The sequence below is a fragment of the Arsukibacterium tuosuense genome, assembly GCF_900215315.1.
GTDB classification, from domain to species: Bacteria; Pseudomonadota; Gammaproteobacteria; order Enterobacterales; family Alteromonadaceae; genus Alishewanella; species Alishewanella tuosuense.
Genome location: NZ_OBEB01000001.1, coordinates 402,978 through 518,320, shown reverse-complemented (window position 1 = coordinate 518,320; position 115,343 = coordinate 402,978). Strand labels below are relative to the sequence as shown.

103 protein-coding genes, 3 tRNA genes and 1 pseudogene (2 of these 107 cut by a window edge) are annotated in these 115,343 nt (G+C 49.4%); 57 read left to right on the top strand and 50 right to left on the bottom strand.

Annotation, left to right across the window (positions count from 1 at the left end; all coding sequences use genetic code 11):
- On the bottom strand, window positions 1–194 hold the start of the coding sequence (locus CRO03_RS02405; protein ID WP_097109962.1) for an EAL domain-containing protein. Its footprint begins 3,958 nt before the window's first position; the window shows 194 of its 4,152 coding nt (coding positions 1–194); its start codon is at window positions 192–194; its stop codon lies off the left edge, out of view.
- A gap of 92 nt (window positions 195–286) precedes the next feature.
- The gene (locus tag CRO03_RS02400) at window positions 287–1,510 is read right to left on the bottom strand and encodes an MFS transporter (protein ID WP_097109961.1); all 1,224 of its coding nucleotides are present in this window, start codon (window positions 1,508–1,510) and stop codon (window positions 287–289) included.
- Window positions 1,511–1,642: 132 nt separating this feature from the next.
- Here CRO03_RS02400 and CRO03_RS02395 point away from each other — a divergent pair, with 132 nt between their 5' ends.
- Together CRO03_RS02395 and CRO03_RS02390 are read left to right on the top strand one after the other, a co-directional pair.
- Window positions 1,643–2,635 carry an amidoligase family protein gene (locus tag CRO03_RS02395; RefSeq protein ID WP_170948915.1) on the top strand — a complete coding sequence of 331 codons (993 nt, stop codon included), beginning with the start codon at window positions 1,643–1,645 and terminating at the stop codon, window positions 2,633–2,635.
- A complete protein-coding gene (locus CRO03_RS02390; protein WP_097109959.1) occupies window positions 2,620–3,303 on the top strand; it encodes a gamma-glutamyl-gamma-aminobutyrate hydrolase family protein in 684 nt (227 codons plus the stop codon). The genes CRO03_RS02395 and CRO03_RS02390 overlap by 16 nt, the downstream gene beginning before the upstream one ends.
- 18 nt (window positions 3,304–3,321) lie before the next feature.
- Here CRO03_RS02390 and rrtA read toward each other — a convergent pair whose 3' ends face one another.
- Window positions 3,322–3,921, bottom strand: a complete 600-nt coding sequence (gene rrtA / locus CRO03_RS02385) for a rhombosortase (RefSeq protein WP_097109958.1) — start codon at window positions 3,919–3,921, stop codon at window positions 3,322–3,324.
- 183 nt (window positions 3,922–4,104) lie between these two features.
- Between rrtA and ggt the strand changes: the two genes are divergently transcribed.
- Window positions 4,105–5,871, top strand: a complete 1,767-nt coding sequence (gene ggt, locus CRO03_RS02380) for a gamma-glutamyltransferase (RefSeq protein WP_097109957.1) — start codon at window positions 4,105–4,107, stop codon at window positions 5,869–5,871.
- 67 nt (window positions 5,872–5,938) lie between these two features.
- Window positions 5,939–6,685 carry an enoyl-CoA hydratase-related protein gene (locus CRO03_RS02375; protein ID WP_097109956.1) on the top strand — a complete coding sequence of 249 codons (747 nt, stop codon included), beginning with the start codon at window positions 5,939–5,941 and terminating at the stop codon, window positions 6,683–6,685.
- 52 nt (window positions 6,686–6,737) lie between these two features.
- Here CRO03_RS02375 and CRO03_RS02370 read toward each other — a convergent pair whose 3' ends face one another.
- Entirely contained in the window at window positions 6,738–7,184 is a 447-nt protein-coding gene (locus CRO03_RS02370) for a hypothetical protein (RefSeq protein ID WP_097109955.1), read from the bottom strand.
- A 107-nt stretch (window positions 7,185–7,291) separates the two neighbouring features.
- On the bottom strand, window positions 7,292–8,266 hold the full coding sequence (gene cysK, locus CRO03_RS02365; RefSeq protein WP_097109954.1) for a cysteine synthase A: 975 nt from the start codon (window positions 8,264–8,266) through the stop codon (window positions 7,292–7,294).
- 137 nt (window positions 8,267–8,403) lie between these two features.
- Here cysK and CRO03_RS02360 point away from each other — a divergent pair, with 137 nt between their 5' ends.
- The 5 genes from CRO03_RS02360 (at window position 8,404) to CRO03_RS02340 (ending at window position 14,629) form a co-directional block, all read left to right on the top strand.
- The gene (locus tag CRO03_RS02360) at window positions 8,404–9,249 is read left to right on the top strand and encodes an AAA family ATPase (RefSeq protein ID WP_097109953.1); all 846 of its coding nucleotides are present in this window, start codon (window positions 8,404–8,406) and stop codon (window positions 9,247–9,249) included.
- 186 nt (window positions 9,250–9,435) lie between these two features.
- Complete coding sequence (locus CRO03_RS02355; RefSeq protein ID WP_097109952.1) at window positions 9,436–10,605, top strand: vWA domain-containing protein; 1,170 nt, start codon at window positions 9,436–9,438, stop codon at window positions 10,603–10,605.
- Between the two features lie 59 nt (window positions 10,606–10,664).
- A complete protein-coding gene (locus CRO03_RS02350) occupies window positions 10,665–11,729 on the top strand; it encodes a sulfite exporter TauE/SafE family protein (protein WP_097109951.1) in 1,065 nt (354 codons plus the stop codon).
- An 85-nt stretch (window positions 11,730–11,814) separates the two neighbouring features.
- On the top strand, window positions 11,815–12,675 hold the full coding sequence (locus tag CRO03_RS02345) for a bile acid:sodium symporter family protein (protein WP_097109950.1): 861 nt from the start codon (window positions 11,815–11,817) through the stop codon (window positions 12,673–12,675).
- 49 nt (window positions 12,676–12,724) lie between these two features.
- Window positions 12,725–14,629: an acetyl-CoA hydrolase/transferase C-terminal domain-containing protein gene (locus CRO03_RS02340; protein WP_097109949.1), complete on the top strand. Its 1,905-nt coding sequence runs from the start codon at window positions 12,725–12,727 to the stop codon at window positions 14,627–14,629.
- A gap of 79 nt (window positions 14,630–14,708) precedes the next feature.
- On the opposite strand, the gene atcC is transcribed toward CRO03_RS02340, so the two are convergent.
- The 6 genes from atcC to asnB all read right to left on the bottom strand — a co-directional run bounded on the left by atcC (window position 14,709) and on the right by asnB (window position 20,462).
- On the bottom strand, window positions 14,709–15,602 hold the full coding sequence (atcC, locus tag CRO03_RS02335) for a cold adaptation protein AtcC (RefSeq protein WP_097109948.1): 894 nt from the start codon (window positions 15,600–15,602) through the stop codon (window positions 14,709–14,711).
- Window positions 15,603–15,626: 24 nt separating this feature from the next.
- Window positions 15,627–16,388, bottom strand: coding sequence for a cold adaptation protein AtcB (gene atcB / locus CRO03_RS02330; RefSeq protein WP_097109947.1), 762 nt, complete (start codon window positions 16,386–16,388; stop codon window positions 15,627–15,629).
- Complete coding sequence (gene atcA, locus CRO03_RS02325; protein WP_097109946.1) at window positions 16,385–16,981, bottom strand: cold adaptation protein AtcA; 597 nt, start codon at window positions 16,979–16,981, stop codon at window positions 16,385–16,387. The genes atcB and atcA overlap by 4 nt, the downstream gene beginning before the upstream one ends.
- 78 nt (window positions 16,982–17,059) lie before the next feature.
- Window positions 17,060–17,341: a cold adaptation protein ActJcold adaptation protein ActJ gene (atcJ, locus tag CRO03_RS02320; RefSeq protein ID WP_097109945.1), complete on the bottom strand. Its 282-nt coding sequence runs from the start codon at window positions 17,339–17,341 to the stop codon at window positions 17,060–17,062.
- Between the two features lie 105 nt (window positions 17,342–17,446).
- Entirely contained in the window at window positions 17,447–18,628 is a 1,182-nt protein-coding gene (locus CRO03_RS02315) for a hypothetical protein (protein WP_097109944.1), read from the bottom strand.
- A gap of 169 nt (window positions 18,629–18,797) precedes the next feature.
- On the bottom strand, window positions 18,798–20,462 hold the full coding sequence (asnB, locus tag CRO03_RS02310; RefSeq protein ID WP_097109943.1) for an asparagine synthase B: 1,665 nt from the start codon (window positions 20,460–20,462) through the stop codon (window positions 18,798–18,800).
- Window positions 20,463–20,758: 296 nt separating this feature from the next.
- Here asnB and CRO03_RS02305 point away from each other — a divergent pair, with 296 nt between their 5' ends.
- The 6 genes from CRO03_RS02305 (at window position 20,759) to CRO03_RS02280 (ending at window position 25,953) form a co-directional block, all read left to right on the top strand.
- A complete protein-coding gene (locus tag CRO03_RS02305) occupies window positions 20,759–21,595 on the top strand; it encodes a DUF3025 domain-containing protein (protein ID WP_097109942.1) in 837 nt (278 codons plus the stop codon).
- A 65-nt stretch (window positions 21,596–21,660) separates the two neighbouring features.
- Window positions 21,661–22,458 carry an ABC transporter ATP-binding protein gene (locus CRO03_RS02300; protein WP_097109941.1) on the top strand — a complete coding sequence of 266 codons (798 nt, stop codon included), beginning with the start codon at window positions 21,661–21,663 and terminating at the stop codon, window positions 22,456–22,458.
- Window position 22,459: 1 nt separating this feature from the next.
- Complete coding sequence (locus CRO03_RS02295) at window positions 22,460–23,662, top strand: ABC transporter permease (protein ID WP_097109940.1); 1,203 nt, start codon at window positions 22,460–22,462, stop codon at window positions 23,660–23,662.
- Between the two features lie 67 nt (window positions 23,663–23,729).
- On the top strand, window positions 23,730–23,936 hold the full coding sequence (locus CRO03_RS02290; RefSeq protein WP_097110369.1) for a bacterioferritin-associated ferredoxin: 207 nt from the start codon (window positions 23,730–23,732) through the stop codon (window positions 23,934–23,936).
- 213 nt (window positions 23,937–24,149) lie between these two features.
- Window positions 24,150–25,040 (top strand): aspartoacylase, encoded by an 891-nt coding sequence (locus CRO03_RS02285; RefSeq protein WP_097109939.1) that lies wholly within the window; start codon window positions 24,150–24,152, stop codon window positions 25,038–25,040.
- 85 nt (window positions 25,041–25,125) lie between these two features.
- The gene (locus tag CRO03_RS02280) at window positions 25,126–25,953 is read left to right on the top strand and encodes a substrate-binding periplasmic protein (RefSeq protein WP_170948914.1); all 828 of its coding nucleotides are present in this window, start codon (window positions 25,126–25,128) and stop codon (window positions 25,951–25,953) included.
- 23 nt (window positions 25,954–25,976) lie between these two features.
- Here CRO03_RS02280 and CRO03_RS02275 read toward each other — a convergent pair whose 3' ends face one another.
- The 4 genes from CRO03_RS02275 to CRO03_RS02260 all read right to left on the bottom strand — a co-directional run bounded on the left by CRO03_RS02275 (window position 25,977) and on the right by CRO03_RS02260 (window position 29,255).
- Window positions 25,977–26,465 (bottom strand): GNAT family N-acetyltransferase, encoded by a 489-nt coding sequence (locus tag CRO03_RS02275; protein ID WP_097109937.1) that lies wholly within the window; start codon window positions 26,463–26,465, stop codon window positions 25,977–25,979.
- Window positions 26,466–26,480: 15 nt separating this feature from the next.
- A complete protein-coding gene (gene gloA, locus CRO03_RS02270; protein WP_097109936.1) occupies window positions 26,481–26,882 on the bottom strand; it encodes a lactoylglutathione lyase in 402 nt (133 codons plus the stop codon).
- 403 nt (window positions 26,883–27,285) lie between these two features.
- The gene (locus tag CRO03_RS02265; protein WP_097109935.1) at window positions 27,286–28,569 is read right to left on the bottom strand and encodes an ATP-binding protein; all 1,284 of its coding nucleotides are present in this window, start codon (window positions 28,567–28,569) and stop codon (window positions 27,286–27,288) included.
- Window positions 28,566–29,255, bottom strand: a complete 690-nt coding sequence (locus CRO03_RS02260; protein ID WP_097109934.1) for a response regulator transcription factor — start codon at window positions 29,253–29,255, stop codon at window positions 28,566–28,568. The genes CRO03_RS02265 and CRO03_RS02260 overlap by 4 nt, the downstream gene beginning before the upstream one ends.
- A gap of 316 nt (window positions 29,256–29,571) precedes the next feature.
- Here CRO03_RS02260 and CRO03_RS02255 point away from each other — a divergent pair, with 316 nt between their 5' ends.
- Window positions 29,572–30,957 (top strand): alpha/beta hydrolase family protein, encoded by a 1,386-nt coding sequence (locus CRO03_RS02255; RefSeq protein WP_097109933.1) that lies wholly within the window; start codon window positions 29,572–29,574, stop codon window positions 30,955–30,957.
- Complete coding sequence (locus CRO03_RS02250; protein WP_097109932.1) at window positions 30,954–31,451, top strand: GNAT family N-acetyltransferase; 498 nt, start codon at window positions 30,954–30,956, stop codon at window positions 31,449–31,451. Before CRO03_RS02255 ends, CRO03_RS02250 begins: the two co-directional genes overlap by 4 nt.
- An 83-nt stretch (window positions 31,452–31,534) precedes the next feature.
- Here CRO03_RS02250 and CRO03_RS02245 read toward each other — a convergent pair whose 3' ends face one another.
- Window positions 31,535–32,740 carry an acyltransferase family protein gene (locus CRO03_RS02245; RefSeq protein WP_097109931.1) on the bottom strand — a complete coding sequence of 402 codons (1,206 nt, stop codon included), beginning with the start codon at window positions 32,738–32,740 and terminating at the stop codon, window positions 31,535–31,537.
- A gap of 206 nt (window positions 32,741–32,946) precedes the next feature.
- On the opposite strand from CRO03_RS02245, the gene CRO03_RS02240 reads away from it, so the two are divergent.
- Entirely contained in the window at window positions 32,947–33,768 is an 822-nt protein-coding gene (locus CRO03_RS02240; RefSeq protein ID WP_170948913.1) for a LytTR family DNA-binding domain-containing protein, read from the top strand.
- 134 nt (window positions 33,769–33,902) lie between these two features.
- On the opposite strand, the pseudogene CRO03_RS02235 reads toward CRO03_RS02240, so the two are convergent.
- Window positions 33,903–34,148 (bottom strand): annotated as a pseudogene (locus tag CRO03_RS02235) (endonuclease III); the annotation flags it as partial.
- A gap of 206 nt (window positions 34,149–34,354) precedes the next feature.
- Between CRO03_RS02235 and CRO03_RS02230 the strand changes: the two are divergent.
- Genes CRO03_RS02230 through CRO03_RS02220 form a run of 3 tightly spaced genes read left to right on the top strand, consistent with a single transcriptional unit; the run spans window position 34,355 to window position 38,132 of the window.
- Window positions 34,355–34,771, top strand: coding sequence for a hypothetical protein (locus CRO03_RS02230; RefSeq protein WP_097109929.1), 417 nt, complete (start codon window positions 34,355–34,357; stop codon window positions 34,769–34,771).
- The gene (locus tag CRO03_RS02225; RefSeq protein WP_097109928.1) at window positions 34,768–36,258 is read left to right on the top strand and encodes an ATPase domain-containing protein; all 1,491 of its coding nucleotides are present in this window, start codon (window positions 34,768–34,770) and stop codon (window positions 36,256–36,258) included. The genes CRO03_RS02230 and CRO03_RS02225 overlap by 4 nt, the downstream gene beginning before the upstream one ends.
- 26 nt (window positions 36,259–36,284) lie before the next feature.
- Entirely contained in the window at window positions 36,285–38,132 is a 1,848-nt protein-coding gene (locus tag CRO03_RS02220) for a putative bifunctional diguanylate cyclase/phosphodiesterase (protein WP_212682313.1), read from the top strand.
- Between the two features lie 52 nt (window positions 38,133–38,184).
- Here CRO03_RS02220 and nth read toward each other — a convergent pair whose 3' ends face one another.
- The 11 genes from nth to CRO03_RS02165 all read right to left on the bottom strand — a co-directional run bounded on the left by nth (window position 38,185) and on the right by CRO03_RS02165 (window position 46,851).
- Complete coding sequence (gene nth, locus CRO03_RS02215; RefSeq protein ID WP_097109926.1) at window positions 38,185–38,817, bottom strand: endonuclease III; 633 nt, start codon at window positions 38,815–38,817, stop codon at window positions 38,185–38,187.
- Window positions 38,818–38,832: 15 nt separating this feature from the next.
- Window positions 38,833–39,537, bottom strand: coding sequence for an electron transport complex subunit E (locus CRO03_RS02210; protein ID WP_097109925.1), 705 nt, complete (start codon window positions 39,535–39,537; stop codon window positions 38,833–38,835).
- Window positions 39,534–40,166: an electron transport complex subunit RsxG gene (gene rsxG / locus CRO03_RS02205; protein WP_097109924.1), complete on the bottom strand. Its 633-nt coding sequence runs from the start codon at window positions 40,164–40,166 to the stop codon at window positions 39,534–39,536. The genes CRO03_RS02210 and rsxG overlap by 4 nt, the downstream gene beginning before the upstream one ends.
- Window positions 40,163–41,230, bottom strand: a complete 1,068-nt coding sequence (rsxD, locus tag CRO03_RS02200) for an electron transport complex subunit RsxD (protein ID WP_097109923.1) — start codon at window positions 41,228–41,230, stop codon at window positions 40,163–40,165. The genes rsxG and rsxD overlap by 4 nt, the downstream gene beginning before the upstream one ends.
- Window positions 41,227–43,182 (bottom strand): electron transport complex subunit RsxC, encoded by a 1,956-nt coding sequence (rsxC, locus tag CRO03_RS02195; protein WP_097109922.1) that lies wholly within the window; start codon window positions 43,180–43,182, stop codon window positions 41,227–41,229. Before rsxC ends, rsxD begins: the two co-directional genes overlap by 4 nt.
- 3 nt (window positions 43,183–43,185) lie before the next feature.
- Window positions 43,186–43,737, bottom strand: coding sequence for an electron transport complex subunit RsxB (gene rsxB / locus CRO03_RS02190; protein ID WP_097109921.1), 552 nt, complete (start codon window positions 43,735–43,737; stop codon window positions 43,186–43,188).
- Complete coding sequence (gene rsxA, locus CRO03_RS02185) at window positions 43,737–44,318, bottom strand: electron transport complex subunit RsxA (protein ID WP_097109920.1); 582 nt, start codon at window positions 44,316–44,318, stop codon at window positions 43,737–43,739. Before rsxA ends, rsxB begins: the two co-directional genes overlap by 1 nt.
- A gap of 177 nt (window positions 44,319–44,495) precedes the next feature.
- The gene (locus CRO03_RS02180) at window positions 44,496–46,421 is read right to left on the bottom strand and encodes an EAL domain-containing protein (protein WP_097109919.1); all 1,926 of its coding nucleotides are present in this window, start codon (window positions 46,419–46,421) and stop codon (window positions 44,496–44,498) included.
- Between the two features lie 149 nt (window positions 46,422–46,570).
- Window positions 46,571–46,647, bottom strand: a tRNA-Asn gene (locus CRO03_RS02175).
- A gap of 25 nt (window positions 46,648–46,672) precedes the next feature.
- A tRNA-Asn gene (locus tag CRO03_RS02170) sits at window positions 46,673–46,749 on the bottom strand.
- Window positions 46,750–46,774: 25 nt separating this feature from the next.
- A tRNA-Asn gene (locus CRO03_RS02165) sits at window positions 46,775–46,851 on the bottom strand.
- Between the two features lie 566 nt (window positions 46,852–47,417).
- Here CRO03_RS02165 and CRO03_RS02160 point away from each other — a divergent pair.
- The 5 genes from CRO03_RS02160 (at window position 47,418) to CRO03_RS02140 (ending at window position 55,686) form a co-directional block, all read left to right on the top strand.
- Window positions 47,418–48,776, top strand: coding sequence for an MATE family efflux transporter (locus tag CRO03_RS02160; RefSeq protein ID WP_097109918.1), 1,359 nt, complete (start codon window positions 47,418–47,420; stop codon window positions 48,774–48,776).
- Window positions 48,773–50,776, top strand: coding sequence for an excinuclease ABC subunit UvrB (uvrB, locus tag CRO03_RS02155; protein ID WP_097109917.1), 2,004 nt, complete (start codon window positions 48,773–48,775; stop codon window positions 50,774–50,776). Before CRO03_RS02160 ends, uvrB begins: the two co-directional genes overlap by 4 nt.
- 136 nt (window positions 50,777–50,912) lie before the next feature.
- Complete coding sequence (locus tag CRO03_RS02150; RefSeq protein ID WP_097109916.1) at window positions 50,913–52,001, top strand: efflux RND transporter periplasmic adaptor subunit; 1,089 nt, start codon at window positions 50,913–50,915, stop codon at window positions 51,999–52,001.
- A gap of 2 nt (window positions 52,002–52,003) precedes the next feature.
- Complete coding sequence (locus tag CRO03_RS02145) at window positions 52,004–55,057, top strand: efflux RND transporter permease subunit (RefSeq protein WP_097109915.1); 3,054 nt, start codon at window positions 52,004–52,006, stop codon at window positions 55,055–55,057.
- Between the two features lie 194 nt (window positions 55,058–55,251).
- A complete protein-coding gene (locus CRO03_RS02140) occupies window positions 55,252–55,686 on the top strand; it encodes a CopD family protein (protein ID WP_097109914.1) in 435 nt (144 codons plus the stop codon).
- Window positions 55,687–55,712: 26 nt separating this feature from the next.
- Here CRO03_RS02140 and CRO03_RS02135 read toward each other — a convergent pair whose 3' ends face one another.
- Window positions 55,713–56,192 carry a DUF2231 domain-containing protein gene (locus CRO03_RS02135; RefSeq protein WP_097109913.1) on the bottom strand — a complete coding sequence of 160 codons (480 nt, stop codon included), beginning with the start codon at window positions 56,190–56,192 and terminating at the stop codon, window positions 55,713–55,715.
- Between the two features lie 18 nt (window positions 56,193–56,210).
- Here CRO03_RS02135 and coxB point away from each other — a divergent pair, with 18 nt between their 5' ends.
- The 5 genes from coxB to CRO03_RS02110 all read left to right on the top strand — a co-directional run bounded on the left by coxB (window position 56,211) and on the right by CRO03_RS02110 (window position 61,033).
- Complete coding sequence (gene coxB / locus CRO03_RS02130) at window positions 56,211–56,951, top strand: cytochrome c oxidase subunit II (RefSeq protein ID WP_245861392.1); 741 nt, start codon at window positions 56,211–56,213, stop codon at window positions 56,949–56,951.
- Window positions 56,944–59,475, top strand: a complete 2,532-nt coding sequence (ctaD, locus tag CRO03_RS02125) for a cytochrome c oxidase subunit I (RefSeq protein WP_097110368.1) — start codon at window positions 56,944–56,946, stop codon at window positions 59,473–59,475. The genes coxB and ctaD overlap by 8 nt, the downstream gene beginning before the upstream one ends.
- 11 nt (window positions 59,476–59,486) lie before the next feature.
- Window positions 59,487–59,876: a hypothetical protein gene (locus CRO03_RS02120; protein ID WP_097109911.1), complete on the top strand. Its 390-nt coding sequence runs from the start codon at window positions 59,487–59,489 to the stop codon at window positions 59,874–59,876.
- Window positions 59,867–60,694, top strand: a complete 828-nt coding sequence (locus CRO03_RS02115) for a cytochrome c oxidase assembly protein (RefSeq protein WP_097109910.1) — start codon at window positions 59,867–59,869, stop codon at window positions 60,692–60,694. Before CRO03_RS02120 ends, CRO03_RS02115 begins: the two co-directional genes overlap by 10 nt.
- A 165-nt stretch (window positions 60,695–60,859) precedes the next feature.
- Window positions 60,860–61,033, top strand: a complete 174-nt coding sequence (locus CRO03_RS02110; protein ID WP_097109909.1) for a YqaE/Pmp3 family membrane protein — start codon at window positions 60,860–60,862, stop codon at window positions 61,031–61,033.
- Window positions 61,034–61,048: 15 nt separating this feature from the next.
- On the opposite strand, the gene CRO03_RS02105 is transcribed toward CRO03_RS02110, so the two are convergent.
- From CRO03_RS02105 to fusA, 5 genes are all read right to left on the bottom strand, one after another.
- Window positions 61,049–61,930, bottom strand: coding sequence for a transglutaminase family protein (locus CRO03_RS02105; protein WP_097109908.1), 882 nt, complete (start codon window positions 61,928–61,930; stop codon window positions 61,049–61,051).
- 1 nt (window position 61,931) lies between these two features.
- Entirely contained in the window at window positions 61,932–64,397 is a 2,466-nt protein-coding gene (locus CRO03_RS02100; protein WP_097109907.1) for a circularly permuted type 2 ATP-grasp protein, read from the bottom strand.
- A 22-nt stretch (window positions 64,398–64,419) separates the two neighbouring features.
- On the bottom strand, window positions 64,420–65,388 hold the full coding sequence (locus tag CRO03_RS02095) for an alpha-E domain-containing protein (protein ID WP_097109906.1): 969 nt from the start codon (window positions 65,386–65,388) through the stop codon (window positions 64,420–64,422).
- A gap of 3 nt (window positions 65,389–65,391) precedes the next feature.
- On the bottom strand, window positions 65,392–66,849 hold the full coding sequence (locus CRO03_RS02090; protein WP_097109905.1) for a circularly permuted type 2 ATP-grasp protein: 1,458 nt from the start codon (window positions 66,847–66,849) through the stop codon (window positions 65,392–65,394).
- A 192-nt stretch (window positions 66,850–67,041) separates the two neighbouring features.
- Complete coding sequence (gene fusA / locus CRO03_RS02085; protein WP_425426973.1) at window positions 67,042–69,147, bottom strand: elongation factor G; 2,106 nt, start codon at window positions 69,145–69,147, stop codon at window positions 67,042–67,044.
- Between the two features lie 185 nt (window positions 69,148–69,332).
- Between fusA and CRO03_RS02080 the strand changes: the two genes are divergently transcribed.
- Entirely contained in the window at window positions 69,333–70,043 is a 711-nt protein-coding gene (locus tag CRO03_RS02080) for an SIMPL domain-containing protein (protein ID WP_097109903.1), read from the top strand.
- 3 nt (window positions 70,044–70,046) lie between these two features.
- The gene (locus CRO03_RS02075; RefSeq protein WP_097109902.1) at window positions 70,047–70,505 is read left to right on the top strand and encodes a GNAT family N-acetyltransferase; all 459 of its coding nucleotides are present in this window, start codon (window positions 70,047–70,049) and stop codon (window positions 70,503–70,505) included.
- 81 nt (window positions 70,506–70,586) lie between these two features.
- Here CRO03_RS02075 and CRO03_RS02070 read toward each other — a convergent pair whose 3' ends face one another.
- Window positions 70,587–72,863: a CHRD domain-containing protein gene (locus tag CRO03_RS02070; protein ID WP_097109901.1), complete on the bottom strand. Its 2,277-nt coding sequence runs from the start codon at window positions 72,861–72,863 to the stop codon at window positions 70,587–70,589.
- 202 nt (window positions 72,864–73,065) lie between these two features.
- Here CRO03_RS02070 and CRO03_RS02065 point away from each other — a divergent pair, with 202 nt between their 5' ends.
- From CRO03_RS02065 to CRO03_RS02000, 13 genes are all read left to right on the top strand, one after another.
- Window positions 73,066–73,413, top strand: a complete 348-nt coding sequence (locus CRO03_RS02065) for a nuclear transport factor 2 family protein (RefSeq protein WP_097109900.1) — start codon at window positions 73,066–73,068, stop codon at window positions 73,411–73,413.
- A gap of 80 nt (window positions 73,414–73,493) precedes the next feature.
- Window positions 73,494–74,057: a flavodoxin family protein gene (locus CRO03_RS02060; RefSeq protein WP_097109899.1), complete on the top strand. Its 564-nt coding sequence runs from the start codon at window positions 73,494–73,496 to the stop codon at window positions 74,055–74,057.
- Window positions 74,058–74,209: 152 nt separating this feature from the next.
- A complete protein-coding gene (locus tag CRO03_RS02055) occupies window positions 74,210–74,443 on the top strand; it encodes a ribbon-helix-helix domain-containing protein (RefSeq protein WP_097109898.1) in 234 nt (77 codons plus the stop codon).
- Window positions 74,430–74,693, top strand: coding sequence for a type II toxin-antitoxin system RelE family toxin (locus CRO03_RS02050; protein ID WP_097109897.1), 264 nt, complete (start codon window positions 74,430–74,432; stop codon window positions 74,691–74,693). Before CRO03_RS02055 ends, CRO03_RS02050 begins: the two co-directional genes overlap by 14 nt.
- Window positions 74,694–74,825: 132 nt before the next feature.
- Window positions 74,826–76,016, top strand: a complete 1,191-nt coding sequence (locus CRO03_RS02045) for an alpha/beta hydrolase-fold protein (protein ID WP_097109896.1) — start codon at window positions 74,826–74,828, stop codon at window positions 76,014–76,016.
- 554 nt (window positions 76,017–76,570) lie between these two features.
- A complete protein-coding gene (locus CRO03_RS02035) occupies window positions 76,571–77,035 on the top strand; it encodes a hypothetical protein (protein ID WP_097109894.1) in 465 nt (154 codons plus the stop codon).
- Window positions 77,036–77,076: 41 nt separating this feature from the next.
- Window positions 77,077–77,304, top strand: a complete 228-nt coding sequence (locus tag CRO03_RS02030; protein WP_097109893.1) for a hypothetical protein — start codon at window positions 77,077–77,079, stop codon at window positions 77,302–77,304.
- 109 nt (window positions 77,305–77,413) lie between these two features.
- The gene (locus CRO03_RS02025; RefSeq protein ID WP_097109892.1) at window positions 77,414–78,292 is read left to right on the top strand and encodes an alpha/beta hydrolase; all 879 of its coding nucleotides are present in this window, start codon (window positions 77,414–77,416) and stop codon (window positions 78,290–78,292) included.
- Window positions 78,293–78,406: 114 nt separating this feature from the next.
- Window positions 78,407–78,871: a hypothetical protein gene (locus CRO03_RS02020; RefSeq protein WP_097109891.1), complete on the top strand. Its 465-nt coding sequence runs from the start codon at window positions 78,407–78,409 to the stop codon at window positions 78,869–78,871.
- A gap of 112 nt (window positions 78,872–78,983) precedes the next feature.
- Entirely contained in the window at window positions 78,984–79,682 is a 699-nt protein-coding gene (locus CRO03_RS02015) for a hypothetical protein (RefSeq protein ID WP_097109890.1), read from the top strand.
- A gap of 143 nt (window positions 79,683–79,825) precedes the next feature.
- Window positions 79,826–82,225 carry a TonB-dependent receptor gene (locus CRO03_RS02010; protein ID WP_097109889.1) on the top strand — a complete coding sequence of 800 codons (2,400 nt, stop codon included), beginning with the start codon at window positions 79,826–79,828 and terminating at the stop codon, window positions 82,223–82,225.
- Window positions 82,226–82,330: 105 nt separating this feature from the next.
- Window positions 82,331–83,032, top strand: coding sequence for a response regulator transcription factor (locus CRO03_RS02005; protein ID WP_097109888.1), 702 nt, complete (start codon window positions 82,331–82,333; stop codon window positions 83,030–83,032).
- Window positions 83,032–84,318 (top strand): sensor histidine kinase, encoded by a 1,287-nt coding sequence (locus tag CRO03_RS02000; protein WP_097109887.1) that lies wholly within the window; start codon window positions 83,032–83,034, stop codon window positions 84,316–84,318. Before CRO03_RS02005 ends, CRO03_RS02000 begins: the two co-directional genes overlap by 1 nt.
- Window positions 84,319–84,327: 9 nt before the next feature.
- On the opposite strand, the gene CRO03_RS01995 is transcribed toward CRO03_RS02000, so the two are convergent.
- The gene (locus tag CRO03_RS01995) at window positions 84,328–85,320 is read right to left on the bottom strand and encodes a GlxA family transcriptional regulator (protein ID WP_097109886.1); all 993 of its coding nucleotides are present in this window, start codon (window positions 85,318–85,320) and stop codon (window positions 84,328–84,330) included.
- Window positions 85,321–85,355: 35 nt separating this feature from the next.
- Complete coding sequence (locus CRO03_RS01990; RefSeq protein ID WP_212682312.1) at window positions 85,356–86,384, bottom strand: DJ-1/PfpI family protein; 1,029 nt, start codon at window positions 86,382–86,384, stop codon at window positions 85,356–85,358.
- 256 nt (window positions 86,385–86,640) lie between these two features.
- Between CRO03_RS01990 and CRO03_RS01985 the strand changes: the two genes are divergently transcribed.
- Window positions 86,641–87,630, top strand: a complete 990-nt coding sequence (locus CRO03_RS01985; protein ID WP_097110364.1) for a chemotaxis protein CheB — start codon at window positions 86,641–86,643, stop codon at window positions 87,628–87,630.
- Window positions 87,631–87,635: 5 nt separating this feature from the next.
- Here CRO03_RS01985 and CRO03_RS01980 read toward each other — a convergent pair whose 3' ends face one another.
- The gene (locus CRO03_RS01980) at window positions 87,636–88,097 is read right to left on the bottom strand and encodes an MgtC/SapB family protein (RefSeq protein ID WP_097109885.1); all 462 of its coding nucleotides are present in this window, start codon (window positions 88,095–88,097) and stop codon (window positions 87,636–87,638) included.
- 322 nt (window positions 88,098–88,419) lie between these two features.
- On the opposite strand from CRO03_RS01980, the gene CRO03_RS01975 reads away from it, so the two are divergent.
- Both CRO03_RS01975 and CRO03_RS01970 read left to right on the top strand, forming a co-directional pair.
- The gene (locus tag CRO03_RS01975) at window positions 88,420–89,115 is read left to right on the top strand and encodes a PEP-CTERM sorting domain-containing protein (protein WP_097109884.1); all 696 of its coding nucleotides are present in this window, start codon (window positions 88,420–88,422) and stop codon (window positions 89,113–89,115) included.
- 293 nt (window positions 89,116–89,408) lie between these two features.
- On the top strand, window positions 89,409–89,810 hold the full coding sequence (locus tag CRO03_RS01970) for a hypothetical protein (RefSeq protein WP_097109883.1): 402 nt from the start codon (window positions 89,409–89,411) through the stop codon (window positions 89,808–89,810).
- Between the two features lie 79 nt (window positions 89,811–89,889).
- On the opposite strand, the gene rimO is transcribed toward CRO03_RS01970, so the two are convergent.
- On the bottom strand, window positions 89,890–91,293 hold the full coding sequence (gene rimO, locus CRO03_RS01965) for a 30S ribosomal protein S12 methylthiotransferase RimO (RefSeq protein ID WP_097109882.1): 1,404 nt from the start codon (window positions 91,291–91,293) through the stop codon (window positions 89,890–89,892).
- A 206-nt stretch (window positions 91,294–91,499) separates the two neighbouring features.
- Here rimO and ahr point away from each other — a divergent pair, with 206 nt between their 5' ends.
- Window positions 91,500–92,516: an NADPH-dependent aldehyde reductase Ahr gene (gene ahr / locus CRO03_RS01955; protein ID WP_212682311.1), complete on the top strand. Its 1,017-nt coding sequence runs from the start codon at window positions 91,500–91,502 to the stop codon at window positions 92,514–92,516.
- 71 nt (window positions 92,517–92,587) lie between these two features.
- On the opposite strand, the gene CRO03_RS01950 is transcribed toward ahr, so the two are convergent.
- The gene (locus tag CRO03_RS01950; protein WP_097109879.1) at window positions 92,588–93,100 is read right to left on the bottom strand and encodes a DUF1993 domain-containing protein; all 513 of its coding nucleotides are present in this window, start codon (window positions 93,098–93,100) and stop codon (window positions 92,588–92,590) included.
- A 248-nt stretch (window positions 93,101–93,348) separates the two neighbouring features.
- Between CRO03_RS01950 and CRO03_RS01945 the strand changes: the two genes are divergently transcribed.
- Window positions 93,349–94,983, top strand: coding sequence for a response regulator (locus tag CRO03_RS01945; RefSeq protein WP_097109878.1), 1,635 nt, complete (start codon window positions 93,349–93,351; stop codon window positions 94,981–94,983).
- Between the two features lie 38 nt (window positions 94,984–95,021).
- On the opposite strand, the gene CRO03_RS01940 is transcribed toward CRO03_RS01945, so the two are convergent.
- The 4 genes from CRO03_RS01940 to CRO03_RS01925 are packed head-to-tail and all read right to left on the bottom strand — an operon-like array spanning window position 95,022 to window position 101,114.
- Window positions 95,022–98,150 (bottom strand): efflux RND transporter permease subunit, encoded by a 3,129-nt coding sequence (locus CRO03_RS01940; protein ID WP_097109877.1) that lies wholly within the window; start codon window positions 98,148–98,150, stop codon window positions 95,022–95,024.
- Window positions 98,151–98,159: 9 nt separating this feature from the next.
- On the bottom strand, window positions 98,160–99,401 hold the full coding sequence (locus CRO03_RS01935) for an efflux RND transporter periplasmic adaptor subunit (protein ID WP_097109876.1): 1,242 nt from the start codon (window positions 99,399–99,401) through the stop codon (window positions 98,160–98,162).
- Entirely contained in the window at window positions 99,394–100,680 is a 1,287-nt protein-coding gene (locus CRO03_RS01930) for a TolC family protein (protein WP_097109875.1), read from the bottom strand. The genes CRO03_RS01935 and CRO03_RS01930 overlap by 8 nt, the downstream gene beginning before the upstream one ends.
- Window positions 100,681–100,730: 50 nt before the next feature.
- Window positions 100,731–101,114, bottom strand: coding sequence for a cobalt transporter (locus tag CRO03_RS01925; protein ID WP_097109874.1), 384 nt, complete (start codon window positions 101,112–101,114; stop codon window positions 100,731–100,733).
- Between the two features lie 102 nt (window positions 101,115–101,216).
- Here CRO03_RS01925 and CRO03_RS01920 point away from each other — a divergent pair, with 102 nt between their 5' ends.
- Entirely contained in the window at window positions 101,217–102,116 is a 900-nt protein-coding gene (locus CRO03_RS01920; protein WP_097109873.1) for a cation diffusion facilitator family transporter, read from the top strand.
- A 21-nt stretch (window positions 102,117–102,137) separates the two neighbouring features.
- Here CRO03_RS01920 and ylqF read toward each other — a convergent pair whose 3' ends face one another.
- The 5 genes from ylqF to CRO03_RS01895 all read right to left on the bottom strand — a co-directional run bounded on the left by ylqF (window position 102,138) and on the right by CRO03_RS01895 (window position 108,892).
- Window positions 102,138–103,073, bottom strand: coding sequence for a ribosome biogenesis GTPase YlqF (gene ylqF, locus CRO03_RS01915; protein ID WP_097109872.1), 936 nt, complete (start codon window positions 103,071–103,073; stop codon window positions 102,138–102,140).
- Between the two features lie 53 nt (window positions 103,074–103,126).
- Window positions 103,127–103,405: a hypothetical protein gene (locus CRO03_RS01910; protein WP_097109871.1), complete on the bottom strand. Its 279-nt coding sequence runs from the start codon at window positions 103,403–103,405 to the stop codon at window positions 103,127–103,129.
- 129 nt (window positions 103,406–103,534) lie between these two features.
- Complete coding sequence (locus tag CRO03_RS01905; RefSeq protein ID WP_097109870.1) at window positions 103,535–104,743, bottom strand: CsiV family protein; 1,209 nt, start codon at window positions 104,741–104,743, stop codon at window positions 103,535–103,537.
- The gene (mfd, locus tag CRO03_RS01900) at window positions 104,740–108,219 is read right to left on the bottom strand and encodes a transcription-repair coupling factor (RefSeq protein ID WP_097109869.1); all 3,480 of its coding nucleotides are present in this window, start codon (window positions 108,217–108,219) and stop codon (window positions 104,740–104,742) included. The genes CRO03_RS01905 and mfd overlap by 4 nt, the downstream gene beginning before the upstream one ends.
- Before the next feature lie 82 nt (window positions 108,220–108,301).
- The gene (locus CRO03_RS01895) at window positions 108,302–108,892 is read right to left on the bottom strand and encodes a PilZ domain-containing protein (protein WP_097109868.1); all 591 of its coding nucleotides are present in this window, start codon (window positions 108,890–108,892) and stop codon (window positions 108,302–108,304) included.
- Between the two features lie 110 nt (window positions 108,893–109,002).
- Here CRO03_RS01895 and CRO03_RS01890 point away from each other — a divergent pair, with 110 nt between their 5' ends.
- From CRO03_RS01890 to CRO03_RS01880, 3 genes are read left to right on the top strand one after another with little or no spacing between them, the layout of a single operon-like run.
- Complete coding sequence (locus CRO03_RS01890) at window positions 109,003–110,202, top strand: lipoprotein-releasing ABC transporter permease subunit (RefSeq protein ID WP_097109867.1); 1,200 nt, start codon at window positions 109,003–109,005, stop codon at window positions 110,200–110,202.
- Window positions 110,195–110,878: a lipoprotein-releasing ABC transporter ATP-binding protein LolD gene (gene lolD, locus CRO03_RS01885; protein ID WP_097109866.1), complete on the top strand. Its 684-nt coding sequence runs from the start codon at window positions 110,195–110,197 to the stop codon at window positions 110,876–110,878. The genes CRO03_RS01890 and lolD overlap by 8 nt, the downstream gene beginning before the upstream one ends.
- Window positions 110,871–112,109, top strand: coding sequence for a lipoprotein-releasing ABC transporter permease subunit (locus CRO03_RS01880; RefSeq protein ID WP_097109865.1), 1,239 nt, complete (start codon window positions 110,871–110,873; stop codon window positions 112,107–112,109). The genes lolD and CRO03_RS01880 overlap by 8 nt, the downstream gene beginning before the upstream one ends.
- Here the strand turns inward: CRO03_RS01880 and CRO03_RS01875 are convergent.
- Window positions 112,090–112,635 (bottom strand): DUF2062 domain-containing protein, encoded by a 546-nt coding sequence (locus CRO03_RS01875; protein ID WP_097109864.1) that lies wholly within the window; start codon window positions 112,633–112,635, stop codon window positions 112,090–112,092. The genes CRO03_RS01880 and CRO03_RS01875 overlap by 20 nt on opposite strands.
- A gap of 62 nt (window positions 112,636–112,697) precedes the next feature.
- Between CRO03_RS01875 and CRO03_RS01870 the strand changes: the two genes are divergently transcribed.
- Together CRO03_RS01870 and msbA are read left to right on the top strand one after the other, a co-directional pair.
- The gene (locus CRO03_RS01870) at window positions 112,698–114,887 is read left to right on the top strand and encodes a DNA internalization-related competence protein ComEC/Rec2 (protein ID WP_170948912.1); all 2,190 of its coding nucleotides are present in this window, start codon (window positions 112,698–112,700) and stop codon (window positions 114,885–114,887) included.
- 39 nt (window positions 114,888–114,926) lie between these two features.
- Window positions 114,927–115,343, top strand: partial view of a lipid A export permease/ATP-binding protein MsbA gene (msbA, locus tag CRO03_RS01865; protein ID WP_097110363.1) — the start only. Its footprint extends 1,329 nt past the window's final position; 417 of the gene's 1,746 nt are visible here — the first part of the coding sequence; its start codon is at window positions 114,927–114,929; its stop codon lies beyond the right edge, outside the window.

Sequence of the window (115,343 nt, the reverse complement as noted above, 5' to 3'; positions counted from 1 at the left end):
GCCAGCCAGAGTTTGTTATGCTGATCTAGTGCCAGTTTAAATACATTGCCCTGACTTAAATCATTATCTGGTGAGAGACGAAAAATGTGTTGAACAGGTGCAGGCGACACGGATTTTGGGATGGCCTCAGCAAATGCCAGGCCGCTGAGGCTTAACAGCAATACTACAACTAAACAAAAAATCCTTTTGAACATTTTTTCTCTTTTTAACAAGACAATTACTGCTAGCTACTGCCCGAATAACATCACGCTAACGGGGTTGACGCTAAATTGCAATAAGCAAGGTGCTAATCATCATTCAGTGCGTTATTAATCATGGTTTGGGTTACCTGGGTGGGTGAGACAGCATTGGAGTGTGGCCGCTGGCTGGTGTGGCGCTGAAAGCAATAATGATAAAACGCCATTAACGCAACAATTGCCGGTAGCAGGCCTATAAAGTAAAAAAATACCGTACTGCCAAACTTATCCAGTAATAAGCCGGACAGTATCAAGCCACCGATAGCGCCTAAACCGTTGGCTCGGATTAACACGCTGCTGGCGGCTACCATTTGTCGTTTTGCCAGATGGTCGTTGGTATGGGCAATAGCCATTGAGTACAGTGGCAGGAACAGCGCGCCAAACAGATAACAGGCCAGATAAAGCTGCCAGCCACTGGCGGCGGTCAGCTGAGCCAGCCATATCGCCAGGATACTGGCGCCAAAACCACACACCGTCATAATCAGTTTGCGATCGAAGCGATCGGACAACTTACCCAACTGAAACTGCATACAAAGGCAGCCGAAAATAAATATCGCCATCAGGCTGGCGATATGCAGCAAGGACAAGCCTAACCGGGAGAAATAAACCGGGCCGAAACCAAACATCGACGCATAGCCAAACTGCAGAATAAAACAGCCGAGTACGCCTAATGGCACCATTTTCAGCAATTGGCGCACCGGCATTTTCTCAGCTTGCTGAAATGTCGGCGCCGGTGTTTTGGTAATAAGCAGTGGAATAACTGCAGCACTGATTAGCACCGATACCAGGGTGAACTGAATGAAATCCCGCGGATCGCCCACCGTAATCAGAAACTGGCCCAGACCAATGCCGCCGAACAACATCGAGACATAAAGTGACAGCAGGGTAGCGCGGTTCTGATTATCAGCCTTGTCGTTGACCCAGCTCTCGGCAATGACAAAAATGGCTGAAAAGCAAAAGCCTGATAATAGCCTTAAGAAAAACCAGGCATAAGTATTAACCCAGATAGCATGCAGCAGGATACTGATAGAGGCCATTGCTGCCAGTGCGGCGAAGGCGCGGATATGGCCCACCCGCATAATCATTTTCGGGGCCCGGATAGAGCCGAGTAAAAAACCAATAAAATAACCTGCCAGCATCAGGCCGATACTGACACTGGCAAAGCCTTCCAGTTCAGCCCGTAATGACAACAGGGTATTTTGCAGCCCGGTTGTCATGCCAACCATAGCAACCCCAAGGAATAGCGGCCAGCTTGAATGAAAAATGGTTTTCAAAACAATCCCTTTCTGACTAAGTACGCCGCAAGTTTAACCTAAACTGGCGATTATTGCTGCATCAAGTCGGTTAATTGACAAGCCCTGGCCGCTACCTTAGGCTGAGTTTAAAAAGTCGAGCCTGAGGTGTATTTGTCCAGTCAGTTACAGTTACAAGCGTTACCCTGGCAAAGCAGTTATGCCAATAAACCACGACGTTTTGGTATTGAAATAGAATTCAGTGGTCTGGAGCTCGCTGATGTCCAGCAATTGGTAGCGAGGCATTTAGCACTGACAACGAAGGCCAGCAGCCGTTATCGCTACAACCTGACGGGTGATCCGGCCGGAGACTGGCTGATTGAGTTGGATTTTCAGCTGTTGACTAAGATGGGTGAACAGAAAATTGACACCGATTCAGTTAAAGATAACCTGCAGGCGTCACTGGAAACGCTGCTGGCAGCGGTAGCCAAACCTTTAGTGCCGCTGGAGCTGGTGAGTCCACCACTGCCTTTTTCCCGCTTAAATGACGTGACTGAACTGATAACGTTGCTGCATAAAGCCGGGGCCAAAGGCTCATCTGAGTCGCTACGTTATGCGTTTGGATTACAGCTTAATCCGGAAATCCCGTCTGCTGAAGTAACAATTTTGTTGAGGATCATTCAGGCATTTGTTTGTCTGCAGGACTGGTTACGCCAGCGCGAGCATATTGATGTCGTCCGCAGCCTGACGTCCTATATCGAGCCCTATGCAAAGGCTTATCAGCAAAAAATTACTGAAGATAATTATCAGCCGGCATTGAGCGAGCTGATAGATGATTACCTTGAATTTAACCCCAGCCGCAACCGGGCCCTGGATTGTTTACCGTTGTTTCTGCATTTAGATGAGCAAAGAGTCAGAGCGGTAACGGATGATAAGTTAATTAAAGCGCGGCCGACATTTCATTACCGTCTGCCCAGTTGCGAGATCCATCGCAAAGACTGGAGTCTGCAACATGCCTGGGATGGCTGGGCTGAAGTTGAATTACTTGCAGCTGATCCTGCACGCCTGGCGCGCTGTATGGCAGCATACCAGCGCCATCTTACAAACCTCAGCAGTACTACTGCCTCCTGGATAACAAAGGTGGAACAGCAGTGGCTAAACCGGTAATAGCGATAACCGGGCCTGAGCGGGGCGCGTTCGGGCCCCGGCTGCTGGTGGCTGTTGCCGTACGCTGGTACGGTGCTAAGCCACTACAAATAAGACCTTCAGATAAGATTGATACCAAAATATTTGATGGGGTAGTCATAACCGGCGGCCATGATGTTGATCCCGTGCTGTATGCTGCCAAATCAGAAGTGCACCCTAAATATGACCCGGCGCGTGATGAACTGGAAATGACAGTGATTAACAAGGCGGAGGCAGAGGCGTTGCCGCTATTGGGCATTTGTCGTGGTGCGCAACTACTAAACGTCAGCCGCGGTGGCAGCTTATTTCAGCAATTAACAGAGCAGCGGCAACTTACATCAAAACGCTGGACTGTGCTGCCATTAAAAACTTTATGTCTTACTGAACCAGATTCCAGATTACAGACCATTTTGCAGACCCCGAAAGCCCGGATAAACAGCTTACATAATCAGGCAATAGACAGATTAGGTAAAGGACTGCGGGTGGTTGGTCGTGATCTGGACAATATTGTCCAGGCAGTGGAAGACCCGGATCGGGATTTTGTGCTTGGGGTGCAATGGCATCCGGAGTTTTTAATTTTCATCCGGCGCCAACGTCATTTATTTAAAGCGCTGGTTGAGAGGGCTCGGCAGCGACAGGCCCGGGATTAGCGGGCGCCTGGTATCCGATCATGCCAGAGGATGTTTCTGCAACCTGGCTTTAGCCGTTACTATTGCAAATAACAATGCGCCACTTATTACGCCATAAAGATGGGCGTCAATCGCCACTGTGGCACTGATTAACTGGCCCAGCTCGGCGTCGGGCCCCTGGTATTGCTCGTAGCCAATTTTGGCCAGAATGCCCAGCGTAAGCAAAACACCCCCGGTTTTACCGGTTTGTATATCCAGCAGCGCCCCGAAAAAGAGTAAAGCATGCAACACCCCGGATAACCCGACATAGCGCTGAATATCAGGCTGCAACCAGTACATCAGGCTGCTGATGAATACCGCGCTGAACAGCAACTGCCATATCAGCGCCATCTTGCGCTGATAGCTGGCGTGCAGCAACATAATTACCAGCAAACCTCCGCCATTTAACAGCAGATGGTAAAAGTTTGAGTGCAGTAAATGACCGCTGATCAAACGCCAGAGCTCGCCGTTTGCCAGCTCAGACCTTTGAAAGGCCAAAAGTTGTTGCACTGCTGCTGGCAACATAAATATCAGTACTGCCAGCAGCAGTAAGATGGCAAAAGGTATGTAACTGCGTATAGAACTATATAAAGTCTGCATAACGGCCTGGTTATGATCCTGATTAAATCTGCAAAACAGCAGTTAAAAGTACCGTTATCCCAAACTAATTTGCTGGCGATATCAAGCGGTATTTCGTTTAACAACAGGATAAGCCGTTAAACACGCTTGATCTGGTTGACGCTTCTGGTTAGGGTGTAAAGCTGCATGTGAAGAGAGCACGATATGAAGCTGTTTTATCTGTTATTAATCAATTTTAGTTTGTTGCTCAGCATTCAGACTGCAGTTGCCAGCGCGCTGCCACAACAGAGCGTGCCACAACAGGAGATCCGTGAGCCTGAAGCAACTACAGGTTTAACCGAGCAGCAACTGGTTCGCAGCAAGCAGGCCATGGTCGCCGCGGCGCACCCTTTGGCGGTAGCAGCAGGTCAGAAAATTCTGGCCAAGGGCGGCAGTGCGGTTGATGCGGCTATCGCCACCCAACTTATGCTGGGCCTGGTAGAACCGCAAAGTTCCGGCATTGGTGGCGGCGCTTTTATCTTGCATTGGCATAAAGCAAGTCAGCGTCTGACTAGTTTTGATGGCCGTGAAAAAGCCCCGGCCTTGGCCGATGGCGAACTGTTCAGTGACAAGGGTAAACAACTGGACTGGCGCGAAGCCTACGTTGGCGGAAAATCAGTTGGCGTGCCAGGTGTATTAAAAGCGTTGGCAATGGCGCATCAGCAATATGGCCGCTTGCCGTGGCCGGCACTGTTTGATGATGCTATTACCGCTGCCGAGCAGGGCTTTCAGGTTACCCCCCGGATGGCAAAACATCTGAAGATGGGCTGGAATCAGGGGGTTAAAACCCTGGCGCCGGCAAAAGACTATTTTTATCCTGATGGCCAGGCGTTGGCCTCAGGCAAGACCATCACTAATCCGCAGTACGGCAAATTACTCAGAGCCATTGCCAAAGAAGGCGTTGTCGCTTTTTATCAGGGCGAGAACGCTGAAGCATTGGTAAAAACTGTACGCAGCGCGGCAACTAACCCCGGGCTGTTATCGCTGGAGGACCTGCGCAACTATCAGGCGGTTGAACGGGAAGTTTTGTGTCAGCCTTACCGGCAGTATCAGGTCTGCGGTATGGCACCACCGAGCTCGGGTGGTATTGCGGTGTTGCAGATATTGGGAATATTGTCAGAATTTGATCTGGCCAAACTGCAACCTGGTTCTGCAGAGGCAGTGCATCTGCTCAGTCAGGCGGCCCGGCTGGCGTTTGCCGATCGGGAGCGTTTCCTGGCGGATGCAGATTATAGCCCGGTCCCGGTTGCGGGATTGCTGGACCCCGCCTATTTGGCAAGTCGGGCAAAACTGATTGATCCACAACGGAACCTGACAGTGGCTGCTGCCGGACTGCCGGACGGCGCCGAGTCACTGGCAGACGCTGCAGCGATAGAGTTTGAAAATACCAGTCACTTATCAGTGGTAGATCAGTACGGTAATGCAGTCAGTATGACGACCAGTATTGAGAATGTGTTTGGTTCTGGCCTGATGGTGAACGGTTATTTGCTGAATAACCAGCTTACCGATTTTAGTCTACGCGCAGAAGTTAACGGCAAACTGGTCGCCAACCGGGTAGAAGGAGGAAAGCGTCCCCGTAGTTCAATGGCACCGATGATGGTATTTGACCAGGACAATAACCTGAAGCTTCTGACGGGCTCACCAGGCGGCAGCAGGATTATTAATTATGTGGCACAAAACCTGGTAGCGGTGCTGGACTGGCAGTTAAACCTGGAGCAGGCGATTAATTTACCACGTTTCACTCACCGCAATGATTATCTGGCGTTAGAGGCGGGCACACCATTGGCTGAATTAGCGCCACGGCTTGAAGCCATGGGCTACCAGGTGCGGCTGCAGGATCTGAATTCTGGCATTCATGCGATTGCAGTAAAAGCTGAGGGGCTGGAAGGTGTCGCTGATCCACGGCGTGAAGGCACCGCTGCCGGTCATTAATAAATTGTGGCCACTAGTTAATATGAGAGTCAGTTAATAAGAGAGCCAGTTAATAAGAGAGCATCCAATGACTGTAAATATCACGCAAAGCCAGGCAGGCGTATTGACGCTCAGCCTGCAGCGGCCGGATAAGAAGAATGCGCTGAGTCTGGCTATGTATAAGCAGCTGACGGAAGCGCTGCAGCAGGCAGAGCGGGATCCGGCGGTGAAAGTTGTTGTGCTGCAAGGGTCTGACAGCTGTTTTTCCAGCGGTAATGACTTGCAGGACTTTCTGTCTTCCGGCGAACTGAATGCCCATCATCCGACCGTTGCATTTTTATATCAGCTTAATGCTTTTACTAAACCTATAGTGGCTGCGGTCGCCGGTTTAGCCATAGGGATTGGTACCACGGCTTTGTTACATTGTGATTTAGTTTATGCTGCACCAGGTTGTCGGTTTCAGATGCCGTTCAGTCAGTTAGGCTTATGTCCCGAGGCTGCCTCGAGTTTATTACTGCCGCAGCTGGTGGGTTACCAACGCGCTGCCCAGTACTTGCTGCTGGGAGAGGCTTTTGACACTGACAAGGCCGAGGCGATGGGACTGGTTAATCAGCAGGTAGCCAGTGATAAGCTACTTGATTTTGTTGCAGATAAAGCACATGCGCTGGCGAAACTGCCGGCAGAGGCTGTGCAACACAGTAAGGCTTTACTTCGCGGGAAAATAAAACGCAAAGCCGATAAAGTTATTGCGACTGAGCTTGAGGTTTTTGGTGAGCTACTGAAAAGTGATGCTTGTCAGCAGCAGCTAAAAGGCTTCTTCGCCCCAAAAAAATAGAGAAAATAAAGAAAAAAAGTCAGAATAGGCAACGTTAACTGCCACTGGCTCGCTAGTAGGTGGCGGTGCTGCTAAATGGGTCGACTTTTACTTCAGTGACCAGCCATTTACCACTTTTTTTAACCATACTGACCGTGCGTAAATTATCAACCTGCTTGCCATCATGTTCGCCACTGAACACCAGGGTAACGTCGGCATCGTCATCATATTGCTGACGCAGGTTCTGGCCGCTGCGGTTTACTTCAATAGTGACATGATCATAGGACATATTCATTAAGGTTCTGGCCACCTGACGCGGTGTCACGTAAGCATCTAGTAGCGCAGCAAACTCTTCGGTGCTGAGGCTTTTGGCTTTATCCAAATCTTTTTCGTTATACAGGGCATGAAAAAACTCGGTGGCAATATGCTCTGGGGTTCCCCAATGCGCATTACTTTTCGGTTTTTCACTACAAGCGCCAAGCAATAACATGCTAAATATTAACGACCCCAGCAGTTTCATCAGCAGCCACCTTTTGTAACAAGTCAGGCAAGCAGTGTGGAAGTTTTTTTGACAACTGTAAAGGAAAAAGGCCGCAAATTGCGGCCTCAATAGCAAGATGAATAAGCTTAGGGTTGCAGTTCCTGCTCAGTAAAAATGTTAGCAAACAATGGGCTGGATAAATAACGCTCTGCCGCACTGGCCAGAATAACCACAATATTTTTACCGGCATTTTCCGGCTTGGCTGCCTGGCGCTGCGCCGCAACTAAGGCAGCGCCTGACGAAATACCCGCCAGAATACCTTCTTCGCGCATTAAGCGGTGGGTGGCGGCGATGGCATCGTCACTGCTGACAGTTTCCACTTCATCTATCAGGTCTAAATCAAGGTTGCCCGGAATAAAACCGGCACCAATACCCTGAATTTTATGCGGGCCAGGCTTTAATTCTTCGCCTGCTTTGGCCTGACTGATCACCGGTGACTCGACTGGTTCAACTGCGACACTGTGTAACGGCAGGTTTTTAACCTGTTTCAGGTAGCGGCTGACACCGGTAATGGTGCCGCCCGTGCCGACACCGGCGATAAAAATATCTACTTTACCGTCTAAATCATTAAAAATTTCCGGGCCGGTGGTATCGACGTGAATTTGCGGGTTAGCCGGGTTTTCAAATTGTTGCAACAATACATAGCGGTTTGGATCAGATGCCAGAATTTCATGGGCTTTTTCAATAGCGCCTTTCATGCCTTTCGGGCCTTCAGTCAGCACCAGGTTAGCGCCCAGGGCTTTTAACAGCTTGCGCCGCTCCAGGCTCATGGTGGCAGGCATGGTAAGGGTCAGCTTATAACCGCGGCTGGCCGCAACAAACGCCAGGGCAATGCCAGTGTTGCCTGAGGTCGGTTCGATAATTTCTTTCTCGGTGGTTAACACACCACGTTTCTCAGCATCCCAGATTAATGCGGCACCTAACCGGCACTTAACACTGAAACTTGGGTTGCGCGATTCAATTTTAGCGTAGACATTGGCACCGCCAGGGACAGTCCGGTTTAATTTGACCAGAGGGGTGCGGCCGATAGACAATGAGTGGTCTGCAAATACGTTTGCCATAAAAAGCTCCAATTACAAAGAATTTGGTTATAAGAATACGCCAGCAGCATAAAAGGTGAAGTAGCGTTTGGCTATAACTTATATCATTTCAATTATGCGTAAAATATAGCCTGAATTTTAGCCCTGAGAGGATCAAGATGGCCTTTGAAAGTACAAACAATTATATCGTGTCAACCGAACTTTCGCTGGCTGTTAATGCCGCGGTAACCCTGGAGAAGCCGTTACTGATTAAAGGCGAGCCTGGCACCGGTAAAACCCGGTTAGCCGAGGAACTGGCGCAAAGTCTGGATACCGAACTTATCCAGTGGCATATTAAGTCTACCACTAAGGCGCAACATGGCCTGTATGAATATGATGCAGTGTCGCGGCTGCGTGACAGTCAGCTGGGCAGCGATAAGGTGCAGGATATCAGTAATTATATTCGTCCCGGCAAATTGTGGCAGGCTTTTACCGCTGCTAAACGCCCGGTGCTGCTGATAGACGAGATAGACAAGGCCGACATTGAGTTCCCGAACGACTTGCTGCACGAGCTGGACCAGATGGCGTTTTACGTGCACGAAACCGGTGAGCAAATTCGCGCTACTGACCGGCCAATAGTGATTATTACCTCTAACAACGAAAAAGAGCTGCCTGACGCTTTTTTGCGCCGCTGTTTTTTCCATTACATCCGTTTTCCGGATGCCGATACCTTGCGGGCTATTGTTGCGGTGCATTACCCGGATATTCAAAAGCAGTTACTAAGCACCGCGCTGGAAATATTCTTTGAACTGCGCGAGTTGCCGGGTTTAAAGAAAAAGCCATCAACCTCCGAGTTGTTAGACTGGCTCAAGCTATTGTTGGCCGAAGATATTCCGGCAGAAGTATTAACTGACAAACAGCAAAAAGGCGGTTTAATGCCAATGTTTGGTGCTTTGCTTAAGAACGAACAGGATGTGGCACTGGTCGAAAAGCTGGCGTTTTTGGCGAAAAGGCAGGGGCGTTAAGGATGTTTGCATCATCTGTTTTGTTCGCCGGGATCGACCGCAATACTGACGCTAGCGAAGGACCAGAACCTTGTTTCGGTCGGCGCAGAGTGTCTGAGTGAGGGCGCAAGCCCGAGCGAGTTGCTGCGACGAGCCGGGGCAAGTGTTGTGGGCCGCAGCGATTCGATTACACCAGGACCATAAGCAATGCTAATTGATTTCTTTTTTACCCTGCGCAAATACGGCTTAAAAACCAGTATTACCGAGCTGCTGGATTTAATAAATGCGCTGAAGCAGCAAGTGATCTTTGCCGACACTGAAGCCTTTTATCAGCTGGCCAGATTATGCCTGGTAAAAGATGAAACTCAGTATGATAAATTCGACCGCGCCTTTGCTGACTATTTTGAGGGCGTGGCCGAGGTGGATATCGCCGCCAGTATTCCGCCCGAGTGGCTGGTACCCGAGGTGCTGCGCAAGCTAAGCGATGAAGATAAAGCCAAACTGCAGGCACTGGGTGGGCTGGATAAATTACTGGAAACCCTGCGTGAGCGCTTAAAAGAGCAGCAAAAAAAGCACGCTGGTGGTAACAAGTGGATTGGCACTGGCGGCACCTCACCTTTTGGTGCTTATGGCTATAACCCGGAAGGCGTGCGGATTGGCCAACAGAGCAGTGGCGCCAGACGGGCGGTAAAAGTATGGGATAAGCGCGAATTTAAAGACTTAGATACCGACAGTGAGCTAAATAACCGCAGTATTAAACTGGCGTTAAAGCAACTGCGTAAATTCGCACGCAGCGGTGCGGAAACTGAGCTGGATTTGCACGGCACCATTCAGGCCACGTCTGAACAGGCCGGCTGGCTGGATTTACGCTTTATCCGTGAACGGCACAATGCCATTAAGCTGCTGGTATTTTTTGATGTCGGCGGTTCAATGGACGACCATATCGAGCAGTGCCAGAAGCTGTTTGCGGCGGTAAAAACTGAGTTTAAGCATCTGCAGTTTTTCTACTTTCATAACTGCGTGTATGAAGGAGTGTGGCGCGATAACAAACGTCGCTATACCGAACAGCTAAAGGTAGACGATATTATTCATACTTATGGCAGCGACTATAAGCTGATATTTGTCGGCGATGCCACTATGGGCCCGTACGAAATTGAATACCCGGGTGGCAGTGTCGAGCACTTTAACGAGTTACCGGGTAAAGTCTGGTTGCAGAGGCTACTCAGTCAGTATCCGAAAGCGGTCTGGCTCAACCCGCAACCAGAGCAGTGGTGGAGCCATTATTATTCTATCGACATGATTAACCAGTTAATGGCAAAACGAATGTATCCGTTAACCCTGGACGGGCTGAGCAGGGCAATAAAAACCTTGCTCTGAACGAACTGGTATTAAGAGCATTGATACAAACAATAAACTAATGACTAAGGACATCCAGCATGAACACACCCTTGCCAGCCAAGCCAGTATTAAAGCAAAAGTTATGGATTTGGTTGCTTTGGCTGGCCGGTTTTTATGCGGTTTGGCTGTTTTTAGTGGCCGGCCTCGGGTATTGGTCTACAGCGGTAGCGCATTGGCCAATGGCGGTAGCGATGGCGATTGGTAGCTATGCTGCCGGCTCTACGCCCATGGGCGGTGGTACGGTTGGCTTTCCGGTGCTGGTGCTGCTGTTCGAGCTGCCGGCCAGTCTTGGCCGGGATTTCAGTTTCGCTATTCAATCTGTCGGTATGACCAGTGCCGCTATTTTTATTCTGGCAAGGCGTCAGCCCCTGGCCTGGGCCACGCTTAAAGGCGCGATGCTGGGGGCCTTGCTCGGCACACCGCTGGGTATTTTCTTTATTGCCCCTTTTATTCCGGAGCTGTGGATTAAGCTGCTATTTGCTGTGGTATGGGCCAGCTTCGGGTTGCTGCATTTATTCCGCTTAAACGAAATTGCCGGTCACTCTGGTATTACCGATTTTGATGAGCACTGGGATTTTAAACTGGGGTTGTGGATTGGTGCGTTGGCGGGTGCTACCGTAGCCGCTGTAACAGGCGTCGGTATTGATATGGTGTTGTATACCGCGCTGGTGCTGCTATGCCGCGCCGATTTAAAAATTGCTATTCCTACCTCGGTGGTGATTATGGCCTTTACCTCGGTACTGGGTGTACTGGTTAAAACCGTTTCAGGTCAGGGCCTGGCGCCAGGCGTATTTGAAAACTGGCTGGCTGCGGCGCCGGTGGTGGCAATAGGCGCGCCGCTGGGAGTATTTATTGTTGCTAAAATTGGTCGGAAGCCGACGCTGTTAGTCGTTGCAACGCTATGTGTCGGCCAGTTTATCTGGACCTTGTACTCGGAGCAGCAGCGTCTGGGGATGATCGGTATGTTACTGGCTCTGCTTGCGGTGACTGGCTGTCTGGCCGGGTTTGAGTTGTTGCGCCGTTGGGGCGCTACTCTGGTGGGGGAGAAAACCGCCAAAGCCGAAGCAAAAGCTCAGGCAAAAGCATTGGCAGAGCAAGGCTAACTCAACACTCAAAATTCAAAACTCGTTTGCTGACAGCCAGCATGGATTAGGTTAACGTAATCTTTTTAGTAAAACAGGAACGCAGATGTTTAATAGCCTGACCCAGATTGGTTTGCCACTGGCGCTGATCCTGATTATGACTGGCGTCGGCATGAGCCTGCGCCCAGCTGACTTTTCCCGGGTATTCGCTGCGCCCAAAGGGTTTTTGCTCGGTGCAGCGGCGCAGTTATTGCTGTTACCCGTTACTGCCATTGCGGTGATTGCGCTTTTTGGCCTGCAGGCTGAGCTGGCAATAGGCTTGTTTATTTTAGCGCTGTGTCCGGGTGGCACTACCTCGAATTTATACAGCTATTTAAGTAAAGCGGACGTCGGCTTATCGGTATCGTTAACGGCAGTGGTGGGGTTTATTACCCCTTTTACTATACCGTTGCTGGCGGCCTGGGCCATTGGCTATTACGGGGGGGCTGAGTCGAACCTGCAGTTGCCGGTAATGCAAACCTGGTTAACGCTGATGATTGTCAGCGTGTTGCCGGTGTTGGTGGGCATGCTACTGCGCGCAAAATGGCCGGTTTTTGCCAAAGCAGCAGAGCCGGTTATCAGTAAATTCTCGATTATTGTCCTGTTGCTGCTGATCATCAGCATTTCAGTCGATTTGGGCGATGATTTATGGCGCTTTATTGCCAAAGCCGGGCCGGCAGCGCTGACGCTTAACCTGGTGACCATGCTATTTGGTTATTTGCTGGGGAAATACTTGTTACAGCAGGAGCGTCAGGCCAGAACCATATGCCTCGAGGTCGGTCTGCAAAATGGTACGCTGGCACTGTTAATTACCACCGGCATATTACAAAGTTCTGCCATGTCGATAGCGCCCAGCGTTTACAGCCTGCTGATGTTTGGCAGCGCCTCGTTGTTCGCACTATGGGCCCGGCGCTCTAGAGTAAGTTAGAACAGTGAGTTAAAACGGATATTGTGCGCACGGAGATAAAGTTAACCCAATGAATGATAATGATTATAACGATATCGTTGACCAGGTCTTAGCGCAAATTGGTAAGCATGTGGTTCTTGGCTTACCCCTGGGGTTAGGTAAACCTAACCGCTTAGTTAATGCTTTTTACAATCGCGCCTGCCAGGACAGTGGCATCCGGCTGGATATCTTCACCGCGCTGTCGCTTAATCCGCCGCAGCCGGGCAGCGAACTGGAAGCGCGTTTTCTGGCGCCTTTTCTTAAACGCCATTTTGGTCAAGATTATCCGCGGCTCGCTTATGCCGATGCGCTGGCTGCCCAGCAGCTACCTGCCAATATCAGCGTTACTGAATTTTATTTTCAGTCAGGCAGCATGCTCGGTAATGCTGCTGCCCAGCGCCACTACGTATCAAGTAACTACACCCATGTTGCGAGGGATCTGGCAGATAGGGGAGTTAATCTGATTTTACAATTGGTCGCACGGCGGCAAACCGGGTCAGGCTGGGAATACAGTCTTAGCTGCAATCCGGATGTCACGCTGGATTTGGTGGAAGAACTTCGCCATCGGCCTGACAAAAAGTGCCTGTTGCTGGCACAGGTACACCCGGACCTGCCATTTATGGCCGGCGATGCGGTGGTTAGTGAGGCTTTTTTTGATCAGATTATCAACCGTGATCCTGAGCAAAGGCTGTTTGCGCTGCCCCGTGGCCCCGTTTCAACCCAGGATTATTGTGTGGGCATGAACGCCAGCGCGCTGGTGGCCGACGGCGGTACCTTGCAGCTTGGCATTGGCTCGCTCAGCGATGCGCTGGTGCACAGTTTAGTGCAACGGCAACAACAGAACGAAACCTATCGCAGTTATTTCAGCCGGGCCTTGCCCGGTCAATCGCTGATTGCCGCTATTGGTGGCCATGATAGCTTCGACACCGGGCTGTATGGTGCCAGTGAAATGTTTCTCGATGGTTTTATGCACCTGTATCAGGCCGGGATCCTGAAGCGGGAAGTATTCGACGATGAGAGCCTGCAAACGTTGGCCAATGCCGGGCAGATAGATGAACACACTAATCTCGAAGGCCGCGGCGCCTTGTTAGACGCCGCATTTTTTCTGGGCTCAGACGATTTTTACCACTGGTTACGGCAATTAAACGAGCAGGAGCGGCCGCGTTTTCGGATGAGTTCAGTTGGCCGGATCAATCAGCTGTATGGTGTTAATCCCACCCTGGAGAAATTACAACGGCAAAAAGCCCGCTTTATTAACACCTGCATGATGGTGAGTTTAACCGGCGCTGCCACTTCCGATGCCCTGAAAGATCATCAGCTGGTGTCTGGGGTGGGAGGCCAATACAACTTCGTTGCCATGGCCCATGCTATGCGCGATGGCCGCTCAATCCTGATGCTGCGAAGCACCCGGCAAAGTGCCGGTAAAATCACAGCCAGTATCGTCTGGGAATATCCGCACTGCACTATACCGCGCCATCTGCGGGATATAGTGGTTACGGAATATGGTATTGCTGATTTACGCGGGGCGACGGACGAGGAATGTATTAAAGCCCTTATTTGCATTTCCGATAGTCGTTTTCAGCAACAACTGAGAAGCAGGGCGGTAACAGCCGGCAAACTGGATCCAGGCTGGACCATTCCAGCAGTCGCAGCGGCAAATTCACCCGCCAACCTCGAGTTACGCCTTCAGGCGCTGCGAGCGGGGGGCCTGCTACCTGATTACCCTTTTGGCAGCGATTTTACGTCTGTCGAACAACAACTTGTGGCCGCTTTGCAGCGCCTGAAGCGACTGAAACATTCGAAATTGCAGGCCCTTAGCGCGCTTGTCCGCGGTGGCCCTGCCGCGCCAGAAGCATTGGCTCGTATGGGGTTAACCGCAACACGCCGGCCACGGCAATGGCTTTATGCCCGGCTGCTACGTTGGGCCCTGAGGTGAAAGCCTGAGCCAGGCTACGATCTGACAGGCAGCAGTTATGGCCGCCATGACAAAAGTGAGCCTACAGTTCCAGATACTGTTATAACTCAAGGTATTGGGGCCAGCCCAGTAACGGATTGGTTAAACCTTGCTTACCTTCAAAGCTGTCTAGCTTCTCTGGTGAGGCGTCCTGCTTGGCCAGTGTTTGATAATCTTTGGCAAACTGTAAGGTGCGTAGCAGCGCCGGCACAAAATGCTGGCCTAAGTCATGCCGGATTGCTTCGGCGTTAGCCGCCGGTAATTCGGCCAGAGTGGCTTCAGTTTGCAGGGTAAAGAAGGTTTCGTTAAACCAATGTGGTTGCAGGTTAATCTGGCAAAGCCGCTTTTTTAAATCTTGCCGTACTTTGTCGCCGCCGGTCAGGGCGCGGTAAAATACTACCTCGGCTAATACTTCTTCCAAGCTGAAATGCTCGAACTCATCAAAGTGGCTGCGGGCATAAAACTGTTGCTGTAACAGCTGCATTGACTGGCTGCGCCGGTGCTCGGTTAATGCCTGCTGATAATGTTGCCAGCCAGGCCAGTCTTCTGCATCCGGCGGGCTCGACAATTGCTGTAACAGCTGCTCGTCTACCTCGCCATACAGCGATTTAGTACCATTTTGCCGGCTAACGGTGCTTAACATGCTCCAGCCTTTCTGAAATGGCTTTACCAGGCCTTCCGGCGCCAGTAATAAGGCCAGTGCACGTTGCGGGTCTTTATCTGCCAGTTCCAGCAAGCCGAGGCTGACCACGCCGATCACATCATAAGCTGCTTGCTCCAGCAGATGCATTTTATATTTGTTATAAAATTTATCGGCAAATTTCAGGCTCATCAGCACGGCTTTGCCTTTAATTTGCTGCAACTGGGCTGCGCTTAACTGCTCTGCAGCAAGGGCATTATTGATAACCTGGCTCAAAAAGGGGCCGGTGCTTCCATCACGAACCATTAACTGCATGGGGCTTATCCTTTAACTACCGGGTTAATCGAGAAAACTGAACATGTCGTCTACTTCGGCAAATTCATCCGTTGCCTGGTTTTTCTCTTTCGCCTGCATTACCAGCTCGGTGGCAAACTTATTGATAATGCCTTCCCAACCAGAGTTTTCGTTGCGGATCAGGGCTTTGATGGCCTGTTCCACAGCAGGAGCCAGCTGGCGGATAAGTGCCAGTAAACTGCGCGGGTCGTCAATGCCAAGGCCATGGGCATCTTCATTCATCTGCCGCTCGGTATAACGCACAGCCTCTTCCAGGTCTTCTTCTTCATCATGCAACATATCGTGCAGGCCATCATCATCGCTAACCGCTTCAGCGCGATACAACTCAATAAACGGAATTGATAAATAAAACAGCCCGGCCGGATCGTCAGCAACGCATTCCAGAATTTCAGCTTGTTTTTCCTCACTTTCCTGCGTGCGGATAAGATAGGTTAAAAAGTCGAAGGTGTGTTGCTGCAACTCTTCGGCATTATTTTTAATTTTTTCTTCCCAGTACAAAGGCTGCTGGCAAACAATGTCGCGAATGCGCTCCGGGCTCATCAGCTCAGAGATAATGGATGGAAAGGATATATCGTGCTGGCTGTTCATCTGCGTCAGGGTAACGATGTCAATATTTTCAATCACTTCAACCAGTTGCTCATCGCTCATGGTATTCGCTATCAGCTCAAACTTTTTGCTGGCTTGTTTGGGCTCAATTACCGCCAGCTCTTTAATTTCGGCAACCGCAATTTCAATTAAATTTGTCATTCAGGTTTCTCTCTGTTAAAGCGAATGTCGTCATACTGATTGTCATAGCCGGGCTCGTCAGACCCATCATCGTGATCATTATCACTGTCATAATCGTCGCTGCCATAGCTGTCATTGCCTGCATTGAAATCATCATCTGACTGCTCGTCCGCGTCGCCGTCAGCAGTTGCCGCGCCCTGGTCTGGTTTACTTTTGCTAATGCTGTCGCCATGCTCCATTAAAAACAGCACCGCGCAGCTTTCAATCAGCAGGGGCTCAGAGAAAGCGCGAATCGCTTTTACTAGTTCAATATCGGCATTGTTAAAGGCGGCAGAGGTTTTAAACTCATCCCAGTCTGGCGCCGTGCCGGTGCTGAGCCAATGCTGCCATTTGGCTTTGGCGGCGGGCACAAATTTAACCCGGCCATATAAGGCAACCGGCAGATACTCCGGCAATGACTCCAGCAACTGCGGATCACGCAACAGGACGGCTTTCATTTTGGCCGTGTATTGCTCCAGCGCTTTCGGGGTTTCCGGATCCAGGTAAGATTCAATATTTTCTCTGGCATCAGTTTGCAGAGCGCGAATACGGTTCAAATTCAGTTTTGCAGCCATAAGAGGGTGACGACCTTATCCTGATTGTATAGGGTTAATTAAAAGTATTAATAAAATCTGGCAATAATAGCAAGCTGCTCAGTAGTACTGGTCCCATAATTCCTGCATGGCGGCAGCGGGATCAGTAACAATGACGTTGTTAAAGTCTTTAATAAAAGCTGACTTTTGCTTCGGATCTGCCAGTACATCGTAAGCCTGCTTTACCCGTTGCAACTGAATGGCCGCCTGCTCTTTCTCCTCATCACTCAGCCCCAGCAATTTATCAGGATGATAGCGGTTAGCCAGGCGCTTATAGGCTTTTTTAATATCTTCATCGCTGGCGTTGGTTTTAACTCCAAGCACCCGAAAGTGGTTAATCATAGGTGATCCTGCAGCACGGTTATCAAGGCTAAATCGTCAGCTGCCGTCATCTTGCAGCTTTGGCGGCGGCTGGTGCTTAATAATAGCAGAAGGCGGCGGGGCTACCTAGCGCTGCTTACTGGCATTTGCTGATGGCTGGATAAACCAGCGCGGATCGGTATTCAGCTGAAACAGCAGCGGTGAAAACTGTTTAAATTTAACCGCATTGGCCGGACACTGGATATTTTTAGGATACTGACTTTGCCACGGATCATTGACCAGATAAAGCTGATTCGCCGCTACCGCCACACCTTCTATCGAGGTATTGCGCAATTTTTCATAAACCGGGCAATTGTCACTGGCCTCAGTATTCGTCGGTTTAGCAACATGGGGCGGCACAGTGGTGGGTGCATAAAAATGTAGTTGCTGCACAAAAGGTGGCTGGCGCTGACTGATATCAATTACCCATAACTGGTCATCATTACGTGCCGCTGCAACCAGGTAACCCGGATGGCTGTTATCCGGGTGAGGCAGATAATCCAGGCCATTAATCGGATGGTTATTGGCATCCGGCACCGGCAGCTTAAACCCGGTGTCTGCCACCCTGACAAAGTCTTCTGAGGACCAGAATTCTGCAGAGTAGGGCGTGACAAAAATCATCGGTGCGTTGGCCTGGTTCTTCTCCAGTGCCAGATATAGATTACTATCGTTGTCAAACGCCAGGCCTTCAATACCGTCATTGCTGAAATTGCCTACTTTGGCCCGGGCAGGAAATTGCACCGGGCGCACTGCGACAATTTCTGCCTGAGTCAGCGCTTGGTCAGTTTTTATTTTTACCAGTAGGGTCGGGTAGGATGTTGAGTGAGTGTCGGCATAACGCCTGGCACACTCAGGACTGAGCTTGTAGCCAGAAGAGTCTTCCGTTACGGTGACCAGGGTGGTGTCGTCCTGGCGGTCCCAGGTCAGCGATTCCCAGTCCGGGTAGTCAGTTAACAGGTCAGCAAAACAGTTCTGCAGCAGCTGGCTGGCTATGGTGATCTTAACCGGTGGCGCAGTCAGTTGGCCGGTTTGCGGGTTAATTCTCAGCAATATATTGCGCATTGGCAGCGCCGCGCTGTTATCGCCAAGATGAATAAGCTCACCATGGCGTAGAGTTAAACCCGAGCTTTGCGGGTCAATCAGGTTCTGGCCACTTTGATCGGTCAGCCACTGGCCGCCGATATGCAATTCAGTGGCGCTGGTTGGCAGAAGGGCTCCTGATGCCAGTAAGGTCAGGCTACCGGCTACAATATTACGTAAAAAATGCATTTGTCAGTCCCTGGCAATAATCTGCGGCGCCTGTTTGCAGTGCGGCCGCGATAACCCGTTAAGTTGCTCATCTTTACCGGTTATTGTGCCAGTTAATTGCAACGACGCCTATACAGCTTACTGAAATAAAAAAGGCCGCACTAAGGCGGCCTGAATCGTGACTTGCGGTTTAGTAGCCTTGCGAGTGCACGTCACGCACTGCACGGCCAGACGGGTCGGTCATTTCCGCCATTTTTGCATCCCACGCCAATGCCTCCGGGGTAGAGCAGGCAACCGATTTTCCGCCCGGTACACAGCTGATTGCACCAGCATGGGGGAAGTGCTCTTCAAATATTACCCGGTAGTAATAGGCTTCTTTACTGTCCGGGGTATTGACCGGGAAGCGGAAGCTGGCGGTAGCCATTTGTTGATCACTGACTTCTTTGGCAGCATGCGCTTTTAAGCTGTCAATCCAGTTGTAGCCGACACCATCAGAGAATTGCTCTTTCTGCCGCCACAGTATTTCATCTGGCAGTAAGCCATCAAATGCCTGGCGCAGAATATGCTTTTCCATTTTGCCGCCACCGCACATTTTGGCCTGCGGGTTTAAGCGCATGGCAACGTCCATAAATTCCTTGTCAAGAAACGGTACCCGGGCTTCAATACCCCAGGCTGACATCGCTTTGTTCGCCCGGTTACAGTCGAACATATGCAGACGGTCGAGTTTGCGTAAGGTTTCTTCGTGAAACTCGCGGGCGTTGGGCGCTTTATGAAAATACAAATAGCCGCCGAATAATTCGTCAGAGCCTTCACCCGACAATACCATTTTAATACCCATGGCTTTAATTTTGCGGGCCATCAGGTACATCGGGGTAGACGCCCGGATGGTGGTGACATCATAGGTTTCCAGGAAGTAGATGACATCACGCAGCGCATCCAGCGCTTCCTGCACGGTAAAATGCACGGTGTGATGCACAGTACCGATGGCATCGGCCACTTTCTGAGCGGCAACTAAATCCGGTGAGCCAGGCAAGCCGACTGCAAATGAGTGCAGGCGCGGCCACCAGGCTTCAGACTGATCATTATCTTCCACCCGGCGTTTGGCATATTGCTGGGCAATGGCTGAAATAAGCGAGGAATCCAGACCACCAGACAATAATACGCCATAGGGCACGTCTGACATCAGGTGGGTTTTGACACTATGCTCCAGCGCGGCTTTTAACTCTGTTTCACTGGCCGGGTTGTCTTTTACTGCGTCAAAGCTTTGCCAGTCGCGCTTATAATAGCTGCGAAGCTCACCAATTTTGCTGTCAAAGTAGTGGCCCGGCGGGAACTCTTTAATCTGTTTACATACCGGTACCAGTGCTTTTAATTCTGAGGCGACAAATAACTGGCCGTTTTCATCATAACCGTAATAGAGCGGGATGATGCCGATATGATCCCGCGCTATCAGATAGCGGCTTTGCTCAGCGTCATACAGAATAAAGGCAAACATACCGTGTAACTGATCGATAAAGTCGGCGCCATGTTCTAAATATAATGGCAGGATCACTTCACAATCTGACTTGGTTTTGAATGGGTAGGGCGTAGCAAGCTCTTTTTCGAGTTGCTTATGATTGTAGATCTCGCCATTCACTGCCAGAATGTGATTTCGATTATCATTAATAAGAGGTTGGGCTCCATTTTCAGTATCTACAATAGCCAGACGCTCGTGCACCAGAATGGCATTGTCGTCATTCCAAATGCCTGACCAGTCAGGACCGCGATGACGTAATAACTTAGATAACTGCAGCGCCTGCTGGCGCAACGCTTTAACATCAGTACTGATGTCAAGCACCCCAAATATCGAACACATGATAACCTCTATTAATTAATTTCGAATAAACACATTTTTACCCAATGGATTTCGAGATGCACGTAGGCGGCAAGGTAATTTATCCCCTTGAGCTTAGCTGTCCTAAGTGATAGGGGTAAACTGGCGCAGCCAACACCCGTGCAAATTGAAAGACGAAGGGTAATTTTGGCAGTATGTACGTCTAAACGTACCCCTTGAATGTGCCATGCCACGGCAAAAATGCAAGCGCTTTTTCACGCTTTTGATAAGTAATTAAGGTTGAGAGTTTTCAGCTGCAGCAACAGAAAACACTGATTATGCAAAAAAATGATCTAAAAACCCGTTTTAGTCCACCCCCTGGCTGGGACAGCACGCTGTTAGCCGCGAGCAGTATATTTGCTGATCTCTGTCAGCGTATCGACCTTAGCCAGCAACACCACTGGCCGGATGTTGCCAGGTTGAATCAATGGGCCGGTAATTCGCCTTTTCGTTTTGTGGCTGACGACGCGCTGGCGACGGATGGCCGCTACTATGAAGAATATATTTATGCAACTAACAATGTTCCTACCCGTAAAGATAACTGGCATGACTTTTTTGGTGCCTTAATCTGGTGTTTGTTTCCTAAGACCAAAGCTTTGCTTAATCAATTACATATGTCTGAAATTAGTCAGCATGGTTTGAAGCAACGTAGTAAGCTGCGTAACAGGCTGACCTTATTTGATGAGTGTGGGGTGGTAATTTGCCTTGAGCCAGAAGCCGCGCACCATGCCGACTTGTTACGAACACACCAGTGGCAGCAAAGCTTTGTTGACAGGCGTGCTGACTGGTGGCAGAGCATCAGGCCGGTAATATTTGGCCATGCAATGTATGAAATGGCCACTGCACCTTTTCTGGGATTAACCGCCAAGTGTCTGTTTATCGACGTGCCAGCTGGGTTCTGCCACTGGTCTTTAACAGATGCTTACAGTTTTCTTGACCAAAAAATGTCGCAACAAATTGCTAACGGCGGGTTACTTCTTGATAATCAACAACTGACCCCGTTGCCACTGCTTGGGGTGCCAGGCTGGTGGGATGATAATCGCCGGGCAGAGTTTTACCTGAATACGGCGTATTTCCGGGCGCTAAACACAAAAAACATAAATACAAAAAAATAAACACAAAAAATATAAGAGCAAGTAAATCAAAAGCGAAAAAAACAAGCAACGATTAGGAAGCTTACATGATTGAAATAAAAGGGTTAGCCAAAGCATTTGCAATAAGCAAAGGCAATAAATTATCAGATACTGAAAAGCAGGATGTGCGCTACAGCGAAAAATCATTTCATTCAGTACGGGATGTCAGTTTTCAGTGCGGTGCCGGTGAAGTGCTGGGGTTGCTGGGGCCAAATGGTGCCGGTAAAACTACTACCTTGCGGATGTTATCTACCGCATTAAAGCAAGACAGTGGTTCGGTATTTATCAATGATATCGATGTGTTACAAAAGCCTATTCAGGCCCGCAAGGAAATTGGCTTTTTATCTGCTGATACCGGACTGTATGGCAAACTAACCGCCTTTGAAAATGTCGCTTATTTTGCCCGGCTACACGGCATGAAAGAAACGGCGATAAAAAGCCGGATTGACGAGCTTTTTAGCATGCTGGATATGCATAATTTTGCCAACCGGCGGGTAGATACCATGTCTACCGGTATGAAGCAGAAAACCGCTATTGCCCGGGCCGTTGTGCATTCCCCTAAAGTGGTTATTCTGGACGAGCCAACCACCGGTCTGGATATTATGACAGTGCAAACGGTACTGGATTTTATAAAATCGTTAAAAGCGCAGGGCACGCCGGTGATTTTTTCTACCCATCATCTGGATGAGATCGGCGCTTTGTGTGATCGGGTTGTGGTAATAGATAAAGGCTTAAGCAGCTTTTCCGGCAGCCTTGAAGAGTTCAAGCAGCTGACACCAGATGGCGATCTACGTCAGGCCTTTTTAGCCGTTATTGCTAATCAACCACAGCAGGGAGCAGCCTAATATGTGGCAGGTATATTTTAAAGAATTAACCGAGCTTTTACGTGATAAGAAAACCCTTATCTTTGTTATTTTACTGCCAATTCTTATTTTTCCGGTACTGTTCGGCATTGTCGGCCTGGTAATGGCTACGACCACCAGTAAAGCGATGGAAGAGCAACACCGTTACGTTATTGTTAACGAGCAGCAAGCCCCGGAGTTTGCCGAAGCGCTGTTTTACCATAAAAACTTTAAAAAAGTTGAAACAGCATTAACCAGTGAACAGGAACTGATTGCGGCAATTCGCAATGAAGAGTTTGATGTTGCATTAGTTATCCCGGCTGACTTCGCCAGCCGCAAAGCCGCCGTGCAACAGACGGAATGGCAGTTAATTTATAACCGCTCGTCGCAACTGGACTTTATGTACAACTATTTCGACGAAATGCTGAAAACCTATACCGAGGAGTTGCAGCGCGATACGCTGAGTCAGTTAGGTGTTGACCCGACTAATTTGACCGCAATATTGAAACCGGTTGAGCTTACCCGGGTAAATACGGCAGAGCAGCGGGAGAATATTGGCGAGAGCATGGGGGCAATACTGGCTTATGCGTTAGTGCTGCTGTGCCTGAGTGGCGCTATGTATCCCGCGGTAGATATGGGCGCGGGGGAAAAAGAACGTGGCACCCTGGAAACCTTACTGATTTGCCCGGTTAGCCGCACCGCTATCGTGTTAGGTAAGTTTTTAACGGTATTAACTACTGCACTGATGACGGCACTGATAACGGTGGTCAGTCTTGGCGTCTGGGGCGCTATTATTAGTGCTTTTGCTGACTTGTCCAAGGTTTCTGAGGCGTTGGCCAGCATCACTGTCATTGATTTGATGCTGATGTTTTCATTATTGCTGCCAACGGCGGCCATTTTTGCGGCATTGTTACTGGCTATTTCTATCTACGCCCGTACCTTTAAAGAAGCGCAGAACTACATGAGCCCGCTGACTATACTGGTGATAGTACCGCTAATGATTGCTATGGCACCGGGGATGGAGCTGGATGTGACCACAGCATTGATCCCGCTGACAAATATTGCGCTGGCAATTAAAGAGCTGCTGAAAGGCACTGCAGACTATGGCTTACTGGCACTGATTTTTGCGTCAACTACGGCGCTGGCCGCTGCGCTGATTGCGTTTTGTGTCCATTGGTTTCAGCAGGAAAAAGTCCTGTTTCGCTAAAATGGTATTGATAACAATTCGTAGTTAGATTAATATGGCGCTGTTTTTGATAGTTAAAGGCAGCGCCATGTACGTATGTTTATGCAAAGCAGTGTCAGATAAAGCCATAAAGCAACATATTGCCAAGGGTGCCTGTACCATGCGTGAACTGAAAGCCGGCCTCGGTGTTGGCAGTCAATGTGGTAAGTGCGTCTGCCAGGCCAGTGCTATTTTGCATAACGAACTGGTCAAGCAACCCCGTGATATCAATGATCTGGCAAAGCCCGCTGCCTGATTACACCTCTGTCGACAACGTAAACCTACCATTGATTAACCCGCCATTGATTAACCTGCCCGCTGATACAGTCAATTAAATACTTGTTGCGCGATTGCGTGCTGTTTTCTGCTGCGTAACACCATTTTAGTCACGCCATAAAAGCCAGTTTGATGATAGGCTAAGCTTGGTTAATAGCAGTACAGGTCTGACAGTATTTCTGATGGGGACGTTATGGATAAGATAAAGCAGGTAGCCATTGTTGGCGGTGTGCATGGTAATGAATTCTCGGGTATCTATTTAATTAAACAGTATCAGGCCAGGCCAGAGCTTATCAGCAAGGACAGCTTTGACTGTCGCTGTGTCTGGGCTAACCCACAAGCGCATTATGCCAATAAACGTTATTTGCACAGTGACTTGAACAGACAGTTTAAAAATGCTGATCTGGCTAATCCGGCGTTGACCGATTATGAACAGAGCAGGGCCAAGGTACTGAATGCTGAACTGGGCCCGAAAGGCGCAGCGAAAACGGACTTACTGATTGATTTACATAACACCACCAGCAATATGGGTGCCTGTCTGATCCTGACCCAGGCCGGGCCTTTTTATAATCAGTTGGCAGCGTATGTCAAAATGGTAATGCCTGAGGCAATTATCTCCCGGGATGAAGACCATTTTCATGCGGCAGACCATGCGTTAATGTGCACACTTGGCCGTTACGGCGTGCTGGTTGAAGTCGGCCCTCAGCCGCAATCCGTGCTGCGCCACGATGTATTGGAACTGATGGACCGGATGACCCGTCATATTCTGGATTTCGTTGAATTGTATAACACCGGTAAACTGCCTGAACTACCTAAACAAACTGAGGCATTCCGCTATTTACATAGCATTAAACTGCCAATGAACGAACAGGGTGAACGGCTGGGCATGGTGCACAGAAATGTGCAGGATAAAGACTACCAGCCAATTCATCCCGGCGATCCGATTTTTATGTTATTTGATGGCACTGAAATTTATTACGATGGCGAGCAGACGGTATATCCGACGTTTATCAACGAGGCAGCTTATTATGATAATAATCTGGCTATGTCGTTAAATGAAAAGGTAGTCATTACCCTCGATTAGATGCCGCCTGCTGGTTTTGTTTTTAGGTTAACTGTGTTATTAATTTGCTACGCATTTAATGGCAAATCAAACCGGAGTCGTTTGCATGCCGAAGTTTGTGCTTAGTTTATGTTTTATTACAATATGGCTGGTTGCCACGAATAGCGTGCAGGCAGTGGCTATGCAGCCAGAGCAAAAAGTGTTGCAGTTGTATACTGAGCACAGCCCGCCTGGTGAGTATCTTGATGCCCGGGGTAAGGTATCCGGGGCAACGGCAGAACTTATTGAGCTGTTGCTGCGGCGACTGGATCAACCCGCTACGATTGAATTATTGCCGTGGGCCCGGGCATTTGAGCGGGCACTTCGTCAACCAAATAGTGGCGTGTTTGAAACAGTGCGTAATGCCGAGCGGGAGTCACGATTCAAGTGGGTTGGGCCGCTAAAAATGCATACTATTGGCCTGTATGGTCGCAGTGATATTTTTAAAGGCAGCAATGCCAGTCCGCTGGCCAGCAACAAATATCTTGCCTGTGAGTACCGGCAATCAGTTCATGTTAACGCCTTAAAAAGATTAGGCTTTACCGAGGGGCGCAACCTGATCCTGACGGTAAACCATGGTGATTGCTTTAGTTTATTACTAAAAGGCCGGGTGCAGCTGGTGGTATTAAACGAAGCCGGTTTGGCTGAGCGCCAGCTGCAAATGCAGCTGGCGGGGCATCAACTGGTGATGTTACAAACGTTAAGCCAGGTGCAGTTGTATCTGGCTTTTTCGCTGGATATTGATGATAGCAGCATTGCCCGTTGGCAACAGGTGCTGGAGCAAAGTTATCTGGATGGCAGCATGCGGGCACTTTATCAGGGGATCTATTCTGAGCAAATGATAGGTCGTTTAGAGCAGTTTGCCAGAGACCGTCAAACTCAGTTGCAGCAATAAATGCTGCAACTGAGCGCCACGAATTATTCTGCTTGTGTTGCCAGTGCTGTGATTTGCTGCTCCGTTAACCGGTAACCAATCCATTCTGTTTTAGCCTGGGCGTTCAGGGCCTCGTAGAACTTAATCGCCGGGGTATTCCAGTCCAGTACACTCCATTCAAAGCGACCACAGTCATTGCTGGCGGCAATTTTCGCCAGGGCTTTAAACAGTGCTTTACCGGCGCCGCTGCGCCTGGCCTCCGGTGTCACGTATAAATCTTCCAGATACAGGCCGTATTTACCCAGCCAGGTTGAATAGTTGTAGAAGTAAACAGCGAAACCAATTGCTTTACCCTCACGCTCACAAATTAATGCATGGGCTTTGGCATCAGTGCTAAACAGGGTTTGCTTAATCATCTCAACTGAGGTCAGCACCTCATCTTCTGCTTTTTCAAAAATGGCCAACTCAGTAATAAACTGCAAAATGGTGCTGGCATCAGCAGTTGTCGCCGCTCTGATGGTTAAATCGGTCATTATTACTCCGTTTATTTATAACGTCTGGTAACTGTCTTTCTTCTGGATCAGTTCTATCGCATAGTTATCCGGGTCGCGGACAAAGGCAATTTCAGTTGTACCGCCTTTAACCGGGCCAGGTTCGCGGCTGATTACGCCGCCCTTAGCGCGGATTTTATCACAGGCCTGGTATACATCATCGACTTCCAGCGCAATATGGCCATAGGCATTGCCTAAATCATAGCTGTCGGTATCCCAGTTCCAGGTTAGCTCCAGCACGGTATTTTCACTTTCATCACCGTAGCCAACAAATGCCAGGGTATATTTATATTCGGTATTTTCAGACTGGCGCAGCAGCTTCATGCCCAGCACGTCAGTATAAAAAGCGATAGATTTTTCAAGATTACCCACGCGTAGCATGGTGTGTAGCATTCGCATGTTTTGCTCCCTGACTGTTTATTAGGGGGTAAATGAGATGCCAGATGTTAGCATATTTTGCACTGCCAAGGATAAGTGTCTGGTCAGAATGTCTATCTTGGCGTTGCCGCGCATGGCCAGTTTAGTAGATACTTCATCGATAAAACCAGGCTGTCTCTACTTTGCGTATTGCTTCAGCTTGTCTTGTTGCTCAGTCGCGGTGCTGTTTGATTGTTGTGGCAGCCCGAGTTTATTTTGGTTGAATTGTGGTGACTGGAAGTTTTCTGCGTTGCGTAAAGAATTAAGTTGAGCAAAAAAGTCATCCTGATTTCTTAGCTGAAACTCAAATGCTGCTAAGACCCCATCACTATTGGCAACTTGCAGTCTAAATTCAATGACAGTATGACCACCTTAGCGTGATGTCTTACACAGGCTTACCAAAAGTCGGAATAACCAATTGAACTTTCAGGCCTTGTGGTGAAGCATGACTAAAATGCAGAACGCCATCTAGCTTGTGTACGATGTTTTGGACGATAGATAAACCTAAACCAAGTCCGCCTTTCGACGCATGTCGAACAAAAGGTGTGCCCAGTTTACTCAGCATGTCATCACTGACACCTTCGCCGTTATCTTCAATAACCAACTGTAAGCCAGCCTCGTTGTTAATCGCGGCTACCATTACGGAGGTGCAGGCAAATCTAGCCGCATTTGCCAACAGGTTCCTGATGCAATAGTGATTAAGCTTAGTATTGGCAAACAATGTGTCTGGCCCTTGCCACGTCAGGCTGATACTCAGGTTAGGGTAAGTTTGTTTGAGGTGATCTAATTGCAGCTCAATAGCCGCTTTTGCGTTGTGAAGTTCGCCCTGGTGCCTACGCTCTAATTCATCGTTAATTTTCACATAGTGACCAAGCTCAGTTAGCATGTCGTTAAGTTCGTCCAAATCGGTGTTAATTTCATCGATTTTCTGCAAGTTAGTGCTGATTTTCAGCTCCTCCAACGCAAAGTGTACCCGCGTCAATGGAGTGCGAAATTCATGCGCGACAATCCGTAAAAACAACTTCTGATTATCCAGCAACAGCTTGATGCGAGTTACCAATTGTTCAAAAGCTTGTGCCAGCTCAGCTGTTTCTTTTTGTGTAAAGGGCGCAAACGATACATTAAACTGTCCTTGTGCAACCTGATTGGCAATATCAGATAATTTTCTTAAGCGGCGGTAAAGTGGGTAAGTCACCAGAAAAACAAAGAGGGCAAGGCTAAGTAGCCAAACAATTATTGGCAGTAGTTGTAGCGGTAGAGAGTTTTCCAGTGTGCCATTAATATGCTGCACTAAAGCCGTATCGTCACTCAATAGTGTGATAATTTTAACAGGTGTTTGGCCAGCAATTGGCACATCGGCAATGACGGTTCGTCCGAGAGTGCTTAGCTGCTCTGAGGCATTAGCAGATATTGAAAGTGCATTAATGGGTTCTAATGTCAGTGGATAGCCAAACTGTGATTGCAGTTTGGTTAAGATTTCCGGCCATAGTTGTTGCGATTGGCCGGCAAATTGCTGCTTTATCAGGTTGCTAACGCCTTTAGAGGTAGTTAGCACATCGTTGGCGATTTCTCTTTCAAGTACGCTATTAAGCAAAACGCTGAGTACCAGTTGCGCGCCGATAAAGCCAAATATAATGAGTAAATAGAACTTTAAAAAAAGTTTCGTCATTGGCAATCACTGCCCGGCATAACAAACAGATAGCCAAATCCGCGGATAGTTTTTATTAAGCGATATGGCGCATCTTCATCAGAAAGCTTCTTTCGCAGTGCAGAGACTCTCATATCGATAGAACGATCTAAGCCGTCATAATCAAAACCACGTAACCTTTTGATCAAATGGTCCCTGCTAATCTTTTGGTTTGGATGTTTAAGGAAAAAGTCTAACAAGTCGAACTCAGCATCGGTAAGTAATACTTTTTGACCAAGATAGGAAACCTCACGGCTAATCTCATTTACTATCAATGAAGTATCCTTCAGAGAATGTCCAGGTTTTACGCGCCTTAACAAGGCTTTTATTCGCGCTAAAAGTCTTTGTGGCTGAACAGGCTTGGATAAATAATCATCAATGCCTGCGTCAAGTGCCTGAACTTCCTGAAGCTCGTCATCAATTGCCGTCAGCATAAGAATAGGGCAGTCCCTGACGGTTTTAAGCTTTGCAGCCAGCTTTGTGCCATCTATATCGGGCAACATGAGGTCCAGAACGACTAAATCAAAAACACGATTTGAAAAGGTAGTCAGTGCCTGCTGGCCCTCAGTAGCAATGACAGATTCAAAGCCTTCTCTTTGCAAAAAGCTGGCTATAAGCGCTGCTATACGTTGATCATCTTCAACTATAAGCAAAAGTGGCTGACGCATAGCAGTTTATCCTAAGGCTACCTTCAATATTGATACTCTGACACGAGCTTACACAACTTCACTGTTTAAAATCGTAATTTGCATAAGCTTAATTGTATCAAGTTATTAATCGCACTCTGACGGGCGCTTACAGTAATTAGTTTATCCCGCTTTATACTTGCCGCAATTCTTGAATACGTAAAAAACATGAAATTATTAACTTTTTTACTAAGCGTCATAACGTTAGTGGTCAGTAGCATACTTACAGCTGCTTACATTCCATTACACAGTCAATTTCACTAAAGAATTACTATAAGTTTTTATTCAGGAGAGAGTGATGAAAAAAAACCTTATTGCAGTTGTGCTTAGTTCGTTAGCGTTTGTTGCGCAGGCACAAGACGAGCACCACCAGTGGGCTGGGCAGATTGAGTTGCCCAATGGCCAGCAAATGCCGCTGGAATTTGAAACTTTCACAAATAACAGTCTAATGACTGCCAATGTCAGAAGCCCGGCTCAGGGAACACAAAATATTCCGGTCACCGATTTGATGAAAACCGAGACCGGTTGGTCGTTAGTACTACCTACTTTAGGAGCATCTCTGGAATTGAAGCAGGAAAAAAGCTGCTTACAGGGAGAATTAAATCAGGGCATGGCGCTACCGGTAACCTTATGCCCGGTACAAAGCCTGAGTAATGATGAATATCTGGCAGTGCTACCTGAACAGGTAGTTGAGTTTCCTAACGTGAAATTTCAGTCAGCAGATGGCACCTGGCTAAGTGGCACGCTATATCAACCCGCTAATAATTCTAAAGCTCCTGTGGTTATTCTGGCCGGAGGCAGTGGTCCCATAGATCGCGATGCGTCGTTCGCAGGCAAAAAGCCTTACCGGAATTTGGGTATTGAGCTGGCAAAGCAGGGAGTAGCGTTATTTACCTTCGATAAGCGTGGGGTGCGACGCTCAGGTGGTAATTATAGCCAAGCCACGGTTGAGGATTACGCAAGAGACAGCCAGGCAGCCTTTGATCTAATAAAATCAATGAATTCGATTCAGCCGGAAAAAATTGGTTTAGCCGGCCATAGTGAAGGGGCAACAGTGGTTGCTATTACTGCGGCTGAGGTTAAAGCTGATTTTGTTATCTCGCTAGGTGGTGTCGGTTTAAATGGTGTCGATGCTATTGTGCTTCAGGATAAGACCGAGTCTATGGGGCGGGGGGCTACTGAACAGCAGGCTCAGATTTTACAAAAAATAGCAGCAGACTATTATCGTATCGTGCTTAATGCTAAGGATGATGAGCAGCGCTTACAGCAAGCAAAAGCACTCTTATCAAACCTGAATGATAAACAGCGCGAGGTCTATCAAAAGTTTGGCGTCGATGCATACACACTGGATATCAATAATGTAAATGACAAAGCGTTGTTCTCAATCTTGACGACTGACCCTACCAAATATTGGCAAAAAGTCTGTGCGCCTGTGTTGGTGCTTAATGGCGATAAAGATGTGCAAGTACCTGCAGCTGAAAATGTGCAGGGGATTAAGCAGTCGATATTATCTTGTCCGCACCCAGCGAATAAGTTTGTGGTATTGCCTGATTACAACCACATGTTTCAACCAACGACTGATGGTAATGTGAAGCTGTACGCTAGCTTGCCAGAGGGGTTTGATGAAAATACCGGTAAGATAATCGCGACATGGATTTATGCAGCCGGAGTTTCAAGCAAATGATGCTCAGGACTCATATCAGGCCAATACAGCAGCAGGATTATCCTCAGGTTCAATCTGTATACCAGAAAGGGATTGAAACGGGCAATGCGACCTTTCAAACGATGGTGAAAGATTGGGAGGGCTGGCAAAAAAGTGTCTTACCTCATACTGGCTACGCAGCGTTTGAAGGCGAAACGGTCATGGGGTGGGTGTCTTTATCACCGGTATCAGATCGTTGCGCTTACAAAGGCGTAGCTGAATTAAGTATTTATATTGCGCCAGAATATCAGGGTAAAGGCATTGGTAAACAGTTACTCAAATTCATACTTGAACGCGCCGAAGAACTCGGGATTTGGACTTTGCAGGCTGGTGTTTTTCCTGAAAATATAGAGAGTACCAGGCTTCACACTGGCTGTGGTTTTCGGGTGGTTGGGACAAGAGCGAAAATAGGTAAACTTAATGGGGTTTGGCGAGATGTTACCTTGTTTGAACGCAGAAGCAGCAAAATATTTTAGTACAACTTTAGAGTAGTCGATGTCATACACTAAATGACGGAAAAGTAAGGCCTGTTCGCATCGGCTTACAGGCCTTATTAAAATTACCTTTTAGCAAATATCCCAAAAGCATTATGCAAGAATGGTAGTGGCATTATGATATAGCGGCACACCAGGTAACAGCCGATGAAAGTACCGCTGATTACCAGCACTGCTTCTGCAATCACCCCTAGTTTTAACGGCACCAACCAGTAAGCCAGCAGTACAATCAGGGTTTGGTGCAGGATATACCAGGGGAAGATGGCCTGGCTGTAGCGGGCAATAGCTGAATCAGGTTTATTAAGATACTGAAAGCCGAAGGCTAAAATTGCCGCAATCATACTGAGACTATAAAATGCATGCACAATCATTTTAATATTCGTGGCACAGAGCATATAGCTTGCTCCACTTAATTGAAGCTCACCTGCTGCCGGTGCGAACAGCCAAAGGTTAACTTGCAGGCCGTTGCATTGCTTTAACCATAACCAGATAGCAAAACTTGAAAGCGCTACCGCCAATAAAGCCCAGCGGCTTCCTGCTAGTTTGTGCCATACGTTATTGCAAGCAGGTCTGCCCAGCAGGTAACCGAAAATGAAGAACCCAAAGTAGTAGGGATGCGCATACCAGTCATTGTAAAGCGCATGGGTCTCAGGGAAGTGTGGCTTTACCCAAAGCTTTAGAGCAACGATATACAAAAGGAAGATAGCGCTGATGAATGACACTGTGCTAACTGATAGCGAGTTCAGCGTTAAACGCAGCATGGTTTTGAGCTTTAGCAGGCCGACCAGTAGCAAGGTATACACAAAGAGGTAAGGCAGATACCACAGATGGTTCCAGGTAAAACCAACGTCAGAACCATCAAAAGCACCCTGCGGCCAGGGTTGAAAGGTGAAATAATTCACCACGAAACGCAGTAAGCCAGCTTCAATACTGCCGTTGGCGACAGCCTGCACATAAGCCTGCAGCGGTACAGTAAATATCATCGCCATCAGCAGCGGGAACAGCAGTCTAAAGGTACGCGAAGAGACAAAATCTACCAGCCGTTCTTGCGGGTTTGCAAGGGCAATAGCCGCACCGCTTACTAAAAATAACAGCGGCATACGCCAGGCATTGAAAAACTGCATTATTGAGGGGAGTGCCTCGACCTGATAACTGCTTTTAATATGCCAGCCCCAGCCCGGCACAAATAACATGCCGCAGTGGTATAAAATCAGTATGCCAAATGCGAGTACCCGCAGGGCGTCGATATCATATCGTCTGTTAGTTTTCATATGCAAAGCTCCAAGCTGTGTTGTTTACCAGCACAGTCTGATTGAGAGCGGTTTTACTGACCAATGAACAGTGATAAAGCGGTTAGGGCAGTGCTTAACTTAGCGATTTTGGGATAAACTTGGTTTTTATGGGATGTTTTTGGCAGCATTTTATGGCGCAGTCGGCATTTTTAACCTGGTATCTTAAACACAAGTGGCAGTGCGAAGTGCTGTTGCTGGCATTATTTTTTAGTGTGAATATGGTTGCTAATGGCTACATTGCGTATGTCGAAAAGTCAGCCACCGGCATCGTATTTTGGAAACCATGGCTGTGGGAAATCAGCAGCGCTCTATCAGTTTTGCTCATACTACCGGGACTGATCTGGTTGTCTGAGCAATATCCTCTGCGCATACAAGGGATAAGGCAGCAGATGCTGCGCCACTTATTAGCGAGTTTTATGTTTTGTGCTTTACATCTGGTGTTAATGGTCACAATGCGTTCTTTTGCCTATCAATTGGCGGGTGAAGATTACCGTTTTGACTGGAGTACATCGAATTTGCTCTATGAGTATGCCAAAGATGTGCGGCTTTATTTGTTCTTTATCATACTCTTTGAAGCATACCGCTTTGTTATACGGCGCTGGCGTGGTGAGGCATCAAAGCTAGCTGACGCGCCAGATCTGCCTGATACAACCGATGTTACAGAACCATACTTAACGCAAGTGCTGGTAAAAATGCTCAATCAGGAGTTTTTGATTAAGCTATCGCAGGTCGACTACATCAAAACTGCCGGTAACTATCAGGATTTATATGTTAAGGGTCGTGCTTATCCATTTCGTATTACCCAGTCGTCACTGCTTAGCCAGTTAACCCCGACAGATTTTGTGAAAATCAATCGCGGTGAAATTGTGAATATTAATGCCGTTACCCGCTTTAATAAATTAAATAGCAATGATGCCAGACTCATTTTGCAAGATGGAACCGAGCTAAGCGTGCACAAGAATTATATTGAGAATATTCCAGCCAAATTGCGGGTGGTTGAAGTTTAAACCCAACGGGAGTTGGGTTTGCAAATCGCAATATTACTGGTACGTAAAAATGCAATTTTCTGTACTGTTTAGAAAAAAATCTAGTATTTAAGTGCTTACAGCAAAGCTATATTAAGTGCTTACCCGATCTCAGCTTATTCGGTTTTGTCTCTGTACTCGCACAAGTCTTCAATAATACAGCTGTTGCTACGCGGTTTGCGCGCGACACAGGTATAGCGGCCGTGCAGAATAAGCCAGTGATGGACATCCAGTTTAAATTCACTGGGTACCACTTTTAATAACTTCTGCTCGACTAAATCGACGTTTTTGCCTGGTGCTAGCTTCGTGCGGTTGGATACACGGAAAATGTGGGTGTCGACGGCGATAGTCGGCCAGCGAAATATCGCAGTGCGGCAGTTGATAGCAGTATATTCTGCGGTTCTGAAATGACGGCTAAATGCCAAAGCAGAAATTTTAAACTACTACGACAGGGCCCAATCCAGTTGGTAGTGTTCGCTAACGAACAGAAGTGCAAGTCGATTGCCACTAGTCTTTAAGACTCGAACAGGTTTAATCACGACATCTACGAGGTCGACAGGTATTTTTTATGCAAATACATGATTTGCTGTTGCGACAGCTAATCATTGAATTGACCGACCCTGATCCTGAAAAAATGGTGGATAACGCGATTGAACAGTGGCAGCTGATAGCGGCCCATATTATTTCAATCATTGGCGAAGGAGGGTTCAATGCACTTTATGACCGCAGTGTAATCCTGACCCAGTCGACATTTCCCTGGCTGTTGACCTGCGAATTGCAGCCATCGGCACATAAGCGTTTCAGCGCCTTAAGAGCAAGCTTGGAAGACCAAACTACGGCGCTTGCCAGTGAAGCAAACTACCTGCTGCTGGTCAATTTTACTGGCATTCTGGAATCTCTCATCGGCGCAGAGCTCACCACCCGTATTTTTCGATCAGCTTTGGAGGAAACGCGTATTCCGATTGGAAAAGGAGTTAATAAATGAGTAACAAAGCCAACATAGAGCGCTTAAGTACAGGCGTACCCGGTCTGGACAACCTGTTGGGTGGGGGCTTGCCAGAGTTTTCGTTCAATCTGATCGTGGGCACACCGGGAAGCGGGAAGACAACGCTTGCGCACCAAATGATGTTCTCATTGGCCACCCCCGATACGAAGGCACTGTACTTCACAGTCCTTGGAGAACCCGCCTTGAAGATGCTTCGTTATCAACAGCAGTTCGCATTTTTTGATATCACCAAGATAGAAGAATCGATCCAATTCGTCCACCTGTCAGCAGACCTTTTGGATGGCGGTTTTGACCGTGTGATGGCGCACATCGCCGACAAAATTAAAGTTTATGCGCCAAAATTTGTTTTTGTCGATTCTTTTCGAACGGTAGCTCGCTCAGCAAAAGAAAATACCCGGGGTGATTCGGATTTACCACGGTTTTTGCAACAACTCGGCATGCAAATGAACAGTTGGCAGACAACCTCGTTCTTGATTGGCGAATATGTGTCGCCGGAATCAGAGACAAGCCCCCTCTTTGCCATGGCCGATGGCATTATCTGTCTGTCACAGAGTTTGCATCGAAATTCAATGCTGCGGAAAATTCAGGTGGTTAAAATGCGTGGCCAGGCCCAACGGTCCGGTTTACACACCTTTCGGATTGATGATGATGGCGTTAGGATTTTCCCACGAGCTATTGTTAAAGGCTCGATATCGACCAAAGTTGCTCCCGACACCGCCGGCTTAGAGACACGCCTGCCGGTGGGAACTCCCGGCCTCGATGACATGCTGGGCGGCGGTTTGCCTATGGGTTATTCGTTGCTGGCCGTAGGCCCGTCGGGTTGTGGCAAAACTGTATTGGCGACTCAGTTTCTCGCCGAAGGGGTGCGCCAGGGAGAGCCTGGAGTCATTGCGGCTTTTGAAAAAAGCCCCAGCCAATTGCTGGGTAATAAGAAGCTGTATTCGATGGTTGAGGCGGGAGACGTCGGCGTGATCAACACCCGCTCCCTGGATTTGTCGATTGACGAAACCTTGCATGACATGATCAAAATGATTCAAAAAATGAAAGCGAAGCGTGTCGTCATTGACTCCTTGTCCGGATTTGAGCTGGCACTGGCGCCTGAATTCAGTGAAAATTTTCGTGGATCGCTGTACCGGATGATTGCCGAACTGACCGACTTGCGGGTTGCCATCTTGATGACCTCGGAACTGGAAGACCGCTACACCGATTTGCGTTTCAGTCCCTTTGGCAATGCTTTTCTGGCGGACGCTATCATTATGCAACGTTACATTCAACTCGCAGGCCAATTTAAGCGCGTACTCTCAGTTGTTAAGGTCCGCGGCAGTGCCCACAGTAAAGACATTCGACTATTTGAGATCACTGATGACGGCATCGTCATTGGCGACGTTTTATCTGACTATAATGGTATCACCACAGGTCGCCCCGAGCTCGACCGACGCCCAAAATGCCCACCTGACAAAGGGTAGCAAATGCCATCAGGGCGGATCAAAATGTGCAACAACGCAAGAAACAATGCGAAAGAAGCAATGTGAAAGAAAAAATGCGGAGGAAATATATGGCCAGGAATAAAAGCCGCGATGCTGCCAAGCTCGGTGGTAAGCCATCGTCGGACCTGACTCAACAGCAAAAGAAAAACATTCCAGCCAGCCGGGATAGTGGCCCTCGGGATAGTGAGAGTGCAGACCGGAAACATTCGGTAGGCGACGACGAAGCGGCCATGCTCAGTCGAAAAAAGTTGGTCACTGCACGAGAGAAGACAGTTGATGCGCGTGAAAGCGCGTCCAAGGCGCGTGAAAACACGGTGTTGGTGCGCGAAGACGCCGCGCAGACCCGGGAAGAAGAAACCAATTCACGCGAAGATATCGCCGCCAAGCGCGAGGACGCAATGCAATCGACCCAGACAGAGCTGCAGTTGAAATCGCCCGAGCACACAGCCATGCTGCAGGAAGCGAACACCCGCCTGGTGGTTGCCACCCTGGCAGCACAAAGGCAAACAGAACAAATCGAGAAAGTCAGAGTTGAACTGCAGCATTTGGCCCATCACGACGCGCTAACCAACTTGCCCAATCGAGTGCTGCTCCGAGACCGCCTGAGTCAGGCCATTGAGGCCGCTCATCGCCAGGGGCAGCAGCTCGGCGTAATGTTTATGGATATTGATCGTTTTAAAAAAATCAACGACTCTCTGGGGCATGCTGTTGGCGACCAACTTCTGCAATCGTTAGCCAAGCGGCTGCTGACGAGTGTTCGCGGCTCGGACACCGTCAGTCGGCAAGGTGGTGATGAATTCGTGTTGCTTTTGCCCTTGATTGAAAGTCCGGATGGTGTGGAGCTGTCCGCAAAGAAGATCCTGACAGCGTTAGCGCATCCTCATAATATTGCAGGGCATGCACTTCATATCACGTTTAGTATTGGTATTGCTATTTATCCCGATGACGGCGAGGATGCGGAAACCTTGCTAAAACATGCGGATATGGCCATGTTTTACGCCAAGGAGAGCGGCCGTAACAATTACAAATTTTTTGAGCAAGAAATGATTGGTCGGGCGGTTGAGCTGCAATCTATCGAAGCCAGCCTGCACCTGGCGCTGGAACGAAACGAATTTTTGCTACACTACCAGCCTAAAATAGACCTGCACAGTGGTGCCATTGTGGGAGTGGAGGCGCTCATTCGCTGGCAGCATCCGCAGCGCGGGCTGCTGCTGCCAGGGCACTTTATGTCCATTGCAGAAGACTGTGGCCTCATCCTGCCAATTGGTCGCTGGGTATTGCGCGAAGCCTGTCTGCAAGCGGCTGCCTGGATGAATTCAGGGCTGCCTGCAATCATTGTGGCAGTCAACACCTCTGCACTTGAATTTCGCTCCGAAGAATTTTTGGAACATATCCGCGCAACGCTTAAAACCACAGGCTTCGACCCGCACCTTCTGGAAATAGAACTGACCGAAAGCGTTCTGATGCGGGATGTAGAATCGACTAATTCCGTGCTGCATTCACTTTCGGACATGGGCATCAGGCTGGCGATCGATGACTTTGGCACCGGTTATTCAAGCTTGAGCTATCTGCGGCGGTTTCCGATCAATACCTTGAAAATCGACCAGTGTTTTGTCAATCAACTCAATGCCAACCCGGACGATGCCACCATTGTGCAGGCTGTGATCAGCTTGGGTAAAAGCCTGCATCAACGGGTCATAGCGGAAGGTGTGGAAACACAAGAGCAGTATGAGTTTCTTCTGGCTAAGAATTGCGATGAAGGACAAGGGTATTACTTCGGTTTTCCGATGGCGCCGCAGTCACTGGCCGCGTTACTTAAAGCGGGTGGATCACTGATCCCGGCGTCAGATTAAGGTTAGAGTAACAATAAGCAAACTTTGCTTAAGTAATTTTGCAGCCATTTACCTAGTCGGTTTTCTCTTTAAATTCACATAAATCTTCAATAATACAAGAACCACACTTAGGTTTACGTGCCACACAGGTGTAACGACCGTGCAGAATAAGCCAGTGATGGACATCCAGCTTAAACTCGTTTGGCACTACTTTTAATAACTTTTGTTCTACCAGGTCGACATTCTTACCGGGGGCCAGCTTAGTGCGGTTGGATACCCGGAAAATGTGGGTGTCGACGGCGATAGTCGGCCAGCGAAAGGCAGTATTAAGCACCACATTAGCGGTTTTCCGGCCCACGCCGGGCAGGGCTTCTAACGCCTCGCGGTTCTCTGGCACCTCACCACCGTGTTGTTCAACCAGAATGCGGCAGGTTTTAATCACGTTTTCGGCCTTGGTATTAAACAAACCAATGGTTTTTATGTAGTGTTTAACCCCGTCGACGCCTAAATCCAGCATAGCCTGTGGGGTGCGCGCAGCCGGGAACAAATGGCGGGTGGCTTTGTTAACGCCAACGTCGGTGGCCTGGGCAGATAACAATACGGCGATTAACAGCTCAAAAGGTGAGCTGTACTCAAGCTCAGTGGTTGGTGTTGGATTTGCCGCTCGTAGGCGGCTGAGCATTTCAATGCGTTTTTGTTTATTCATTAATCATATATCGCACTACTGAGCAGTTCCGGTGACCCGGGCCCGGGTAATACCGGCTGCCTCGGTTTGGCGTTGTTGCAACCGGGCGTCAATCAGGTTTTTCAGAGCAATAAGCAGCCCCATACCGATAAAAGCGCCAGGTGGTAACATCGCTAATAAAAACTGGGTGTCCAGCGCAAATAACTCAATCCGCAAGACTGCCGCCCAGTCACCCAGCAGCAAGTCGGCGCCATCGAACAGGGTGCCCTGACCGAGGATCTCCCGCATAGCGCCAAGTGCCACCAGTACCAGCATAAACCCCAGGCCCATCATCAGCGCATCAATGGCAGAGGGCAACACGGCATTTTTTGAGGCAAAGGCCTCAGCGCGGCCAATAATGGCACAGTTAGTCACAATTAACGGGATAAAAATGCCGAGAGATTGATACAGACCAAAGGTATAGGCGTTCATCAGCAACTGCACCACGGTAACAAAACTGGCAATAATCAGCACGAACACCGGAATTCGAATTTCTGATGGCACGACGGTTCTGACCAATGACACCACGACGTTAGAGCCAAGTAGCACCAGCAAGGTCGCCATACCCAGGCCCAGCGCATTGGTTATTGTGCCGGTAACAGCCAGCAACGGGCATAAGCCTAGTAACTGCACCAGGCCGGGGTTGTTGCGCCACAAGCCTTGTACTGCAAGCTCACGAATGCTGTTTGCATTATCGCTCATTGGCTGGCTCCACAATTAGCTGGCCGGTTGGCAAGCCCGGGTTGCTGTAAAATAAGTAAGCCGGCATTATAAACAGCTGTGACCACAGCCCGCGGCGTAATAGTGGCGCCGGTGAACTGATCAAACTGACCACCATCTTTTCTTACTGCCCAGGCTGCCTGATTATCCGGGCTGACCTGCTTCGCCTGGAAACTGTCAATCCAGGCTGAGCGCCGGCGCTCAATTTTATCACCCAGGCCAGGCGTTTCCTGATGGTTAAGTACCCGGCTGCCCAGCACAGTGCCAGCTGGTGTGACGGCAACCATTAAATCAATATTGCCGCTGTAGCCATCGGGTGCGGTGGTTTCAACCACGAAGGCACTGATTTTGTCACCGTCGCGTAAGCGGTAAATCGCTTGCGGAGTAGGGCGACCCAGCAATTGCTCACTGGTAACCAGAATGCAGTCGGCCAGCAAGCTCTCAGTTGCGCTATTTTGTGGTAATACATCGTTCAGAATGGCTAATTTATTAGCCAGTTTTTGCTCAGCAATTTTCGGTTGGGTTAGTTGGTTGATAAAGCCAAGAATCGCCACACAGACCAGTGCTACTGCCGCAAGCAACATCGCATTTTTTGATATGGGTAATATCATTTACCTGCTCCTTTGGCTTTATGACCATAAGTGCGCGGGCGGGTGTAATAATCTATTAAAGGTACCGTCATATTAGCCAGTAAGATGGCAAACGCCACGCCATCAGGATAACCGCCGTATTTGCGAATAATAAAAATCATCAGACCAATCAGCGCCCCATAAACTAACCGACCGTAATTGGTGGTTGAAGCCGACACCGGATCAGTCGCAATAAAAAAGGCTGCCAGCATGGTTGCCCCGGAGAACAGCTGAAACATCGGGCTTGGATTGCTGTCCGCTGCCGCCAGCCAGCTTAACAGGCTTATCATAAATAAGCTGCCCAGTACCGCGGCCGGAATTCGCCAGCCAATAACCCGTAATTTAATCAGCATTAAACCACCGGCAAGATAGGCCAGGTTTACCCAGAGCCAGCCGGCACCGGCAATACCATAAAACACCGGTTGCTGCATACTTTCAGTTAACGTTAAACCAGCTGCCAGATCAGTGCGCAAGGTGTCCAGCGGCGTTGCCATCGATACGCCATCAATGCCGCTTTGCAACTGACTGATACTGAAACCGCTGCAACTGTACTGAGTGAAAACCGCACAGACCGCATCCAGTAAACTTAGTGATTCAGGTTGCAGACTTACGCTGGGCAGCCACTGGGTCATTTGCAACGGAAAGGAAATAAGTAACATCACATAGGCTGCCATCGCCGGGTTAAACAGGTTATTACCCAGGCCGCCGTACAGCTGTTTGACCATGACAATGGCAAAAAACGTCCCGACTACAATCAGCCACCAGGGGGCATAGGGGGGAATAGCAATGGCAAGGAGTACTCCAGTCAGCATTGCGCTGTGGTCTTTAAGACGAGGCAATACCGGCTTGGCCCGTAACCGCATGACCAGTGCTTCAGCCAGCCAGGCAGTGCTGATAGCCAGTACTAACTGGATTAGCACACCATAACCAAAAAGCAGCGCCTGGACGATGATCCCCGGGATACAGGCAACGACTACCAGCAGCATTATCTCAGCGGTACTGCGGCTTATTCTGTTGTGTGGCGAGCTGGCAATTCTAAAACTCATGATTTCTCGCTGTCTGCTTGTTTTTTAGCTTTAGCCCGGGCAATAGCGGCGGCAATCGCGGCTTTACGGGGATCGGTGGCAGCCTGCGGCGTCGTCTGCTCTATTGCTTCCGGTTGTTTGGTTTGTTCAGCCTCAACCATTTTTTCCTGCTTATCAGCCTCTGCCTGCGCTGCTTTTTTAGCTTTAGCTCTGGCAATGGCGGCGGCAACTGCCGCACTTTTTGCACTTGCTGGCTCAACAGCTGACGGCTCGTTGCCAGTTGTGGCTTCGCTGCTGGCAGCGGCATCGGCTTGAGGTGGCTCAGGCACGGCGTCTGCTTGCTGCTTGTCTGCCGCCTTAGCTGCCTGATACTCACGAGCCTGTTGCTTTTTAGCTTCACGTTCAGCCAGCAGTTGTTCGCGGTCGGCAGGTGCTACAGTTTGTTCAGCTTGTTTAGCTTTAATCCGGGCTAATGCGGCGGCGACAGCGTTACTGCTACTGCCACTTTGCTGCGCCTGTTCGCGCGCCTGAGCAAGTTGCTTGTTCCGAGCCATACGCTCCTGCTTTTCCCGTTCCAGCCGGGCGTTGCGCGCTTCAAAGCGGGCTTTGGCTTGTTCTGCTTTGACTGCTTCGCGTTGTTGCTCCCTGATTTCAGCTTTAGCTACCCGGTAATATTGCACCAACGGAATTTCGCTAGGGCAAACATAGGCACAGGCGCCGCATTCAATACAATCAAATAAGTTATATTCATCCAGTTTAGCCGGGTCTTTGGCTTTGCTGTACCACAGCAATTGCTGTGGTAACAAGCTGGCCGGACAGGCATCAGCACAGGCGCTGCAACGAATACAGTCAGTTTCTTTACCCGATTGCGGTAATTCATGCAGACTGGGGGCCAGAATGCAGTTGGTCGTTTTTGTAATGGGTACTGACAGGTCGGGTAGGGTAAAGCCCATCATCGGTCCGCCCATAATAATTTTATTGTCAGTTTGTTGCTGGTAACCGCAGAACGTCAGCAGATCGCTGACCGGCGTACCAATTAACGCCGACACGTTCTGCGGCTGACTTAGTGTCTCACCCGTTACTGTAACAATCCGTGACAGCAGCGGATGATCGTCCAGCACGGCCTGAGCAATGGCAAAGGCCGTGCCGACGTTCAGCATAACAATACCAATATCTATTGGCCGGCGTCCGGCGGGCACTTCTTTATTAGTCAGCAGCTGGATAAGTTGCTTTTCACCACCAGACGGATACTTCGTTGGTAAATCGCGTACGTAGTAATGTTCGCGCTGACTGCAGGCCGCTTTTAAGGCCGCACTTGCGATCGGTTTGTCATCTTCAATACCGATTAACACAGCTTTGGGGTTCAGTAATTTGCACAGAATATCAATACCTTTGACAATGGTAATGGCGCCTTCCTGGATTAACGCGTCATCTGCACTGATATAAGGTTCGCACTCCACTGCATTGATAATAAGATAATCAACGGGTTGGGTTAAGCCTGCTTTTAAATGGGCGGGAAAGCCGGCGCCACCCATACCGGCAATGCCGCTTTCCTGGATCCGCTCCAGTAAACTCAGCTTATCGCTGGTGGCAAGGTTAAGTGGATAGCGGGTGCGCCATTCATCAAGACCATCCGGCACCAGGGTTATGGTGGCTTCTGGCAGTGCTGACGGGTGAGCACTGGTATGCTCACCAATGGCCAGAATAGTGCCCGAGGTTGGGGCATGCACCGGTACGGCCATGGAATTATCAGCACTGGTTAATGGCTGGCCTTTTAATACGTGCTGACCGCTACTGACCAGAATATGGCCGGCCACACCGATATGTTGGCGCAAAGGAATATATAAGCGATCAGGTAGTGGCAGCATACCTATCGGCTTTTGCGCGGTCTGAGCTTTACGGGTTGGCGGGTGCACCCCGCCGTGAAAGTCCCATAATTTTCCGGCCTGAATTTGCTGAAATAAACTCGGCACCTGTTACTCCACCTGGGTTATCGGAATAGCCTTAAGATCCCACTTCCAACGCTCCGGAGTTGGGCTGACCGGCAACATGTCAATACAGTCAACCGGGCAGGGTTCAACACATAAATCACAACCGGTACATTCATCCACTATCACGGTATGCATCAATTTTGAGGCGCCGACTATCGCATCTACCGGACAGGCCTGAATACATTTAGTGCAGCCAATGCACTCGTCTTCCCGAATGTAAGCTACCCGCTTTATTGCCACAGTCTGCGCTGCATTTAATGGTTTGGCTTCCACCCCCATTAGATCAGCCAGTTTACGGATAGTACTATCACCACCCGGTGGGCATTTATTTATATCATCACCGTTGGCAATGGCCTCGGCGTAAGGCCGGCATCCCGGGTAGCCGCACTGACCACACTGGGTTTGCGGCAAAATATCATCTATTTGTTCCACCAACGGGTCGCTCTGCACTTTAAACCGAACGGCAGCAAAACCGAGTAAGCCACCAAAGACCAGTGCCAGCCCTCCCAGGATTAGCAGTGCTGTCAGTAAACTCATCAGACTTTCACCAAACCGGTAAATCCCATAAATGCCAGCGACATCAGGCCGGCGGTGATCATAGCAATAGCCGCCCCCCGGAAGGGTACCGGCACATCAGCTGCTGCTAACCGCTCACGTATGGCAGCAAACAATATTAACACCAGCGAAAAACCAACCGCGGCACCAAAACCATAAACCACAGAATTTATAAAGTTGTGTCGCTCGTTAACGTTTAACAAGGCTACGCCCAGTACGGCACAGTTGGTTGTGATCAGGGGTAAAAAAATACCCAATAGCCGGTATAGGGTAGGGCTGGTCTTATGGACCACCATTTCAGTAAACTGTACCACCACGGCAATAACCAGAATAAAGCTCAGGGTTCGCAGATATAGCAGTTCAAAGGGAGCCAGCAAAAATGTATCGACCAGATAGCTGCAAATAGAGGCAAGCGTCAGCACAAAGGTGGTAGCCAGCGCCATACCGATAGCCGTTTCCAGTTTTGACGATACGCCCATAAATGGACACAGACCCAGAAACTTAACCAACACAAAGTTGTTAACTAACACTGTACTGATTAGTAAAAGCAGGAATTCGGTCATAGTTGGGCTTAGGTAGTTGCGCTCAGACAATTAACAGGCGGGTATTATGCAATGATGTCGGGGTGGTTACAACCAAACAAACTGTAGGGTTATTACGCCAGGCCCTTGCATTGTCAGGTTTTCATGGCAGTTAACCAGCGGGTGGCTACCTGATTAACTGCCAGCTATCCATCATGCTTAAATTGGTGTGGGTTTGCCTACGTAATAACCCTGGTTACCATCAATAAACAACGACTCCAGCATATGCTTCTCTTCCTGAGTTTCAACACTTTCTGCAAATACCCCTACACCTATCCGGTGCGCCAGGTCGATCATCAAACGCATAAAGTATTGGTTGTTCTTATCTTCGTCTATCCGGCGGGTGTAGCTGCCATCCATTTTGACAAAGTCAGGCTTTAAGTCGCGGAAAAATTTGAACGATGTGATGCCCACGCCGAACTTTTCAACGGTAATCCGGGCACCTGCGCGATGGATCATATCAATAAAACGTTTACTGGTTTTAAGATTTTGCTGTAAACCAAACTCTGATACTTCGAAAATCAGTTTTGCAGCAATATGGGCATCTTTTAACAGGCGGCGTTCCAGCCAGATCACAAACTGATCGTCATGTACGCAGCGTGGAGACAGGTTAAGACCAAAATACTGATCCTGTAAATTACGGTTTTTAATGGTAGTAAGGGCCGTTTCTATAATCAGCCGGTCAACGTCGATAATTTTATCCAGCTTTTCTGCCATAGCCAAAAATGATGCGGTCGGCAGCACCTGATTTTCCTGGGTCTTAAAGCGAACCAGTATTTCTGAATAGGCTTTAGCTGAGCGGTTTGACGGTTGAATTAACTGGGTTAGCAAGGTAATCCGGTTGTTATTCAGCACGTCTTCAATGACATTACGCCAGTTTTGGTTGCCATAACCGCTGCTTGCCATTTCAAGGCCGGCAGAGTCTTTTTGCAGGTGCCAGGCGTTAGTTTGCTTGGTTTGGGCCAGACTTATTGACGTATCGGCTACCGCCAGTAACTCACCCAGCGCCTTGCCACTTTCGTATGTTACCAGGCCGGTATAAGCAATGGAGTCGAGTTCAGCATTTTTCTGGTATTCGTTAAAGCGGCTTTGCAATTGCAGCGCAAAATTCTCTGCTTCTTTTGGGGTTATTCTGGGTAGTAAAATGCCAAAATCAGAACTATTTAAGCGGAATATTCTGGCATCTTTATAAGCGTCAGCAACTTTGCGTACAATGTTGGAAACATCTTTTATATATTGATCGCCTTCCTGATAACCGCGAGTCTGGTTCAGGCTCTGCAGCTCGGTACAGCGGGTAATTGCAAACACCCCAAAATCGGTGTCTTTCGATACTTTACAATGATCTTCATAGTACTGCACAAAACGATTGCGATTAGGTAACTCGGTTACCGGATCTTTATACGCTTCTTCTGCTATCTGATAAGCAGCTGTAGTCATTTCGCTATACTGCTTTTTGCTGTAGTTAGCCAGCTTCTGCAAGGCGACATTGATGTCTGAAAATTCAGGCGGTATGTTATTCCAGTTTGGTTCCGCTTTTTGCGGGTCCTGAATAAAACCATCAATCAGTTGGTTAACGGCACGCGACGTTTTACGGTAACTGCGATTAATGCTGCTTTTGGCAATAATTACAGTAAGCCAGCCAATGATAAAAGGCGCTAATAATAATATGAAACCCAGTTGCTGTAACGGTGCCAGCATAGGCTGATGGTTCAGCTGATAGCTCAGCTGGATCCCATGCTCTTCACTTCGCAGTAACACGGGTCTGAACTGGCTGCCTGCAGTTTGTAATGCCCACATTGCTGCTGTGGTAGAGGTGCGGGCACTATTCTGCTCGTGCAAAACCGTGCCATCAAGCTGGCTTATCCGCAGGCTTTGCAACTCAAAACTGCGGTCTAACTGCCTGCTAAGTACTTTGGCATCACCTGACAGATGATGAGATAAAATTTGTTCTATGGTATTACGCGCATTCCGTTCGCGATTTTCTACCAGTTGTTGGCTATATATTACCAGCGCTGACACGGTAAGCGCTGCCAGTATTATCGCAGTAAGCAACTGCGCCATTAATAAGGTTTTAAATATCTTCATAAGCCCTGACCACCAAACATAAGTTGCTTCCTTGTCTAACGCTTAATATAGTTTAGCTAAAAAGAATAGAAAGCTAATTAAATCAAAAAAATACCTAGAAAGGAATAAATAACGACAGATAGCAGGAAAAACAGCTGAGAAGCTATAAATGGCTCCCCAAGTTGGACTCGAACCAACGACCTACGGATTAACAGTCCGCCGCTCTAACCAGCTGAGCTATTGGGGAAATCTGGAACACTATTTGATGCGGTTGGCTCCCCAAGTTGGACTCGAACCAACGACCTACGGATTAACAGTCCGCCGCTCTAACCAGCTGAGCTATTGGGGAAATCTGGAACAATTGTTGCTGCTGTTGGCTCCCCAAGTTGGACTCGAACCAACGACCTACGGATTAACAGTCCGCCGCTCTAACCAGCTGAGCTATTGGGGAACAGCATTCAACGGGGCGCAATACTAATGCCAGCTATGGACACTGTCAACACTTTGCTGCTGAGATTTGTCTCTGCCCGGTTTACTTGCATATTGTTTAAGCAAATAATGGATTTTTGGGGCAGAGCAGTGTCCTGACAACACATTTATTTACCCGGATATTTAACAGAAAAAAATAAAACTCCCGTTCCGCAATTGCCGTCAGAGCAGGTGGTTGCAGGCTTCGTAAAAGTTACCCACAGAAGTTGTGGATAAGTCTGTGTGTTACTCTGTATTTTGGGTGGCTAAGCCTTGTGTTCTCTGCCTTTCAAGGTGGTCAAGCAGCAAAGTGAAAAAAATATTATCCAATAAAAACAATCGCTTAATAAAATCGTGGCAAGAATTCATTTCCCTTAAAGTAATCCAAAGTGGCATAAAATAAGCAGGGGCCGAATTGTGAACTATTTGTCGTACTAGCCCGTTTATCCGCAGAGGTTTTTACTAATGCTACGCTTTTTAAGGCTTTACCATGGTATGGATCAGCGCTTTTCACTACAATAGCGGCTTATTCTTCAGCAGGCCGGATGTATGAGTAACCAGGCGCCGCCAGCCAACCAAATTTTACAGGGCAATATTGGTCTTACCTTGCGCAGTATGACAGTACCGGTTCTGGCCGGTATGCTTACCTTAATGACCTTCAATCTGGTCGACACCTTTTTTATCAGTATGCTGGGCACCACACCCCTTGCTGCTATCAGCTTTACTTTTCCGGTTTCCTTTACGGTAATAAGTCTGGCAATTGGTCTTAGTATCGGCACTTCAGCTGTTATTGCTAAGGCGCTCGGCGCCGGACACAATAAAGAAGCGCAGGCAGATTCGCTTGCTGCTTTATGGCTGGCAACCTATTTGGTGCTTGCACTGAGCCTGCTCGGCATGGCGCTGATCAACCCGATGTTCCGGTTGCTGGGGGCCGGTGGGGCGACACTTGGCTATATTCATGACTATATGCTGATCTGGTTTGCCGGCGCCGTGCTGCTGGTAATGCCGATGGTGGGGAATGCTGTGCTCAGGGCATCCGGTGATACCAAAACCCCCAGTTTGATTATGGCCTCTGGCGGGGTCGTTAACGCTATTTTAGACCCGGTATTCATTTTTGGCATCGGTCCGATACCGGCAATGGGCATGCAAGGGGCTGCTCTGGCGTCGGTGCTGTCATGGGCGCTTGGCTGTGGCCTGATAATCTGGTTGTTGTTTAAACGTGGCTTGCTTATTGCGGTTTGGCAACCCTTTACCATTGCGCTACCCATTTATCGTAAAATTCTGCGAATTGGTATGCCTGCTGCCGGTGCTAATATGTTAACGCCGTTGGCGATGGCGATTTTAACCGCCATTATGGCAAGTTACGGCGCTGCTGCTGTCGCAGCTTTTGGCGTTGGCGCCAGGCTGGAGAGTCTGGCGTCATTAGTGGTACTGGCATTATCAATGACGTTGCCGCCCTTCGTCAGTCAGAACTTCGGCGCCGATAAATTACAGCGGGTACAACAGGCGTATCGGCTGAGCACATTTTTTATTATTCGCTGGCAATTTGCTGTGTATCTGCTGTTGGCCGCTCTGGCCTGGCCAATCGCTGCGATGTTTACTGAAGATCCGGATGTCGCCCGATATATCCGTTGGTTTTTGTGGATAGTACCTTTAGCCTATGGTTTGCAAGGCATTACAATACTGACCAATTCTTCTTTTAATGCCCTGCATATGCCGGCTAACGCCCTGTGGCTTAGTTTAATTCGTTTGTTTGTTTTTTATGTACCACTGGCCTGGGCGGGCGGTAAGTTTTTTGGTGTGCTGGGAGTCTTTGCCGGCTGTGTTGTTGCCAACGTTTTTACTGCAGCCATTGCTTATAGCTGGTTTAACCGGGTCAGCTTATTTAAATTAAAGGAGTCAGCATGACCCGTCCGTTTGAACTGGTATCCGATTATCAGCCTGCAGGAGATCAACCTGAAGCGATTACTAAGCTGGTTGATGGCCTTGAGGCCGGTCTGGCTCACCAGACATTACTTGGGGTAACCGGGTCGGGTAAAACCTTCACCATGGCCAATGTCATTGCCCGGGTAAACCGGCCAACCCTGATTATGGCACACAATAAAACCCTGGCAGCGCAGCTGTACGGTGAGATGAAAGAGTTTTTTCCGCACAATTCAGTCGAGTATTTCGTGTCTTACTACGATTATTATCAGCCTGAAGCTTATGTGCCCTCTACCGATACTTTTATTGAGAAAGATGCCTCAATTAATGAACATATTGAGCAAATGCGTTTATCCGCCACCAAAGCGCTGATGGAGCGACGCGATGTGGTTATCATTGCCTCAGTGTCGGCGATTTATGGTTTGGGCGACCCTGAATCCTATATGAAAATGTTGCTGCATTTAAAAGTGGGTGACATTGTTGACCAGCGTTTTATTCTGCGCCGGCTGGCCGAACTGCAATACAGCCGCAATGATATTGAGTTTCAGCGTGCGACGTATCGGGTCAGGGGCGATGTGATTGATATTTTTCCGGCAGAATCGGACGAGCTGGCGGTAAGAGTAGAGCTGTTTGACGAAGAAATTGAACGGATCAGTATTTTTGACCCGTTAACCGGCGCGGTCGAGCAGACCGTAACCCGTTATACGATTTATCCGAAAACCCACTATGTTACGCCGCGGGAGAAAATTCTGGCTGCGGTTGAAAATATCAAAACCGAACTGGCGTCCCGCCGCGCCGATTTACTCAGTGATAATAAGTTGCTGGAAGAGCAGCGCATCGCCCAGCGCACCCAGTTCGATATCGAGATGATGGTGGAACTGGGTTACTGCTCGGGCATTGAGAACTATTCCCGCTATCTGTCGGGTCGGGCGAATGGCGAGCCGCCGCCGACCTTACTGGATTATTTTCCGGCCGATGGCCTGATGTTTATTGATGAGTCACATGTCACCGTTTCGCAAATTGGTGCTATGTATAAAGGCGATCGCTCTCGCAAAGAGAATCTGGTGAATTATGGCTTCAGGTTGCCATCGGCGCTGGATAACCGGCCGTTAAAATTTGATGAGTTTGAAGCAATTGCGCCGCAGCGGGTTTATGTCTCGGCCACCCCGGCCAAATATGAGCTGGAAAAATCGGGCGGCGAAGTTATTGAGCAGGTGGTGCGACCGACTGGTTTAGTGGATCCGGTCATTGAAATAAGGCCGGTCGCCACTCAGGTTGATGACTTAATGTCTGAGGCATTGGCCCGGGCGGAATTAGGTGAGCGGGTACTGGTTACTACCCTGACCAAAAAAATGGCGGAAGATTTAACCGAATATCTGAACGATCATCAGATCCGGGTGCGTTATCTGCACTCAGACATCGATACCGTGGAACGAATGGAGATTATCCGGGATTTACGTCTTGGCGTATTTGATGTGTTAGTCGGCATTAATTTACTGCGGGAAGGTCTGGATATTCCGGAGGTGTCGCTGGTTGCCATTCTTGACGCGGATAAAGAAGGGTTTCTGCGCTCTGACCGCTCGCTTATTCAGACTATGGGTCGCGCTGCCCGTAACCTGAAAGGTAAAGCGATTCTGTATGCTGACCGGATCACCGGTTCAATGCAACGGGCCATTGATGAGACTGAGCGGCGGCGCGCCAAACAAATTGCCCACAATTTAAAACAGGGAATCGAGCCCACTGCAATTCGTAAAAAGATATCGGATGTAATGGATTTAGGCCAGGCTCCTACGGCGCCAACTGCACTGCGTAAAGTGGCCGAGCAGGTTAAGCTGATTAAAGGCAAAACGCCTTACCAGCTGCAGGCGCAAATGAAGCAACTGGAACAAAAAATGCTGCAGCATGCTAAAGATCTGGAGTTTGAGCAGGCCGCAGCCTTGCGGGATGAATTGCATCAGTTAAAGCAGGCATTACTGGAAATTTAATCTGAGACAAAAAAACTTGCTGTTAAGCACTGGCTTTTGATGTTTAATACGCTTTACTGGTCAGATGTGATTAGCTGTGATTAGTGGCTGATCGGTCATTTCTACCTTGGTTTTGTCAGCTTTCAGGAAGATTACTATGCGCCGTTTTTCAAGCTTATTACTATTACTGTGCTGTGGATTGTTGGTGTCGGGCTGCAGCGAACCTGCAGCTGGTAACCCTGAGCCGTTAATTCGTCCGGTAAAATTGCATCAGGTTGGCAGTGATGGTGGCGGCGCAGTGCGCCAGTTTCCAGCCGTGGTTGAGCCGACAGTGCGGGCCAACTTAACTTTCAGGGTTAGTGGCAAGTTAGTACAGTTAATGGCCCGGCCCGGGCAGCAGGTTCAGAAAGGGGAGTTACTGGCCAGGCTGGACGATACAGACTTTAAGCTGAAACTGGATCAGGCGCGGGCACGCTACGACCTGGCGCAGACCCAATTTGTCCGGGCAGAACAACTCATTGCCCAAAAGTTAGTGTCGCAAGCAGTGTTTGATGAGGCAAAAGCTCAACTACAGGTTGCTCAGGCAGATTTATCTACTGCTGAAACCGCACTTAGTTACACCCGCTTGCAAGCACCTTTTGCCGGTATTATTTCCCGGCTGTTGGTAGATAATCATGAAAACATCGCCGCCCAGCAACCGATAATGGAGTTGCAGGTACGGGACCAGGTAGATGTAGTGATTCAGGTGCCGGAAGACGTGATTTCAAATGTCCGTAAAGATTTTGATTACCAGCCGGAAGTCGTGTTCGACTCACACCCGATGTATCGTTACCGGGCCCGCATTCGTGAATGGGATACCCGCGCCGATCCGGCTACCAACAGTTTTAAAGTAGTGTTCAGTATGGCGACACCAACCGAGTTTAACGTGCTCTCTGGTATGACAGCCAATGTTATCGCCGAAGTCAGTAAAATTAATGCCGCCTATGTCGATGCGTTATTTATTCCGGCCAGCGCTATTTTTCTGCCTGACGATGCCACATTAGACAGCCAGCAAAGCTATGTCTGGGTTTATAACCCCGACACCGGGCAGGTTCAGCGGCGCGAAATTACTGTCAGCAGCTTGACCAGTGCCGGCGCTGCCATAACCTCAGGTCTGGCGCTGGATGAGCAAATTGTCATTGCCGGTGTGCATCATCTTAGTGAAGGCCAGCAGGTGCGGCCATGGGTGCGTGAGCGGGGGCTGTAATAATGGATCTGGCCCGCTATTTTATTCGTTATCGCACTTCATCCTGGTTGTTTGCGGCAATTTTATTGTTCGGTGGTGTCGTCTCTTATCTTGGCCTTGGCCGGTTAGAAGATCCGCAATTTACCTTAAAGCAAGCGCTGATCATTACCCAGTATCCTGGCGCATCGCCTGTGCAGGTGGAAGAAGAAGTAAGCTACCCACTGGAAAACGCTATCCAGCAATTACCCTATGTAAATCATGTCAGTTCGGTCTCGTCGGCAGGGCTATCGCAACTAATGATAGAAATGAAAGATACCTATCGGGCGAAAGAGCTGAAACAAATCTGGGATGAACTACGTCACAAAGTTAATGACTTACAACCGCAGTTACCACCCGGCGTAAAAAGCCCCCAGGTTAAGGATGATTTCGGCGACGTTTACGGCATTTTGTATGCAATAACCGGTGATGGCTACAGTGAGGATGAGCTGCGCGACTATGTCGACTTCCTGCGCCGGGAGCTGGTGCTAGTGCCCAGTGTCGGTAAAGTTGCTGTGGGCGGCGTGCAGCAGGAACAGGTTATTGTCGAAATTTCACGGCCGCGGTTAACGGCGCTGGGCATTGCGCCGCAAACCTTATCTGCTTTACTGCAAAGCCAGAATATGGTCGCTAACGCCGGCTCTATCAAAGTGGGACCGGATCGGTTACGAATATATCCTACCGGAGAATTTGAATCGGTGGCGGAGCTGGAGAACCTGATTATTTCCAGTCCTGATTCAACAGAATTAATCTATCTGGGCGATGTGGCGCGGGTTTATCGTGAAAATGCCGAGGTACCCAATCAGCTTATTCGTTTTAATGGCCAGACGGCTCTGACGCTAGGGGTATCTTTCTCCGGTGGTGTTAATGTGGTGGAAGCGGGGGACCAGGTGCGGCAACGTCTGGCGGAGCTGGAATATAACAAACCGGTGGGAATAACCCTTAACACTATTTACAACCAGCCGGACGAAGTCGCCCATTCAGTCAGCGGTTTTATTATCAACCTGGCCGCAGCCGTGGCTATTGTTATTGTGGTGTTGCTGCTGTTTATGGGGCTTCGCAGCGGCATTTTAATCGGGGTTATCTTGCTGTTGACGGTACTGGGTACCTTTATTTTTATGCAGCAAATGAATATTGAGCTACAACGGGTATCGCTTGGCGCGCTGATTATTGCCCTTGGTATGCTGGTCGATAACGCCATAGTGATTACCGAAGGTATTCTGATAGGGATGCAGCGCCGGTTGAAACTGGCAGATGCCGCCAGTTTAATCGTTAAGCAAACGCAGTGGCCGCTATTAGGGGCGACCGTTATTGCTATAGCGGCGTTTGCACCCATTGGTTTGTCCAGCGATGCTACCGGTGAGTTTGCCGGCAGCCTGTTCTGGGTATTGCTTGTCTCATTGCTGCTGAGCTGGGTAACGGCTATTACCCTGACGCCTTTTTTCGCCAGCATCCTGTTTAAAGACAAAATGCAGGCAGCCGCCAATGAACCGGAACAGTTATATCAGGGGGCTATTTTTAACCTGTACCGCAAAACGCTGCGACTGGCCCTGCGCCACCGGCTGAGCACCTATCTGCTGACTGCAGTGCTGCTGGTGGCGGCTGTAATTGGTTTTGGTAACGTAAAACAGGTGTTTTTCCCACCATCGAACACCCCGATATTTCTGGTTGACCTGTGGCAACCAGAGGGCACAGATATTCGCCACGCCAGTGAAGATGCAGTACAGCTGATGAATTACCTGACCACGCTGGATGGGGTGAGCCATGTCACAAGCACCAGTGGTCGCGGTGCCGAGCGCTTTATGCTGACCTATCAGCCGGAGAAAAATTTTGCCGCGTACAGTCAGCTTATTGTCCGGGCAGAGCAGCGTGAACAGTTGCCACAACTTATGCAACAAAGCCGCGATTACATCACTGAGCAGTTGCCCAGAGTGCAGCATAAATTATTGCGACTGGAAGTAGGGCCTTCTACTCCGGCAAAAATTGAAGCCCGGTTCAGTGGTGGTGATCCGGATGTGCTGCGAAAATTAGCAGAGCAGGCTAAAACAATATTGCTCTCTGATGGCCAGGCGGTCAGTGTCAGGGATAACTGGCGCGAGCGGGCGAAAGTGATCCGGCCCCGCTTTAACGAGGCAATGGCTCGCCGGGCGGGGATCAGCAAACAGGATATCGACGAGGTCCTGCTAACCAGTATGGCTGGCCGTACTGTCGGCATTTATCGCGACGGTACTCATTTACTGCCTATTGTAGCCCGTTCGCCGCTGGCTGAACGTGACAACCTGGATGCCCTGTATGATTTGCAGGTATACAGCAATAAACTGCAGCGCTATGTACCAATAACCCAGGTGGTTACCGGTTTTGACCTGGTGTGGGAAGATGCGCAAATACAGCGACGTGATCGCAAGCGAACCATTACCGTTATGGCTGATCACAACAACCTGACTGATGACACTGCCTCAGCCTTACAGGCCAGAGTGCAGGCACAGATTGAAGCTATTGTGTTACCTACCGGATATTTCCTCAGTTGGGGTGGCGAGTTTGAAGCACAGCAAAAAGCCCAGCAGGCATTGTTCAGCTCGTTGCCGCTTGGTTATCTGATGATGTTTGTGGTAACTGTGCTGCTGTTTAATTCGCTGCGCAGCGCGTTGGTGATCTGGGCCTGTGTGCCACTGGCTATTATTGGCGTCAGTTTTGGTTTATTGCTGTTAGATGCGCCCTTCGGTTTTATTGCTCTGCTGGGTTTTTTAAGTTTGTCCGGCATGCTGATTAAAAACTGTATTGTGCTGGTCGAACAAATCAAGCTGGAGCTAAGCGAAGGCAAGGCGGCGTTTGATGCCGTATTTGACAGCGCGGTCAGCCGGGTAAGGCCGGTCGCGATGGCGGCCATTACCACCATTCTGGGGATGATACCGTTACTGGGTGACGTATTTTTCGCCAGTCTGGCGGTAGTTATCATGTTTGGGCTGGGCTTTGCCACATTACTGACACTGCTGTTTTTGCCGGTCCTGTATTGCAGCGTTTTTAAAATTCAAAACAGCTAATCGGGTTGTTTATCCGGCGTTGCCGTTTCGGCAATTATTGCCAGGGTCTTAAACCGGCGGCTAAAGTTTTTTGGCCGTCGGGCTGCGCTTGTTATTTTGTCTGCTACAGTTAACTGCATAAACTAAAATATTCATCTGATTAACATTTTATCTGCGGTTCTGCTTATTTTGCCTGCAGCTAATGGAATAGGTTGATGGTCTGGTTGTTGTTTTTGCATATTGCGAGCCTGGTAACCTGGGCAGCGGCGCTGTGTATTTTATTAGTACTGATGTCCCGTACTGGCGCGGGCCTGCAAACCGGCAGTAAAGTAGATACGCTGGAGCGGGTATGGTTTACCCGGCTTGCCAGTCCTGCAGGGCTGGTCGCTATTATATCCGGTACTGCTATTTTTGCTTTTAGCAGTAATTTCAGTAGCTGGCTGTTATTAAAACTTACCCTGGTAACCGCTCTGGTTATCTGCCATGTCCTCGCCGGCTTACTGATTTTATATAGTCAGCGACCAGAGGCCAGCGGCATAGCTGGCAAATGTCAGGCTGTATTAAGTATCGTACTCGTGCTGCTGTTAAGTATTATTGTGCTGGTGTTACTGAAGCCACAGCTGGACGCGTTACGGTGGTTTGCATCATGATTCGCCTAAATCTGCATGCGGTCAGCTCAAGGTTTCGCATCCTGTTGCAGCATATCGTCAATATTAACCCCAACCGCATATTCATAAACCAACCGGCCACCAAGGTAGCCGGTAGCGACGATCAGCAGGCCGCTAAGCAGCGACAAATACAGGCCCTTTGGCATGATTTGCGCGGCAGCATCGGGCAATCGCAGCAGCCAGTTAAAGGTGGCCAGCGACAGCAGCATTACCGCCAGAATAGCGTGGCACCAACCGCTGACAAGTCGTCTTATCTGGCTTACCAGCAACAAATCCATCAGGCCCGCTATACTGGCCAGCCAGCCACCTACTGCACCCACCCCTGCCAGCCACAAACTGGCGCGGGCCCAGAACGGGTCGGTACTGTACATAAAGGCCAAATCGGTCGCAATCAATCCCAGCAAGGCGGCCACCGGGAAATGAATAAGCCCGGGGTGAATAGGGTGGCCAAATACTTTAATCTGGCTGGTGATGGGTTCCATCGACATCTGCTACCTCAGCGAAGCGTGATAAGTACTTTTCGGACGTTATTCAGCAGTAGTGTAGCAGTGTTCCGGCCCGCTATCCTGCTGCTAAGTCTGAATGGCTGCAGCGCGCCGTTCTCCAGTCTGGATCCTCAGGGGCCGGCAGCAGCCGACGTGGCACTGTTGTGGTGGCTAATGTTTGGCTTTTTCTCTTTGGTTCTGCTGATTGTTGTGCTGCTCTGGCACTACGCGATAAAACGGCGGGCGCCCGATCAGCCGGTGACCGGGGTCAGTGGCTGGATTATCTGGGGCGGGCTGGCCTTACCGGTGCTCAGCATTGCCATATTATTGATCATTGGCATACCGATAGGGCAACGGATGATGCCATTACAGGACGACAACGCCATCCAGATTAAGGTGACCGGCCATCAGTGGTATTGGCAGGTTGAGTATCCGGGCTACAACTGGCGGCTGACAGACGAGCTGCATATTCCGGTTAATACTGTGGTGCATCTGCATTTAACCAGCGCCGATGTTATTCATTCGTTCTGGGTACCGCGGCTTGGCGTAAAACTGGACATGTTACCCGGGCGCACCAATGTCCTGCGGCTGGAAGCGTCGACAGCGGGTGTATATCGTGGCCAGTGCGCTGAATACTGTGGCCTGGGCCATGCTCATATGCAATTTACGGTAACGGCGCATCAGCCTGAAGATTTTGCCAACTTGCTGGCGCAGCAGACTGTTGCAAGCGCGGCTGCTGGCGGAGGTGACGCTGATGACTGAGCACGAGTCTGGCGTATCGCCAGCTGTTTTTAAACAGCAGTTGGCCCAGGTCTGGGCTAATTTACCCGGCTGGGGCAGTCTGGCGGCAGTAAACCACGGCACTATTGGTTTGCGTTTTATGGTTACCGGTATGCTGTTTTTCCTGGTGGGCGGTGTGCTGGCGATGCTGTTACGAACTCAGCTGGCACTGCCAGAGCAGGATATTATCAGTGCTGAAACCTACAGCCAGCTGTTTACCATGCACGGCAGTGTGATGATGTTTCTGTTTGCCATTCCGGTACTGGAAGGGCTGGCAATTTATTTGATCCCGAAAATGATCGGTGCCCGCGATTTGGTATTCCCGCGGATCAGTGCCCTGGGCTACTACTGCTACCTGTTTGGCGGCATTATTATTATGGCCAGCCTGCTGCTGGGCATTGCCCCAGATTCCGGCTGGTTTATGTATACGCCCCTTAGTAGCAGTGAGTTTTCACCCGGACCTGGCTCTGATTTCTGGTTACTGGGTATTACCTTTGTTGAAATATCGGCGATGGCCGCCGGTATCGAACTGACGGTGTCTATTCTGTGCAGCCGGGCTCCGGGGATGACCCTGAGCCGGATGCCATTATTCTGCTGGTACATCCTGGTCATGGCACTGATGATCGTATTTGGCTTTCCACCACTCATTCTGGCCAGTATTCTGCTGGAACTGGAGCGTGCTGCCGGTATGCCGTTTTTTACTGTGGCAGCAGGGGGCGATCCGTTATTGTGGCAGCATTTATTCTGGTTGTTTGGCCACCCGGAGGTTTACATTATTTTTCTGCCGGCAGCCGGCATTGTCTCTACGCTGATACCAGTGTTCAGCGGCCGGCCTATAGTCGGTTACCGCTGGGTGGTAATTGCTATTATCTTAACCGGCTTTATCAGCTTCGGGCTGTGGGTGCACCACATGTTTACTGTCGGTATTCCGCAACTTGCCCAGGCCTTTTTCTCGGTTGCCAGTATGCTGGTCGCCATCCCTACCGCAATTCAGGTATTTGCCTGGCTGGCCACGCTATGGCGGGGCAAGGTGGTATTCCGCCTGCCGATGTTGTGGATAAGCGGCTTTCTGGTGATCTTTGTCTGTGGCGGCCTGACCGGAGTGATGTTGGCGCTGGTGCCGTTTAACTGGCAGGTACATGATACCCACTTTGTGGTGGCCCACATGCATTATGTATTGGTTGGCGGCATGTTCTTTCCTTTGATAGCGGGCCTGTATTACTGGTTACCGCTGGTTTCAGGCAGAATGCCGTCAGCGCTAATTGGCCGCTGGGGCTTCTGGCTGACCTTTGGCGGCTTTAACCTGACCTTTTTATTAATGCATCTGACTGGCTTACTTGGCATGCCGCGCCGGGTTTACACTTATGAAGCCGGAATAGGTTGGGATAGCCTGAACCTGTTATCGTCGATTGGTGGCTTTATTATGGCCATTGGGGTGGCGCTGGTGCTGCTGGATTTATTACTGCATTTCTGGTTTGGTAAACACGCCGCAGCCAACCCCTGGCAGGCTGATACGCTGGAATGGGCGCTCGATATGCCACCGGCCCAGTATAATTTTGCCAGCATACCAACAGTTAGCAGCCGTCAGCCATTATGGCAGGATCCGCAGCTGGCGCAGCGGATAGCCAGCGGCCGGGAAGGGCTTGCCAATGCCGACAGCGGCCTGCGTGAAACCCTGGGTACCTCGCCGGTAAGTGCCCAATTACAGAAGATTTTGCAGTTACCCGGTAATTCCTGGTGGCCGCTGTACAGTGCGCTGGCACTGGCTGTGGTTTGTATCAGCCTGCTCAGCCGCTGGTACCCGTTTGCTTTACTGGCATTTATTGTTAGCGTTGTGCTGCTACTGCGCTGGAGTTGGGAGAATGGCGGTCATCCGGCGGCGGCGCCATTACAGGCATTACAGCCGACCAGTGAGCAACCGTTATTGCCGGAGTCGCGCACCACTGACGGGCCCGGTCGCTGGGGCATGATTGTCACGCTGCTGGCCAATGGTGCGCTGTATATGTCGCTGTTATTTGGCTGGTTTTATTTGTGGACCGCCGCGCCACAGTGGTCAGCGCCGGATCAGGGGCCTTTGCCGCTGTGGCTGTTGTTGCTATCCGGTATACCCGTCTGTATTGCAGTATGGTTGTTTCAACGCTTGTGTCAGCGTCTGGCTGAAGGGCATGATAGCAACCTGCAACGCCAGTTATGGTTTAGCGCTGCTTGTGGCGTATTGCATTTTTTTATGGTTCTGGCGCTATTTATGATGGCACCGCTGGATTATTCGAACAGCGCCCACGACGCGGTATTACAGGTTATTTTATTATATTTGTTAGGCCATGCCGCGCTTGCAATAGTGTTAACAGCGCTGCAGGCGATCCGGGTGGCCCGCGGCTATGTCAGTGCCAGGTTGCCGTATGAGCCGCAAGTAGTTAAACCGTTATGGTTTTACTATCTGGCGGTGTACTGGCTCAGTGTGGCATTGTTTTTTCTGTTACCGCTTGGCTGGGGGGCGCTTAAGTGAAAAGCACTGGCATGAGCTCTCAGCGCAGACAAAAGGCCGGTTGGTCAGATCCGGGCCATCCGGCTCAGCTGGTCGTGGGCCTGATTATCTGGAGCATCTGGTTTATCGCCATGTATGCCGGTTTGTCGGTGGTGTGTCAGTTGGCCCCGCCGGCAACTCTGCACAGCCCCTTTACCTGGCTGAATGGCGGTTTATTTGGCTTAACGTTGTTAGTTGTGGCGTTGTTACTGCTGCTGGCCTGGCGCTGTGGCCGCTACTGTCTGCTACAGCGCCGGGCAAAACATCAAGACGCTGGCGTAAAGCATTTTACCGGCTATGTCAGCACAGTGTTATATCTGGCTGCAGCCGTTGCTACGCTGGCCGGCGGCCTGCCTGTTCTGGTGTTCAGCCCATGCAGTTGAACCCAAAACACATTGTTTTCAGGTTGGTTGCGTTGTTACTGGGCAGTACCAGCTTGCCATTGCAGGCGCATAACCCATTGCAAAGCGACGGTGCGACTTTCTGGGCCGCGTTGGTAGCGGTATTGCTGCTGGCATTATTCTGGTTGTTTTATGTGGTCGGCAGTATAAAAAGGCCGCCGCAACGGTGGCGGGCGCTGTTATTTCATAGCAGCTGTGTGTTATGCGCAATTGCTGTGATCGGGCCGCTGGATGAGTTGGCTGAAACCAGTGCCAGTGCCCATATGATCCAGCATATGCTGTTTATGGTGGTAATAACGCCAATGTGGGCACTTAGTATGCCATTAGCGCAATTTGCTGCTGCCAGCGGCCACTGGGGCCGGCTGGTATGGCAACCCCTGCTGAAGCTGACTGCATTTCCGCTGAGCCTGGCCTATCTGCATGCGGCTATGGTCTGGTTCTGGCATACGCCCCGTTTTTATGTGTTGGCGCTGGAGCACCCATGGTGGCATTTAGTTGAGCATTTTTGTTTTATCTTCAGCGCTGTCATTCTGTGGTGGGCAGTGCTCAACTGCAGCGAGCGCTCCCGCAGCTGGGCTTTGCTGGCGCTATTGTTTACCCTGATGCATACCGGTTTTCTGGGGGCACTGCTGACATTTGCTGATACCTTACTGTATTACCCGGAGCATCAGTTAGCGGACCAGCAACTGGCCGGTTTACTGATGTGGGTTCCCGGCGGCCTGCCATATCTGCTGGCTGCTGCCTGGTTAGGGTATCGCTGGCTAACTGGCAGGGCAGTCAACACTGACCCGACGCTTTAGCCGGTAAATTTTACTGGTCTGCTGTTATCTGATGCTATTTTTACCGATGCCTGCTCGCTTTTTGGCTTTTAATATTAAACAATATCAATAAGTTATGACTTATTTCCTGGTCGGCATGGTTCCTGCTTTGTTAAACGGAGTTAATCTGAACCAAAGGAGATTTTTATGGCTGTTACAGCAACTGACCCTATTAAAATACTGTTTGCTATTATTCTGCCGCCACTCGGAGTATTTCTGGAAGTCGGTTTAAAAGGTCACTTCTGGCTGAGTATTTTACTGACCCTGCTGGGCTTTATACCCGGCATTATCCATGCGCTTTATGTCATTCTGAAGCATTAACAGCGCCATCGCTTGCTAATCGGCCAGCGGTGCTACGTCGACGGCTACTGTCAGGGTGTGCTCGCCATTGCCCTGCAGTAAGCCTTTCAATGGCACTACATCAGCATAATCCCGGCCAAATGCCACGGTAAGATGTTGCTCATCGGCCAGCAGGTTATTGGTCGGATCAAAATCTATCCAGCCGAGGGTCGGGTCAAATACGGCAAACCAGGCATGGGAGGCATCTGCACCCACCAGTCTCGGTTGTCCCTCCGGCGGCCGGGTTTCCAGATAACCACTGACATAGCGAGCCGGAATGCCCACACACCGCAAACAGCTTATCGCCAGCTGCGCAAAATCCTGACACACCCCGCGCCTGTGGCTTATCACGTCAGTTAGTGGCGTAACCACCGTGCTGAATTCCGGGTCGTACTGAAACTCATTAAAAATAAAATCATTTAACGCCTGCGCCAGCTGCAGCACATTCTGGCCTTCGCTTAGTAACGGCGTTATTAATGCTTTGGCTTGGGGCAGCAGTGGAATAAGCTGACTGGCATGTAAGCAAAGTTTGGCCTGCAGGGTAGCCGGATCATGCTGCGTGGCCATGTGACTTTGCAACTGGTTCAGGCTGACCGCATCCTGAATTTTCAGCACATTGTGCCTTGGTTGCACGGTAACAATACTGTCAGCGGTGACGCTGAGTTGCTGATGTGGGCTTTGCAGATGGATAAAATGCTGAGTGTTACCAAAATAGTCGGACCGCTGCTGCATTTCAGAGGGCAGGGGTAGCACCTCAAGCCGGGTTTGCAGCACCTGTTGATAGGGCAGCTGGCGCGGGGTAACGCAGGCCAGATTATAGCTGTTGGCAACCGGTTGCGGGTAACTGTAACGGGTAAGATGACGCAAGCTGTATTTCATATCAGAAACGCTGCCACTGGTTATGTAGGTCGACATGGCTGAAGTAGGACAGGGTAATGCTGTCTGACAACTGGCGCAGCCTTAACTGCAATTGTAACAGCAGTTGACCGAGTTCAGGCTGTGCCTGCTGCTGGCCATCAAATAGCTGTCGGGGGTCGGTTTGCTGTAACAATGCCAGCAACTCACCGGCCAGCTGACTTTCATTACCCGGTCGCTGTATTGAAGCGCCCGCTGAAAATTGCTGCGGCGGCAGTTTTTTCACCTGATGCAACAATATTGTGCACTGGTAAGCAACCGAGCGCGGGGTGCTGTCATCGAGTAGCAGCAAATCCATTACCGGCACCGGATGCAGCGCGCTGTGGTAACGCCGGCGATACGTGAGCAGGGTATCTGCCATTCGCAACAGAGCTTCGAGCAGACTGGCGCCTGGGGTGGTCTGACAAAACACCGAATGCAGCAGGCCGCTGGTTTGCAGTGCCCGTTCCAGATGCTGGCCAAGGTCCATAAAGCGCAAACTGTGGGTGCGGCTCATGGTTTCGTTATTAATGCCGTAAATGGCTGTTTGCAGTAATATAATCTCATCCATGCTACGCAACAACACAGCCGGATGTTGCCAGTCGGGCTTTGCCGGCCAGTTATAAACTGCGCTTTGCAGTCTGTCCAGCACGTACCAGGTGTCTTCACTAAAGTACTCGCGAACTGACTGGGCGTTAAACAGCAGGTTTTTTAAAATGGCCACCAGCCCATGTGGGTTATCCGCTGAAAACAGCGGGTTTAGCAACAGGGATATGTCGTCATCCGGTTCTGGTGTCGCGCCACTTGCCTGCAGGCAAAAGCGTAACAGGGTTCTGGCATCATGTTGGCCCTGCTCAGGGTCATCGCCACTTAGCAGCGGTAAAGCGGCCCGTAATGCCCGGCAAATCAGGTTTAAACGTTCATTATACCGGCCCAGCCAGAATAAGTGATCCGCCACCCTGCTGGGTAGCAAACCGGCCTGGCGTGACAAGGTAAAGCGGTTGCCGGCACTTTGTAACAAGCTGCTGCTGTGGGCTTTTTCCGCCAGTACCCAGACATCCTTAGCATTAAACTGCTGATTAAACCCCTCTCGCAGACCGCTTTGCAGCCAAAGCGGATTAACATTGGTCCGTCCCAGTGCGCCGGGTAGCACCTCGGGCTTATCGCTTTTCTGGTCCTGCAGGCTGAATAGCCGCAGCGTACCGGCCTGCTGCTGCAAGCCGCTGTTAGCAGACCAACAGGATAATTGGCTTAACGGCAACATTTCCCGGGCAATATAAGCCTGAGGTTGTTGCTCAATTTGTTGCCACAAGTCACTAAGTTGGTCAGTATTGAGCGTCGCCGGCAAAAACTGCTGGTTACTGGTTAAATGCTGCAAACAATAACGTTCAGGCTGCTGCTGCAGTAACGCCAGCGCCTCTGACTTGCCACACCACAGGGTAGGCACTGTGCTCAGTTGCAGCGGTTCAGCCAACAGAAATTGACAGGCTTCGGCCATAAAAGGTAACAGCGCTCCCGATTCCAGTAATCCGGTGCCCGGCGGGTTGGCGCAAAACAGCTGGTTATGGCGGATACTTTGCAGTAAGCCGGCGCAACCGCTGCTGGCAGGTGCCAGCTCCAGTGGATCACAACTGTTGTCATCCAGATAACGTAATACACTGTGCAGCGGTTGCAGGCCACTTAGGGTTTTTAGCCACAACTGACCATTTTTAAACATTAAATCTGCGCCATGTACCAGCGCAATATCCAGATAATTTGCTAAAAAGGCGTGCTCAAAATAGGCGGTATCACGCTTCTGATGGGTCAGCAACGCCGCCAGTTGTTGCTGGTTATTGTCTGCTGCCGGTTGTTGCAGCAACTGTTGTAACTGCCTGAAAAAGCCGGCTAACTGAGTTTTTTTTATCTGATTGTTCAGTTCGGTAGTGGTGTTGTTAAATGCCAGCCGATGCTCCAGCACATGGCCAAGGCCGGCCGGCACCTGGCTGACATCATTGTATACGCAGAACTGGCCGTTGCTGTCCCGACCGACATCGCATGCCAGCAGCGATAACCACGGATACGGTTGGGATAAGTTGGCACAGGGTAGCAGAAACTCCGCATTCAGATAAATGACATCGGCCGGGACAATACCCTGCTGCAGCAACTGTTGCGGGCCATATAAGTCAGCAAGCATGGCATTAAGCAGCCGGTGGCGCTGCGCCAGCCCCGTATCGAGCTTCTGCCACTGTTTATCGTCAATCAGCCAGGGCAACAGGTCCAGTTGCCGTGCTGACGTATGCCAGGGGTCAACTGCTGCGCCATTTTCCCGCAGTTGATGCTGTAGTTCGCTATGTAACTGGCTGAGCTGACGATCGTCTTGCTTTTGCCACCATTGTTGCAGGGTCTGCCATTGCGGTAGCGTTTGCCAGTGTTGTTGCTCGCTGTAGCCCGGCTGCCCGGTGTTCAGGGACATAAGGATCCTGTGTTTTGCTGGTTCAGGCTGAAAGCTGCTGACTTTGCTGGCTATTGTCGGGCTCAACAATCACCTGATGCAAGTGAATAATGCCGGCCTGGATCTGATCAATCAATACATGCAGTTGTTCGGTCGATAAATCAGTCAGCGGCTGCTCTTTCAGCAGTGCCTGCAATGCATGGACCTGCTGTAAAATAGCGTTGCTGTGCGGTAAACCTCTGGCCGAGGCTGCTACCCGGTTTAAACAATAGGCAATAGACCGCGGAAAATCAGCATAGGTTAGCAGATAGTCTATGGCATCGACATCACCGCTTTGTTCAGCCACATAATAATGATAAGACTCGATGCCACCTAAGGCGTTAAGAATTGAGGTCCAGCGAAACTTTGGCCGCTTAATCTGAGTGGGTTGCAGTTGCTGCAGTACCAGCACGTCCATAATGCGGGTGGTCATATCAGCCCGCTCCAGCAATCGGCCACTGTTAAACAAATCAAAGGCATCGCCACGTAACATTACGCCGTCCAGCACTCCAACCACCATCTGACAGCGCCGGCTGACTTCGGTCATCAGATTGTAGCGATGTTGCCTGCCTTGCAGTTGCTGACAGTGTTGTTGTAAAAATAAGTCCAGTTTATTTAACTCTTCCCACATATCCCGAGGAATAAGCTGGCGGATGGTGCGGGCATTAAATTTTAACTGGCTGCAGGTGTAGCGAATCGACACCGTGCTGTCTTTGTTACTGATTAAATGCGCCATTACCGCGTTTTCGATACTGGATTGCTCCGGTTTTGCGTCGGCCGGCAGATGATAAGTATCCAGTGCCTCTGCGCTGTTCAGACCCATTACATCCAGCAGCACCGGCCAGCTGAATTTGGTGTCTTTGTGGCTGTCAATCAGCAGATGGCTGGTGGCGTTGACCAGACGGGCAGTATTGTCCAGCCGCTCCAGATAACGACCCAGCCAGAAAATATGTTCAACGGATTTTAATAACATAGTTTAAACCTCATCGTTGATGATCCAGGTGTCTTTGCTGCCACCGCCTTGGGATGAATTAACCACTAAGGACCCCCGGGTCAGGGCCACCCGGCTTAAGCCACCAGTGGTACAGTACAACTCTCTGCCTTGCAGAATAAACGGTCGTAAGTCGAGGTGACGTGGCTCTAACACCTCGCCGCACAAGGTTGGTGCAGTCGATAAATTTAACGTCGGCTGGGCAATAAAGTTACGGGGGTTGGCTGCAATGGCCTCAGCCATTTGCTGTTGCTCGGCCAATGTTGAGCGCGGCCCGATTAAAATACCGTATCCGCCAGACTCATTGGCCGGTTTCACTACCAGTTTGTCGAGATTGGCCAGCACATAGCTTTTCTGTTTAGGGTCAAGACACAAAAAGGTTTCAACATTATCCAGCAGCGGTTGTTCGCCCAGATAATATTCAATAATTTGCGGCACAAAAGCGTAAATCACTTTGTCGTCAGCCACGCCGGACCCGGGGGCATTCGCAATAGACACGTTGCCTTTGGCCCAGGCTTTGATAAGACCAGGAATGCCAAGCACCGAGTCAGGCCTGAACGCCAGCGGGTCAATAAACACATCGTCTATCCGGCGGTAAATAACATCTACCCGGCGTTTACCGCGCAGGGTTTTCAGCCAGACTACGTCATCTTCCACATACAGGTCGTGGTTTTCTGCCAGCGCAATCCCCATCTGCTGGGCCAGAAAGGTATGCTCAAAATAGGCAGAGTTGTAAATACCCGGTGTGAGCAGCACGATGCAGGGTACATCACCATCGCGTGGTGATAATGATGCCAGCATCTGCCACAGCTGATGCGGATAATCATCAACCGGAAAAATAGTCGAATCGGCAAACAATTCCGGAAATACCCGTTTCATTACGGTGCGGTTTTCCAGCATATAAGACACGCCCGATGGCACCCGTAAGTTATCTTCGAGCACCAGAAACTTGCCGCTGCCATCACGCACTAAATCAGTGCCACAAATGTTCGCCCATGCTTTAAAACGGGGCGAAACACCCTGACAGGGTTGCAGATAATTCCGGGATTGCAGCACCAGTTCTGCCGGGACAATCCCCTGTTTCAGAATTTTCTGCTCGTTATATAAGTCATCTATAAACAGATTAAGCGCACGTAGCCGCTGCTTTAAACCCGCACTGGTATGCTGCCACTCACTACTGGGTATGGTGCGTGGCATCACGTCTAATGGCCAGGCCCGGTCAATATTATCGCCGTCAGCGTACAGGGTAAAACAGACGCCCATGTCACTAATTGTTTGATTAATCTGGCTTTGTCTGTGTGTGAGCTCGCTGGCGCCATGTTTATCAATAAAGCGGGCAATGGCAACAGCGGGGCGGCGAATACTGCCATTAGCACTGACCAGCTCATCAAAACAGTCAGCAGTCAGCGGATAGCCGCCCTGGGTAAAACTGGTTACGCTCATCGGCAACTCCTTGTCCTGCGCAGTGCAGCAATGCGCTTTTGTCGTTTAGTTAAGTCATTAACTGTAGCAAGGCATGTGCCATAGGGCCAATTGCGGTACCTGTACCATACTCCTGTTACTATTTAATTCATATGTAAAACAAAAAGCCCCGCCGGTTTGCACGGGCGGGGCTTTTAAAAAAATGCTTACTGCTTAGTTTTTAGCAGCGGCAGCTTTCTTTTCTTTTTCTTTAGCGATAACTGTTTCTGCTACGTTAGCCGGGCACGGTGAGTAGTGCGAGAACTCCATAGAGAACTGACCACGACCAGAAGTCATAGTACGTAGGCTACTGATGTAACCAAACATTTCTGATAATGGCACATCAGCTTTAATCCGAACGCCAGTTACGCCCGCTTCCTGACCAGAGATCATGCCACGACGACGGTTTAAGTCACCAATAACATCACCAACGTGATCTTCAGGAGTAAATACGTCAACTTTCATGATCGGCTCAAGCAGTTGCGCGCCAGCTTTTGGAATTGACTGACGGAAAGCGCCTTTAGCTGCGATTTCAAACGCGATAGCTGATGAGTCAACCGCGTGGAAGCCACCGTCAAATACTTCAATTTCCACGTCTAATACCGGGAAGCCAGCCAAGGTACCGGTTGACATCATTGACTGAAAACCTTTCTCGATAGCAGGCATAAATTCTTTTGGAACACTACCACCAACAACAGTTGATTTAAAAGTGAAGCCAGAATTCTGTTCGCCCGGACGAATACGGTAATCAATTTTACCGAACTGACCTGAACCACCAGATTGTTTCTTGTGGGTGTAGCTGTCTTCAACTTCACGGGTAATGGTTTCGCGGTAAGCAACCTGTGGCTGGCCTACAACTAGTTCTACGCCGTAAGTACGCTTCAGAATGTCTACTTTAATGTCTAAGTGTAATTCACCCATACCTTTGAGGATGGTTTCACCTGAGTCAACATCGGTTTCAACCCGGAAAGTTGGATCTTCAGCAACCATCTTACCGATAGCGATACCCATTTTCTCAACTGAACCTTTGTCTTTAGGCGTCACAGAGATCGAAATTACCGGCTCAGGGAATACCATTGGCTCAAGAGTACAAGGATGCTTAGGATCACACAGGGTGTGACCGGTCTGGGTGTTATTCTTCATACCAACCAGGGCGATGATGTCACCGGCCTGAGCAGTGGTTAAATCGATACGGTCATTGGCGTACATTTCAACCATACGGCCGATACGCTCGGTTTTGCCAGTGAATGAGTTAAGGATGGTATCACCCTTGTTCAGCACACCAGAATAGATACGGATAAAGGTCAGGGCGCCGAAACGGTCATCCATGATTTTAAACGCTAAGGCACGGAAAGGCTCATCAGCAGAAACGATAGCATGCTGGCCGTTTTCATTACCTTCTTCGTCGGTCAGTGGCTGTGGAATAACTTCAGTTGGTGACGGTAAGTATTCAACAACAGCATCTAACAGTAATTGCATACCTTTGTTTTTAAAGGCTGAACCACAGTAAGTCGGGAAGAAAGCCAGGTCACGACAACCTTTACGGATACAACGCTTAATGTCATCAATAGACGGTTCTTCGCCATCCATGTATGCCATTAACAGGTCGTCATCCTGCTCTAATGCCGTTTCGATTAACTGAGTACGGTACATTTCAACGTCATCAGCCATATCAGCTGGTACGTCTGTTACTTCGTAGTTTTCTGGTTGGCCGGTTTCATCCCAGATGTACGCTTTCTGGGTTAACAGGTCTACCACACCTTTAAAGGTATCTTCACGGCCAATAGGTAGCACCATGATCAACGGGTTTGCACCCAGTACTTTCTTAACCTGTTCAGTTACACGGATAAAGTCAGCACCAATCCGGTCCAGTTTGTTAACGAAGATCAGACGTGATACTTCAGCATCGTTAGCATAGCGCCAGTTGGTTTCTGACTGAGGTTCAACACCGCCAGAACCACAGAATACACCCACACCGCCGTCCAGTACTTTTAATGAACGGTATACTTCAACAGTGAAGTCAACGTGGCCCGGGGTATCGATTACGTTGAAACGGTAGCCTTTCCAGAAACAGCTAACCGCTGCTGACTGGATAGTTATGCCGCGCTCAGCTTCCTGTTCCATAAAGTCGGTAGTTGATTCACCTTCGTGAACTTCACCCAACTTATGGATTTTACCGGTCAGTTTCAGGATACGCTCGGTAGTAGTGGTTTTGCCGGCATCAACGTGGGCGAAGATACCAATGTTTCTGTATAGGGATAAATCTGCTGACATAGTAATCTCAATAAGCTAGGGTTTGAAAATAGTGCGACAATATACAGGATTTTAAAAAGATTTGCAGGGAAAAAATGTTGTCGGTCACTAATTTTTTATCCATGCTGTCAAAGCTAAGTTACAAACTGTGTGCAAGCCCATTTGCTGTCTGACACAACAGTATTTCCCAACCGCATTAATAAGGACATATTATGAAAACACTTTGTATTAGCTTGCTTTTACTGTTGTCATTGCCGGTAATAGCTAACTCGGGTTTACCCAACACGCGGCATATTGCGGTGCAGGGCAGCGCAGAATTAACGACGACTCCGGATATTGCGGTAATTTCATTTGAGGTGTCCAGCATGCAGCCTACAGCTTTAGCAGCGAAGGCTGACGTGGATGAGCGGGTAAACCAGTTTCTGGACGGACTGGATGATTTTGCGGTAACAACAGAAGGCGTGACTGCCTCTAACCTGCTGACTGAGCCGCAGTACATTTACACCCGGGATAATGAACAGCAATTAGCGGGTTATCGCGCCAGTCGCTCAGTTCAGGTAGAGCTGACAAATATCGACCAGCTAAACGAGCTGATTAACTTTGGTTTAAAAGTAGAAATCAGCGAAGTGAAAAACATTCAGTTGCGGTCATCAAACACCGAAGAAATGCGTAAAAAAGTCACGGCAATGGCGGTAGACAATGCCAAAGCTAACGCTGCGGCCCTGGCCAGCGCCTTTGACGCTGAACTGGGCAAAATTTACAGCATTAACGCTAACGCCCAGCGCCAGCAGGGTGGCTACGAGCGGATAATGGTAACCGGCTCCAGACTAGGCGCCGCTGATGCTGCCCCGGGCCGCTATTTACAGGCAACAGTTACCTTTAACAGCACTGTCGATGCGGTGTTTGATTTGACAGTGAGGTAGAGCATGCTGCAAATTATTGCCGGTATGCTGGAATCGCCAGCTGTTATCGCACTGCTACAAGGCCATTTAGACGATATGTATGCTACCTCACCAGCTGAAAGCGTTCATGCACTGGATATCAGCAAATTGCGGGCGCAGGATATTCGCTTCTGGAGTGCCTGGCAGGACGATACCTTAGTGGGTTGTGTGGCGCTAAAGCAGCATACCCCAACAATGGCGGAAATAAAGTCGATGCGCACCGCGCCAGAAGCGCGGGGGCATGGCGTTGGCCGTGCTTTATTGCAGTTTCTGATGGAACAAGCCCGCCAGAGTGCCATTACCCAGCTTTATCTGGAAACCGGCTCTATGGATTTTTTCCTGCCAGCCCGCACCTTGTACCAAAGCGCCGGTTTTAAGTATTGCGGCCCGTTCGCCGATTACCCGGAAGACCCGAATAGTATTTTTATGACTAAATCACTTTAAAAGCAGGTTATACAAAATAAAACAGGTCAGTTTTGCAACTGACCTGTTTTGCTTTAGCTAAACAACTTAAGTAGCAGGGCGCTACTCAATCTGCCCTCTTATTTCACCACCCGGGAATTCCGGGGTGTGGACATTAACGTAATGACCACCGGCTGCCAGTACTTCAAAGATGCTTTGGGTTAACGCTGCATCTGCTGGCGCCATCCAACGGTTTACATCATCAGCATCTTGCTCCAGCCCAAGCAGTACCGGTCCGTTTTCACCGGCCATACCGGTGTGAATATGCGCCATAGTGGCATCTTCAACACCCGAAGTCAGTACCTGCAATTCCAGGCGGAAGTCACTTAAACCAACCAGCGCATAGCCATCACCCATTGCGGTGGTATCAACAGCAGGTACTTCCTGAGCACCCGATAGCGGGAAGGTGATTAAGGCGTACTGATCGCTGGAGACAATCTGACCACGCAGCTCACCACCTGGGTTAGCAGGGGTATGAACATTAACGTAGTGACCACCTGAGGCCAGCACCGCCAGTATTTCTGCATTTATTGCGGTGTCAGCCGGGGTCATCCATTTACCGGCATCGTCGGCATCTTGTTCCAGCCCCACCAGCACATCACCGTTTACGCCAATCCGGCCGGTATGAATATGCGCCATGGTGGCATCATCCACACCTTCAGTCAGTACGGTCAGCTCAATACCGAAGTCAGCAGTGTTAACTAAGGCATAACCTGTACCCGACGCTGCGGTGGTTACTGCTGGGACTTCCTGTGAGCCACTCAGCGCAAACGTTGCTAACACAAAGTTATCGGTTAAGATTTGGCCACGCAATTCACCACCAGGGTTGGCAGGCGTATGCACATTGACATAGTGACCGCCAGAGGCAAGCACAGCAAAGATGTCAGCATCAAGCATAGCATCGGCGGGGGTTACCCATTTGCCCGGCTCAGCCATATCTTGCTCCAGCGCAACTAGTACGTCACCATTTTCACCCACCCGGCCGGTATGAATATGCGCCATAGTGGCGTCATCTACGCCTTCAGTCAGCGCCACTAACTCCACCGCAAATGTGTCGGTGTTAACCAGGGCGTAGCCTTCACCCGAGGCCATAGTGGTTACAGCAGGGACTTCCTGCGCACCACTTAAATCAAAAGTAGCCAGGGCAAAGTTGTCAGTCAGGATCTGGCCCCGCAACTCACCACCCGGATTCTCCGGAGTATGAATATTGACGTAATGGCCGCCTGAGGCCAGCACTGCAAAAGTTTCTTCATCAATCTGGGTGTCTTCCGGGGTCATCCAGGTACCCATATCATCGGCAGATTGCACCAGGCCCACCAGCACGTCACCATTGTTACCAATCCGGCCGGTATGAATATGGGCCATAGTGGCAAAGTCGACGCCAGTGGTTACCGCCACGACTTCAACCATGTAGTCGTCGGTATTAACCAGGGCATAACCATCACCCGACGCCTGGGTATCAACCATTGGCACTTCCTGCATGCCTGATAAATCGAAGGTGGCAAGCACAAAGTTATCGGTTAAAATCTGGCCTCTCAGTTCGCCTGACGGATTTTCCGGGGTATGAACATTAACATAGTGACCGCCGCCGGCAAGCACCTCAAAGGTGGCCTGATCAATCATGGTGTCAGCCGGAATGACCCAGACACCGGCTTCATCTTCATACTGCTCAAGTGCCACCAGTACATCGCCGTTTTTACCAACCCGGCCGGTATGAATATGGGCCATTTCGGCATCATCAACACCCATGGTCCGCACGGTAAGGGTAAGCTCGTAGTCAGTTTTATCGACAGCGGCATAAGCAAAACCACTGGCACTGGTCATTACGGCCGGTACTTCTTGCTGGCCCGACAGCGGGAACGTGACAATTACCGTGTCTTCATTCACTATCTGGCCGCGGATTTCACCGTCCGGGTACTCGGTAGTATGGACATTGATGTACCATTCACCGTTTTGTAAATCGGCCATCAATTCTTCAGAAATATCCGTTTCAGCAATACTGTAAACGCCATCGTTGCCGGCGGTAAATTCAAAGGCAACCTCGCCGTTAAAGCCTAAGTCACCATCATGAATATGCGCCGCTTCAACATTTTCAACGTCCGATAAATCGACGGAAGCACGAATTTGCATCAAATCATCATCAAGCTCGACCGTGGCCGTTGCCATCTGTGCCGAATCAACGTTAGGAACCTGCTGCATGCCAGATAAACTGACATTAAAAGTTTGAGATGCGGTAAACACCGGTGGTGGCTCAACAACAACCACATCGTCATCATCTGAGCCATCAAAACAACCGCTGAGAACAAACAGGGGAAGTGCGAGATAAACTAATTTTTTCATAGTAAAACTCCTGTTATTAAAAAAAGAGTTCATTACGAAGAACTCAGAACGTAACTGCACCTCAAGCTACGACTGACTACCTGCATCGGATGCAACAAAATTGCTATACGGACATTTTTTTGTAAATTAAGGATAATTACGAAGTAAAACTGGCAGAATAAGCGTTTAACATGCCAAAAACATAAGCTAAGGGTAGTACAGCATGCAGGACACACAAGCCGCCATACCGGTGCAGCGCCAGCTCGACGCCTATAACGCCAAAGATTTAGCCGCCTTTATCGCTTGCTACCATGACGACATCGCCATTTATCGCATGCCTGCCACCACACCATCACTGGTTGGCCGCGAGGCACTGACTGCTTTCTACCAAACCGAGCGCTTTACCATCGCTGCTTTACGCGCCGAGGTTCTAGACAGAATGGTGGTTGGCAATAAAGTAGTAGACCACGAAAGGGTATACGGCATGGCCGAACAGCCTTATGACGTCGTGGTAGTATATGAAGTACAAGCTGGCTTGATTATAAACGCCTGGTTTTATCCGGTTGGGTAAGGCGGTCAGGGCAGGGCGGTTGGCTGTCAACAGTGGTAATACGCTTGTTCAACTATCACAAAATTAGAAAACGGAATGTTATGACGAAACTTGCAGTTATTTTTCACTCGGCAACCGGTTCCACAAAAAAGTTGGCACAGGCAGTGGCCGCCGGCGCCTCTGCTGTTACCGGCGTTAATGTGGTTAGCCTGGAATTACTGGGGGCGGATATTATCGAAGGACGCTATATCAACACGGCGTTAATTGACCAGTTATCAGATGCTGATGCCATGGTTTTCGGTTCACCAACCTTTATGGGCTCTGTGTCGGCGCAATTTAAAGCGTTCGCCGATGCTACCGGTGATCTGTGGGCAGTAAAAAAATGGAGTGATAAAGTGGCTGCCGGTTTTACTATTGGTTCAAACTTCAGTGGTGATCAACTTAATACTATTCAATATATGCAAATTTTCGCCAGCCAGCATGGCATGCTATGGGCAGGCCTCGACATTCCCGGTAACTGTGACCCAGAGCAGCGCAACCGACTTGGTGCGCAATCAGGTTTAATAGCTCATTCCACCGATGGTGTACTAAACGAAACTGATTTAATTACCGCCCATTATCTGGGGCAACGGGTTGCTACTGTGGCTAAGAGATTTACGGTATAAATATTTAACAACGTTCAGCGCTTAGGCATTTGGCTGATTATGTCAAAAGCATAGCTGATGCCACTAAACTTATGGCCTCTTGCGAATGGCTTCTCGCGAAAATAATGTTATAACGCTATAATGTTGTGATGTCATTATGATTGAGGTGATTTATGAGCACTTTATCCAAACGTTCAACTGTTTACTTTGAACCATCTATTCACCACGCCTTAAAACTCAGAGCGGCTTCTTCTGACACTTCTATATCTGAACTTATTGATGAAGCAGTAAGATTACTTATGCGCGAGGATCAGGAAGATCTCGCGGCGGTAAGGCAAAGAGCCAACGAACCTGAAATATCGTATGAAGAATTGCTAAATAGTCTGCAAGCTGATGGAAAAATATAAAATAACGTTTAAAAAGTCTGTAGCCAAAGATTTAAGTGCGATACCCAAAGCAGACATATATAAAATATTAGCCAAAATTAATACGCTTGCCGACAACCCACGAAGAGTAGGTGCAATTAAACTAAGTGGACAAGCGCTGTATCGTATCAGGCAGGGACTTTACAGAATTATTTATGAGATCAAAGATAACGAGTTAGTCGTGCAAGTGATAAAAATCGGGCATCGCTCTGATGTATACAAAGGCAAGTGATTTACCAGACCCTGAGGGCCTGATAAATGTCCGTGCCAGATAACTGTTGTCGTTTACATATACTTCATCTGCTGGTATAGGTATTACTTCCGCTTCACGTTCATCGAAAGCATTGAAATAATTGGAAAAATAATGACAAAAGGGAATATTGCCAAAAGAATAGCTACCGCTGTAGTTTTCTCAATTATGACTTCATCTGTTTCCGCTCAGCAGGCATCAGATTCAAATGGAGAATACAGACTACTGACAGAGACACTTCATTCTGAAGCTCTTAACGAGAGCAGAACTATCACGGTACAACTTCCCAAGAGCTATAGTTCCGCACCGGACAATAAATATCCCGTTATTTATCGTCTTGATGGTAACGGCAATATCCCGCTTATTACGGCGGTTTTAGAGAGGCTGCAAGAAGCAAACGCTGCGCCTGAAGTTATCATTGTTGCTATTGAAAATACGGACAGGATGAGAGATTTTTATCCAACCGTGAATCAAGAGCCACAGGGGCCAGTGGGCATTGGCGGTGGCGCGCCAAAGTTCTTAAACTTTATAGAAAACGAACTTATCCCTTTCGTTGATAAAAAATACCGAACTCATAACTTTAAAGTCATTGCCGGTGCGTCTGCTGGCGGTGTATTCGTACTTTATGCACTTCAAACCAATCCAGAACTTTTTCAGGCGCATTTAGCTTACAGCGCGGCTGTTTGGTGGAATTACGGGGCAACGGCGAAAAGCACAAAAGCGTTCCTGTCTAAAACAACAAACTTAGACAACTATTTATATATGAACATTGGTGAAGAAAGCGGCTTGATGAGAGAGCGGTATGACGATTTGCAACACTTCGTTGCGTCCAACACACCTAAAGGCTTAACGTTCATCAATGATGAGTTCGACAAGGTCCCGCACGGATTGACTTCAGCCGCTGGCATTTTTAATGCCTATCAGAATCTGTTCTTACCGTTACGGATGCCGCTACCAGTCTATACCGGCGACACCAGCTCAATTTCAGACTATTACCATCGACTGTCAACGCAATATGGCGAGCAGACTCCGCCGCCGGAATGGGTGGTTCGCGAGCTGGGTTACCATTTCGCCAATAACGGTGATCTTCAGCAAGCGATTAAATTGTTTAAATACGGTATATCGCTTTATCCGGAAAAACCAGATGCATACAACGGTCTGGCTTATGGCTACGAGCAAAGTGAGAGGTACGAAGAGTCGCTCGCAGAGGTCAACAAAGCGCTCGCGTTATCCGGGCAAGACCATGACGGCTATGATGTTTACCTGGCTCGTAAGGAGCGACTACTTAAACTATTGATACAATAAACGCCAGTTCTGAGTTAGTGCCAGAAGTTCTGCGCAAAATGTTTACTGTAATTCGCGGGGCTACTAAAGCCTGTAAATTAATTGTTCCCTAAATAAACAAACTCTATTAGCATCACTCATACCAAAAATTAAGCGAACCGGAACGTTCAACAGAAGTTTATCCATCATTGAACACCGTGCTGGATAAAACACTAAAGCGTTGGGGTTAATCGAGAATTATGTTTATTGAACAAGAGCAACAGATAAAAAAACTATTGGATGCAAAATTCTTTTCCATAGCGTTCTGGTCTGCGTTAAAAATTTCAGTCGCAGTATTCTTGATTATATATTTTGATTTCGGCTTGTATGTCGTCATTGGTTATATTATTTACGCATTAGAGAGCTCAATACATTCGAAACATATTAATGATCAACAAATCGATTTGCAGCTAAATATCATTCATCGGAAACTTGATGAACTTAGTAAAAAGTAAATTGGCTTTAGCAAGGTGCAGCACTCGCGGCTTGAGATCGCTGCGCGGTCGTCGCCCGAATACGTTGAGTTATGATTTACTATGAACTGGGATAAGCTAAAAGAAGTTGTGTCATGGGGGCAGTATCTGCACTGGGCACAGCTAAACGTTGATCGGTGGATATGTCCTGAAGACCACACAGAATCTGAATCAATTGCAGTTGCATACCAATTTTTTGCATCCATGTACGTGGTAATAGAAGGCTGGAAGCAACTGCAAATTGAAGATTCGAAGATTGATCATGTTTTATCCAATAATAAAGAAGGGGTCGAACTTCTAAGAAGGGCCAGGAACGCGGTCTATCACTTCCAGAAAGAGATACACGGCGAAAAAATGTCAGGGTTCGCGAATGATCTTGGCAGAGACGACTGGATTATTCGCCTATATCATGAGTTTGTTCGGTTCTTGGGTGAATACCCCAGAAAGGTGTATCCTTTTGATGAGTGGAAAGAAGAATTTGTCGGTCAGTTTTACGATATGTTGGGCTGGAAGCCTCAGTTCAAATAGTCATAACAATTGGCTAAAGTTTCGTGTAAGGATTCGCGAGTATGTGGAAAAGTGGAAGTACAGATACAACAAAAATTGGCTTCGTGAATCGCAACAACCAACAAAATCATGGTACTCGCGGCGTTAGCGGCACAGATCATGGGCAGGTTTCCTACAAACTTGAGTGTATGAATAAAAACTGCAGCCATGTTTACGGTGCAAACGGCACAGATATTTTTCAGCGCAAATGTCCTAACTGCCAGGATGGTAAAGATGGTATTGAGTACTAAGGTCAATAAGTTGTTTAATTTCGTTTCGGCCACAAACCGTATGTCCTCCACCGACTGCCGACGCTGCGACAATCAATAGCAACGCGTTAAATTTTTCAAGGAAGAATTTGTGAATTTCAGAGTTATTAAAAATGTTGTGTTAATTTCAGCTTTGCTAGCCGCAGGGGTTGCTGCCATCTTTAAAGCACAGCAATACAAAGAAGATTACACTTCTGATTTTGTTGACGAAACGATTTTCTCTTCGGTATTAGGCGAAAGCAGGAAAATCTTTGTCCGACTACCTGGCAGTTACGATCCAAGTAAAGAGTACCCGCTCATCATTAAGACTGACGGCAATTTTAATCTGAAACGCTGGGATGAAACACTGGCTGAGTTAAGCTCACAGGGAATTACAGAAGATTCTATAATCGTTGCAATACCTAATCTATTTTGGGTTGATTCGAGAAACAGAGATTTAGTTCCTCCGTATGCCCGACGTGATGTCAATATTGAAGCGCGCCTGACAGAAGATAATCATCCGGATATATTTGGTAAAGCTGATACATTTTTGGCATTTATCGAAACTGAATTGATCCCGTATCTTGAGAAGAATTACGCTATTAACGACAACAGATTGTTAACTGGCTTTTCGGCAGGTGGGAGTTTAGTACTTTATACAATTGTTACTAAACCGGATCTTTTTAGTGGGTATTTTGCTTTTAGTCCAGCAGCTTGGTACGACGATTCGGTGGTTGTAAAAGAGTTTGCAAAAAACTTGTCCGTTACCGAAGGTAAACCTATTTTTTTATACCTTAGCTTGGGTGCAGAAGAAAACGAAATTATTACAGGTTCTTTCAAGGGGCTACTTAGTGCTTTAGAAACCAATGCTCCCGCCAATTTACAATGGGCACACAGTTTTAGCGAGGGGGCTGGGCATAATGCTAACCCATATGTTTCCGTACCTAAAGCGCTCACTAAGTATTATGAATTTTGGTCAAACAAAATTTAACAATGCCAGTCAGCAACGCTCCCGCTGGTCGCTGGACCTCAAACCCGTGGTGCGGTTTTTGGGCCGCTCCAGGTGGTGTTAGCGTGGATACAAGTCTTGAGGAAGTATGAGCCAATGGCGGTGAACGATGAAATTGAACGAGAAGCAGCGACCGTTCTTGGTTACATGCTATTTGAGTATTCTCGACTAGATATGGAGCTTGGACTATTTCTGGTGTGGTCCGATGATGGAAGACAATTAGAGTCATTGACCAAAAAGCTCAATGACTCTAATTTTCATAAGAGATTGCTTGTTCTCGAAAAGCTTGTACAAGAAAAATATTTGGATACAACAACTGCCGATATTTACAAATCATGGTTATCAGATGCGCACGCAGCCAGGTCTATCCGAAATCAACTATTTCACGGTCGTTGGGGATTTATACCTCGACAGCAACAGGTAGCAAATGTCACTGGGTTACCAACTTCTGCCGAGCAAGCTGAGACCCGCTATTCAATTTCTCAGCTTGAGGATTTATTGGTTAAAATGCGGGAGTTGCGTTTTCGGCTGAGTGACTTAAGGCATTCATGTCCAGTCTAGTGCGCGCTAATAAGGCCAGTCACGGCGACGGCTTTACGCTGCGACCGTCGACTCGCAAAAACTTGCTAGCCATTTAGGCGTGCCTTCGGCATACAGGAAAGTGTTGTCGCAAATGAAGCCTATTTTATGTTTATTCTTGTCTTTGTTTTTAGTTGCTTGCTCATCTACTGAAATTCATCTGTATTCTCGCTATCTTACAGATGATGAAGTTAAAAGAGTTACGAAAAAACTCGAAGAAGCAAATTTCAAGGTAATTCCAAATGATTTGTTGTTTCCTGAGACGATCACTCATTCCAGTTTAATTTATTCGCCATTCATCCGCCATGACTCAGCAGTGGGGGGGCTAATCGGTGTACTAAACGAAATCGGATGGTCTGTGCAAAACGCAAGTTCGCTGGTTTCAGGTAATCATTGGTACTCAAAAAATAATGTCGCACTGCTTCTTTTGCCAGATGGCTTTAATCCGCAGGAGGGATTGTTATCGCAGGATATTGCCCACCTATACGCAAGCAGAAATTGTAATACCGATATCGGTTTGCAACTAAATAAAAATAATACTTACCGGCTTACATTTAACACCGAAGATGGCGACAACAATACCCAGTTGAACGGGCGCTGGAGAATCACTGGTTTTCCTTATATCGAACTTAAGTCCAACGATGAAGCCTGGTGGTTTTATTTTAAAATTGAACAAAGAATTGAAACAGACCAAATTGGCAGTATTGAAATCGTTGAATTACTGCCAGTGACAGAATATGAACTGTTCCCCAACTGCAGCTTTGTCTATGGCGTTAGAAACTGGCCTCAGTAAACTGGAAAAGCGCTGATACTATGAATTAATACGAGGGGATCTTTCTGGTCGCTTGCATATTTCAGCGACTTTTTAGTGACATTGACTATGCTAACCTGCCGGCGCTTTATCAAAAATACAGCGGATTGTTGGAGGATGGCAAGATGGGTAGACAATTTAAACCGGTATCGTGGTTGACTCTGTGGGCGCTGCTGCTTGGCATGCCACTTTTTGGCTTGCCAATTTCTGCCAGTGCCGCAGAAGCAGCGGGTGCGCTGACTGTCGTCGTCAAAAATAAGAATACAGCGCGGCCACTGTCAGACGCGCAGATCACAATCAGGGAACGGGACACCAACTCTACCCGGACTGTTGCAACCGACGGACAAGGTCGCATCGTTGTTGACCAGCTCGACCCCGGTCTGTACTCGGTGAACATAACTAAAAGCGGCTTTGTTGCATTGTATGAGCCAAGCGTGCGGGTGATAACGCGCAAAAATATCAAGCTTGGGTTTGAACTGGCAGAGCAGACAGTTGAAGTAGTCGAGGTGCGGGGACGGCAGGCTGATGTCTCTGCCTCAGCGTCCAGTACTTATCTCGACCGGGAAGCGCTGCGAAGCGCTGTTGGCGGTGGCGCCGATCCGCTGCTGTCGCTGGACGGTTTGCCTGGGCTGGCATCCGCCAGTGAGTTTGCCAGCTTTAGCGTCCGTGGCCGTGGCCCAAGAGATAATTTGATATTCGTTGATGACTTTCCGTTTGATAAAGCCGTGCATTTTGATGCGACCCTGGGTGAAGAAGAAGATGTCGGTGGGGGCGGGCGTTTCTCCATTTTTGCCCCGAACGTGATTAGCGGCGCAGAGTTCTCACCGGGCGGGTGGGGGCCGGCTTATGGTGGCCGTGCTGCATCGTTACTTAAACTGGATGTCGCCGATGGCAACCCAAGCCCGTCAGCCAGCCTGCGCCTCGACCTTGCCGGTTATGAAGTGGGTTATGACGGCCCTGCCGGCATCACCGAAGACGCTACTATGCTCTTTTCAGCCCGGCGGCTGGACTTCGGCGCGTTGTTTGAAACTATTGAAGAGCTGGACATTGGCGAGCCTGTATTAAGAGATATCATCATAAAATCGGTGATACCAATCAACCAGAGCCACACCGTTGAAATTTTACTGATGGATACCCACGAGGACTATAGCCGCGACGTGACTCATGTTTTCGAATCGCCCAATTTTGAAGATGCTGCGCTGCAGGATTCTGAACAGGATAGCGATTTGTATGGTCTGACATTGCGCTCATTAATCGGTGAAACGGCGGTCTGGACTAATAAGCTTTACTACCGCAACAGCGACAAGATAAGCTCAGAGGGCGAAGCCTTTCCTGATCTGGTGCCTGAAGGTTCACCCGCGTCTGATTTTCCGGTGCGGGAAGACATTATTACCATCGGTGAAGCTGAAACGGAGATCGGCTGGCGCAGCGATTTTGAGACAATGAATCAATGGGGGCTGTTCAGTGCCGGTGTGCGGGTAACCCAAATTGAACTGGACTACAACACTGTGCTGGCTGGCGCCTGGAACCGGTTTATCTACGACGACGATGACTTCAGGCCAGACCCGGAACAGCGTTATATTGTGCTTGAGCCAGAGAACATTAACTCTGCCATAAATCAGCAAGAAACCAGCTATGCTGGCTACGTCAATCAGGTTTTTGAGGTCGGAGCCTGGGATTTTGGCACAGGCTTACGGGTGGAAAGGGACGGCTTTGCCGATGAAAGCGTCGCGTCGCCCCGGTTCAGTGTTAACTGGCAGCCGGGTAACACGGTCAGATATTTTGCGACCGCAGGGCTGTTTTATCAGTCGCCACGGTATTTAGAGCTTGCCGCTAACGAGTCAAACGAGCTTAAGAGCGAAAAAATCAGCCATGCCAGTGTCGGTTTAAAGTACTTCCTGAACAGCAACTGGTCGGTGTTAACCGAGGCCTATTATCAAAACCTCGACGACCTGGTGGTAGACCTGGATCGGGCCAGCGGCACCTTTGCCAATATTGGTGACGGCAGCTCGTACGGCGTCGATATTGTGGTTAGCGGTATGATCCGTGAAGGCCTTTACGCCAGTGCAACCTATTCTTACAACGATGCTGTGGTTGATCGCAAAGACGGTAGGGGTGAGGTAGCTGCCGAATTCAACCGCAAGCATGTTGCTACGCTGGGCCTTACCTGGGAAATCAACGACCGCTGGAAAGTGGCCGGACGCTACAAATATCTCTCCGGCCGGCCGGATGACAACTTTATTATTCACTCAGACGTATTGGGGCCAGGACAACCGCTACGCTACTCGAAAGAGATTACTGAGCGTAATGTCGGGCGCAAAGACGGATCAGGTTTGTTAAACGCCCGCGTTGACTATCGACGCGCTTTTGGCCCGATAGATGTAACAGCCTTTCTTGATGTCATCAACGTCACTGCTGCATCGTCGGGCGATGACACCGAGTTTGACTACCGCCGCGGCGTTGAAGTAAAAGACAGTAGCGAAGCCGAACCACTGCTTGGGTTGCGACTGGACTATTCTTGGTAAGGGCGAGGTGAGGGCATGGCAAGGGCCTGGTAACCGAGCTTGGCAACCGGGCCTGCTAACCGGATTAAGCATTGGAATAGGAAGCAGCAAAAAGGGGAGCAGCAGATGGGTCGCAAACTGGGTGAATCGCCGGTTAGAGTGTTAATTGTCGAAGACAACCGCGACATTTGCGAGAACATTGCAGCCTATCTTGCAAAGCATCACTATATTGCGGATTTTGCCTATGACGGCATAAGTGCAATGAAACTGGCGTTGACGAATTCGTTCGACGTTATCGTGCTGGATTTGATGCTGCCGGGGATGGATGGCTTAAGTTTCTGCCGAAAGCTGCGCGCTGATGCCAAACTCGAAACCCCGGTGCTGATGCTGACGGCCAGAGACACTCTTGACGATAAACTTAAAGGCTTTGCGGCGGGAGCCGACGACTATCTGGTTAAGCCATTCGCATTACAGGAGCTGCATGCAAGGCTGCAGGCGCTGTATAAACGCAGTCATGGCAGAACCGATAACCTGTTAACTGTTGGCGAGTTGACGCTGGACAGGTCAACGCTGCAAGTGCATCGGGCAGGACGGCGGGTCGATCTTAACCCTGCTGGTCTGAAACTACTGCAACGCTTGATGGAGCTGGCGCCGTCTGTGGTGGCCCGCGATGTGCTTGAAACCTTGTTATGGGCTGACGAGCCTCCAGATGGTGATGCGCTTCGCTCGCATATGTACAAGCTGCGCCAGGCTATCGACAAGCCGTTTACCAGCCCGTTGATTCATACGGTGCATCGGATCGGCTACCGCATCGCAGAGGATGCTTAATGTACCGGCATAGTTTGCGCAAGCGTGTCGCCTTTGCATTTGCGGTGTGTGTTGCGGTACTCAGCGTGGTCTGGGGTTTTGCGTTCTTCGCGGCGATAAGGTTAAGCGAAGACCGGGTGCTGAGCCAACAGCTGCAGGTTGCCGCCGAGAACTATCCCGCTGCGACAACAAATCTTCGCGGCTACGATGATATTGCCAGCTTGCCGCAAGCGCTACGGCAGTGGGCAGAGACCAACCCCGCTGAGGGATTGTACGAATTCGAAGCTGAAGAGTTGCATGTCGCAGTGCTATCCATCGGGAATAAACAGCCTGGCGGCATTGATCAGCTGCCTGCCGACAAGGAACAGTCGCGCGCCTTTGTGGTGTTCGACGTCGCCGGAATTGAGGCGGCGTCGTCCGAGGATTGGTGGTTGCTGCTGGTAATCACCGGTGTTGTCGGCACGCTGGGCATTGTTGGTTTTGGGCTGGGAATTGTGGTGATGCGCCGGGCTGTCGCCCCTGTTGCGCAACTGGCCAAAGCGGTTGCCGACATCGACCTGGAACATCTATCGGCTGAGGATTATAAACGGATAGACGCCAGCCGGTTTGGTGATGATGAAGTTGGCGTGCTAGCTGCGGCCATTGAGAAAACGTTAGAGCGTATTAACGCCTTTGTTGAACGGGAGCGCTACTTTACCAGTTCAGCCAGTCATGAGCTTCGCACGCCAATCACGGTAATCACCGGCGCGCTTGAGCTGCTGGAACAAAGCGAACTGGCAGCCAGCGATGTCAAGGCACTTGAACGGGTGCGGCGCGCCACGCTCGAGATGAAAACCACCATTGAAATGTTCCTGTGCCTTGCTCGTGAAACCGACGACGGCTTATACGACGAGCAGTTTTTAGTGCTGCCGCTGCTAAGCCAGGCGATAGAGCAGCAACGCTACCTGCTGAGCCGCAAATTGGTCGATGTTGAAATTGAGCAACTGGCAACCCCCAGCGTCTGTGGCCATCCACAGGCTTTTGCTATTGCGCTCAACAATCTGGTGCGAAATGCGTTCGAGCACACGCTCGACGGTCAGGGACCGGTGACAATTCGTCTTAAAGAGCATGAGCTTATAATTACTAATCAGCTGAGCGCTTTAGTCACAAACCAACAGAGCGCTGATGAGCGGCAGACGCCGACCGGGATATCATCTCATGGCTATGGTCTGGGTTTAGGTATCGTGCAACGACTGTGTGAGCGCAATGGCTGGTTGTTTTCGCTGCAGGTTGATAAGACGCGGGTAGCCGCCCGTCTGTCGTGGTGACGATTGAGATCAGCGAAACCGCTCGCGGTAGGAATTCGGTGCCATTAGAAACTTACGGACAAAGGCGCGCCTAAAGGCGTCGCTACTTTGATAGCCGCACGCTTGTGCCACCTTGTCTACTGGCCAGGCTTTTTCAACTAACAGTTGTCTGGCGTAATCTAAACGCAAGGAATCGATGTATCGAGCCGGCGTTTCACCGAGTTGTTCAACGAAGTGACGATAGAAATTGCGCTCACTCATGCCGCAATAATCCGCCAGGCTGCTGACGCTTAAATTGCGCTGCAGGTTTTGCAGGACCCAGCCGGTCAGGGAACTGAAGCGGCTATCCGCTTTACTTTGAAACTGCAGCGGCACCGAATACTGCGCCTGATCGCCGGCCCGGCGAAAATGCACCACCAGATAACGGGCTACCTGGCTGGCGATGTCGCTGCCAAGGTCATTTTCAATCAGTTTTAAGCTTAAATCGATACCTGAGGTAATACCTGCTGATGTCGCGATATGGCCGTTGTCGACAAACAGCTCGTTGGGCTGCACCTGAATGTTCGGGTAGCCCTTACTAAGGGCCTCGACAAACGCCCAGTGCGTGGTGGCCGGTAAACCATTTAGCAGGCCGCTTTCAGCCAGAATAAAGGCGCCGGTACAGACACTGGCAATGCGTCTGATAGCCGGCCTTGCCTGGCGCAACCAGGTGCATATTGCTGCTTGCACCATAGCTGCTCGCGAGCCAGCACCGCCGGGGATAATCAGCGTATCCAGCTGGTTAGCTTCTAAAGCCAGCTCTGCCAGAGCAAGATCTGCCAAAGAAATCTCTGCCAAAGAAAGATCTGCCACCATCGCCAGACCCGACTCCGCGCGATACTGGCCCGCCTCGGGCCCGATAAAAATACATTGATAGGGCGAGTCGGTTACCTCACTAACAGTATGAAAGGCTTCGAGCGGACCAATTAAATCCTGCGCGTTAAATTGTTCAAACAACAGAAAACCGATTCTTTTACGCAGCATTATTTACCTACCACCTTACACCCACCACCTAATACCTATGGCCGCTGATAAACATCAAGAGTCATGACATAGGTGTCAGGCGCGTTGTCACGGGTTATTGTCGCTGAGGTTAACCAGCCCTGATTATTGCTCGTACCACGCCATTCAGTCTGTAGCGCCGCGCCGGTATCGTTAACTTGCCAGTTAGCATGGCTGGCCATCGCGGCTTTATACACCTGCATCAGATCTTGTGCGGTGGCGCTGGTTTTAACCTGATAGCTAATTTGCCAGCGCTGCTCGTCACCAAAGGCACTTATGCGGTCAAACAAAATACCATCTGGCCAGCTGTATTCGTTGTCCGGAAACATGCGGTCGGCCATGTTGGCCCGGACAAAACCGCTGTTCGGATCCCAGTCGTATTCAAGGTGCAGCGCCACGGTGCGGGCTTTGTCTTCCCCCAATACTTTGCTGACCAAATGAAGTGATGCATCAATGCCGGAGGATAAGCCCGCTGAGGTAATGATTTGGCCGTTATCGACAAAACGTTGCTGCCGCTTAACTGAAATTGCCGGGTAGTTTTGCTCAAAACTGTTCAGGGCCCGATGAAAAGTAGTCGCTGATTTCCCGTCCAGTAAACCTGACTCGGCCAGAATATGGGCGCCGGTGCACACTGATAAAATATGTTCGGCTTTGCCATGCTGGGATTTGAGCCATTTGAGGACCTGTTGATCATGCATAACCTTACCGGTATTGCCGCCCGGCACCAGGATGGCATCTGCTTCAGGCATAGTAGCAAAACTGTAGGTCGGGTTGACACTCAAACCCATAACGGTAGTAACCGGTCTACCAGTTGCCGACACGGTAAACACCTCAAATTTAGCCTGGCCGAATACTTCATAGGGGGCGGCAAAATCGATGATCTGCACATCATCGAACATTAAAATAGCCACTTTAAATGGCTTATCTGCCTGTACTGGCAGCGCAAGCAGCGGCAGCATAACAGCGAAAGTAAGCCAGCGTAGGGCGCTGGTGTGCCAATTAAAGCCCGGCAGTTTCAGCCCGCTGGCAGCTATCAGATTTTTCATGGAATGTTTCCTGTTGTTTAAAACAGTCTACAGCTTAAACTTGAACAATTTTGGCAGTATGACACGTTTCATACTTATTCTGCCAAAGCTTCAACCCACCTAACGACTAAACCTTTACACTGCTATTCTTTGTCAATTGAACATTGCGAAAGCACAGGCATTTATTAAGCTTGATTCAGTAGCTGCGCCGGGGGCAATCTGGATTATGCGATGTTAAACCTGATATTTCGCACGAGCGGCATCAATGGAGGTGGAAATGGATCAAGCCGGAAACTCCAGGCTTATTGTTGTTGGCGCCTCTGCCGGTGGCATGTCAGCATTAACCGAACTGGTCGCGCAATTTCCGAAGGATTTTCCGGCAGCGATTTTTATTGTTAATCATATGGGGGCAGATACCACTGGTGACGCCCTGGTTAAAGTATTGAATGACAGCGGTGGCCTGCCATGTACACATGGTCAGGATGGCCAGGTTTTTAAAAATGGTCATATTTATCTGGCGCCATCGGATCAGCATATGCTGGTTGTGAAGGACAAAATCCTGATTACTAAAGGCGCGCGGGAAAACCGGTCGCGGCCTGCTATCGACCCGTTGTTTCGCTCGGCAGCTGTGGCTTATGGGAACCGGGTTATCGGCATTATTCTTACCGGGTACCTGGATGATGGCACCAGTGGTATGGGGGCGATCAAGCGCTGCGGTGGGGTGTGTATTGCCCAGGATCCGGCGGACGCGGCTTATCCGGACATGCCGCAATCTGTAATAGCGAATGTTGGCGCGGACTATTGCCTGCCAATAGCGCAGATGGGCGTATTGTTATCGGATCTGGTCAGCAAACCGCTGAGGCCAAACAAACCAGCACCCAAGGATATTGTGATCGAAGCCAAGATTGCCCAGCGGGTGCTAAGCGATTTACCGTCAGTAGAGGCACTGGGCGAGCAAGTTCCTTTTAATTGCCCGGACTGTGGTGGGGTGCTATGGAAAATAGCAGAAGGCAAGCATCTGAGATATCGTTGCCATACCGGCCATGCGTTTACCTCCTCTGTATTACTGGCGCAGCAAACTGCCAAGATTGAAGAAACACTATGGGTTGCACTCAGAATGTTTGAGGAGCGGCAAAATCTGCTGGTTACCATGAGCAAAAATGACGCTAAAAAATCGCCGTCATCTGTCGCACAGCGGGCTAAAGATTCTCAGGTTCACATTGACCGCATTCGTGCCATGCTGAAAACGACCGATAAGGATAAATAGCCACATTATTTATCCCCTGGTTGCTTTACCATGGTTTTGGCTTCGGTCAAAATACGTAAGGTAATAAAGGTTACCGCACTTAAAACCAGCGCAATTTCAAGCATGCCGGCGGCAACCGACAACCCTATAGCTCCCGTTAACCATAAGCTTGCTGCAGTGGCTGTACCGCGAACATAGCTCTCACCTTTAACAACATTCTTCAGGATGGCGCCACCACCAATAAAGCCAATACCGGTAATGATGCCTTCCATCACCCGCGATTCAGCTTCTGTTGACTCCAGAACATGCAGGCCAACCAGCATGTAGCCGCAGGCTGCCACTGCGACCAGTGGAAAGGTTCGAAGACCGGCCGTACGCTCCTGCTTTTCCCGGTCCCAGCCGATCGGGACAGCAAGTACGAATGCAATTAACAAGTCACGGATATGTAATGCCGCAATACTCCAGTCAATTTGTGGGATAAGGTTCATAGGCTAAAGACGACCAGGTTGGTTTATTGTTAATTAAACATAGCATAGGTTATGTGCCTGGTTGCGGCCGGCCGGTGGAGCTTGCAAAACCTGCTGCTTTGAGGATTACCGGGCTGAACGCTTGCTACTGGAGAGCTGCTTCTATGGTCTGAGTGTGTCTGGTTAATTTACATATTGTCATTTGGTTTATTAGTTACTTTAGCCAACACTCTGGAAATACTAGCTTTAAATACCTGGCGCAAATATTGCTAAGAGATTTCAAACAGTTCAATACGCATAAAAATGCTATTGCCAGGAACTCATTTTATTAAGGAAAAATATTATGAACATAAAAATATTAAAAGCGGCATTGGTTAGTTTAACCTTAGCAGCTGGTGGCTTTGCTAATGCAACATTAATAACTTCCGATGTCGGTTATACTGGTCCAGGCTTGGATTTGACTGCTTTTCAAACAGGCAGTTATAACTTTACTTTTGGTCCTGAAGCTATACCTGGTGGTATCACTTTTGTAGCTGCTCCGGGCGGTGGTGGTAACAGTGGTCAAGGTTCTGTAATAGGTCAGGGCAGTTATGGCTTAAATAGTAATGGCTCTTTTGGCGGAGATGCAGTCTACATTGGCGTTGATTCTGGCACCGGTTATGCCGACCTTATTTTTGATACTGAAATATCATTTTTTGGTGCCTACATGAATTACGCACCTGGTGTTGGTGACAATGCATTTATTTCGGCTTTAGATGATTTGGGTAATATCCTGGAAACTTGGGATTTAACCATGTCCGCACCTATTTCTACCCCAGGAGGTTTTAATGAATTTGAGTTCAGGGGAATAGATTTAGGAGGTGAAACATTTAAAACCTTCAGGTTTGGTGGTAATTATCTGTTGCTGGCAGCTACTGCTGATGGTACTCCAGTAGCTCCTGTGGATCCTATAGTTAATGATATTCCAGAACCTGCTACTCTTGCTATCTTCGGTTTAGGTATTCTGAGTTTATCGTTACGAAGATTTAAGAAACAATAAGTCAATGTTCACACTGCTTTTTATGTGTTGACAGTGGTAAATTAAAAGCATCATTCGTTTGGTGCTTTTTTTTTGCTCGCAATTTAGTCTGTTTTACATTGTTTTAAAGGATGCACGTTTCAGCGTTTAGCGATTTACTACTAAACATTGCTATCTCCAACATGGTTGAAGGAGCACGAGTTTGCTCGTCGCACTTTACTCGCCTGTCTCAATAATTCTGCTCGAACATTCTGTGTCTATGGTTGTGCTATTTTTATAATACTCATCACCTCTGAATCAGCGAGAACTTTGTCATGGAAGAAAAAAGTGCAGTGGTAGCGGAAATAGAAAGAGAAATTACCGCTCGTTATCGTTATTCCAAATTTGACTTTGTGCTTAATCACATTCTGTTGTTTCTAGTGGTCATTGCCAGTAGTTATCCGGCGTTTGCCCAGATCTTTGGTGATGGTCAGACTAAGCTATCCGCTGGTATTGCTGCTATCCCTGCTTTTGTTTTATTGTTCCAGCGTACCTTTAAATGGGAGCAGCGCGGCGAATGGCACTGGGATTATCGCCGCCGGCTGATGGCAATACTGCGTGAGGTGCGCGATCAGGGTTTGCCGGATCACGAAGCCAGTAAAAAACTAAACATGCTGGAGGAAGAGCTGGCGGGCAGCTTCCCCGGGGTGAACTATCCGGCCAGCAAAGAAAAGTAGCGGTTGCTGTTGCGAGCTGGTGTCTATTGCTAAAAAACAGGCAGCCTAAGCTGCCTGTCTGAAAGCGTTTGCTACACCCTTACTCGGCGATTGACGCCCATAAATCATATTCATCAGCTTCTTCTACCACGGCATCGATAATATCGCCGGGCTTGACGCTGGTTAAACCGTTTAAGTACACCGCACCGTCTATTTCCGGGGCGTCGGCAAAGCTTCGGCCAATGGCGCCTTCGTCGTCGACTTCATCAATTAATACTTTGATGGTTTTGCCAATTTTAGCCTGTAATCTGGCCGCGCTTATTGCCTGCTGCTTTTGCATAAAGCGATGGTAGCGGTCTTCCATTACATCATCCGGTACCGGATCGGCTAGTTCATTGGCTTTAGCACCTTCCACCGGGCTGTATTTAAAGCAGCCGACGCGGTCAAGCTGGGCTTCATCTAACCAATCGAGCAACAGCTGGAAATCTTCTTCCGTTTCGCCCGGAAAGCCGACAATAAAGGTGGAACGAATCGTCAGCTCAGGGCAAATTTGCCGCCATTTTTTAATCCGCTCTAATACCCGTTCTGCCTGACCCGGGCGCTTCATCAGCTTTAAAATACGCGGGCTGGCGTGTTGGAACGGAATATCTAAATACGGCAGCACTTTTCCCTCTGCCATTAACGGAATAATGTCATCGACATGCGGGTAGGGGTACACATAGTGTAAGCGTACCCAAATGCCCATCTCGCCTAAAGCTGCACATAATGACTGCATTGAGGTTTTTACCGGCGCACCATTCCAGAAGCCGGTGCGGTATTTCACATCCACGCCATAGGCACTGGTGTCCTGTGAAATAACCAGTAGCTCTTTAACGCCGGCATTTTTCAGGCGCTGCGCTTCATCCAGCACTTCACCGACAGGCCGGCTGACTAAATCGCCGCGCATCGATGGAATAATGCAGAAGGTACAGCGATGGTTACAGCCTTCAGAAATTTTTAAATAGGCATAGTGTTTGGGCGTTAATTTCACGCCATGATCCGGCACCAGCATGGTGAACGGGTCGTATTTAGGCTTGGGCACAAATTCATGCACCTGCTTTAACACGTTCTCATAACTGTGCGGGCCGGTAATACCGAGGACGTTAGGATGCACCTGGCGAATTTCATCTTCGCGCGCGCCCAGACAGCCGGTAACAATAACCTTGCCATTTTCGGCTAAGGCTTCGCCTATGGTATCTAATGACTCCTGCACTGCGCTGTCAATAAAACCGCAGGTGTTAACAATAACCAGCTGGGCATCATCGTAGCTTGGCACAATATTGTAGCCTTCGCTTTTTAACTGGGTCAGGATCCGCTCAGAATCGACCAGGTTTTTCGGACAGCCCAGTGACACAAAGCCTATGGTATTGCCGGCGGCTGCGCCGGCTTTCGCCTGCTCTGCTAAAGCCCGGGCAGGCGTATCCAGGGTGGTGGTTTGGCTTGGGTCAAAGGTTTGTACTGTCATAGCGTCTCTGTATTGCGGCTGAGCCTGAAAAAAGTCGGCGGATTATACCTGAAAGTCAGCGAAGAAACAGGTATCGCTGTACAAATTATAGCCAATGCTGGCTTATTTCCGTGCACGGCTGCAGATCTGGTTAATACTGTAAGCTGTATAGCAAACACTACCGGAACAAACACAACAGCAACATCAACCATTAAAAGGGAGATAAAATGGCAGCAAATAATATGATTAAGGCCTATGCCGCCAAAGGCCCGGACACTAAATTGGAATCTTATGAGTACGATGCCGGTCCCCTTGGCCGCAACGAAGTGGAAATTTCCGTCGATTATTGCGGCATTTGTCACTCAGACTTGTCGATGTTGAATAACGAGTGGGGCATGTCGAGCTATCCGCTGGTGGCCGGACATGAAGTGGTCGGACGGATAAGTGCAGTCGGCGACGGGGTCAGTCATTTAAGTGCCGGACAGGTAGTTGGCCTTGGTTGGCATGCCGGTTATTGCCAGGTCTGCAGCAGTTGTGGCAGTGGCGACCAGAACCTCTGTGCCAAAGCGGAAGGGACTATCGTGGGTCGCCATGGTGGCTTCGCCGAAAAAGTACGGGCTAAGGCTGCCAGTGTGGTGCCGTTGCCTGAAGGAATGGATGCCAAAACGGCCGGGCCGTTATTTTGCGGCGGTATTACCGTGTTTAACCCACTGGTGCAGTTTGAGGTAAAACCTACCGATAAGGTGGCGGTAATTGGGATTGGTGGCCTGGGCCATATCGCGCTGCAATTTCTACGCGCCTGGGGCTGTGAAGTGACGGCTTTTACCTCAAGTGAAGCAAAAGCCAGTGAAGCGAAAAAACTCGGTGCTCACCATTGCCTGAACTCACGTAGTAGTAGCGAAATAGAGCAGGCCGCAGGGCGCTTTGATTTTATTATTTCAACCGTCAATGTGAAACTGGACTGGGACCTGTACCTGTCGACGTTAAAGCCAAAAGGCCGGCTGCACTTTGTCGGCGCCACGCTGGAGCCACTCGATTTAAACGTATTCAGCTTAATTATGGCGCAGCGCTCGGTGTCAGGCTCGCCGGTCGGCAGCCCGGCAACCATAGCAAAAATGCTGGAGTTTGCAGTGCAGCACGATATTAAGCCGGTGGTCGAAATGTTTAAGTTTGAGCAAATTAACGAAGCTATTGCCCACGTCGCCAGCGGCAAGGCCCGTTATCGGGTGGTGCTGGAGCGCTGAATACTGGCCAAACCCCCAGTAGCAGATAATAATTAAACGCCAGGTATGCCCTGGCGTTTTTAACTGGCAAATTACGATTTATAAGGCATGGCGCCCAGATAATCTTTCTTACCAACATCAACCCCATTGTGGCGCAAAATGGCGTAAGCGGTGGTGATATGAAAATAGATGTTGGGCAGCACATGCTGGATTAAAAACTCATCACCGGTTAAATATTTGCCTTCCCAACGTGGCTGACTGACTTTCTGGCTGGCAGCATCGGCAAAATCAGCCGGGCTGAAGGTCGCAAGGTAGGCCACCGTGTCAGCAATGCGTTGGCTTAACTGCTCCAGAGTGGTTTCGTCATCAGCATGTTTAGGTGCACTGTCAACCTGATTAGTCAGGCGTGCCGCGCCAAGCTTGGCGCTGTCACAGGCAATTTGTACCTGACGGATCAGGTTGAATTGGTCCGGTGCCAGGCGGGCGTTTAACAGCACTGCCATATCTACTTTTTTGCTGGCAGCAAAGGCGGCGCCTTTATCCAGAATCTGCTGTAAGTTTTGGAGCATTTTGCTTGCTTGTATAATACTGAGTTGGAAAATCATTTGTTTGCCCTCTGGCGTGATTGGTAAAGCGTATTGCTACTGAGTTTGGGGTGATTAAGCTGACAGACAATAGCCTGCGCGAATTAAATCTGCTTGCTGCAGGGACGCGATGTTGATTCACTTATATTGGAATAACAAAACCGGTTGTCAGCCGTTTTTTTCTTTGCATTTATAGTCGCTTGCTAATATAACTGTATTGACTAGCCGCCGTTGTGCTAAGGCTTACTGCAGGGACGAGAGACCACCAGATGGAACAACAAGAATTAACTGCCTCTGATAAATTAAATGTACTGATTATTGATGATCAGGTACTGGTGCAAAATGTTATTAAATCGGCGCTGTTTGAGCTTGGCATTGAGAATGTTAAGTGCGCTGAGAACGCCTATTATGCCTTGCGCCTTTGTGAGCAAACCACGTTTCATGTTGTAATTTGTGCATTTAACGTTAAAAGCGACAAAGACGGTTTTCATTTGCTGGAAGAGCTGAAATTTAAGCGCCATGTCACCAAATGCACTGTGCTGATTTTTCTCAGTGCCGAGACCAGCGAGCATCTGGTCAATAGTATTGTTGAACTGCAGCCGGATGATTTCTGGGTAAAACCGTTAAGCAGTAAACATGTTCAGAACCGCCTGCCGGTCACCCTGGAAGTAAAGCGCACCTTGTTCAATGTGTACCAGGCCATAGACCGCCAGGACTACAGTAAAGCCATTTATTTCGCCGAGCGCCATTTACTTAATACCGGGCTTACCAAATACCATATGCAAATGAAACGGTTGAAAGGCGAGTGCCTGCTGCATTTACGTGAATTTGCTGATGCCGCTGTCTACTATGATAATTTACTGCAAACCCACAAAATATCCTGGGTGTATCTGGGCTATATCAAGGCCTTACTGGAGCAGGACAAACTGGCGGATATTCAGGCTCTGCTGCAGCAACTGACCGATAAAACCGATACCCGCTTTGCTACCTACGATATGCTGGCTCATTACTACATTGGCAAGCAGGATTACGAGCAAGCCTATAAAGAGATTAAAAAAGCCAGTCAGCTGGCGCCAAGAAACATTGAACGTAATAAGCGTTTACTCGATTTAGCCAGATTAAACCACGATCATGCCGGCCAGTATCAGGCCACCATCGCTATGGCTAAATATGCTAAAAACTCAATTCATGACTCGCCGCTGCTCAGGTTGAATGTCGTGCGCTCGGGTATAGATTATGCCACTACGCTGGATAAAGCCGACGCCGTTAAAGTGTTAAATCAGACTGATATTTTGCTGACTGAGCTGGAAAAACAGTTACCGCTGGCTAACCAGCTCAAAGATCAATTTCTGGTAGTCAGAGCCCGCTTGCATACGGCCCGGGAAGAGCGGACTAAAGCAGAGAGTATTGTTGATAATCATCTGAGTTTACGGCCAACAACCTCGGTTGACGATAACCTGGATAAAGTAAAAGCCCTGCACGAACTCGGCCGGCGGGAAGAAGCTGTATCATTACTGGATGCGATTAAACGGCAAATTTCCGGCACCGGCCTGACCAATCAGGTAGTGGGTAAATATATCGAGCAGGAAGCGGCTGAGCGCACAGCAGTGCACTTTACGCCGCAACAATTGAACCGGATGGCGGTGGAGTTTTTTAAACGTAATAAATTTCATGCCGCGCTCAATTCATTAGAGCAGGCATTTTCGCTGACGCCAAACAATATGAATGTCGCCCTGAATATTCTGAAAGTACTGGTGGCACTACGCAACCAGGAACCGTTGGATGAGGGACATATTGCCCTGGCCAAAAACATCAGCCAACAATTAAAGCATGCTGAACTTGAGCCAGAACAGCAACAGAAGTTTACCGAGTATCAGCAGCAACTGCAGCCCGTTCTGGAATAGCGGCGCAGTTGCTGTTATTGCCCGGCTTTTGCAAGGTTTTAGCCGGTTTTGCGATGCACCAGTTTATAAAGTGCCGGCAATAGTACCAGGGTTAACAAGGTAGCTGAAATAATGCCGCCAATAACCACTGTGGCCAGTGGTCGTTGCACTTCAGCGCCGGTACCGCTGTTAAAGGCCATTGGCACAAAGCCAAGGCTGGCGACCAGTGCGGTCATTAACACCGGCCTTAAACGCTGCAAGGCGCCTTGTTGTATTGCCTCAGACAACCTAAGGCCCTTTTCACGCAATTGCTGAATCATTGCCAGCATCACCACGCCATTAAGCACGGCAATACCAGATAACGCGATAAAGCCTACCGCAGCAGAGATTGACAATGGCATATCGCGCAGCATTAATGCCGCAAAACCACCGGTTAGTGCCAGCGGTACGCCGCTAAATACCACTAATGCATCTTTTGCTGAGTTAAGGGCACTAAACAGCAGGCCAAAAATCATTAGCAAGGTTAGTGGCACTACCCACATCAGACGATTAGATGCCGATTGCAGTTGCTCAAAAGTACCACCATATACAAGCCAGTAGCCGGCTGGCAGTGCAAGTTTATCAACCATCAATTGTCTGGTTTCACTGATAAAACTGCCAAGATCACGGCCTGAAACATTGGCGCTGACAACGACATTACGTTTAGCGCTTTCCCGGTTTATCTGATTAGGCGCATTAAGTTCATTAAAATGCGCGACTTCACCAAGAGGGACATAGGTTAACTCGGTGTGGTTACCCGCCATACCCGGCAGCGCTATGGGTAACCGTTTTAATTGCTGTGGGTCGCTTCTTAAGCTCTCATCTGCCCGGATGATCAGGGCAAACGCTTTATCACCCTCGTAAATAAGTCCGGCTTGTGTTCCGCCCACCATAGTTTGAATACTCTGTTGTACGGTCGCTACATCAATTCCTAATAGTGCCAGGTGTTCACGGTCAGGTTCAATTGATAACATCGGTAAGCCCGTTGCCTGCTCCATTCGCACATCAACTGCACCGGGCACGGTTGCCAGTAGTGCCGTCGCGTCCTCAGCAAGCCTGGCCAGTTCAGCCAGGTCATCACCATAAATTCGCAGGGCAACATCGCTACGTACACCGGCAATCAGCTCGTTAAAGCGCATTTCAATGGGCTGGGTAAACTCGTAGTTATTGCCCGGCACGGCTGCAACGGTTTGACGCAATAAGGTAATAAAGTCAGCTTTACTCATGTTGGTATCTGGCCACTGTGATTGAGGTTTTAACATCACAAAGGTGTCTGCCACATTAGGTGGCATCGGATCCGTGGCAATTTCTGCGGTACCCAGTTTACTAAATACCCGCGCTACCTGAGGCATGGCAGCTATTTCACGCTCCAGCAACAGCTGCATTTGCAGTGACTGATTTAAGCCGGTGCCGGGTATCCGCAGTGCATGCAACGCAATATCGCCTTCATCTAATTGTGGCATAAACTCTCTACCCAACTTGCTGCCTTGCCAGAAAACGGCCGCCATCATGAGCAGGGCAACGCCAATAAACAGTCCTGAGTGGTGCAGGCTCTGTCTGAGCACGGCCGAGTAGCCACTTTTTAATCTGCGCATCAGGGCCGAGTCCTGTTCTTTAACCCGACCACGGACAAAAATAGCAACTGCAGCCGGTACAAAGGTAATAGCCAGCAGCACGGCACCTGCCAGTGCGGCAATAACGGTAAAGGCCATTGGATGAAACATTTTGCCCTCAACGCCGCTTAGGGCAAAAACAGGCATAAATACCAGCATGATAATCAACACACCAAACACTGCCGGGGTAAATACTTCACGGGTAGCCTGATATACTTCGCTTAAGCGCTCGTCCAGGGTCAGTAACCGGCCTGTTCTGTGCTGGGCCAAGCCTAAACGGCGCAGGCAATTCTCGACAACGATTACCGCACCATCAACCATTAAACCAAAGTCGATAGCACCTAAGCTCATCAGATTACCACTGACTTTATTAATAGCCATGCCACTTATAGCAAATAGCATGCTAAGTGGAATAACCAACGCGGTAATAAGCGCAGCGCGGATATTACCCAAAAATATAAACAGGACGACAATAACCAGCACTGCGCCTTCAAACAGGTTTTTTTGCACGGTAGCAATGGTTCTGTCTACCAGAGTAGTTCGGTTATACACGGCTTGTGCACTGACACCGTCCGGCAATGAACGGTTAACCTCAAGCAGTTTCTCGGCCACCGCCTGAGACACGGTTCGACTGTTTTCACCCATTAGCATAAACACAGTACCCAGTACGGTTTCTTCACCATTGAGGCTGGCAGCGCCGGTGCGCAGTTCCTTGCCTAGATACACCCCGGCAACATCGCGCAGCCGCACCGGCGCATCATCACGTTTTGCGACAATCAGCGAGTTGATATCATCAAGGTTTCGTAGCTGACCGGGTGAGCGCACCAGCCACTGTTCACCTCGTTGCTCAATATAACCAGCGCCGACATTACTGTTATTGCGATGAAGGGCAGTGGCGATATCGTCCAGGGTCAGTTTAAAGGCTAACAGTCTGGCCGGATCGGGCGCCACCTGATACTGGCGTTGATAACCACCAATGGTATTCACTTCTGTGACACCTTTAACATTAACCAGCTGCGGTTTTATCAGCCAATCCTGCAATGTGCGCAGGTCTTCGGCATTGTAAGCGGTACCGTCGTCTTTTAAGGCCTCCGGCTTCGCACTGACGGTATACATGAAAATTTCACCCAGGCCGGTAGCGACAGGGCCCAGAGTCGGGTTGGTGTCTGCAGGCAGCTTTGCTCTTACTGCTTGTAAGCGCTCTGACACCTGCTGGCGAGCCCAGTAAATGTCGGTACCATCGTTAAAAACAACCGTTACCTGTGACATGCCATAGCGCGATAGCGATCGGCTGTATTGCAGCCTGGGTAAGCCAGCCATGGCATTTTCAATGATCACCGTTAGCCGTTGCTCTGCTTCCAGTGGCGAATAGCCCGGTGCAGCAGTATTAATTTGTACCTGGACGTTAGTAATATCGGGCACGGCATCCATTGGCAGGCGTTGTGCGTTGTAAACGCCGGCAATGATCAGCAGTAAGGTTAACCCCAGCACCAGATAGCGGCGCTTGAGGGCAAACTGTAATATCAAATCAATCATGGCGCACTCCTAATGATCATGGCTGGCGCCGGATTTAAGTACATCAGCTTTAAGTACAAAGCTGTTGTCTGTAGCGTATTCAGTGCCGGCCTTAAGGCCTGCGGTTACTTCTATATAGTCATCATCTTCACGACCAAACTGCAGCATCCGCACTTCAAAGGTATTGCCATAGCGGGCAAATACCACCGGCATATCACGAAAGCGTTGAATAGCTCGTTTCTGCACGGCCAGTGCTACCGGTATTTTGGCCGTAAGTACCTCGGCTTTAATATGCATACCGGGGCGCCAGTAGCCACTATTGTTATCCAGTATGGCGCGTGCCCTGGCGATATGGCCTTCGGTCATCTGTGGGGCAATATAACTTATATTACTGTCGGCGCTTTGGCCGTGATGTAAGCTGAATACGGATACCGGCATACCCACCCGCAATTGCCCGATATCGTCGGGAAAAGCCGATAGCTCGACATAAACGCTGCTGAAATCGACGATGTTAAATAGCACCTCGTCCCGGATAAGTTCATTATTATTAAAAAAACGGTCGGTAATGATGCCGCTTGCCGGTGATAAAATATCGTACATTTTCAGAGTTGCGGTGCTACTAATACGGGCTAAACGCTGGCCCTTAGTGACCGAATCGCCTTGTTGTACCATTATTTCTGTCAGCGTGCCGGGGTAGGCGGCCCTTACCTGATTGTGCGCAGTAGGTGGGCTGCTGATTACCCCAAATAAATGGATTTTTTGGGTCAGTACCTGCGCTTTGGCGATATCGGTGCCAATACCCGCCAGTGTGAAAATTCTGTCATTCAGTTCAACCCGCCCCTCAAAACTATCGTAATGCCAGTGGTATTGCTGGCCCTGATAGCTGACGCTGATATCGACGCTATACGAGTGTGGCTCAGCGATGCTGATATCCCCGACCAGATAGTCCTGCTCCGGGCTAAACCGGATCTCATCCTGCTGGCCGTCCAGCCGGTGCAGTGTTACTTTGGCATCTAGTTCGGTCGCTGAAACCGGCTCGCCGTTGCTATAACCATACAAGCGCATTTCCGGCGGTACGCCTGTCTCGAAAATGGTAATCTCTACCGCAAAATCCACTTCAGTTAACAATTTGCCGCCGTGCGGACCTTCCGCCTGTTCAGTCGCATGTTCATCGTGGTGATCGTTATGCTCACCTGCAGCATGTGCCGCGACGATAAAAAAAAGCAGTAACGATGCCAGTATGCTGGCCAGTATAATCGGGTTCTTATTCATAGCTTTGCTCCAACGCAACGGCAGATGCTGTGGTTGTCAATGTCATGGGTTGGCCGGTAAGACGCTCCAACTCCAGCAGCGTCAGATGAAAACGGCTTTGAGTTTGGATCAGGTCATGCTCTGCCTGCGCCAGCTCTTCTTCTGCGGATAGCAGGCTTAATAAGTCAAGCTGGCCCTGTTGATAACTGCTTAAGCTGATTTGCCGCAGTTTTTCTGCTTCTGGCAGCAGGCGGGTATTGATGGCTTGCACGGTGTCACGGAGTTGCTGTAAATTTAACCACTGCTGATGCAGCAGCAGGGAGAGTTCGCTGCTGGCAAGTTGCTGCTGCCTTGCCAGTAGGGCTTGATCTGCGGCCTGGGCCAGGCGACGTCCTTCGTTTGGATCAGTAAGCGTCAGCGGCATGCTCAGGCTAAACACCAGTGCGTTATCATTGTTAGCCTGGTTACGTCTTAATCCGGCAGAGAAACGGACGTCGGCCTGACTGTTGGCCTCGGTTAAACGCAGTTGGCTATGGGCAATCCGTTGCAGGGTAATATATCGCTGCATGGCCGCGCTTTGCTGCAGTTGTTGTTGCAGTGCCGATAATGCCGGCACTTGTGGCAACAAGGCCAGGTCGCCGGTTACCCTGGCAAAATCAGGTGTGGTATGCCATCTGGCGGCCAGGCGGTATCGGCGGCTTTCAATGGTCTGCTGAATGTCAGCCAGTTGAAGCTGGCTTCGCAACAGGCGCAGTTTAATCCGGCTGATATCGGCATCCAGCAGATTACCCGCTTTACTGCGTAATTCAGCCGTGGCCAGCAGCGATTGTTGACGACTAATCCTCTCGCGGGCCCATTGCTGTATATATTGCAGTCGTAATAATTCCACGTATTGCATTGTTGTTGCAGCCAGCGCATCCAGTCTGGCCAATTCATAGTTATCGCGTTGCAGCTGGCTTTGCCGCTGCGCCAGCTCCAGCCGGCGCTCGCGTTTCTGGCCCAGTTCAATTTGCTGACTGAGACTGAGGGTAAGTTCTGCGCCTTTCAGGGCGCGGTTATCACCTGTACCCAGCACGTTCTCCAGTGAGAGATCCAGCTCAGGGTTAGGTTTAATTGAGGCTTGCAGTTGCTGGGCTTCTGCCATTCGCAGTTGATACGGAAACGCTTGCAGTGTGGTGTCGTGCTGTAAGGTGCGTTGTAAGGCCTGAGACAGCGTTATTGTTTGCGGTTGTTCTGCCGCTGGCGCAGTCGAATAGGCTGTTGCTGCCAGTAATACCGGCAGCAGAAATGTCATACGCATAGGTATGCTCCTGTTAGTTAATCAGTAATAAAAGTGATAAACGGGCAGGATCAGGCGTTGGGGGGCGGTACCGGAGGGCTGTAGCTGATAAGGTTTAACATTGGATTGATGCTGGCAATAACGCTATTTGTAAAATTAAGCAGTTCAATCCCGAAAAAGAAAGAAATGTAGCAGGTAACGTGAGCGTGTTCGCTATGTTGCTCAGGACTATGCTCAGGGCTATGCTCACTACTTTGTGCAGAAGCAGGCTCAGTGTCTGACATACTGACATGGTGGGTACAATCGGCCCCACCGGGTGTCAGGTGATTAGCTGTCGGCCTGGTAATGGAGTGGTCATGTTCAGGCATGTGAACTACCAATGCGTCACAGGCCATCACGGCATGGTTTAGCATTATCAGTAATAATAGTAATACGCCTGACGTTCGACCTGACATAATGCCCTCAGTAAGATTGCGCCAGTTTAGCGGTAATGCAGCGAAACGACAAGCCGCTTTGTTGCAGCATCATCAGTTGTATTACTTATCCCGGAGCGTTAAATGCATCAGCGCCATCACTCACTTCATCAAGATGACAGCAGCAAACGACTCGCATTAGCATTTTTTCTTAATGTCAGTTTTACCATAATTGAGTTTATTGGCGGTTGGTTAACCAATAGTACGGCGATTATGGCCGATGCGGTGCATGACCTAGGGGATAGCTTATCGATTGGTAGTGCCTGGTTGCTCAACCGGTTGGGCCAAAAATCAGCAAACAGTGAATTTACCTATGGCTATCGCCGGTTGTCGTTGTTTGGTGCCTTAATCAATGGCCTGATTTTAATTGGCGGATCGGTGTGGGTTTTAACAGAAGCTATTCCGCGGCTGGCTAATCCGGTTATGCCGGTTACCGAAGGTATGCTGGCGCTGGCCTTATTAGGCGTTGCGGTAAATGGGTTTGCGGCTTATCGACTGAGCAAAGGTAAAACCCTTAACGAAAAAGTATTAAACTGGCATCTACTGGAAGATGTTCTGGGTTGGGTCGCAGTGCTCATCGTTGCCATCATCTTACAGTTTGTTGACTGGCCCATTCTGGACCCATTATTGTCCATCGGTTTTACTTTGTTTATTTTGGTTAATGTCGTGCGAACCCTCAGCGCAACAGCGCGTTTGTTTTTGCAGGCCGCGCCTGATAAAGCGCTGCAAGACCAGATCCAAAGTACCTTGCAACTTATTGAGGGTTTAGATAGCGTCCATCACCTGCATTTATGGTCCCTGGATGGTGAGCATCATGTGCTAACTGCGCATATAGTGCTAAATTCCAGCGAAAACTTTGATGCCGACAGCTATGCTGAGATGAAACACAAGATTGCCGACGCGCTGGAGCAATTCGAGTTAGCCCACACCACGATCGAACTGGAATTAACCCATGAAAACTGCCGTGATGAAGGCCAGTTCTGAAGACAACAAGCCTTAACCGTATTAACGATACTTGCGCTGTGCTTTGCGTTTGCGCTCAGCTTCGCGTTCGGCCTTATCTTTTGACTTGGCTGCTTCTTCCGCTTTGGCGTCAATTTGTTCCTGACTGACCATGTCAGGCGTTTCCAGGGTAATGGGGCCGAGGTTGCCGGCGCGCAGCTCAGTAATAAGAATAGTGCCGGCTTTTTCTAAGTCGACCACGCCGCCTTTACGCATACAGCCCCGGCGCACGCCAATGGCATCCAGTAAGGCCAAATCATTGTCTGGCAGCTCCGTTAAATCGAAGCGTTGCATTACAGCCTGCGGATATACCTGTAACAAGTAGTCAGCGGCAAACAGGGCAATATCGGCATATTCAAACACCGTGTCTTTAATGGCGCCGGTAACGGCTAAGCGGTAGCCGCATGTTGGCGGACTTAGTTTCGGCCATAAAAAGCCTGGGGTGTCGGTCAGAATAACGTTATTTTCCAGCTTAATCCGCTGCTGAGACTTGGTAACGCCGGCTTCGTTGCCGGTTTTGGCGATGGTGCGACCTGCTAAGGTATTAATCAGGGTCGATTTACCTACATTTGGTATTCCCATGATCATGGCGCGGGCCGGGCGAATATCCAGATTGCGCTCGGGCAGCATGTCATTGCACAGTTTTAACAAGGCCTTAATTTGTTCAGGATGTTGCTGACTGATCGGAATGGCCCGCACGCCGCTTTGTTGCTCGAAATGGGCTACCCAGACGGCAGTTAACGCCGGATCAGCCAGATCGGCTTTGTTAAGCACTTTAATACAGGGGGTGTTGCCGCGTAATTGCGGTACTAACGGGTTTTCACTGGAGAACGGAATGCGGGCGTCAAGCATTTCAATAATGATATCAACCTGAGGCATCACCTCAGCAATTTCTTTGCGGGCTTTGTGCATGTGGCCCGGAAACCAGTTAATTGACATCAGTTATCCTCAATAGCGATCAGGGGCGCATCATACTCTATTGTGATAACGTGCTACAGCAAAAATTGATAAAAGCTAACCAGGGTTATCGGGGTAAGAATGGCAGAGTAAACGGCTGCAGACGGCAATCGGATTATGCCCAGTCCTTTGAAAAACAGCATCAGGCTATATAAGCCCAGCAGGGGGGGCAACACATCTAACCACAGGCTGTGTGCCGCGTGTGGCATTATCCAGGCGAAAAGCGAACTACCGGCACTGGCAAAGATCAGTAACAGCAGTAACAGCACATAATGTGCAGGTGTAAATTCGGGATGGAGGTTTAAATCGTCCATTGATCTCTGATTGTGGTTAACGGATAGGGTTAATGTAGGAAAAAACCATGTTACTTACCCGTTGTTATTTGTGTAAATATGTAACTAAGCCGCTAGTTTAGTTCCTTTTTTAAATAAAGCAACAGCCATCTAATTGTTTTTGCCGTTCTGGTCTGTCACGGTTGTGTTAATTTTAGCGTCCGGTGACTGCAAGGCATCGTCTGTTTCACCCGTAACTTCGGGTTCGGGTTCAGGCGGTTGAAAACGTCTGATTTGAATAATCATACCGAGATACGGATGGTCGAGATAATGTAGCTCACCGCTGATAACCCGCCGGCTCTGTTTGACATTTATGCTTTGCATATTGCCTTCAGGCAAAGAATGCCGCAGGTTAAAATCAGTATTAACAAACAGATAGTGGTCCAGATGCAATTTGAATAAACCATCAAGTTGCCAGATATCGTCTGGCAGGTTTGACAGGCTGTCACTGACTTGTGGCAGTTGTTGATCTTGATCCTGCAGGGTTTCAAGTTTACCTGCGGCATTTAGCTGATCCAGTAAACTATCTATCGCACTGAACAAATCATCTTGCTGTTCGTTCTGAAATAACGCTTCAGCTGCAGCAGCGGCATCATCTGTTGCATCCTGATTGCGGTCACGGCCCCAGTAATCGACTAAATCAGAATAGTTAGCGCCGCCAAACCAGCGGCTTGGCACGGCCAGTTTCTCGGTAACCGGGGCCTGGCGCCAGACGGTATGCAGTAACAAATGCTGATTTGGCTGGCGACTAATTTTGCTGGCAAGTTCGGTTAAAGCGAAGGCGGTGCGCGGCGCCAGATAAGGACCCGGCTGATGAAGTTCTGACTTACCGGCCAGTTGCACTGGTAAGCTGTCTGGCATCGGCAGCTGAGTATTTAGCAGCTGCTCGGGAAACAACGCGGTACGCTGCCAGGCTGCCGGCTCTGCTTCGCTAAGACACAGTAGAGGATAGTAAGGCGGTTGCCACTGCTGCCAGTTGCGAAGGGCTGCCGGAAGAAAACGGGTTGCCGGTTGGTGAGATTCATCGCAGCGCGTTAAAGCCTGTAGTAAAGGCTTGATATCAGGTTGGTATTTCGCCGTGACTAAATCAAAACTGTTGCTAAGGCGAATTGGCTTTACTTCGTAATCAAATTGCTCTTTTAGCTCAGCGTTGCGGGCAGGACTGAAGACAATGAGTTCTACTTCAAACCAGCGCTCAGCTGCAGTGTTGGCTGCGGTTACGCCGCTGAAGGTTAACAGCAGCGCGCCGGCTAATGCTTTAAATACAGCCGGCATGGTTTTTGTAGCAGGGAATAAAGTCGATACTGCAATTCGTTTCATGATTTCTCCAGCTGATGTTGGCTGAAATCAGCCAGCATATTGGCAACCAGGGTCAGGCGTTCCTTGGCATCAGGACTGGCAATGGCAAAGCGCAATTTCTGGCCACCTTCCAGCTTAAATATCCGGCTTTGTTGTTGAATAAGGCCAATAATATACGCCGGAGCAACCCGGGTTTTATCGGCAAATTCAATTAAGCCACCTTTGGCATTCGCTTCAATTCGTTTGATTCCCAGGTATTGTGCCTGTTGCTTAAATTCGGTTAGTTTAACCAAGTTTTTCGCCGCATCAGGCAACAATCCAAAGCGATCAATTAATTCAACCTGGACATCATCCAGCTCGGTTTCATCTTTGGCACTGGCCAGTTTTTTGTAAAATGACAGCCGTAAGTTTACATCAGGTATGTAACTGTCAGGTAGCAGCGCCGGAATTTTTAAATCAATTTCGCTTTGCTGACTTAACATCATATCCAGACTGGGCTGGCGGCCTTCTTTTAAGGCTGTTACTGCTTCTTCCAGCATATCCATGTATAAGGTAAAGCCGATAGTTTCAATCTGGCCGCTTTGCTCATCACCTAATAGTTCACCCGCGCCGCGAATTTCCAGATCGTGGGTAGCCAGGGCAAAACCGGCACCTAAATCCTCCAGTGAAGAAATGGCTTCCAGCCGTTTTTCAGCATCTTTACTCAACCGTTTGGGTGGGGGCGTCAGCAGATAGGCATAAGCCTGATGGTGCGAACGGCCAACCCGACCGCGCAGCTGATGCAACTGGGCCAGACCAAAGTTATCTGCGCGGTTGATAATAATGGTATTAGCGGTTGGTACGTCGATACCGGTTTCAATAATGGTTGAACACAACAATAAGTTAAAACGCTGGTGATAAAAATCGGCCATTATCCGTTCTAAGTCGCGCTCACGCAGCTGACCGTGGGCGATAGCAATATTAGCCTCGGGCACCAGCTCGGCCAGATCAGCCGCCATTTTCTCAATAGTGGCAACATCGTTATGTAAAAAGTAAACCTGGCCACCGCGCAGAATTTCCCGCATTACGGCCTCGCGCAGCAGACCGGCTTCAAATTCCCGGACAAAAGTTTTAACGGCCAGTCGTTTCGCAGGGGGGGTGGCAATAATTGATAAATCGCGCATGCCCGACATCGACATATTCAGCGTTCGCGGAATGGGGGTGGCAGTCAGGGTTAAAATATCAATATTGGCACGTAGCGCTTTAATCTTTTCTTTCTGGCGCACGCCAAAGCGATGTTCTTCATCAACAACTAATAAGCCCAGATCATGCAGCTTGATGTCATCCTGCAATAATTTATGGGTACCAATTAAAATATCGACTTTGCCATTGGCCACATCTTCTAAAATAGCTTTTTGCTGTTTCTGGCTGACAAAGCGGGACAGTACCTCGACCCGCACTGGCCAGTTGGCAAAACGATCTTTAAAGTTCTCAAAGTGTTGTTGCGCCAGCAAGGTAGTGGGTACCAATATGGCCACTTGTTTGCCATCGTTAACCGCAATAAAGGCGGCCCGCATTGCCACTTCGGTTTTACCAAAACCGACGTCGCCGCAAACCAGCCGGTCCATCGGTTGCGGAGTTTGCATATCATTCAGGACTGCAGTTATCGCATCCTGCTGATCGGCTGTCTCCTCAAACGGGAAGCTATCAGCAAAAGCAGCATACTGTTCCTGATCAACGTTAAAAGCATAGCCCTGGTGCGCCGCGCGCTGGGCATAGACATCCAGCAGTTCGGCGGCAACATCACGGATTTTTTCTGCGGCTTTGCGCCGGGCTTTTTCCCAGGTGTCGTTGCCCAGTTTGTGTAGCGGCGCATGGTCCTGATCGCTGCCGGAATAGCGGCTTAGCAGGTGCAGGGATGAAACAGGCACATAGAGTTTGCTGCTGCCAGCGTATTCAATGGTAACAAATTCAGCACTGATGCCGGCAGCGTCCAGTACCTGCAGACCCTGATAACGGCCTACGCCATGCTGTAAATGCACTACTGGCTGACCTTCGCTCAACTCTGCCAGATTGCGGATAATAGTATCGGAAGAAACCTGCTGGCTTTTTTTACGGCGCCGGCGCTGGCTGATTTTCTGACCGAATAACTCGTTTTCGCTGATTAACGCCAGTGGTGGCGTGGTGCTTAGCAGGGCGCCTTGTTCCAGGGCGCCCACCAGCATCACCAGATCAGCATCACTGCTGGCAAAATCGGTCAGTTTATTTATTTCAGGCGCGCGGATCCCTGCTTTGTTAAACAGTTGGTGCAGACTTTCCCGCCGGCCTTCGCTCTCTACAAAAAATATCGCCCGGCCATTTTGTTGTTTTAAGGTCAGTAAAAATTCGCATAGCAGGCTCAAGGGTTGCTTTAGCTGATGCTGGATATTCAGCTCCGGCAGCTCTGTGACCGGCGCATTTACCTGGCCCGGTTTGGTCGGCAGGACGGCACGGCTTAGCTTGATCCGGCTGAAGTTATTCAGCTCACTGAATAACTCATCCGTCTGCAGGTATAGCTCCTGCGGCTGCAAAATAGGCCGCATGGTATCAATGGCGCGATCATGATAACGACGCTTCAGCTCGTGCCAGAATTGATTGGCGCTGTGTTCAATGTCGCCATAACTCAGCGCGATGCAGCCTGCTGGTAAAAAGCTGAATAAACTGGCCGTGTCTTCGGCAAACAGCGGCAAATAATATTCTATACCCGCCGGGAAAATGCCCTGAGTAACCTGTTGGTATAACGATTCCTTTTCATTACGGGCGGCAAAGCGCTCCCGATAGCGCAGCCGGAAGCGCTCAATCGCTGCTTTATCAGTGGGAAATTCGTGGGCGGGCAGTAATTCAATGGCGTTAACCTGGCTTAAACTACGTTGATTATCCGGGTCGAACGTACGGATGCCATCGACTTCATTGTCGAAAAAGTCAATGCGAAATGGCGAACTGCAGCCCATCGGAAATAAATCCAGTAATGAGCCACGGGCAGAGAATTCACCATGTTCCATAACCTGGTCGACCGCCCGGTAGCCTACTGCGGTCAGTTGTAATTTTAAGGCAGTTAAATCGACTTGCTGGCCTTGTTTGATTAGAAAACTGGCTTGCTCCAGATAGTTGCGCTGGCTGATTTTTAACAGCAGGGTGCTAACTGGCACAATAACCAGCCCTTGGGTTAGCCTTGGCAATTGATACAGCGTTTTCAGGCGCTGAGAAATAATGTCCTGATGCGGTGAAAACACGTCATAGGGCAGGGTTTCCCAGTCGGGCAGGGTTAACACCGGGCAGGCACTGTCATCCAGAAATACCGCCAGTTCCTGCTCCAGTCGTAAGGCACTTGGCGTATCAGGCACCACTAACAAATACACGGCGGGCTCTGCCTGCACCAGCTGGGCAATAGCGTAGGGCAGAGCGGCGCCATGCAGCTGGCCCCAACTGATTTGATCCTGCTGACGTTTAATCCGGGATAAAAACTTAATAAAACTCATTAAAACCTGAAACCCTATACAAAATACTGACGATAAAAAGAATCTCGATTAAACGTATCGTACTCATTACGGCCCTGTGCGCTTATTCCGGCAACTGGCGCTGCGCTGCTTTTTGCTTCAGCTGGCGAGACTGCTGATGCAAACTGGCACGGACGATAAGCTCGCGATCTTGATCTCTAATCCGGCGAAACACAACTTTTATTTGCCAGCCATTGTCTGCCTGTTCTGCACTGATGACCTGACCCAGGCAATAAACCGCACCTTCATTTTCTGCCAGAAATACTTTCAGCTCAACCAGGTTAAGTACCGCTATTTGCTGGGGACTTTGCAAACATAAGCCTGCACCACCGTAACTTAACGTAAACTGACGATGTTCTGCGCTGTCTTGCTGGCGCAGAACGTAGTGTAGCAACAAGTCAATTTTCCGGGCTTGCTGCTGCAGATAATTTGCTAATTCATCGGCCAGTTCACCAATCCGGTTTAATGAGCGCAGAGCTGACATATTCAGACTACCCATTTCACCTGCCAGTAAAAATGGCTCGGGAATACTGGCTAAAAATTCCTGCTCCGAGGGCAGGTCGCCGGAATAAACTTTACAATTGACGGTAATGTCATGCTCAACGCTAAAGTAGTCGTTATAAGCATCGGTTAATGACTGTAATATTGGGTCCATAGCAGGCCTCGAGTAAGGTTGCTTGTCATTATGGCTAATAATCACTATTATCAGCAGCGATTTTTGCAGCTAATTTACCATCTAACCGAGGCAAAGTCCTGAATATTAACATGCAATTACCCGTCAGCATTTTGCTTGGTATCCGTTACAGTCAGAGCCGTAAGGGTAATGCCTTTATTTCGTTTATCACATTTTTCTCCGTTGCCGGTATTCTGCTGGGTGTCATGGCGTTAACCCTGGTCAGCTCGGTAATGAATGGCTTTGAAGGCGATTTAAAAAAACGGATCCTCGGCGTAATTCCCCACGTTGTGGTGATGCCTGAACCTGCTAATACGGACTGGCAGACTGCGCTGCGGCCGGGCGATGGCGTGCAGGATATCAGTCCATTTTTACAATCTGAAGCCCTGGTGCAGGCACCGCGGCAACTTAATGCGGTAATGCTGCAAGGCATTCATCCAGAAAAAATTCCGCAATTTTTACAGCAGGCATTGGTGGTGGGCAGTTGGCAGGATTTTGCGACAAGCCGCTACGGTGTGGTGCTGGGCCGCGGCCTGGCTGAACAGCTTGAAGTTAGCCGAGGCCAGCAACTGCGATTTATGCTGGCGCAGGGCGGCAGCTATACCCCGGTTGGCTGGTTACCCCGCCAGCGTTTGTTTGAAGTGGTGGGAATAGTCGATACCGGCTCCGAGGTCGATAGCGTGCTGGCGGTAACCCGCTTAGATGATCTGGCACGGCTGTTACCGGCCTCCGCGCGCGAACCTTCGTGGCGACTCAGTCTGGCAGAACCTTTCAGTGCACCGCTGCTGGCTGAGCGTCTGGTCCGGAGCGGCAGCTTCAGTGAAGTATCTGACTGGCGGCAAAGTCAGGGCAAACTGTTCGCTGCTGTGGCAATGGAAAAAGCCATGATGTGGCTGATGTTACTGCTGATAGTCGCCGTAGCTGCCTTTAATATTGTGTCGGCCCTGGTAATGATGGTGACTGAAAAGCAAGCGGAAGTGGCAATTTTAAAAACTCTGGGCATGACGGATAGCCAACTGTTTATGGTATTTGCCTTTCAGGGCGTGGTGAATGGTATGGTGGGCGCGGCGTTGGGCGTAGTAGCGGGCTTGCTGCTTTGCCTGCAGTTGAATGAAGTGCTTAGCCTGTTTGGACTGCAACTGGCCAGTGGTATGGCATTACCTGTGGCCGTGAACCCGCTGCAAATTGCCACTATTTTTGCCTGCGCAGTAGGACTGACCCTGCTGGCAGTGCTGTATCCGGCCTGGCGGGCTGTTAAAGTTAATCCGGCGGAAATTTTACGCGATGAATAAAGTATTAGAAGCGAACCAAATTTGTAAAAGCTACCGGGACGGCGCTGCGGTTACTCAGGTGTTACATAATGTCAGCCTGAGTGTCGCTGCTGGTGAAATGGTTGCCATTGTCGGCAGTTCAGGTTCAGGCAAAAGTACCTTGTTACACATATTAGGCGCTCTGGATCTGGCTGACAGTGGTTCAGTTGATATTGCCGGTCAACCACTGGCCGGATTAAGCTCAGCGAAAAAGGCCCGGCTACGGAATCAGCAGTTGGGTTTTATTTATCAGTTTCATCATTTGTTGATGGATTTCAGCGCCCTGGAGAATGTCGCTATGCCGCTGTTTATTCGTGGCGAAAAACGCACAGACGCGCTGGCTAAAGCCGCGGCGTTGATTGAGCGGGTAGGGCTGAGCCATCGGGGCCATCACAAACCAGCTGAACTGAGCGGTGGCGAGCGGCAGCGGGTGGCCATTGCCCGCGCCTTGGTTACCCAACCGGCACTGGTGCTGGCCGATGAGCCTACCGGCAATCTGGATCAGCATACAGCTGAGTCAATATATCAGTTACTGCGCGAGCTGAATGCCAGTATGGCGACCAGTTTTGTGGTGGTAACCCATGACACTGAACTGGCAGGCAGGCTTGATACTCAGTACCTGATGCGGGAAGGTCAGCTTGAGGTGATGCATGGCTAGTCTGGCCTGGCAACTGGCAAAGCGCTACCGTTCTACCCGCCACACCAGTGGTTTTATCCGCTTCATTTCGGCTTCTTCCACCTCTGGCATTGCGTTGGGGGTAGCGATACTGATTCTGGCACTGTCAGTGATGAACGGCTTTGAGCAAGCATTAAAAGACCGGTTATTGTCAGTGATCCCCCATATTGAATTAGAGGCAGTTGACTACAGCCTGGCCGACTGGCCGCGTAAATTGCAGACCATGGCCAGTGCCGACGGAGTCATCGCCGGTGCACCTTTTGTTAAAGCCAACGGCATGCTACGCCACAGCGGTGCAGTAAAAGCGGCGCAGGTACGGGGCGTCAGTCTGAGCCATGAACAGCAAATCAGTGCGGTCGCAGAGTATGTCAGCCAGGGCAGTATGACTACGCTAAGTGATCAGCAAATAGTACTGGGACAAGGTATTGCTGAGGCGCTCGATATTCAGGTAGGCCAGAATTTACAGTTAATGTTGCCCCGGTTTGCCGCTGATGGCAGCCTGGCCAGTCATCGCACCGTCAACCTGACCGTCAGTGCAGTCGTGGCATTAGGTGGTCAGCTTGACTACAGTCAGGTGTGGGTTGATATTGACGCACTGGCACGCTGGTTAGGTGTGCCAGAAGGCGAGGTGCATGGCCTGGCGTTCCGGATAGATGATGTTTTTGCCGCGCCGCAAACCGCCCGGCAGTTGGGGCGGTTAACAGAAGATTATGTTTATGTGCGTGACTGGTTTGGTGCCCAGGGCCATGTCTATAACGACATTCAGATGGTTAGGGCGATTTTGTATCTGGTGTTAACCTTAGTGATTGCAGTGGCGTGTTTTAATATCGTGGCAACACTGGTTATGGCGGTGCGGGAAAAAGAAGCGGATATCGCTATTTTACTGACCATGGGTATGGCGCCCGGCCAACTGATAAAAACCTTTGTGCTGCTGGGCTGGTTAAACGGCTTAATTGGTTCAATATTGGGGGTCGGTTTTGGTGTGCTGCTTGCCAGTACCATTGAACAATTGTTTGCCGGCTTAACCCGTTTACTTGGTAGTTCGCTGCTGGACCCGAGTATATATTTTATCGATTTTGTGCCATCGCTGTTGCGTTGGCAGGACGTGGCACTGACCTTCAGCATTGCACTGCTTCTGAGCTTGCTGGCTACATTATATCCGGCCTGGCGCGCCAGTAAAGTAGAGCCGGCGGCTATTCTTGGCCAGCACTAGCCTTTTTTGTTTTTCTGTTTTTCAGTAATTTAGCCAGCTGCGCTTTTTTCACCGACAACCGCCATAGCCAGTCAATCAGGAAATAACCACTGATACTGGCTGTTATCGCCATTAATAATGATCCAAGCAAAAACGGCTTGCCAATAGTATCCAGGCTGTAGCGCAGCCACTCCAGGCTGGCTTCAAATGCAAACGGCTCCAGTGGTCTGGCGAGTACGACTGTACCAATAAGATAACTTAAATAGAACATAATTGGCATGGTTAGCGGATTAGACGTCCATACCAACGCCAGGGTTAACGGTAAATTTACCCGCAAAGGGATAGCCGTAGCGGCCGCAGCAACCATCTGAAAGGGCATTGGGATCCACGCCCAGAACAAGCCTACAGCAAAGGCACCGCGCGCTGAGCGTCGGTTTAAATGCCAAAGGTTACCATCGTGTAGCAAACTTCCAAATAAATTTATAAGTTTTTGTTGCTTGATTTTTTCAGCTGATGGTAGATATTTCTTAAATAGTTTTTTGGGCATTCTAACCTGTATAGAAAGAGGCCATGCTAGGATTCTGCATTGGAGTTATTACAGCCAGCCTATTGTCGTTATTTTTGCCAATAGTGCCACCCTTTTTCAGTATTTTTTTTGTAATGCTGGTTTTGCTGGTATTTATCCGGCGCTGGCCCCAGCCGATCCTGTTTTTATTGGGTGCCAGCTGTTTCCTGGCCAACTGGAGCTGGCAGTATCAACAACATCAAATTAGTCAACGCACCCTGCTTGAATTGGCCGGTTCTCCGGTAATGGTGAGAATTGACGCCACGCCATTAACGTATCCTGACTACACCCAGCTTAGTGCAACAGTGCTGAGCGGGCCAGCCAGCGGCTATAGGTTGTCGCTACGCTGGCAACAGCCACCTACGCTAGCAGCAGGTCAGCACTGGCGTTTACGTTTGCAACTGAAAAAGGTACACGGTTTTACTAACCCGGGTGGCTTTAATGCCGAAAGCTTCGCCTACATAAATGGCATGGCAGCGTCAGGACAAGTCGCCCGGGGGCCGCATATTCTGCTGCTGCAGCAATATTCAGTAAGGCAGCATGTTGTCGACCTGGTAGAGCAGGCTATCATGCCTTACCGCACTGCACCATTAATGAAAGCGTTGGCGGTTGGTGAGCGAGATTTTTCTGATGGGCTTTGGCAGGGGGCACAACATTCGGGTCTTGGCCACCTGCTGGCGATATCAGGTTTACATATTGGCCTGGTGTTTGGCTGGGTAATATGGCTGGGCGGCTGGAGTAGAGGCATTATTGCTATCCGGCGCCAGCAACAACTGCTGTTAGTGCTGGCACTGGCGGCTGCACTGCTGTATGCCTGGCTGGCCAGTTTTGCTATACCGACGCTGCGGGCCAGTATTGCGTTGGTGATCCTGGTTATCTGCCGCAGCCAGTTGGCCACCATTCCGCTAAGTCGCTTCTGGCTGATGTTAGTTGCGCTGCTGTTACTGCTGCAGCCATTCTGGGCGCTCAGTGCCAGTTTCTGGCTGTCAGTGCTGGCAGTCGCAATTATTTTTACTGCGCTATGGCGCTATCCGTTAACCGGTTACCATCGGCTGGCCCGCCTTAAATGGTTTTTGAGTTTTCATATATTGCTAAGTTTGCTGATGACCTTGCTTGGAATTATTTTTTTCGGTGGCTTCAGTCCGTTAATGCTGTTATCAAATTTACTGTTTGTGCCCTGGTGCAGTCTGGTCGCTATTCCGTTGCTACTGGTAAGCTTATTTTTAACCGTATTGGGGGTTGACGGCAGTTGGCTGTGGCAGTTAACAGATATGGCGCTTAAGCCACTACTGTGGTGGTTAGAGTATAGCGCTGAGCTGCCTCTCTGGTGGCCTGTGGCCCGGATTTCTGGTATTACCGTGGCGCTGATGGCACTACTACTGCTGGTGCTGCTGGTATTTATCAGAAAAGCGGTGTTGCTTTTATTGCCTTTGTGCTTGCTGTTGTTAACTGGCAGCAGTGTACAATCGAAAAATTGGCATTTGCATTTGCTCGATAGTGGCCAACGGCAACTGGTGTTGTTACAGCATGGCCGTCACGCCTTGCTATATGACCAGGCACCCGCAACAGCAACCCGGGATATCGCCGAAAATCAGCTACAGCCGGTGTTGCGTCAACTGGGTATTCGCCAGCTTGATTTTGTGTTGTTTCGCCAGCAACGGACAGAGCGCAGCCGGCACTGGACCTTGCTGAAGAATTACCGAACTGATCAGCAGAGCCTGGCACGTTTTAGTCAACAAACCGCTGCTGATAGCTGCCGGCAGTTACCAGCTGTATATCAGGATATCCGACTGGATGTATTGACGCCAGACGGGGCTGACAGCTGTATTGTGCGGATTACTATCGGGCCTTGGCGGGTGCTGCTGCCTGGAAAAATTGACCCGGTGACTGAGCGTGCCTTTATAAGTCAACATGCCGATCTGGAGGCAGATGTGCTGATCCTGGCTAATAATGGCAGCGCGGCAGTCAATAGTCTGGCAATGCTGCAACGGGTCCAGCCAGCGCTGGCGCTGAATGCTGCTGCGTTTATGAATGGTTATCAGCATCCGGCCACTGCAGTGCAACAGCGGCTGGCGCTGCTAAGGGTTCCCTTGCTTAATACCGCAGACTATGGTGCTATCACCATTGAATTTAATGATAAAAATCTGCGGATCAGCAGCTTGCGGCGGCAAAGATTGCCGTTTTGGTTGGAAAAGCCTGCGGCAATTGCTGAAACCTTGGCAACAACACGCTAGAATACAGCAAAATTCAAATGGCAGGATTAACCATTGTCAGTGTCTGAAGCTAACCAAGCGGGTACCGCCCGGCGTTTATTGCGTTATGTTATTCCTTATAAATTCGGTTTTCTGGCAGCTGCGCTGGGTATGCTGGGTTATGCGCTGATTGATGTGTATTTCATTTCAAAGTTACCTGATTTTATTGATGTCGGCATTAATGACAAAAACACCAACTACCTGCGTTATGCCCCGGTGTTTATTGTGCTTATTTTTATACTTCGTGGCGTGTTCAATTTTATAGCCAGTTACTGTCTTAACTGGGTAGGTACCCATGTGGTAAAAACATTACGCCAGCAATTGTTTGAGCACTATATGCGCCTGCCGGTCAGTTTTCACGATCAGCACTCTACCGGTGAGCTTATTTCAAAAGTTACCTACAATACCGAGCAAATCAAACAGACTACTTCACGTTCG

Coding starts and splice junctions, on each gene's coding strand:
- CRO03_RS02345 (WP_097109950.1), top strand. CDS start 11,815: ATGTTTAATAGCCTGACCCAGATTGGTTTGCCACTGGCGCTGATCCTG.
- CRO03_RS02030 (WP_097109893.1), top strand. CDS start 77,077: ATGTGGAAAAGTGGAAGTACAGATACAACAAAAATTGGCTTCGTGAAT.
- uvrB (WP_097109917.1), top strand. CDS start 48,773: ATGACCCGTCCGTTTGAACTGGTATCCGATTATCAGCCTGCAGGAGAT.
- rsxG (WP_097109924.1), bottom strand. CDS start 40,166: ATGATATTACCCATATCAAAAAATGCGATGTTGCTTGCGGCAGTAGCA.
- CRO03_RS02245 (WP_097109931.1), bottom strand. CDS start 32,740: ATGAAAACTAACAGACGATATGATATCGACGCCCTGCGGGTACTCGCA.
- CRO03_RS02225 (WP_097109928.1), top strand. CDS start 34,768: ATGAGTAACAAAGCCAACATAGAGCGCTTAAGTACAGGCGTACCCGGT.
- CRO03_RS01910 (WP_097109871.1), bottom strand. CDS start 103,405: ATGGACGATTTAAACCTCCATCCCGAATTTACACCTGCACATTATGTG.
- CRO03_RS02095 (WP_097109906.1), bottom strand. CDS start 65,388: ATGTTATTAAAATCCGTTGAACATATTTTCTGGCTGGGTCGTTATCTG.
- CRO03_RS02150 (WP_097109916.1), top strand. CDS start 50,913: ATGCGCCGTTTTTCAAGCTTATTACTATTACTGTGCTGTGGATTGTTG.
- CRO03_RS02035 (WP_097109894.1), top strand. CDS start 76,571: ATGAACTGGGATAAGCTAAAAGAAGTTGTGTCATGGGGGCAGTATCTG.
- CRO03_RS02210 (WP_097109925.1), bottom strand. CDS start 39,537: ATGAGCGATAATGCAAACAGCATTCGTGAGCTTGCAGTACAAGGCTTG.
- CRO03_RS01895 (WP_097109868.1), bottom strand. CDS start 108,892: ATGGACCCAATATTACAGTCATTAACCGATGCTTATAACGACTACTTT.
- CRO03_RS02060 (WP_097109899.1), top strand. CDS start 73,494: ATGACGAAACTTGCAGTTATTTTTCACTCGGCAACCGGTTCCACAAAA.
- CRO03_RS02020 (WP_097109891.1), top strand. CDS start 78,407: ATGGCGGTGAACGATGAAATTGAACGAGAAGCAGCGACCGTTCTTGGT.
- CRO03_RS02120 (WP_097109911.1), top strand. CDS start 59,487: ATGAGCTCTCAGCGCAGACAAAAGGCCGGTTGGTCAGATCCGGGCCAT.
- CRO03_RS02265 (WP_097109935.1), bottom strand. CDS start 28,569: ATGACGAAACTTTTTTTAAAGTTCTATTTACTCATTATATTTGGCTTT.
- CRO03_RS02110 (WP_097109909.1), top strand. CDS start 60,860: ATGGCTGTTACAGCAACTGACCCTATTAAAATACTGTTTGCTATTATT.
- CRO03_RS02260 (WP_097109934.1), bottom strand. CDS start 29,255: ATGCGTCAGCCACTTTTGCTTATAGTTGAAGATGATCAACGTATAGCA.
- CRO03_RS02140 (WP_097109914.1), top strand. CDS start 55,252: ATGGTCTGGTTGTTGTTTTTGCATATTGCGAGCCTGGTAACCTGGGCA.
- atcA (WP_097109946.1), bottom strand. CDS start 16,981: ATGGCTGCAAAACTGAATTTGAACCGTATTCGCGCTCTGCAAACTGAT.
- CRO03_RS01975 (WP_097109884.1), top strand. CDS start 88,420: ATGAACATAAAAATATTAAAAGCGGCATTGGTTAGTTTAACCTTAGCA.
- CRO03_RS01880 (WP_097109865.1), top strand. CDS start 110,871: ATGGCTAGTCTGGCCTGGCAACTGGCAAAGCGCTACCGTTCTACCCGC.
- CRO03_RS01890 (WP_097109867.1), top strand. CDS start 109,003: ATGCAATTACCCGTCAGCATTTTGCTTGGTATCCGTTACAGTCAGAGC.
- rimO (WP_097109882.1), bottom strand. CDS start 91,293: ATGACAGTACAAACCTTTGACCCAAGCCAAACCACCACCCTGGATACG.
- asnB (WP_097109943.1), bottom strand. CDS start 20,462: ATGTGTTCGATATTTGGGGTGCTTGACATCAGTACTGATGTTAAAGCG.
- CRO03_RS02015 (WP_097109890.1), top strand. CDS start 78,984: ATGAAGCCTATTTTATGTTTATTCTTGTCTTTGTTTTTAGTTGCTTGC.
- CRO03_RS01875 (WP_097109864.1), bottom strand. CDS start 112,635: ATGCCCAAAAAACTATTTAAGAAATATCTACCATCAGCTGAAAAAATC.
- ggt (WP_097109957.1), top strand. CDS start 4,105: ATGAAGCTGTTTTATCTGTTATTAATCAATTTTAGTTTGTTGCTCAGC.
- CRO03_RS02315 (WP_097109944.1), bottom strand. CDS start 18,628: ATGCATTTTTTACGTAATATTGTAGCCGGTAGCCTGACCTTACTGGCA.
- CRO03_RS02070 (WP_097109901.1), bottom strand. CDS start 72,863: ATGAAAAAATTAGTTTATCTCGCACTTCCCCTGTTTGTTCTCAGCGGT.
- CRO03_RS02250 (WP_097109932.1), top strand. CDS start 30,954: ATGATGCTCAGGACTCATATCAGGCCAATACAGCAGCAGGATTATCCT.
- CRO03_RS02000 (WP_097109887.1), top strand. CDS start 83,032: ATGTACCGGCATAGTTTGCGCAAGCGTGTCGCCTTTGCATTTGCGGTG.
- CRO03_RS02355 (WP_097109952.1), top strand. CDS start 9,436: ATGCTAATTGATTTCTTTTTTACCCTGCGCAAATACGGCTTAAAAACC.
- CRO03_RS02100 (WP_097109907.1), bottom strand. CDS start 64,397: ATGTCCCTGAACACCGGGCAGCCGGGCTACAGCGAGCAACAACACTGG.
- CRO03_RS02350 (WP_097109951.1), top strand. CDS start 10,665: ATGAACACACCCTTGCCAGCCAAGCCAGTATTAAAGCAAAAGTTATGG.
- CRO03_RS01920 (WP_097109873.1), top strand. CDS start 101,217: ATGCATCAGCGCCATCACTCACTTCATCAAGATGACAGCAGCAAACGA.
- CRO03_RS02275 (WP_097109937.1), bottom strand. CDS start 26,465: ATGACCGATTTAACCATCAGAGCGGCGACAACTGCTGATGCCAGCACC.
- CRO03_RS02010 (WP_097109889.1), top strand. CDS start 79,826: ATGGGTAGACAATTTAAACCGGTATCGTGGTTGACTCTGTGGGCGCTG.
- CRO03_RS02280 (WP_170948914.1), top strand. CDS start 25,126: ATGCCGAAGTTTGTGCTTAGTTTATGTTTTATTACAATATGGCTGGTT.
- CRO03_RS02005 (WP_097109888.1), top strand. CDS start 82,331: ATGGGTCGCAAACTGGGTGAATCGCCGGTTAGAGTGTTAATTGTCGAA.
- CRO03_RS01985 (WP_097110364.1), top strand. CDS start 86,641: ATGGATCAAGCCGGAAACTCCAGGCTTATTGTTGTTGGCGCCTCTGCC.
- CRO03_RS01935 (WP_097109876.1), bottom strand. CDS start 99,401: ATGAATAAGAACCCGATTATACTGGCCAGCATACTGGCATCGTTACTG.
- CRO03_RS01940 (WP_097109877.1), bottom strand. CDS start 98,150: ATGATTGATTTGATATTACAGTTTGCCCTCAAGCGCCGCTATCTGGTG.
- CRO03_RS02045 (WP_097109896.1), top strand. CDS start 74,826: ATGACAAAAGGGAATATTGCCAAAAGAATAGCTACCGCTGTAGTTTTC.
- rsxA (WP_097109920.1), bottom strand. CDS start 44,318: ATGACCGAATTCCTGCTTTTACTAATCAGTACAGTGTTAGTTAACAAC.
- CRO03_RS02055 (WP_097109898.1), top strand. CDS start 74,210: ATGAGCACTTTATCCAAACGTTCAACTGTTTACTTTGAACCATCTATT.
- CRO03_RS02105 (WP_097109908.1), bottom strand. CDS start 61,930: ATGAAATACAGCTTGCGTCATCTTACCCGTTACAGTTACCCGCAACCG.
- CRO03_RS01925 (WP_097109874.1), bottom strand. CDS start 101,114: ATGTCAGGTCGAACGTCAGGCGTATTACTATTATTACTGATAATGCTA.
- lolD (WP_097109866.1), top strand. CDS start 110,195: ATGAATAAAGTATTAGAAGCGAACCAAATTTGTAAAAGCTACCGGGAC.
- CRO03_RS02290 (WP_097110369.1), top strand. CDS start 23,730: ATGTACGTATGTTTATGCAAAGCAGTGTCAGATAAAGCCATAAAGCAA.
- CRO03_RS01990 (WP_212682312.1), bottom strand. CDS start 86,384: ATGAAAAATCTGATAGCTGCCAGCGGGCTGAAACTGCCGGGCTTTAAT.
- ylqF (WP_097109872.1), bottom strand. CDS start 103,073: ATGTCAATTAACTGGTTTCCGGGCCACATGCACAAAGCCCGCAAAGAA.
- CRO03_RS02285 (WP_097109939.1), top strand. CDS start 24,150: ATGGATAAGATAAAGCAGGTAGCCATTGTTGGCGGTGTGCATGGTAAT.
- ctaD (WP_097110368.1), top strand. CDS start 56,944: ATGACTGAGCACGAGTCTGGCGTATCGCCAGCTGTTTTTAAACAGCAG.
- atcJ (WP_097109945.1), bottom strand. CDS start 17,341: ATGATTAACCACTTTCGGGTGCTTGGAGTTAAAACCAACGCCAGCGAT.
- CRO03_RS02305 (WP_097109942.1), top strand. CDS start 20,759: ATGCAAAAAAATGATCTAAAAACCCGTTTTAGTCCACCCCCTGGCTGG.
- cysK (WP_097109954.1), bottom strand. CDS start 8,266: ATGGCAAACGTATTTGCAGACCACTCATTGTCTATCGGCCGCACCCCT.
- atcB (WP_097109947.1), bottom strand. CDS start 16,388: ATGACAAATTTAATTGAAATTGCGGTTGCCGAAATTAAAGAGCTGGCG.
- CRO03_RS02075 (WP_097109902.1), top strand. CDS start 70,047: ATGCTGCAAATTATTGCCGGTATGCTGGAATCGCCAGCTGTTATCGCA.
- CRO03_RS02080 (WP_097109903.1), top strand. CDS start 69,333: ATGAAAACACTTTGTATTAGCTTGCTTTTACTGTTGTCATTGCCGGTA.
- CRO03_RS02340 (WP_097109949.1), top strand. CDS start 12,725: ATGAATGATAATGATTATAACGATATCGTTGACCAGGTCTTAGCGCAA.
- CRO03_RS02135 (WP_097109913.1), bottom strand. CDS start 56,192: ATGTCGATGGAACCCATCACCAGCCAGATTAAAGTATTTGGCCACCCT.
- rsxD (WP_097109923.1), bottom strand. CDS start 41,230: ATGAGTTTTAGAATTGCCAGCTCGCCACACAACAGAATAAGCCGCAGT.
- CRO03_RS02295 (WP_097109940.1), top strand. CDS start 22,460: ATGTGGCAGGTATATTTTAAAGAATTAACCGAGCTTTTACGTGATAAG.
- CRO03_RS01930 (WP_097109875.1), bottom strand. CDS start 100,680: ATGCGTATGACATTTCTGCTGCCGGTATTACTGGCAGCAACAGCCTAT.
- CRO03_RS01980 (WP_097109885.1), bottom strand. CDS start 88,097: ATGAACCTTATCCCACAAATTGACTGGAGTATTGCGGCATTACATATC.
- CRO03_RS01905 (WP_097109870.1), bottom strand. CDS start 104,743: ATGAAACGAATTGCAGTATCGACTTTATTCCCTGCTACAAAAACCATG.
- CRO03_RS02145 (WP_097109915.1), top strand. CDS start 52,004: ATGGATCTGGCCCGCTATTTTATTCGTTATCGCACTTCATCCTGGTTG.
- rsxB (WP_097109921.1), bottom strand. CDS start 43,737: ATGAGTTTACTGACAGCACTGCTAATCCTGGGAGGGCTGGCACTGGTC.
- CRO03_RS01945 (WP_097109878.1), top strand. CDS start 93,349: ATGGAACAACAAGAATTAACTGCCTCTGATAAATTAAATGTACTGATT.
- CRO03_RS02050 (WP_097109897.1), top strand. CDS start 74,430: ATGGAAAAATATAAAATAACGTTTAAAAAGTCTGTAGCCAAAGATTTA.
- CRO03_RS02255 (WP_097109933.1), top strand. CDS start 29,572: ATGAAAAAAAACCTTATTGCAGTTGTGCTTAGTTCGTTAGCGTTTGTT.
- CRO03_RS02115 (WP_097109910.1), top strand. CDS start 59,867: ATGCAGTTGAACCCAAAACACATTGTTTTCAGGTTGGTTGCGTTGTTA.
- CRO03_RS02090 (WP_097109905.1), bottom strand. CDS start 66,849: ATGAGCGTAACCAGTTTTACCCAGGGCGGCTATCCGCTGACTGCTGAC.
- CRO03_RS02180 (WP_097109919.1), bottom strand. CDS start 46,421: ATGAAGATATTTAAAACCTTATTAATGGCGCAGTTGCTTACTGCGATA.
- CRO03_RS02065 (WP_097109900.1), top strand. CDS start 73,066: ATGCAGGACACACAAGCCGCCATACCGGTGCAGCGCCAGCTCGACGCC.
- CRO03_RS02360 (WP_097109953.1), top strand. CDS start 8,404: ATGGCCTTTGAAAGTACAAACAATTATATCGTGTCAACCGAACTTTCG.
- rrtA (WP_097109958.1), bottom strand. CDS start 3,921: ATGCAGACTTTATATAGTTCTATACGCAGTTACATACCTTTTGCCATC.
- atcC (WP_097109948.1), bottom strand. CDS start 15,602: ATGCAGTTAATGGTTCGTGATGGAAGCACCGGCCCCTTTTTGAGCCAG.
- CRO03_RS02160 (WP_097109918.1), top strand. CDS start 47,418: ATGAGTAACCAGGCGCCGCCAGCCAACCAAATTTTACAGGGCAATATT.
- CRO03_RS01950 (WP_097109879.1), bottom strand. CDS start 93,100: ATGATTTTCCAACTCAGTATTATACAAGCAAGCAAAATGCTCCAAAAC.
- CRO03_RS02300 (WP_097109941.1), top strand. CDS start 21,661: ATGATTGAAATAAAAGGGTTAGCCAAAGCATTTGCAATAAGCAAAGGC.
- ahr (WP_212682311.1), top strand. CDS start 91,500: ATGGCAGCAAATAATATGATTAAGGCCTATGCCGCCAAAGGCCCGGAC.
- CRO03_RS02370 (WP_097109955.1), bottom strand. CDS start 7,184: ATGAAACTGCTGGGGTCGTTAATATTTAGCATGTTATTGCTTGGCGCT.
- CRO03_RS02375 (WP_097109956.1), top strand. CDS start 5,939: ATGACTGTAAATATCACGCAAAGCCAGGCAGGCGTATTGACGCTCAGC.
- gloA (WP_097109936.1), bottom strand. CDS start 26,882: ATGCGAATGCTACACACCATGCTACGCGTGGGTAATCTTGAAAAATCT.
- mfd (WP_097109869.1), bottom strand. CDS start 108,219: ATGAGTTTTATTAAGTTTTTATCCCGGATTAAACGTCAGCAGGATCAA.
- nth (WP_097109926.1), bottom strand. CDS start 38,817: ATGAATAAACAAAAACGCATTGAAATGCTCAGCCGCCTACGAGCGGCA.
- CRO03_RS01970 (WP_097109883.1), top strand. CDS start 89,409: ATGGAAGAAAAAAGTGCAGTGGTAGCGGAAATAGAAAGAGAAATTACC.
- CRO03_RS01995 (WP_097109886.1), bottom strand. CDS start 85,320: ATGCTGCGTAAAAGAATCGGTTTTCTGTTGTTTGAACAATTTAACGCG.
- CRO03_RS02230 (WP_097109929.1), top strand. CDS start 34,355: ATGCAAATACATGATTTGCTGTTGCGACAGCTAATCATTGAATTGACC.